This is a genomic window from Corynebacterium sp. H113 (assembly GCF_037572315.1).
Taxonomy (GTDB): domain Bacteria; phylum Actinomycetota; class Actinomycetes; order Mycobacteriales; family Mycobacteriaceae; genus Corynebacterium.
In genome coordinates, this window is sequence record NZ_JBBHKZ010000002.1 from 980,418 (window position 1) to 1,095,760 (window position 115,343).

General features: G+C 56.4%; 100 protein-coding genes and 1 tRNA gene (2 of these 101 cut by a window edge). 74 read left to right on the forward strand and 27 right to left on the reverse strand.

Going from position 1 to position 115,343, the window contains the following annotated elements; all coding sequences use genetic code 11:
- The 39 genes from WG938_RS05635 to secG form a co-directional block, all read left to right on the forward strand.
- Positions 1-644: the 3' portion of a shikimate dehydrogenase gene (locus tag WG938_RS05635; RefSeq protein ID WP_339978350.1), read on the forward strand. Its footprint begins 190 nt before the window's first position; only the last 644 of its 834 coding nucleotides appear in the window; its start codon lies off the left edge, out of view; the stop codon is at positions 642-644.
- 81 nt (positions 645-725) lie between these two features.
- Entirely contained in the window at positions 726-1,211 is a 486-nt protein-coding gene (locus tag WG938_RS05640; RefSeq protein WP_339978352.1) for an A24 family peptidase, read from the forward strand.
- An 83-nt stretch (positions 1,212-1,294) separates the two neighbouring features.
- Positions 1,295-2,482: a chorismate synthase gene (gene aroC, locus WG938_RS05645; RefSeq protein ID WP_339978354.1), complete on the forward strand. Its 1,188-nt coding sequence runs from the start codon at positions 1,295-1,297 to the stop codon at positions 2,480-2,482.
- Positions 2,483-2,497: 15 nt separating this feature from the next.
- On the forward strand, positions 2,498-3,019 hold the full coding sequence (locus WG938_RS05650) for a shikimate kinase (protein ID WP_339978356.1): 522 nt from the start codon (positions 2,498-2,500) through the stop codon (positions 3,017-3,019).
- A gap of 45 nt (positions 3,020-3,064) precedes the next feature.
- Positions 3,065-4,171, forward strand: coding sequence for a 3-dehydroquinate synthase (aroB, locus tag WG938_RS05655; protein ID WP_339978358.1), 1,107 nt, complete (start codon positions 3,065-3,067; stop codon positions 4,169-4,171).
- Positions 4,171-4,641 (forward strand): type II 3-dehydroquinate dehydratase, encoded by a 471-nt coding sequence (gene aroQ, locus WG938_RS05660; RefSeq protein WP_339978360.1) that lies wholly within the window; start codon positions 4,171-4,173, stop codon positions 4,639-4,641. The genes aroB and aroQ overlap by 1 nt, the downstream gene beginning before the upstream one ends.
- A 6-nt stretch (positions 4,642-4,647) precedes the next feature.
- On the forward strand, positions 4,648-5,763 hold the full coding sequence (locus tag WG938_RS05665) for a M24 family metallopeptidase (RefSeq protein WP_339978362.1): 1,116 nt from the start codon (positions 4,648-4,650) through the stop codon (positions 5,761-5,763).
- A gap of 140 nt (positions 5,764-5,903) precedes the next feature.
- Positions 5,904-6,467 (forward strand): elongation factor P, encoded by a 564-nt coding sequence (gene efp / locus WG938_RS05670; protein WP_339978364.1) that lies wholly within the window; start codon positions 5,904-5,906, stop codon positions 6,465-6,467.
- A 33-nt stretch (positions 6,468-6,500) separates the two neighbouring features.
- Entirely contained in the window at positions 6,501-7,121 is a 621-nt protein-coding gene (gene nusB, locus WG938_RS05675; RefSeq protein ID WP_339978366.1) for a transcription antitermination factor NusB, read from the forward strand.
- A gap of 149 nt (positions 7,122-7,270) precedes the next feature.
- On the forward strand, positions 7,271-7,843 hold the full coding sequence (pyrR, locus tag WG938_RS05680) for a bifunctional pyr operon transcriptional regulator/uracil phosphoribosyltransferase PyrR (RefSeq protein WP_339978368.1): 573 nt from the start codon (positions 7,271-7,273) through the stop codon (positions 7,841-7,843).
- 3 nt (positions 7,844-7,846) lie between these two features.
- Positions 7,847-8,803 carry an aspartate carbamoyltransferase catalytic subunit gene (locus WG938_RS05685; protein ID WP_339978370.1) on the forward strand — a complete coding sequence of 319 codons (957 nt, stop codon included), beginning with the start codon at positions 7,847-7,849 and terminating at the stop codon, positions 8,801-8,803.
- Positions 8,800-10,161 carry a dihydroorotase gene (locus WG938_RS05690; RefSeq protein ID WP_339978372.1) on the forward strand — a complete coding sequence of 454 codons (1,362 nt, stop codon included), beginning with the start codon at positions 8,800-8,802 and terminating at the stop codon, positions 10,159-10,161. The genes WG938_RS05685 and WG938_RS05690 overlap by 4 nt, the downstream gene beginning before the upstream one ends.
- A 62-nt stretch (positions 10,162-10,223) precedes the next feature.
- Positions 10,224-11,402 carry a glutamine-hydrolyzing carbamoyl-phosphate synthase small subunit gene (gene carA / locus WG938_RS05695; RefSeq protein ID WP_339978859.1) on the forward strand — a complete coding sequence of 393 codons (1,179 nt, stop codon included), beginning with the start codon at positions 10,224-10,226 and terminating at the stop codon, positions 11,400-11,402.
- Between the two features lie 21 nt (positions 11,403-11,423).
- Entirely contained in the window at positions 11,424-14,765 is a 3,342-nt protein-coding gene (gene carB, locus WG938_RS05700; RefSeq protein WP_339978374.1) for a carbamoyl-phosphate synthase large subunit, read from the forward strand.
- A gap of 3 nt (positions 14,766-14,768) precedes the next feature.
- Positions 14,769-15,623: an orotidine-5'-phosphate decarboxylase gene (gene pyrF / locus WG938_RS05705; protein WP_339978376.1), complete on the forward strand. Its 855-nt coding sequence runs from the start codon at positions 14,769-14,771 to the stop codon at positions 15,621-15,623.
- 329 nt (positions 15,624-15,952) lie between these two features.
- Entirely contained in the window at positions 15,953-16,279 is a 327-nt protein-coding gene (gene mihF / locus WG938_RS05710; protein ID WP_339978378.1) for an integration host factor, actinobacterial type, read from the forward strand.
- Between the two features lie 5 nt (positions 16,280-16,284).
- The gene (gene gmk, locus WG938_RS05715) at positions 16,285-16,857 is read left to right on the forward strand and encodes a guanylate kinase (RefSeq protein WP_339978379.1); all 573 of its coding nucleotides are present in this window, start codon (positions 16,285-16,287) and stop codon (positions 16,855-16,857) included.
- Positions 16,858-16,958: 101 nt separating this feature from the next.
- Entirely contained in the window at positions 16,959-17,237 is a 279-nt protein-coding gene (rpoZ, locus tag WG938_RS05720) for a DNA-directed RNA polymerase subunit omega (RefSeq protein WP_339978381.1), read from the forward strand.
- Between the two features lie 81 nt (positions 17,238-17,318).
- Positions 17,319-18,587: a bifunctional phosphopantothenoylcysteine decarboxylase/phosphopantothenate--cysteine ligase CoaBC gene (gene coaBC, locus WG938_RS05725; RefSeq protein ID WP_339978383.1), complete on the forward strand. Its 1,269-nt coding sequence runs from the start codon at positions 17,319-17,321 to the stop codon at positions 18,585-18,587.
- A gap of 40 nt (positions 18,588-18,627) precedes the next feature.
- Positions 18,628-19,842: a methionine adenosyltransferase gene (gene metK / locus WG938_RS05730; RefSeq protein WP_339978385.1), complete on the forward strand. Its 1,215-nt coding sequence runs from the start codon at positions 18,628-18,630 to the stop codon at positions 19,840-19,842.
- A gap of 9 nt (positions 19,843-19,851) precedes the next feature.
- Positions 19,852-21,909: a primosomal protein N' gene (locus WG938_RS05735; protein WP_339978387.1), complete on the forward strand. Its 2,058-nt coding sequence runs from the start codon at positions 19,852-19,854 to the stop codon at positions 21,907-21,909.
- Between the two features lie 54 nt (positions 21,910-21,963).
- Positions 21,964-22,455, forward strand: coding sequence for a peptide deformylase (def, locus tag WG938_RS05740; RefSeq protein ID WP_339978389.1), 492 nt, complete (start codon positions 21,964-21,966; stop codon positions 22,453-22,455).
- Entirely contained in the window at positions 22,455-23,399 is a 945-nt protein-coding gene (gene fmt / locus WG938_RS05745; protein ID WP_339978391.1) for a methionyl-tRNA formyltransferase, read from the forward strand. Before def ends, fmt begins: the two co-directional genes overlap by 1 nt.
- A complete protein-coding gene (locus WG938_RS05750) occupies positions 23,400-24,890 on the forward strand; it encodes an RsmB/NOP family class I SAM-dependent RNA methyltransferase (protein WP_339978393.1) in 1,491 nt (496 codons plus the stop codon). It begins immediately after the preceding gene.
- Positions 24,891-24,926: 36 nt separating this feature from the next.
- The gene (gene rpe / locus WG938_RS05755; RefSeq protein WP_339978395.1) at positions 24,927-25,595 is read left to right on the forward strand and encodes a ribulose-phosphate 3-epimerase; all 669 of its coding nucleotides are present in this window, start codon (positions 24,927-24,929) and stop codon (positions 25,593-25,595) included.
- Between the two features lie 9 nt (positions 25,596-25,604).
- Positions 25,605-26,642, forward strand: a complete 1,038-nt coding sequence (gene ribD, locus WG938_RS05760) for a bifunctional diaminohydroxyphosphoribosylaminopyrimidine deaminase/5-amino-6-(5-phosphoribosylamino)uracil reductase RibD (RefSeq protein ID WP_339978397.1) — start codon at positions 25,605-25,607, stop codon at positions 26,640-26,642.
- A gap of 102 nt (positions 26,643-26,744) precedes the next feature.
- A complete protein-coding gene (locus WG938_RS05765) occupies positions 26,745-27,332 on the forward strand; it encodes a riboflavin synthase (RefSeq protein ID WP_339978399.1) in 588 nt (195 codons plus the stop codon).
- 10 nt (positions 27,333-27,342) lie between these two features.
- On the forward strand, positions 27,343-28,602 hold the full coding sequence (locus tag WG938_RS05770) for a bifunctional 3,4-dihydroxy-2-butanone-4-phosphate synthase/GTP cyclohydrolase II (protein ID WP_445292884.1): 1,260 nt from the start codon (positions 27,343-27,345) through the stop codon (positions 28,600-28,602).
- The gene (ribH, locus tag WG938_RS05775) at positions 28,599-29,099 is read left to right on the forward strand and encodes a 6,7-dimethyl-8-ribityllumazine synthase (protein ID WP_339978403.1); all 501 of its coding nucleotides are present in this window, start codon (positions 28,599-28,601) and stop codon (positions 29,097-29,099) included. Before WG938_RS05770 ends, ribH begins: the two co-directional genes overlap by 4 nt.
- Before the next feature lie 2 nt (positions 29,100-29,101).
- Positions 29,102-29,572: a PH domain-containing protein gene (locus WG938_RS05780; protein ID WP_339978405.1), complete on the forward strand. Its 471-nt coding sequence runs from the start codon at positions 29,102-29,104 to the stop codon at positions 29,570-29,572.
- On the forward strand, positions 29,572-31,608 hold the full coding sequence (gene uvrC / locus WG938_RS05785; protein ID WP_339978407.1) for an excinuclease ABC subunit UvrC: 2,037 nt from the start codon (positions 29,572-29,574) through the stop codon (positions 31,606-31,608). Before WG938_RS05780 ends, uvrC begins: the two co-directional genes overlap by 1 nt.
- A 52-nt stretch (positions 31,609-31,660) precedes the next feature.
- Positions 31,661-32,554 carry an RNase adapter RapZ gene (gene rapZ / locus WG938_RS05790; RefSeq protein ID WP_339978409.1) on the forward strand — a complete coding sequence of 298 codons (894 nt, stop codon included), beginning with the start codon at positions 31,661-31,663 and terminating at the stop codon, positions 32,552-32,554.
- Between the two features lie 88 nt (positions 32,555-32,642).
- A complete protein-coding gene (locus WG938_RS05795; protein ID WP_339978411.1) occupies positions 32,643-33,596 on the forward strand; it encodes a gluconeogenesis factor YvcK family protein in 954 nt (317 codons plus the stop codon).
- A 96-nt stretch (positions 33,597-33,692) separates the two neighbouring features.
- On the forward strand, positions 33,693-34,697 hold the full coding sequence (whiA, locus tag WG938_RS05800) for a DNA-binding protein WhiA (RefSeq protein WP_339978413.1): 1,005 nt from the start codon (positions 33,693-33,695) through the stop codon (positions 34,695-34,697).
- 315 nt (positions 34,698-35,012) lie between these two features.
- Complete coding sequence (gene gap, locus WG938_RS05805) at positions 35,013-36,020, forward strand: type I glyceraldehyde-3-phosphate dehydrogenase (protein ID WP_339978415.1); 1,008 nt, start codon at positions 35,013-35,015, stop codon at positions 36,018-36,020.
- Between the two features lie 162 nt (positions 36,021-36,182).
- The gene (locus WG938_RS05810) at positions 36,183-37,391 is read left to right on the forward strand and encodes a phosphoglycerate kinase (protein WP_339978417.1); all 1,209 of its coding nucleotides are present in this window, start codon (positions 36,183-36,185) and stop codon (positions 37,389-37,391) included.
- A 71-nt stretch (positions 37,392-37,462) separates the two neighbouring features.
- Positions 37,463-38,245 (forward strand): triose-phosphate isomerase, encoded by a 783-nt coding sequence (gene tpiA, locus WG938_RS05815; protein WP_339978419.1) that lies wholly within the window; start codon positions 37,463-37,465, stop codon positions 38,243-38,245.
- Positions 38,246-38,382: 137 nt separating this feature from the next.
- Positions 38,383-41,145, forward strand: coding sequence for a phosphoenolpyruvate carboxylase (gene ppc / locus WG938_RS05820; RefSeq protein ID WP_339978421.1), 2,763 nt, complete (start codon positions 38,383-38,385; stop codon positions 41,143-41,145).
- A gap of 92 nt (positions 41,146-41,237) precedes the next feature.
- Positions 41,238-41,474, forward strand: a complete 237-nt coding sequence (gene secG / locus WG938_RS05825; protein ID WP_339978423.1) for a preprotein translocase subunit SecG — start codon at positions 41,238-41,240, stop codon at positions 41,472-41,474.
- Between the two features lie 105 nt (positions 41,475-41,579).
- Here the strand turns inward: secG and pgl are convergent, their stop codons facing one another.
- From pgl to tkt, 5 genes are all read right to left on the reverse strand, one after another.
- Positions 41,580-42,338 (reverse strand): 6-phosphogluconolactonase, encoded by a 759-nt coding sequence (gene pgl, locus WG938_RS05830; protein ID WP_339978425.1) that lies wholly within the window; start codon positions 42,336-42,338, stop codon positions 41,580-41,582.
- Complete coding sequence (locus WG938_RS05835; protein WP_339978427.1) at positions 42,322-43,377, reverse strand: glucose-6-phosphate dehydrogenase assembly protein OpcA; 1,056 nt, start codon at positions 43,375-43,377, stop codon at positions 42,322-42,324. Before WG938_RS05835 ends, pgl begins: the two co-directional genes overlap by 17 nt.
- A 100-nt stretch (positions 43,378-43,477) precedes the next feature.
- A complete protein-coding gene (gene zwf / locus WG938_RS05840; protein WP_339978429.1) occupies positions 43,478-45,034 on the reverse strand; it encodes a glucose-6-phosphate dehydrogenase in 1,557 nt (518 codons plus the stop codon).
- Positions 45,035-45,209: 175 nt separating this feature from the next.
- A complete protein-coding gene (gene tal / locus WG938_RS05845) occupies positions 45,210-46,334 on the reverse strand; it encodes a transaldolase (protein WP_339978861.1) in 1,125 nt (374 codons plus the stop codon).
- Between the two features lie 188 nt (positions 46,335-46,522).
- Positions 46,523-48,619 (reverse strand): transketolase, encoded by a 2,097-nt coding sequence (gene tkt, locus WG938_RS05850; protein ID WP_339978431.1) that lies wholly within the window; start codon positions 48,617-48,619, stop codon positions 46,523-46,525.
- Positions 48,620-49,001: 382 nt separating this feature from the next.
- Between tkt and WG938_RS05855 the strand changes: the two genes are divergently transcribed.
- Positions 49,002-49,922, forward strand: a complete 921-nt coding sequence (locus tag WG938_RS05855; RefSeq protein ID WP_339978433.1) for a heme o synthase — start codon at positions 49,002-49,004, stop codon at positions 49,920-49,922.
- A 4-nt stretch (positions 49,923-49,926) separates the two neighbouring features.
- On the opposite strand, the gene WG938_RS05860 is transcribed toward WG938_RS05855, so the two are convergent.
- From WG938_RS05860 to mptB, 5 genes are all read right to left on the reverse strand, one after another.
- Positions 49,927-50,895 carry a quinone oxidoreductase family protein gene (locus tag WG938_RS05860; RefSeq protein ID WP_339978435.1) on the reverse strand — a complete coding sequence of 323 codons (969 nt, stop codon included), beginning with the start codon at positions 50,893-50,895 and terminating at the stop codon, positions 49,927-49,929.
- Between the two features lie 101 nt (positions 50,896-50,996).
- A complete protein-coding gene (locus WG938_RS05865; RefSeq protein ID WP_339978437.1) occupies positions 50,997-51,992 on the reverse strand; it encodes a COX15/CtaA family protein in 996 nt (331 codons plus the stop codon).
- Positions 51,993-52,050: 58 nt separating this feature from the next.
- A complete protein-coding gene (locus tag WG938_RS05870; protein WP_339978439.1) occupies positions 52,051-52,836 on the reverse strand; it encodes an ABC transporter permease in 786 nt (261 codons plus the stop codon).
- Positions 52,837-52,841: 5 nt separating this feature from the next.
- Positions 52,842-53,780 (reverse strand): ABC transporter ATP-binding protein, encoded by a 939-nt coding sequence (locus tag WG938_RS05875; RefSeq protein ID WP_339978863.1) that lies wholly within the window; start codon positions 53,778-53,780, stop codon positions 52,842-52,844.
- A gap of 69 nt (positions 53,781-53,849) precedes the next feature.
- A complete protein-coding gene (gene mptB, locus WG938_RS05880) occupies positions 53,850-55,523 on the reverse strand; it encodes a polyprenol phosphomannose-dependent alpha 1,6 mannosyltransferase MptB (protein WP_445292898.1) in 1,674 nt (557 codons plus the stop codon).
- 241 nt (positions 55,524-55,764) lie between these two features.
- On the opposite strand from mptB, the gene WG938_RS05885 reads away from it, so the two are divergent.
- From WG938_RS05885 to WG938_RS05915, 7 genes are all read left to right on the forward strand, one after another.
- Positions 55,765-56,490, forward strand: a complete 726-nt coding sequence (locus WG938_RS05885; protein WP_339978443.1) for a helix-turn-helix transcriptional regulator — start codon at positions 55,765-55,767, stop codon at positions 56,488-56,490.
- Complete coding sequence (gene sufB / locus WG938_RS05890) at positions 56,487-57,935, forward strand: Fe-S cluster assembly protein SufB (RefSeq protein WP_339978445.1); 1,449 nt, start codon at positions 56,487-56,489, stop codon at positions 57,933-57,935. Before WG938_RS05885 ends, sufB begins: the two co-directional genes overlap by 4 nt.
- Positions 57,936-57,939: 4 nt before the next feature.
- Positions 57,940-59,145, forward strand: a complete 1,206-nt coding sequence (sufD, locus tag WG938_RS05895) for a Fe-S cluster assembly protein SufD (protein WP_339978447.1) — start codon at positions 57,940-57,942, stop codon at positions 59,143-59,145.
- A 90-nt stretch (positions 59,146-59,235) separates the two neighbouring features.
- A complete protein-coding gene (sufC, locus tag WG938_RS05900) occupies positions 59,236-59,997 on the forward strand; it encodes a Fe-S cluster assembly ATPase SufC (protein ID WP_339978449.1) in 762 nt (253 codons plus the stop codon).
- On the forward strand, positions 59,990-61,222 hold the full coding sequence (locus WG938_RS05905) for a cysteine desulfurase (RefSeq protein ID WP_339978451.1): 1,233 nt from the start codon (positions 59,990-59,992) through the stop codon (positions 61,220-61,222). Before sufC ends, WG938_RS05905 begins: the two co-directional genes overlap by 8 nt.
- 18 nt (positions 61,223-61,240) lie before the next feature.
- Positions 61,241-61,726 (forward strand): Fe-S cluster assembly sulfur transfer protein SufU, encoded by a 486-nt coding sequence (gene sufU, locus WG938_RS05910; RefSeq protein WP_339978453.1) that lies wholly within the window; start codon positions 61,241-61,243, stop codon positions 61,724-61,726.
- Between the two features lie 25 nt (positions 61,727-61,751).
- Positions 61,752-62,186, forward strand: a complete 435-nt coding sequence (locus tag WG938_RS05915) for a metal-sulfur cluster assembly factor (RefSeq protein ID WP_445228187.1) — start codon at positions 61,752-61,754, stop codon at positions 62,184-62,186.
- A 100-nt stretch (positions 62,187-62,286) separates the two neighbouring features.
- Here the strand turns inward: WG938_RS05915 and WG938_RS05920 are convergent, their stop codons facing one another.
- Both WG938_RS05920 and WG938_RS05925 read right to left on the reverse strand, forming a co-directional pair.
- The gene (locus WG938_RS05920) at positions 62,287-63,762 is read right to left on the reverse strand and encodes an amino acid permease (protein WP_339978455.1); all 1,476 of its coding nucleotides are present in this window, start codon (positions 63,760-63,762) and stop codon (positions 62,287-62,289) included.
- 152 nt (positions 63,763-63,914) lie between these two features.
- On the reverse strand, positions 63,915-65,087 hold the full coding sequence (locus WG938_RS05925) for a lycopene cyclase family protein (protein ID WP_339978457.1): 1,173 nt from the start codon (positions 65,085-65,087) through the stop codon (positions 63,915-63,917).
- 44 nt (positions 65,088-65,131) lie between these two features.
- Here WG938_RS05925 and WG938_RS05930 point away from each other — a divergent pair, with 44 nt between their 5' ends.
- Together WG938_RS05930 and WG938_RS05935 are read left to right on the forward strand one after the other, a co-directional pair.
- On the forward strand, positions 65,132-66,763 hold the full coding sequence (locus WG938_RS05930; protein WP_339978459.1) for an ABC-F family ATP-binding cassette domain-containing protein: 1,632 nt from the start codon (positions 65,132-65,134) through the stop codon (positions 66,761-66,763).
- A gap of 26 nt (positions 66,764-66,789) precedes the next feature.
- Positions 66,790-67,338, forward strand: a complete 549-nt coding sequence (locus WG938_RS05935; RefSeq protein WP_339978460.1) for a DUF1990 domain-containing protein — start codon at positions 66,790-66,792, stop codon at positions 67,336-67,338.
- Between the two features lie 46 nt (positions 67,339-67,384).
- On the opposite strand, the gene WG938_RS05940 is transcribed toward WG938_RS05935, so the two are convergent.
- The 6 genes from WG938_RS05940 to acnA form a co-directional block, all read right to left on the reverse strand.
- On the reverse strand, positions 67,385-67,657 hold the full coding sequence (locus WG938_RS05940) for a response regulator transcription factor (RefSeq protein WP_339978462.1): 273 nt from the start codon (positions 67,655-67,657) through the stop codon (positions 67,385-67,387).
- Between the two features lie 192 nt (positions 67,658-67,849).
- Complete coding sequence (locus WG938_RS05945) at positions 67,850-68,566, reverse strand: response regulator transcription factor (protein WP_339978464.1); 717 nt, start codon at positions 68,564-68,566, stop codon at positions 67,850-67,852.
- Between the two features lie 89 nt (positions 68,567-68,655).
- On the reverse strand, positions 68,656-70,887 hold the full coding sequence (locus WG938_RS05950) for a sensor histidine kinase (RefSeq protein WP_339978466.1): 2,232 nt from the start codon (positions 70,885-70,887) through the stop codon (positions 68,656-68,658).
- A 35-nt stretch (positions 70,888-70,922) separates the two neighbouring features.
- On the reverse strand, positions 70,923-71,660 hold the full coding sequence (locus tag WG938_RS05955) for a glutamine amidotransferase-related protein (protein WP_339978468.1): 738 nt from the start codon (positions 71,658-71,660) through the stop codon (positions 70,923-70,925).
- Between the two features lie 125 nt (positions 71,661-71,785).
- On the reverse strand, positions 71,786-72,355 hold the full coding sequence (locus WG938_RS05960) for a TetR/AcrR family transcriptional regulator (protein ID WP_339978470.1): 570 nt from the start codon (positions 72,353-72,355) through the stop codon (positions 71,786-71,788).
- A 145-nt stretch (positions 72,356-72,500) separates the two neighbouring features.
- On the reverse strand, positions 72,501-75,284 hold the full coding sequence (acnA, locus tag WG938_RS05965; protein WP_339978472.1) for an aconitate hydratase AcnA: 2,784 nt from the start codon (positions 75,282-75,284) through the stop codon (positions 72,501-72,503).
- A 349-nt stretch (positions 75,285-75,633) separates the two neighbouring features.
- Between acnA and WG938_RS05970 the strand changes: the two genes are divergently transcribed.
- The 6 genes from WG938_RS05970 to WG938_RS05995 all read left to right on the forward strand — a co-directional run bounded on the left by WG938_RS05970 (position 75,634) and on the right by WG938_RS05995 (position 82,451).
- Positions 75,634-76,140, forward strand: coding sequence for an Rv1476 family membrane protein (locus WG938_RS05970; protein WP_339978474.1), 507 nt, complete (start codon positions 75,634-75,636; stop codon positions 76,138-76,140).
- A gap of 550 nt (positions 76,141-76,690) precedes the next feature.
- Positions 76,691-78,442 (forward strand): DIP1281 family NlpC/P60 protein, encoded by a 1,752-nt coding sequence (locus WG938_RS05975; RefSeq protein WP_339978476.1) that lies wholly within the window; start codon positions 76,691-76,693, stop codon positions 78,440-78,442.
- 23 nt (positions 78,443-78,465) lie between these two features.
- Positions 78,466-79,467: an AAA family ATPase gene (locus tag WG938_RS05980; protein WP_445228188.1), complete on the forward strand. Its 1,002-nt coding sequence runs from the start codon at positions 78,466-78,468 to the stop codon at positions 79,465-79,467.
- The gene (locus tag WG938_RS05985; RefSeq protein WP_339978478.1) at positions 79,464-80,330 is read left to right on the forward strand and encodes a DUF58 domain-containing protein; all 867 of its coding nucleotides are present in this window, start codon (positions 79,464-79,466) and stop codon (positions 80,328-80,330) included. Before WG938_RS05980 ends, WG938_RS05985 begins: the two co-directional genes overlap by 4 nt.
- A complete protein-coding gene (locus WG938_RS05990) occupies positions 80,330-81,310 on the forward strand; it encodes a VWA domain-containing protein (RefSeq protein ID WP_339978480.1) in 981 nt (326 codons plus the stop codon). Before WG938_RS05985 ends, WG938_RS05990 begins: the two co-directional genes overlap by 1 nt.
- Before the next feature lie 46 nt (positions 81,311-81,356).
- Positions 81,357-82,451, forward strand: a complete 1,095-nt coding sequence (locus WG938_RS05995) for a ferrochelatase (RefSeq protein WP_339978482.1) — start codon at positions 81,357-81,359, stop codon at positions 82,449-82,451.
- A gap of 40 nt (positions 82,452-82,491) precedes the next feature.
- On the opposite strand, the gene WG938_RS06000 is transcribed toward WG938_RS05995, so the two are convergent.
- Positions 82,492-83,367 (reverse strand): hypothetical protein, encoded by an 876-nt coding sequence (locus WG938_RS06000; RefSeq protein WP_339978484.1) that lies wholly within the window; start codon positions 83,365-83,367, stop codon positions 82,492-82,494.
- 100 nt (positions 83,368-83,467) lie between these two features.
- Between WG938_RS06000 and WG938_RS06005 the strand changes: the two genes are divergently transcribed.
- The 4 genes from WG938_RS06005 (at position 83,468) to WG938_RS06020 (ending at position 87,183) form a co-directional block, all read left to right on the forward strand.
- Complete coding sequence (locus tag WG938_RS06005; RefSeq protein ID WP_339978486.1) at positions 83,468-84,331, forward strand: DUF3097 domain-containing protein; 864 nt, start codon at positions 83,468-83,470, stop codon at positions 84,329-84,331.
- 67 nt (positions 84,332-84,398) lie between these two features.
- Positions 84,399-84,836, forward strand: coding sequence for an NfeD family protein (locus WG938_RS06010; protein ID WP_339978488.1), 438 nt, complete (start codon positions 84,399-84,401; stop codon positions 84,834-84,836).
- A gap of 4 nt (positions 84,837-84,840) precedes the next feature.
- Positions 84,841-86,199, forward strand: coding sequence for an SPFH domain-containing protein (locus WG938_RS06015; RefSeq protein ID WP_339978490.1), 1,359 nt, complete (start codon positions 84,841-84,843; stop codon positions 86,197-86,199).
- 45 nt (positions 86,200-86,244) lie between these two features.
- Positions 86,245-87,183: a glutathione S-transferase family protein gene (locus tag WG938_RS06020; protein WP_339978492.1), complete on the forward strand. Its 939-nt coding sequence runs from the start codon at positions 86,245-86,247 to the stop codon at positions 87,181-87,183.
- A 69-nt stretch (positions 87,184-87,252) separates the two neighbouring features.
- Here the strand turns inward: WG938_RS06020 and WG938_RS06025 are convergent, their stop codons facing one another.
- Both WG938_RS06025 and WG938_RS06030 read right to left on the reverse strand, forming a co-directional pair.
- On the reverse strand, positions 87,253-87,828 hold the full coding sequence (locus WG938_RS06025) for a helix-turn-helix transcriptional regulator (protein WP_339978494.1): 576 nt from the start codon (positions 87,826-87,828) through the stop codon (positions 87,253-87,255).
- Positions 87,829-87,838: 10 nt separating this feature from the next.
- Positions 87,839-88,597, reverse strand: coding sequence for a TVP38/TMEM64 family protein (locus WG938_RS06030; protein WP_339978496.1), 759 nt, complete (start codon positions 88,595-88,597; stop codon positions 87,839-87,841).
- A 290-nt stretch (positions 88,598-88,887) separates the two neighbouring features.
- On the opposite strand from WG938_RS06030, the gene WG938_RS06035 reads away from it, so the two are divergent.
- The 3 genes from WG938_RS06035 to meaB are packed head-to-tail and all read left to right on the forward strand — an operon-like array spanning position 88,888 to position 94,150.
- Positions 88,888-90,786 (forward strand): methylmalonyl-CoA mutase family protein, encoded by a 1,899-nt coding sequence (locus tag WG938_RS06035; protein WP_339978498.1) that lies wholly within the window; start codon positions 88,888-88,890, stop codon positions 90,784-90,786.
- A gap of 8 nt (positions 90,787-90,794) precedes the next feature.
- Positions 90,795-93,020: a methylmalonyl-CoA mutase gene (scpA, locus tag WG938_RS06040; protein ID WP_339978500.1), complete on the forward strand. Its 2,226-nt coding sequence runs from the start codon at positions 90,795-90,797 to the stop codon at positions 93,018-93,020.
- Between the two features lie 29 nt (positions 93,021-93,049).
- Positions 93,050-94,150, forward strand: coding sequence for a methylmalonyl Co-A mutase-associated GTPase MeaB (gene meaB, locus WG938_RS06045; protein WP_339978502.1), 1,101 nt, complete (start codon positions 93,050-93,052; stop codon positions 94,148-94,150).
- Here meaB and WG938_RS06050 read toward each other — a convergent pair.
- The gene (locus WG938_RS06050) at positions 94,132-95,673 is read right to left on the reverse strand and encodes an SDR family NAD(P)-dependent oxidoreductase (RefSeq protein WP_339978504.1); all 1,542 of its coding nucleotides are present in this window, start codon (positions 95,671-95,673) and stop codon (positions 94,132-94,134) included. The genes meaB and WG938_RS06050 overlap by 19 nt on opposite strands.
- A 91-nt stretch (positions 95,674-95,764) precedes the next feature.
- On the opposite strand from WG938_RS06050, the gene cls reads away from it, so the two are divergent.
- Complete coding sequence (cls, locus tag WG938_RS06055; RefSeq protein WP_445292885.1) at positions 95,765-97,261, forward strand: cardiolipin synthase; 1,497 nt, start codon at positions 95,765-95,767, stop codon at positions 97,259-97,261.
- A 62-nt stretch (positions 97,262-97,323) separates the two neighbouring features.
- Here the strand turns inward: cls and WG938_RS06060 are convergent.
- A tRNA-Leu gene (locus WG938_RS06060) sits at positions 97,324-97,409 on the reverse strand.
- A gap of 204 nt (positions 97,410-97,613) precedes the next feature.
- Between WG938_RS06060 and WG938_RS06065 the strand changes: the two genes are divergently transcribed.
- Positions 97,614-98,159 carry a YbhB/YbcL family Raf kinase inhibitor-like protein gene (locus WG938_RS06065; protein ID WP_339978506.1) on the forward strand — a complete coding sequence of 182 codons (546 nt, stop codon included), beginning with the start codon at positions 97,614-97,616 and terminating at the stop codon, positions 98,157-98,159.
- A 12-nt stretch (positions 98,160-98,171) separates the two neighbouring features.
- Here WG938_RS06065 and WG938_RS06070 read toward each other — a convergent pair whose 3' ends face one another.
- The 3 genes from WG938_RS06070 to WG938_RS06080 are packed head-to-tail and all read right to left on the reverse strand — an operon-like array spanning position 98,172 to position 101,439.
- Positions 98,172-99,275 (reverse strand): quinone-dependent dihydroorotate dehydrogenase, encoded by a 1,104-nt coding sequence (locus WG938_RS06070; RefSeq protein WP_339978508.1) that lies wholly within the window; start codon positions 99,273-99,275, stop codon positions 98,172-98,174.
- Between the two features lie 25 nt (positions 99,276-99,300).
- Positions 99,301-100,434: a YncE family protein gene (locus WG938_RS06075; protein ID WP_339978510.1), complete on the reverse strand. Its 1,134-nt coding sequence runs from the start codon at positions 100,432-100,434 to the stop codon at positions 99,301-99,303.
- 57 nt (positions 100,435-100,491) lie between these two features.
- Positions 100,492-101,439 (reverse strand): aldo/keto reductase, encoded by a 948-nt coding sequence (locus WG938_RS06080; RefSeq protein ID WP_339978512.1) that lies wholly within the window; start codon positions 101,437-101,439, stop codon positions 100,492-100,494.
- A 68-nt stretch (positions 101,440-101,507) separates the two neighbouring features.
- Here WG938_RS06080 and WG938_RS06085 point away from each other — a divergent pair, with 68 nt between their 5' ends.
- From WG938_RS06085 to WG938_RS06110, 6 genes are all read left to right on the forward strand, one after another.
- On the forward strand, positions 101,508-102,407 hold the full coding sequence (locus WG938_RS06085) for an undecaprenyl-diphosphate phosphatase (protein ID WP_339978514.1): 900 nt from the start codon (positions 101,508-101,510) through the stop codon (positions 102,405-102,407).
- Positions 102,408-102,417: 10 nt separating this feature from the next.
- Positions 102,418-103,737 (forward strand): cysteine--1-D-myo-inosityl 2-amino-2-deoxy-alpha-D-glucopyranoside ligase, encoded by a 1,320-nt coding sequence (gene mshC, locus WG938_RS06090; RefSeq protein WP_339978516.1) that lies wholly within the window; start codon positions 102,418-102,420, stop codon positions 103,735-103,737.
- A gap of 45 nt (positions 103,738-103,782) precedes the next feature.
- The gene (locus tag WG938_RS06095) at positions 103,783-104,211 is read left to right on the forward strand and encodes a hypothetical protein (RefSeq protein WP_339978518.1); all 429 of its coding nucleotides are present in this window, start codon (positions 103,783-103,785) and stop codon (positions 104,209-104,211) included.
- Between the two features lie 127 nt (positions 104,212-104,338).
- A complete protein-coding gene (gene metH, locus WG938_RS06100; protein ID WP_339978520.1) occupies positions 104,339-107,998 on the forward strand; it encodes a methionine synthase in 3,660 nt (1,219 codons plus the stop codon).
- 222 nt (positions 107,999-108,220) lie between these two features.
- Positions 108,221-108,889 (forward strand): DUF2202 domain-containing protein, encoded by a 669-nt coding sequence (locus WG938_RS06105; RefSeq protein ID WP_339978522.1) that lies wholly within the window; start codon positions 108,221-108,223, stop codon positions 108,887-108,889.
- Positions 108,890-109,085: 196 nt separating this feature from the next.
- Positions 109,086-111,041, forward strand: a complete 1,956-nt coding sequence (locus WG938_RS06110) for a heavy metal translocating P-type ATPase (RefSeq protein ID WP_339978524.1) — start codon at positions 109,086-109,088, stop codon at positions 111,039-111,041.
- A 25-nt stretch (positions 111,042-111,066) separates the two neighbouring features.
- Here the strand turns inward: WG938_RS06110 and WG938_RS06115 are convergent, their stop codons facing one another.
- Positions 111,067-111,954, reverse strand: a complete 888-nt coding sequence (locus tag WG938_RS06115; RefSeq protein ID WP_339978525.1) for a thioesterase family protein — start codon at positions 111,952-111,954, stop codon at positions 111,067-111,069.
- A gap of 98 nt (positions 111,955-112,052) precedes the next feature.
- On the opposite strand from WG938_RS06115, the gene WG938_RS06120 reads away from it, so the two are divergent.
- From WG938_RS06120 to aspA, 4 genes are all read left to right on the forward strand, one after another.
- Positions 112,053-112,772, forward strand: coding sequence for an HAD family hydrolase (locus WG938_RS06120; protein ID WP_339978526.1), 720 nt, complete (start codon positions 112,053-112,055; stop codon positions 112,770-112,772).
- Positions 112,759-113,022: a phosphoribosyl-ATP diphosphatase gene (locus tag WG938_RS06125; RefSeq protein ID WP_339978527.1), complete on the forward strand. Its 264-nt coding sequence runs from the start codon at positions 112,759-112,761 to the stop codon at positions 113,020-113,022. The genes WG938_RS06120 and WG938_RS06125 overlap by 14 nt, the downstream gene beginning before the upstream one ends.
- 15 nt (positions 113,023-113,037) lie before the next feature.
- Positions 113,038-113,883 carry an ATP phosphoribosyltransferase gene (gene hisG / locus WG938_RS06130; protein ID WP_339978528.1) on the forward strand — a complete coding sequence of 282 codons (846 nt, stop codon included), beginning with the start codon at positions 113,038-113,040 and terminating at the stop codon, positions 113,881-113,883.
- Positions 113,884-114,082: 199 nt separating this feature from the next.
- On the forward strand, positions 114,083-115,343 hold the 5' portion of the coding sequence (gene aspA, locus WG938_RS06135) for an aspartate ammonia-lyase (RefSeq protein ID WP_339978530.1). Its footprint extends 212 nt past the window's final position; 1,261 of the gene's 1,473 nt are visible here — the first part of the coding sequence; the start codon lies at positions 114,083-114,085; the stop codon falls past the right edge of the window.

The following is a 115,343-nucleotide window of genomic DNA, read 5'->3' on the forward strand; positions in this document are numbered from 1 at the left end:
CCATGCCAGGGAAGTTCGCTGCACTAAACTTTGCGACGGAATCGACTCCGCGCGCCCGCGCCATTGGTTCGGCGAATACCCTCGTTCGAACTGATAGTGGGTGGCGAGCTGACAATACGGACTGCGATGGTGTCACCGGGGCCTTGGCAGAACTCGGGATCACGAAGCTTTCTAACGGTCGTGCTGTGCTTGTTGGTGCGGGTGGTACTGCACGGCCAGCATTGTGGGCGTTAGCTCAGGTTGGTGTCACTCATCTGACTGTTGTAGCGCGGTCGGAACGCGCTTATGCCTTGGAGCCGCTCGCTGCTCAGCTTGGTGTCGAGTTTGTGTGGGTGGAGTTCACTGTGCCAAACCTTGCGGATATTGCGGGTGCTGCGGATGTTCTTGTATCGACGGTGCCGGCAGCCGCATTGGAAGGCGTGACCAACCAACTGGCCCGAGCACCTAAAGTCTTGGACGTCATCTACGATCCTCGTCCGACGGCCCTGGTTGCAGCGGCACTCGCCAACGGGCACTCTGCTGTGGACGGCCTGTCGATGTTGCTGCATCAGGCGCTCGGCCAGTTCGAGCAGTTCACTGGAGTCTCAGCCCCCGCAGATGCGATGCGATCAGCGCTCTATGCCGATGTTGACGGTGCTAACTAGAACTTGTGGATTGTTCCCTCATTGTGGATAGCTAGTTCGACTCTTCAGCCTCGTTCTCATGCCTGACCTAAGGTCACAGCCATGGGATCGGGGCTGTTATGTCTGATGGGGCTGGTATGGGCACTGTCGTTGTGCTGGTATGACTTCCGTTACCGGCGTTTGCCTGACTCACTTACCCTCATCGGTGGCATCGGCGCGCTCATCGTAAGTTTCGTTGTAGGTGACGTTCGAGCAGCAATTGCTGGTGGCGTGGTGTGGGCGTTGTTGTATGCGGGCATAGCCGTCGTCAAGCCACAAGCGATGGGTGGCGGAGACATAAAGTTGGCGGTGACCACTGGAGCCCTTGTAGCGCTCTTCGGAAGTGCGCGTCCGGGGTGGGAAACATTGCTGGCCGTATTTCTGGCGATAGCACTCGCTGGAGTTATCACTGGCACGCTCGGGATAATGATGTGGGGGACGAGCACGCTGCTGCGCCCCCGTGACCCCACGAAAATGCAGCGTATAGGGCATGTTCCGCATGGGCCCGGCATGTTGCTAGCAACAGCGTTGTTGGTGTTACCAGTCTAAGAAACCCGATTTGGGGGAGTTGCGCCACGCGTTAAGGGCACCCAAAAACCCAATCGTTGCCATGTCATGCCATTATGTTAGCCATGCTTCGTTGGACTACCGCAGGCGAATCGCACGGTCAGGCTTTGATTGCCATGATCGAAGGCGTACCCGCCGGAATCCCAGTTACCTCTCAGGATATTTCGTACCAGCTTGCTCGACGCCGGCTCGGCTATGGGCGCGGCGCGCGAATGAAGTTTGAGGCAGATGAGGTAACGATGGTTGGCGGAATCCGCCATGGAAAAACTTTGGGTTCCCCAGTTGCTCTCATGATTGGCAACACCGAGTGGCCAAAGTGGACCACCGTGATGTCCGCTGATCCGGTAGATCCAGAGGAACTCGACACCGCTCGCGGTGCGACCTTGACGCGACCACGACCAGGCCATGCAGATTTCAACGGCATGTTGAAGTACGACCATGACGATGCCCGCAACATCTTGGAACGCTCCTCCGCGCGCGAAACTGCCGCGCGAGTCGCTGCGGCGACCATCGCTCGGTCTATTCTCCGAGAGACGCTCGGCGTTGAAGTCACCAGCCATGTGATCTCAATTGGTGAGTCCGAGCCTTACGACGGCCCGCTGCCAACGTTTGCACACCAAACAGCTATCGATGAGTCTCCAGTCCGCGCGTTCGCCAAGGACGCCGAGGAGTCGATGGTCGCTGAGATTGAGGCTGCGAAGAAGCAAGGCGATACGCTTGGCGGCATTGTTGAGGTAGTCGTCCATGGTTTGCCAGTTGGACTCGGCTCTCACATTTCGGGCGAAGCGCGCCTGGATGCACAGCTTGCTGGCGCGTTGATGGGCATCCAATCGGTCAAGGGTGTCGAAATTGGCGATGGCTTTGAGGAAGCACGCCGTCGAGGCACGAAGGCACACGACGAAATGGTGCGTACCGAAACCGGTGTCGATCGTCTGACAAACCGCGCTGGTGGTTTGGAAGGTGGCATGACTAACGGTCAGCCACTGGTTGTCCGTGCTGCCATGAAGCCAATTTCCACCGTTCCTCGTGCGCTGAAGACCGTGGACATGGCTACGGGTGCTGCAGCGACTGCAATTCACCAGCGTTCAGATGTGTGTGCTGTACCTGCTGGCGGCGTTGTGGCCGAGGCAATGGTGGCCTTGACGCTTGCCAAGGCTGTACTTGAGAAGTTCGGTGGGGACAGCCTCACCGAGACAAAGCGAAACGTTTCGGGTTACCTTGAGCAGGTCTCTCGTCGTCTCGATTGGGAATAGGACGCAAACGCAGGAATGGCTACACCATTAGTCGTACTTATTGGCCCACCAGGCTCTGGAAAATCGACAATTGGACGTCGTCTAGCGCGGGCCATGAACGTCCCCTTGACGGACACAGATCACATGATCGAGGCCCGCGAGAACGGGACATGTGGCGATGTCTTCACTCGTCTCGGAGAACCTGAGTTTCGTCGTGTTGAAGAAGATGTCGTTGCTGAAGCGCTTACTCATGAAGGCATCATTTCTTTGGGCGGTGGTGCGGTCCTGTCAGCAGCGACCCGTGAGCGGTTGGCAAATCATCCCGTTGTGTACCTCGAAGTAAGTGCCGAAGAGGGGATTCGTCGTACAGCAAACGAGAACACCCGCCCCGTTCTGGCAGCAGAGGATCCGGCGGCGCACTACCGGGCTCTGTTGGAGTATCGAACACCGTTTTATGAAGAGGCAGCGAGCTTCAAGGTTCGTTCAGATCAGCGTTCTCCCCAGCGCGTCGTGTCTGAAATCCTGAGCTATCTCGATGTTGAGGAAGACGAAGCGTAAATTGTTGTAGAGTGCCTTCATCTGCGAAAGGATGTTTACTTCACAATGACCATCATTGACGTCAACGGTCCAGCTCCATACCAGGTCCATATGGGCTACGGATTGACGAAGGACATTGCTGAGGCTGCATCCTTCGCTGCGAATATTGCCATCATTCATCAGGGTAGTGTGGCGCCAGGTGCGCAGGCGATTTCTGACGCATTGGTCGCTCTCGGCAAGAACGCATTCTTGGTGGAAGTCCCGGATGCCGAGGCAGGAAAGACCCTTGATGTGTGCGAGCGCCTGTGGGATCTCTTTGGCGAGAAGCGCATGGGCCGCAAGGATGCAGTGATCGCAGTGGGTGGCGGCGCTGCGACAGACCTAGGTGGCTTCGTAGCTGCAGCATGGATGCGTGGCATTGATGTCATCCAGGTTCCCACCACGTTGCTGGCCATGGTCGACGCAGCTGTTGGTGGCAAGACCGGCATCAATACGGCAGCCGGAAAGAACCTCGTGGGCGCATTCCACGAACCACGCGCAGTGTTCCTCGACCTCGATTTCCTGCGCACGTTGCCAACAGAAGAATTGATCGCCGGATCTGCAGAGATCATCAAGGCAGGCTTCATTGTTGACACCAGGATCTTGGATTTGTACGAGTCTGACCCAGCGGGCTGTTTGGACGTCGATAAGCACCTTCCAGAGCTGATCCAACGCGCGGTCGAAGTCAAAGCACATGTTGTGAGTGAAGATTTGAAGGAGGCTGGTCTCCGCGAGATTCTCAACTACGGTCACACGTTCGGCCACGCTGTTGAGCGTTACGAAGAGTACCGCTGGCGTCACGGCCACGCAGTTGCCGTTGGCATGGTGTACGTTGCAGAGCTTGCGAAGGCAGCTGGCCTCATTGATCAGGAGCTTGTAGATCGCCATCGCACAATTCTCGAATCCATCGGGCTTCCCACCACTTACGATGCCGGACTTTACGACGAACTTTTCGACGGCATGGCCCGTGACAAGAAGAATCGCGCCGGCAACATTCGCTTTGTCGTGTTGACCGCTCCTGGTGCGACCGACCGTTTGGTCGGCCCAAGCGAGGAACTGTTGCGTACCGCTTATGAAACAACGGTCGACAATGGTGTTCCTGCTGCAGCTGCATCAGCGAGGAAGGGGCTCTAATGGCGGAAAAGCACGTGCCAACAGTTCTTGTTCTCAATGGACCTAACCTCAATCGTCTAGGAAAGCGACAGCCAGACATCTACGGCGCCACGACCCTTGCCGACGTCGAAGCAGAGCTGCACGAACTCGCGGAAGATCTAAGCGTGTCGGTGGACTGCCGTCAGTCAAACTACGAGGGGCAACTCATCGAGTGGGCTCATGAGGCTGCCGATAAGAAGTTGCCCGTGATCATTAATCCAGGTGGCTTTACCCACACGTCAGTTGCCCTTCGAGACGCGTTGGCCGAAGTCGCTGACGAAGCTGGTTTCTGGGAAGTTCACATCTCAAACGTGCATGCACGCGAGCCATTCCGCGCGCATTCCTATCTTTCGCCACTAGCCTCCGGCATTATCGTTGGCTGTGGTACTGACGGCTATGGTCTTGCTTTGCGCCAAGCCGCGAAGGCCGTTACCAACTGGGCAAAGGCTTGATGAGATATGAGCTCAGTCCACGCTGAACGACGATCCCGACTTGCAGCAGCCTTGGCCGAGAGTGGCTGTGATTGCTTCATCACCAGCTTGCCTACTCATGTTCAATGGTTGACAGGCTTCGCAAGTTCCAATGCTGCGTTGCTATGCACGGCAGATGGCACTGCGACGATCGCAACTGATGGTCGCTATACAGAACAAGTCAAAGCTCAAGCACCAGATGTTCCATCGATTCGAGCTCGAGCGTGCGCAGCTGCCTTGATTGGAACGCTCCTCGGCGACACCACATCAGCCACGCCACGTCGCATCGGTGTCGAAGCAGCGCATGTCAGCGTCGCAGAGCTTGCCAAGCTCACCACCGCAGTAGATGCTGATGCACGAGAAGACGTCGTCAAGCCCGAACTGGTTCATACCACCGGGGTGGTGGAAAAACTTCGGGAAGTGAAAAACGCAGCTGAACTGCACGCACTGCGTCACGCGGCATCGATTGCAGTAGAGGCTCTCCACGATCTCGTAGTTGCGGATCTGATTGTCGCGGGCAAGAGCGAGCGCGAAGTTGCTGCGGAACTTGAATACCGGATGCGGATTCGGGGCGCGGACAGGCCTAGCTTCGACACCATTGTGGCTTCTGGACCGAATTCCGCGCGCCCACATCACGGCGCTGAAGACCGAAAGCTTGTCGACGGCGACCTGGTCACCATTGACTTCGGAGCGTTTGCCGGTGGCTATAACTCTGACATGACGCGCACGTTCATTGTCGGTGGCTTCGAATCTGGAAGTGAGTTTTCGCGGAAGATTTACAACATTGCGCTGGAGGCGCAGCGTGCCGGTATAGACGCAGCACGAGCCGGAACTGCACTTGTTGACGTAGATAAAGCTAGCCGTTCCGTGATTGACAAGGCCGGGTACGGAGCATTCTTCGTTCATTCGACTGGACATGGCATTGGTATTGATGTCCACGAAGCTCCATTTGCTGCAATGTCGGGGAGTGGCACGCTGGAGCCAGGTATGACGCTCACAATTGAGCCGGGAATTTATGTACCGGATATGGGTGGCGTACGCATTGAAGACACACTCATCATTACTGATGGGGAACCCGAGATCATCACGGAATTTCCAAAGTAGAGACCACGGCGTAGCGACCACCCACCTGGGCAAATGTGGATAAATGTCCACAGGATTCGGCGTGCCATTTCAAGTCGAACCGCTTGAGGGGTATCGTTAACAGGTCAATACTCGCGTTTAGATCATTTACAGGAGATTCCGTGGCATCCACGTCTGACTTTAAGAACGGCCTTGTGCTGCAGATCGACAACAAGCTGCAGCAGATCGTTGAATTCCAGCACGTTAAGCCGGGCAAGGGTCCAGCATTCGTTCGTACGAAGCTGAAGGACGTCGTCACCGGCAAGGTCACCGACAAGACGTTCAACGCAGGTGTCAAGGTCGATGTGGCAACGGTCGACCGTCGCGACATGACCTACCTGTACCGCGAAGGCGAAGACTTCGTCCTCATGGATGACAAGACCTACGACCAGATCAACGTTGCTCCAGCTCTCATGGGCGAGGGTGCTCGTTTCTTGATCGAGAACACCCAGGTACAGGTTTCTTTCCACGAAGGTCAGGTTCTTTTCGCGGAAATGCCTGTCGCAGTTGAGCTTGCAGTGCAGCACACCGACCCAGGCCTGCAGGGCGACCGTTCCAGCGGTGGCACCAAGCCAGCTACCTTGGAAACCGGCGCAGAGGTTCAGGTTCCACTGTTCATCGAGACCGGCGACATCCTGAAGATCGACACGCGCGACGGCTCGTACGTCACTCGCGTCAACAACTAACCCATCTCGGTTGAAAGCAGAATCTGATTTTCAATGACCGATAAGGACACCAAGGGTAAGCGGGAAACCAACTACAAGCGTCATGGTTCCCGCTACCGCGCGCGTCGTCGCGCCGTTGACTTGCTTTTCGAAGCCGAGCAGCGTGGCGTTGACATCAACAGGCTTGTCGACGAGCGCCTGGACATGGCACGCGACCCAGAATCGGGTGTAAACCCGGTTCCGGAATACGCCGAGACGATCGCACGTGGCGTGGCTGCTGAACTGGTCACAATCGACGAGACAATTGCGTCGTATTTGACGGATGAATGGCCACTCCGCCGAATCCCGGCGGTTGACCGTGCCATTTTGCGGGTGAGCACCTGGGAACTGTTCTTCAACTCTGAGGTCCCACCTCGCGTCGCAGTGGTTGAGGGCGTTGAATTGGCCTCGGAGTACTCCACTGATGTTGCTCCGCCATACATCAATGCTGTTCTTGATGCTGAGGCTGATATTGCAGATCAGGCACGTTTGGCTGCAGCTGCCGTGAGCTCGATCGTGGTGGAGGCTCCAACTGAGGAAACTCCAGCAGATTCTGCAGAACCAGTTATTCAGGACGGCGAAGCCACCCCCGAGCACGCTGTAGCAGAAGTTTCAGAGCAGGAGAAGAACGACTAGTTCGTCGTCACGCGAGTAGAACTCTTGATACCACCCGCGCCGAGTCCCTTCAGGGATTGGGAGCTCGGGTGGTATTCTTGTTCTCGGATCCGTGTCCACACGGGACATCCTTTAACGGACCGCACTGAGAGGCGGGGAAGGAGGTCACGATGAGCGACAGCACGATTCCGGAAACTTCAACTGAATTGTTGAATGCAGAAGAAGTTAGTCGGACCGTTGCGCGCATCGCGCACCAGATCATCGAGAAGACTGCTCTGGATGGAACGAATGCAAAACGCGTTGTTTTGCTGGGTATTCCTTCCGGTGGCGTTCCATTGGCCGAGAGGCTGGCGGAACGTATCGAGACATATTCGGGCATACGCCCTGAGACTGGTTCTCTGGACATCACATTGTTCCGAGACGACTTGCGGGATCGACCACACCGAGCTCTATTGCCTACGCGCATTCCTGCTGCAGGTATTGATGGCACCATTGTTGTCCTGGTTGATGACGTACTTTTTTCGGGTCGTACCATCCGCGCTGCACTAGATGCATTGAACGATATTGGTCGACCAGACATTATTCAGCTCGCGGTTTTGGTTGATCGAGGCCACCGTCAGCTGCCAATTCGCGCTGATTACGTCGGCAAGAATTTGCCTACTGCGCGTGGTGAAGACGTCCGGGTACTTGTAGAGGACATTGATGGCGTCGATTCCGTCATCCTCACTAGGGGCGGAGCGTAAAAAGTGAAGCATTTGCTCAGCATTGCTGATTTGTCGCAGGACGAAATCATTCAGTTGATGGATGAAGCAGATCGATTCCGAGAGGCCCTTGCGGGTCGCGAAATCAAGAAGCTGCCGACCCTGCGAGGTCGTACCATTTTTACTTTGTTCTACGAGAATTCCACTCGCACCCGCGCGTCATTTGAAACCGCAGGTAAGTGGATGAGCGCCGATGTCATCAATATTTCGGCATCGTCTTCGTCTGTGAAGAAGGGCGAAAGCCTGAAGGACACCGCGTTGACCCTGGATGCGATTGGCGGCGACGCGATCGTCGTAAGGCATCCATCTTCGGGTGCCGCAAAGTTGATTGCCGGTTGGACCGATGAGTTCGGCAACGGCCCATCGGTGATCAACGCTGGCGATGGTAAGCACCAGCACCCAACGCAGGCACTGCTCGATGCAGTGACGTTGCGTCAACGCCTGGGCGAGATCAAGGGCCGGAAGATCGTCCTGGTTGGCGATATCTTGCATTCGCGCGTGGCGCGGTCGAACGCTGATTTGCTCAGCAAGCTCGGTGCCGAGGTTGTCTTTGTGGCACCGCCGACCTTGTTGCCTTTTGGCGTCGAGACCTGGCCGGTTCAGGTTGCTCACCGCATGGAGCCTGAGCTTCCCGATGCCGACGCTGTCATGATGCTCCGCGTCCAGCAGGAACGCATGAACGGTGGTTTCTTCCCATCTCACCGCGAGTACGCCACCCGTTATGGGTTGTCACGCGCTCGGGAAAAGATGCTTCGCGACGACTGCGTTGTGCTTCACCCTGGTCCAATGTTGCGTGGCATGGAAATCAACGACCACGTTGCAGATTTGCCACGCACAGCTGTCTTGCAGCAGGTATCTAATGGTGTGCATGTCCGCATGGCGGTCCTGTTCACACTGCTCACAGCTGGTATCGAGTCTTCCTCGGAAGGACATGCAAAGTGACTACTGAACATCACAGCGACAAAGAATTTCCACCAGTAGGTCCGCTTGCAGCACCAGCGACCGGCGAGCTCTTGCTAAAGAGTGTGCGCCCATACGGCGAAGGTGACGACGTCAACGTCCTAGTGAAGGACGGTGTTATCGCCGAAATCGGCGCTGATGTCGCTGCATCTAGCGAAGAAGCTCGCATTCTTGAGTTTGATTCGCTCGTGTTGTTGCCAGGTCTCGTTGATATTCACGTACATCTGCGGGAACCAGGACGCGAAGATACTGAAACTCTGGCTACGGGTTCGGCAGCTGCCGCGCTTGGAGGCTTCACCGCCGTATTCACCATGGCCAACACCTCGCCAGTGACGGACGATCCGTCGATCGCTGAATCAGTCTGGCTCAAGGCACAGGCCCTGGGGCTGTGCGATGTCCACCCGGTTGGATCTATCACAAAGGGGCTGCAGGGCCAGAACCTGACCGAGTTCGGCATGATGGCTGACTCTCAGGCCAAGGTCCGCATGTTTTCTGACGATGGCAAGTGCGTAGATAATCCACTCATCATGCGTCGCGCAATTGAGTACGCCCGCGGCGAAGACGTATTGCTTGCACAGCACTGCGAGGATCCACGCCTCACCGCGGATGCAAGTGCACACGAGGGCGCAACAGCTGCTCGGTTGGGGTTGACGGGATGGCCTCGCGTTGCGGAAGAGTCCATTGTTGCGCGTGATGCCATCATGGCCCGTGACTACGGCGGGCGCATGCACATTTGCCATGCCTCAACGGAAGGCACGGTCGAATTAGTGAAGTGGGCTAAGGAACACGATATTCCGCTGACGGCGGAAGTGACCCCACACCACTTGATTCTCACTGATGCAGTGCTGGAAACCTACGATGGTGTGTACCGCGTCAATCCACCGCTTCGCGAGGATCGCGACACTATCGCTCTACGCCATGCCCTCATCGACGGCACCATTGACTGTGTAGCCACCGACCATGCGCCACACGGCTCTGAAGAGAAGTGCTGCGAGTTCGAGTTCGCGAAGCCCGGCATGCTCGGTCTTGAAACCTCAATGCCAATCATCGCTGAACAGTTCGTCCTGAACGGACCATGTGACTGGCGCTGGCTGGCCAAGGTAATGAGTGAACGCCCCGCTGAGATCGTGAAGCTTCCTGGCCATGGTCGGCCAATCGCAGTTGGCGAGCCAGCCAACTTGACGGTTGTCGACCCAGGCAAGAAGTGGACGGTATCTGGAGAAGAGCTCGCATCGAAGTCGTCCAACACGCCCTACGAATCTATGGAGATGGCAGTTTCTGTGGCCGCTACAGTTTTGCGTGGCCGAGTCACTGCACTCGACGGTGAGGTCGAAGCGTGAGTTCGTCGTCCTCTTCCACAAACATTAGCGATGGTGTTCGCACCACCGAACTTGAAACCCCAATGCAGAAAGGCAGTGAAGTGAGTAAAGAGCCAGCAGGGGCTAATACTCCCGCCGTACTGGTCCTAGCCGATGGCCGAGTTTTCCGAGGCCGTGGATTCGGCGCAACCGGGCAGACGCTCGGTGAGGCAGTCTTTACGACTGCAATGACCGGTTACCAGGAAACACTGACCGACCCTTCCTTCCACCGTCAAATTGTGGTGGCAACTGCCCCGCAGATCGGTAACACCGGTTGGAACGACGAAGACTCTGAGTCTCGTGACGGAAAGATTTGGGTAGCTGGCTACGTCATTCGTGACCTGTCTCGTACGGTTTCCAACTGGCGAGCTAAGCGCAGCCTGGTTGACGAGATGGTGGCACAGGGCATCGTTGGTATCCGCCAAATCGATACTCGTGCTCTGGTTCGCCATCTTCGTGACAATGGTTCGATCGCAGCCGGCATCTTCAGCGGTGAAGCTGCAACACAGCCGGTCGAAGAACTCGTCGAGATCGTTAAGTCGCAGCCATCCATGGCAGGCGCAGACCTGTCAGCAGACGTTACGTGCGACGAAGCTTACGTCGTCAAGCCAGAAGGCGAAAAGAAGGCAACCATTGTTGCCTATGACTTGGGCATCAAGCAGAACACCCCACGCGAGCTAGCTAAGCGGGGCGCAGAGGTCATCATGGTGCCTGCCAATACTCCGTACAAGGAGATCAAGGAAAAGTACTCCCCAGACGGTGTGTTCCTGTCGAACGGCCCAGGCGACCCCGCAACTGCAGATGAAATGGTGCAGGTAGCAATGGACGTCATGAACGACGATATGCCACTCTTCGGTATCTGCTTCGGTAACCAAATCCTTGGCCGCGCCTTCGGTATGAACACCTACAAGATGCGCTTTGGACACCGCGGTATCAACGTGCCTGTTAAGGATCACACCGACGACACCATCTACATCACCGCGCAGAACCACGGCTTCGCGCTCGAAGGTGAAGCTGGCAAGACGTTTGAGACACCTTGGGGCCCAGCACAGGTCACCCACACCTGCCTTAACGACGACGTCGTCGAGGGCGTATCCCTGCTGAACGGTAAGGCATTCTCGGTGCAGTACCACCCGGAGTCCGCAGCTGGTCCGAATGATGCACGCAATCTATTTGACCGCTTCATGACGCTCATCGCATCGACCAAGAACTCCGAGAACTAGGAAAGGCTAGAGCAAAACACCATGCCACGTCGTACAGACATTAATCACGTACTGGTCATCGGCTCTGGCCCGATTGTTATCGGACAGGCTTGTGAATTCGACTACTCCGGTACCCAGGCTTGCCGCGTACTGAAGGAAGAGGGACTCCGGGTCACCTTGGTGAACTCGAACCCTGCAACCATCATGACGGACCCAGAGTTCGCTGATGCAACGTACATCGAGCCAATTCAAACCTCCTACATCGAGAAGATTTTCGAGAAGGAGAAGGCTGAAGGCCACCCAATCGATGCTGTTTTGGCAACCCTCGGTGGCCAGACTGCTCTGAATGCAGCTATCGCGCTTGATCGCGAAGGCGTGTTGGAAAAGTACGGAGTCGAGCTCATCGGCGCTGATATTCCAGCTATTCAGCGCGGTGAAGATCGCCAGATGTTCAAGGACATCGTCACCAAGATCGGTGGCGAGTCCGCTCGTTCCCGTGTCTGCCACAGCATGGAGGAAGTCCACGAAACTGTCGCCGAGCTTGGTTTGCCCGTTGTTGTCCGCCCATCATTCACTATGGGTGGCCTCGGATCTGGTCTTGCATATAACCAGGAAGACCTGGAGCGCATTGCAGGTGGCGGTCTCGCTGCATCTCCAGAAGCAAACGTCCTCATCGAAGAATCCATCCTCGGATGGAAGGAATTCGAACTGGAGCTCATGCGCGATAGCGCAGACAACGTCATCGTGATCTGCTCCATCGAGAACGTGGATGCACTGGGTGTCCACACTGGTGACTCTGTCACTGTTGCACCAGGCATGACCCTGACCGACCGTGAGTACCAGACCATGCGTGACCAGGGTATCGCCATCATTCGTGAGGTCGGCGTCGATACCGGTGGCTGTAACATTCAGTTCGCTGTGAACCCACGCGATGGCCGTATCATCACCATTGAGATGAACCCTCGCGTCTCTCGTTCCTCGGCACTGGCATCGAAGGCAACTGGCTTCCCAATCGCAAAGATTGCTTCGAAGCTGGCAATCGGATACACGCTGGACGAAATCACCAATGACATCACTGGTGCTACGCCTGCTGCATTCGAACCTGTCGAAGACTACGTCATCGTCAAGGCTCCACGCTTTGCTTTCGAGAAGTTCCCCGGCGCCGACGACACCTTGACCACCACCATGAAGTCCGTCGGTGAAGCTATGTCCATCGGGCGCAACTACATCGGTGCGCTGGGTAAGGTCATGCGTTCCCTCGAGAACAAGCCAAACGGTTTCTGGACCGCATCCGACGAGTCCTTCGCAGGCGAGCGCGCCAACGACCTCGACGCTGTCTTGGAAGACCTCAAGCGACCAACCGAAGGCCGCATCTACGACGTCGAGTTGGCACAGCGCCTCGGCGCATCAATCGAGCAGATCCACGAAGCTTCCGGACTGGATCCATGGTTCATCGCTGAGATGGAAAACCTGCAGGACATTCGTCAACAGCTTCTCGACGCACCAGTCGTCGATGAGGCACTACTGCGCGAAGCAAAGTACTGGGGTCTGTCGGATGCCCAGATTGCAGCGCTTCGTCCAGAGATGGCAGGCGAGGAGGGCGTTCGTCAGCTGCGCTGGCGTCTGAACATTCACCCTGTATTCAAGACTGTTGATACCTGCGCCGCTGAGTTCGAAGCGAAGACGCCGTACCACTACTCGGCGTATGAGCTTGATTCCGCCGCAGAGTCTGAGGTGGCACCACAGACCGAGCGCGAGAAGGTCATCATCCTTGGTTCGGGTCCGAACCGCATCGGCCAGGGTATTGAGTTCGACTACTCCTGTGTCCACGCAGCACTCGAGCTGTCGCGAGTGGGCTACGAAACCGTCATGGTCAACTGCAACCCAGAGACCGTGTCTACTGACTACGACACCGCCGACCGCCTCTACTTCGAACCACTGACGTTCGAGGATGTCATGGAGGTCTACCACGCAGAGGCACAGTCGGGCACCGTCGCAGGAGTCATCGTCCAGTTGGGTGGCCAGACTCCGTTGGGTCTCGCCGAGCGTCTTGAAGCTGCTGGTGTGCCAATCGTCGGTACGTCGCCACAGGCTATTGACCTTGCAGAAGACCGTGGTGAGTTCGGCAAGGTCCTGGAAGCTGCTGGTCTGCCAGCGCCAAAGTTTGGCACGGCAACGTCTTTCGAAGAGGCACGCGAAGTCGCTGCAGGCATTGGTTACCCAGTGTTGGTTCGTCCTTCGTATGTTCTTGGTGGCCGAGGCATGGAGATTGTCTACGACGAGGAAACTCTCGAAGACTACATCAACCGCGCAACGGAACTGTCCAGCGAGCACCCAGTATTGGTGGACCGCTTCTTGGACAACGCCATCGAAATCGATGTCGACGCTCTGTGCGATGGAACTGAGGTTTACCTCGGTGGCGTTATGGAGCACATCGAAGAAGCTGGCATTCACTCCGGTGACTCCGCATGTGCGCTGCCACCAATGACCTTGGGTGAGAACATCATCGACCTTGTTCGTGAATCCACCGCGGCTTTGGCTCATGGCATCGGTGTCAAGGGCTTGATGAACGTTCAGTACGCACTGAAGGACGACACTCTGTACGTCATCGAAGCCAACCCACGTGCTTCTCGTACTGTGCCATTCGTTTCGAAGGCAACGTCTGTGCCGCTGGCCAAGGCTGCATCTCGTGTCATGATGGGTGCCACGATTGCGGAACTGCGCGCTGAAGGCATGATTCCAGAGGGCGTCGATGGTGGCTCGTTGCCAGAGAACTCTCCAATCGCAGTCAAGGAAGCAGTGTTGCCGTTCAATCGCTTCCAGGGCTTCGATGGCAAGGCTCTCGATAGCCTGCTGAGCCCAGAGATGAAGTCCACCGGCGAAGTTATGGGTCTCGCCGATAACTTTGGAGCTGCCTTCGCGAAGTCGCAGTCGGCAGCGTTCGGCGATCTGCCGACCGAGGGAACAATCTTCGTATCGCTCGCTAACCGCGACAAGCGCACCTTGGTCTTCCCAATCCAGCGTTTGGCAGAGAAGGGCTTCCGCATCGTCGCTACGCACGGCACGGCAGGCATGCTGCGTCGCAATGGTATCGACTGCGAGGTCGTCAATAAGCAGACGGCTCAGGGATCAGAGGTGGAAGGCGAACCAACCATCGTGGATATCATCCGGGACGGTGGAATCGACCTGATCATCAATACTCCTTCCGGTTCTGCAGGTGCTCGCTCTGACGGATATGAGATCCGTGCAGCAGCAGTGAAGATGGGCATTCCTTGTGTAACCACTGTTCAGGGAGCTGTCGCCGCTGTTCAGGGCATCTCGGCCATCACTAACGACACTGTTACTGTCCGCGCTTTGCAGCAGCTGCAGTCGCTCAAGGGGTAAGTGATGAGTACACCTCGTGCTCCGTTCGGCGATCGGCTGCTTGACACTACCGAGCAGCGTGGTCGGCTGTGCGTAGGCATTGACCCACACCCAAGCCTCCTCGAGGCATGGGAACTTCCAGTCAATGTTGACGGCTTGAAGACCTTCACTAACACCTGCGTAGAGGCCTTTGCCGATACCGCAGCATTGGTGAAGCCGCAGGTCGCCTTTTTCGAGGCCTTCGGCTCCGGTGGTTTCGCAGTGCTGGAGCAAGCACTAGCCGATCTCTCATCCGGTGGAGCGTTAACTCTTGCTGATGCCAAGCGAGGCGACATCGGGTCCACCATGGCTGCTTATGCTCAGGCTTGGCTTTCCGACGATTCGCCATTGGCTGCGGACTCCGTCACTGTGTCTCCGTATCTCGGATTCGGATCCCTGGATCCTGCCCTCGAGATGGCTGAAGCGACAGGCCGTGGTCTGTTTGTTCTGGCTGCCACCTCAAATCCAGAGGGTGCCAGTGTGCAGACAGCCGTCGTCACGCGGGAAGATGGGGAACAGCGCTCCCTGTCACAGCTGATTGTCGATTCGGCATCGAGTGTTAACAAGCGGTCGATGGCGGCCGGCGCGCGTGCTGGATCAGTGGGTGTCGTCGTTGGTGCAACCCTGGTGGAGTCGCCCGATTTGGACGAGCTGTCAGGTCCGATTCTGTTGCCTGGTGTGGGTGCACAGGGTGCCGGAGCGGAGGATGTGAACCGTTTGGTGGGAGCGTCTGCTCGGTTAGCTCTGCCAAGCGTCTCACGTGGGATTTTGAAGACTGGACCGAGTGTTCAGGCGCTTCGGGAAGCCGTTGCGCGGATTGCTTCGGAGTTCCCTGTCTAAACCATGAGCACCCGTAGCGACGCTACGATCCGTGTCGTTCAGAGCGAAACGGCCCCACCTGCAGGTATTCAAATTGGATACAAACAGGCTGGGGTCGTTTACTTGTTTCGAATTATCTGGCATTTGGGTGCTACAATCGCCAAAGCTGACCTGTTCACGCAGGTGGCACCACCCGAAGCGGTGAAATATATTTCACTTTTCTGGTGTGTCACCGCGAGTGATTGACAAACCTCAATCGTTCTCGTGTACGGTCACCCTCCAGTTCGACTAATCATCGAACCGGTAGCTTTTTATACCGACCAATTAACCTACGAAATAACGGAGGAACCGTGGCCCTTCCGCAGTTGACCCCAGAGCAGCGTGCAGCAGCCCTCGAAAAGGCAGCTCAGGCTCGCAAGGTCCGTGCAGAGCTCAAGGACAAGCTGAAGCGTGGCGCAACCGATCTGCCAGAGGTCCTGAAGCAGGCTGACGAAGACGAGATCATCGGCAAGATGAAGGTCTCGGCACTGCTTGAGGCAATGCCAAAGGTGGGTAAGGTCAAGGCCCAGGACATCATGACTGACCTCGAGATCGCACAGACCCGTCGTCTGCGTGGTCTGGGCGACCGCCAGCGTCGTGCATTGCTGGAGCGTTTCGGCTACAACGTCGAGGACTAGGCAATATGACCGGGACTGAATCTGCCAGGCTCGTGGTACTTGCGGGTCCTGCCGGAGTCGGGAAGTCAACCGTTGTTGGCCGGCTTCGTTCCGAAGTTCCGGGGCTGTATTTCAGCGTTTCTATGACTACCCGGTCACCTCGACCGGGAGAGGTTGAAGGACGCGACTATTTCTTCGTCAGTGCTGATGATTTCCAGGATCGCATCGACAACGATGAGATGCTGGAGTGGGCTGATATTCATGGTGGTTTGCAGCGTTCAGGCACACCGAGACAGCCAGTAGAAGATGCATTGGCGCAAGGCCGTCCTGTTCTCGTGGAGGTGGATCTCGCGGGTGCTCGCAGCATTCGTCAGGCTCAGCCAGATGCACATTTGCTATTCTTGGCCCCACCTAGCTGGGACATTTTGGTCGAGCGTCTTACCGGACGTGGTACCGAATCGGCAGAGAATATCGCTCGGCGTCTCGAAACCGCACGCACCGAAATGGATGCCCAAGGAGAATTCGACACCGTCGTGGTCAATGACAATGTTGACGATGCAGTTGCAGCTATCGCAGCCGCACTGACGGGTTCGAACTGACGCGGACTATTTTGGGCTGGAGTTCACAGGGATACACTTGATATCACGGCTCTAGCCAATTTCTCATTCTTATTAATTTCTAGTTCAGGAAGATCGTTTACGTGACCCAGGACAGCACCACCACTGAGGCAGTCTTTGACCCGCCAGTTGGTATTACCAACCCACCAATCGATGAATTGCTGGACAAGGCATCGTCGAAGTACGCCCTCGCGATTTTCGCTGCGAAGCGCGCTCGCCAGATCAATGACTACTACCAGCAGCTCGATGACGGCATGTTGGAGTATGTAGGTCCGCTGGTGACGCCGGCTGTGGCTGAGAAGCCACTCTCCATCGCGCTGCGCGAAATCAACGCAGGTCTGCTGGAGCACACCGAAGGCTAGAAAACAGCTAGAAACTAGTTAGCCTTGCACGTATCCTTGGGTAATTAACCCGCAGGTACGTACACAGGAGAACTCAACACAATGGCCGCTGGCTACCCCGATGATTCCACTTCGTTGAAGATTGTCGTCGGTGTAGCCGGCGGCATTGCTGCGTATAAGGCCTGCCATTTGGTACGTGCCTTCACCGAGCGGGGTCATTCCGTCCGCGTGGTGCCAACGGAATCTGCACTGAAGTTTGTGGGCGCTGCGACATTCGAAGCGTTATCAGGCAACCCCGTAGCGACGACAGTCTTTGAAGCAGTGGACGAAGTGCAGCACGTTCGCGTCGGTCAGGACGCAGACCTTATCGTCATCGCGCCTGCCACCGCAGATTTGATGGCTCGAGCGGCGCATGGACAGGCCAATGACATGCTGACTGCAACGTTGCTTGTTGCCACCTGCCCAGTAGTTTTTGCTCCGGCCATGCACACCGAGATGTGGAACCATCCGGCGACTCAGGATAACGTCGCTACGTTACGTCGCCATGGCAAGATCGTGCTACCACCGGCACATGGCCGATTGACAGGCAAGGACACGGGTCCCGGACGTTTGCCAGAGCCCGAACAAATTGCAAAGTTGGCGTTGTTGGCTGCACGTGCACCACAGGCTTTTGCACAGGATCTCGCGGGCAAGCACGTCGTAATCACTGCGGGTGGTACCCGCGAGGCGATTGATCCGGTGCGCTTTATCGGAAATCATTCGTCGGGGCGTCAAGGCTACGCTATTGCTGAAGTGGCAGCTGCGCGTGGCGCGGATGTCACGCTCATTGCCGGCGCTACCGACGAATTGCCGGTACCTGCTGGCGCGAATGTGGTCCTAATTGGTTCAGCTCGCGAGATGGAGAAGGCGGTAGCAGACGCTGCACCAGAAGCGGACGTGTGCATTTTCGCGGCGGCGGTCGCTGATTTCCGGCCGGCTAACGAAGCGACCTCGAAGATGAAGAAGGGCAGTGCCGATGATGCGCTGACTCGGATTGATCTGATTGAGAACCCAGATATTTTGGCGACGACGGTGCAGCGTCGTGAAGCTGGAGAGATTCCTGCCTCCACTGTCCTGGTCGGCTTCGCCGCCGAAACTGGCGACGACAGCCACACTCCGCTGGAGTTTGCAAAGGTCAAGCTGGCAAAGAAGGGCTGTGACGTTTTGCTGTGTAACGATGTTTCCGCAGGCAAGACATTTGGCTCGGACGACAACGTCGGATGGCTGTTAGATTCGACCGGTGCAGTAGTTGATGTGCCTTTCGGCACAAAGTATGAAGTGGCGTCGCATTTGCTGGACCACGTTGTGACAATAGTGAACCGCTTAGTCTAGACTGAGCAGGGTTATTATCGCTGCAATAGAAGGAAGTACCGTGGCACGTCACCTGCGCCTCTTCTCCAGTGAGTCCGTCACTGAGGGCCACCCGGACAAAATTTGCGACTCCATTTCGGATGCAATCCTGGACGCAATGCTGACTGAGGATCCGCATAGCCGCGTTGCTGTCGAGACAGTCGTTACCACCGGCCTGGTGCACGTTGTCGGTGAAGTTCGGACGGAAGGTTACGTGGATATTCCACGCATTGTCCGCGAGCGACTGCGTGATATCGGCTTCGACTCGTCTGAAAAGGGCTTCGACGGCACGACGTGTGGCGTATCGGTATCTATTGGCGAGCAGTCCGCTGAAATCTCGGATGGCGTAACGACGTCGCTTGAAGCGCGTGATGCCGCAGGAGCCGAGCTCGAAGAAGAAGACCTCGCTGGTGCTGGTGACCAGGGCCTCATGTTCGGATATGCGACAAATGAAACTCCTGAGTTCATGCCACTGCCCATTGCGCTGGCACATCGACTGGCTCGTCGACTGACACAGGTACGCAAGGAGGGCATTGTCCCGCATTTGCGCCCAGATGGAAAGACCCAGGTGACGCTTGCTTACGATGTCGATAACAGCCCGAAGTACATCGACACGATCGTAATTTCTACTCAGCACGATCCAGGCATCACTCAGGACTGGCTGAAGCAACAACTACACGAGCACGTGATTTCGTGGGTGATCAAGGAAACCAACCTGGAACACATGGTCACTGATGAGCTGACACTGCTCATTAACCCGTCAGGTTCCTTCGTCGTCGGTGGACCGATGGGCGATGCCGGTCTGACGGGACGCAAGATCATCGTGGACACCTACGGTGGCATGGCTCGTCACGGCGGTGGCGCATTCTCCGGTAAGGACCCATCGAAGGTGGACCGCTCCGCTGCCTACGCCATGCGGTGGGTAGCAAAGAACATCGTTGCCGCTGGCCTCGCTGACCGTGCTGAGATCCAGGTTGCTTACGCCATTGGCCGCGCGAATCCAGTTGGCCTGTATGTCGAGACTTTCGGTACCGGAAAGGTACCGGCCGAAGTCATCGAACAGGCTGTAGACAAGGTATTCGATCTGCGTCCAGCAGCCATCATTCGTGATCTTGATTTGAAGCGTCCTATTTACGCAGCGACAGCTGCATACGGCCACTTTGGTCGTACCGATCTTGATCTTCCGTGGGAACGACTGAACCGCGTTGATGACCTGAAGGCTGCAGCTGGCCTATGATAGGCCACCGTGAGTAACGAAACCCGAGCCGATGAAGCAACCCCCGCGTTGCCCGTCGCTCGGGTTTTGCCTTTGTTGGGTTTACCCCAGTTGGACAGGCCTTTCGACTACTTGGTGAAGCCGGAACACGACGCAGCTGCACAACCAGGAGTTCGGGTTCGGATCCGTTTCAATGGCCAGCTCGTTAATGGCATCGTGTTGGAAAGAGTGAAGGAGCCAGCTCACCAGGGCCGGCTGACACCTCTGAAAGACGTGATCTCGCCAGAAATTGTCTATCCACCTCAACTGGCTCGACTCGTCGATACGCTAGCGCAGTATTACGGTGGGGTGCGTTCGGATATCATCCGGTCCGCAGTACCGACGCGGCACGCGCGTGCAGAGAAGCAACGTCTGAAGCACCACAGCAATGACAACGAACCGTATGAGCCTCCGACATGGGAGGAGCTGGGCGCACTTGTTACCGAAGATATCGATGTTAGTTCCTGGAATGCCTACGCGTATGCGCAGTCCTATATTGCAGCTGTACTTGACGGGCAGCCGGCGCGTGCTGCTTGGCATCCAACACCAGGGGAGAACACCACACTCCGCATCGCTGAGTTAGCTGCCTCTGTGGCGCGTGCAGGTGGCGGTGTCTTGATTGTGGTGCCCGATCAGCGACGCATCGACCAGCTCGACGTAGAGCTGCGCAACTTCGTGTCGCCACGTCAAATCACGACGCTGGCAGCAGGCACGGGTCCGGAATCTCGCTATCGCCGCTACCTTGACATCTTGCATGGCCAGGGCCGACTCGTGATTGGCACACGGTCTGCGGTGTTCGCTCCTGTGCTCAATCTGCGTCTGTTAGTGGTGCTTGACGACGCCGACGATAACCTCGCCGATCCGCGTGCACCATATGCGCATGCCCGCACGGTCGCAGTGACACGTAGTCAACAAGAGGGATGCGCGCTGCTGATGGGATCACAGACCCGTTCAGCTGAGATGCAGCAACTGGTCGATTCACGGTGGGCGCACAATTTAGTCGCAACCACGGAAGCTTTGGAACAACGCATGCCTGTGATGATCGCGTCGTCAGATTCGATTGCTGATCCAGAAAACATGTCTCGTTCCCGACTTCCTGCTGCAGCATTTCGACATGCCCGCGCGGCACTGCGCGCTGACCTACCGGTGCTCGTGCAAGTTCCACGCAAGGGCTACATGCCCACGCTGTCCTGCCAACGCTGTGGCACGCCCGCACGGTGCCGTCACTGCAATGGCCCGCTCGGTATTCCGACAAGTAAGAATCCTGATGAACCCGCTCCACCAACGTGCCGTTGGTGTGGCCGCATCGATGTCCATCATCGTTGTCACGAGTGCGGTTCACCGCGCATCAGGCCTACGATTCTCGGAACCGATCGCACGGCTGAAGAGATGGGACTCGCATTTCGTCCTTTTCCTGTTGTGATGTCGTCGGGCGATCACATTGTGACGGAGATTCCCACTGGTGGACGGATCGTCGTCGCAACGCCGGGTGCTGAACCTCACGTTGAGGGAGGGTACGGAACCACGTTGATTCTGGATACCTGGGTGACGCTGGGACATCAGGATCTGCGTGCCGACGAAGACGCGCTGGCGACCTGGGCAAAAGCCGTAGCCTTAACTCGGCCTGGGGTTGACGGCGGACATGTCATCATCGATGCGGACGCGGCGGTTCCCGTGGTGCATGACTTGCTGGGCTGGAATATTGTCGCCGCTGCGGAACGTGAACTTGCAGATAGGGCAGCCGCTGGGTTGCCACCAGCGACATCGATGGCGGCTATCGACGGCACCGCGCGGGCGATCGATCGGTTCGCGGCTGATTTCCGCGCTCCGGAAGGGGCAGAGCTGCTGGGCCCAGTTGAGCTGCCAGCGACTATGCGTCCTCCAGCAGGTGTTGAGCCAGGAACGCCGATTCGTCGGCTGCTAGTACGGGTGCAACGATCCCAAGCTGCAGAGTTGGGCGCTCGGTTGCGGGAAGCACAAAGCGTTCGAGCCACAAACAAGGAGCCAACACCTGTGCGGGTGATTGTTGACCCAGTTCGTTTCGGATAGCTGCTGGGATACGATGAAACTCTAGAAGTTAGGTAGAGGAGTTGGTGTAGCCACATGACCGTTCGCAGTGTTCGCTTGTTTGGAGATCCCGTCTTGGTATCTCGTGCAGATGAGGTCACAGATTTTGACCACACATTGGAAACATTGGTGAACGACATGTTGGACACCATGGATGAGCAAGGCGGGGTCGGCCTCGCCGCCAACCAGGTCGGAGTGCTCCAGCGCGTATTCGTCTACGACTGCGAAGGTGTCCGTGGGCACATTGTGAACCCCGAGTGGGAAGCTATCGGCGAAGACACTCTGTTCGAAGAGGAAGGGTGCCTCTCCATTCCCGGCGTCAATGCAAAGGCCACTCGTTTTGCCAAGGTGCGGGTTACCGGTCAGGATTGCAAAGGCGTTCCAGTGGCAGTAGAAGGTGAAGGCCTGCTGTCCCGGTGTATTCAGCACGAGACGGATCACTTGGACGGCGTGTTGTTCTTGAAGCGCCTCGATAAGGAAGAGCGCAAGTCAGCTATGAAGCAGCTTCGTCAGCAGGAGTGGTTTTAATGCGGTTGATTTTCGCGGGCACACCACAGCCGGCAGTTCCAGCTCTGGAAGCACTGATTGCGCACCCTGACCATGAGGTCGTTGCGGTATTGACCCGCCCCGATGCCCCTTTCGGGCGGAAGCGTACGCTGCGCCCATCTCCAGTGAAAGAAATTGCAGTCAAGCACGGTATCGAGGTGCTTACACCGGAGAATCTGCGCGACGAGTCGGCTCGCGAGCGACTCTCTGAACTGGCTCCTGACTGTATTCCGGTTGTTGCCTACGGCAATCTCGTTCCGAAAGACCTACTCGAGTTGCCCGCTCACGGTTGGGTTAATCTGCACTTTTCGCTGCTCCCAGCATGGCGTGGCGCAGCACCAGTTCAAGCGGCAATCGCCGCTGGCGATGACATCACCGGTGCCTCCACGTTCCGCATCGATGAAGGTCTCGATACTGGCCCTGTCCTCGGCAAAGTCACTGAAGTGATCAAGCCAACTGATACAGCCGATGATCTGCTTACTCGGCTCGCTTACTCCGGTGCCGACCTTTTGTGCGCCACGATGGACGGCCTCGCAGCCGGCACGCTCCGCCCCGAAGTTCAACCTGCAGATGGAGTGAGTTACGCCGCCAAGATTCACCCCGCAGACGCCCAGATCGATTGGACTCTTCCTGCCCACATCATCGACCGTGCGGTGCGCGCCCACACGCCAGCGCCTGGTGCCTGGACTCTGCTTGACGACGAGCGTTTCAAGGTAGGTGAGCTCCGTCTAGCCAACGTTGCTGATAGCGACGTCGAGAAGCAGCTTGCACCCGGTGAGTTGTACGTAGAAAAGAAGCGGGTGCTCGTTGGCGCGGGTGGAAACACTGCGGTAGAGCTGGTGCGCGCGCAGCCATTTGGCAAGAAGATGATGAATGCTATTGATTGGGCGCGTGGCGCAAACCCAACGGGAAAGGTCTTGGGCTAGATGGCTGAAGAAGGAAAGTCACGGGGCAATAGGCGACGCAATTCGGATGGTCAGCGTCGTGGTCAGCGAGGCAGCGGGGACCACGGTGGGCGCAATCAGGGTGCCCGCCGTGGCGGTGGCCAGCGAAGCAGTCACAACAATGGTCAGAATCGCATTGATCTTCCCCGCAAGATTGCACTGGACGTTTTGAGCGAAGTCCGCTCGCAGGGCGCGTTCGGCAACTTGCTCCTGCCGAAATTGCTGCGCAAGCACAAGCTATCCGGCCGTGATGCAGCATTCGCTACTGAAATCACGTACGGCACGCTTCGTGCTGAAGGCCTTCTCGATCAGATTCTTGCAGCTGCATCCACGCGCCCGTTGGAAGACATCGACCCTCCGTTGCTCGATGTCCTTCGTCTGGGGGCCTATCAGCTTCTTCGTACCCGTGTGGGTGCACATGCTGCTGTCGATACATCAGTCAAGGCAGCTGCAATTGTTAGTTCGCCGGGTGCCAAGGGTTTCGTCAACGCAATTTTGCGCAATGTATCCCGGCATACGGAGCAGGAGTGGCTACAGAAGATCGGCCCAGATCCACAACAGGATCCGGTTGGATATCTCGCGTTGAGGACCAGCCACCCGCGGTGGATTGCCGATACGTTCGCTCAATCGCTTGGCGCTCAGGCTCAAGAGTTGTCGAGCGCTTTAGCAGCAGACGACGAACGCCCAATTGTCCATCTCGTCGCTCGTCCCGGTGAGATCACCGCGGAGGAGCTCGCGCTCATCACTGGCGGTGAGCAGGGGCCATGGTCGCCGACGTGTGTCCGCATTGAATCCGGCGATCCAGGCCAGTTAGAACCCGTTCGAGACGGCCTCGCTGCGGTGCAGGATGAGGGGTCGCAGCTGATTGCGCGCGCCGTCGTCAAGGCTGAAGTTGAGGGCCAAGATACGGGTCGCTGGCTAGATCTTTGTGCTGGTCCGGGCGGTAAAGCTGCGTACTTAGGTTCCGTCGCAGCGATAGATGGCGCAACTGTGGATGCCATTGAGGTAAGCGAAAAGCGTGCCACCCTGGTGTCGAATTCCACTAAGGGACTACCTGTCACGGTCCACGTTGCCGACGGTCGCGACCCTGGTATGGAACCAGGCTACGACCGCGTTCTGGTCGATGCTCCATGTTCCGGCTTGGGTTCTTTACGACGTCGCCCTGAAGCTCGGTGGCGTAAGTCAAACAAGGATATTGCCGGTTTGGTGAAGCTTCAGAATGAGCTTCTTGCCAAGGCTGTGGAGTTGACGCGGCCAGGTGGCATCATTGTCTACTCGACGTGTTCTCCGCATCTTCGAGAGACGAGGGGCATCGTTGATAAGGCAGTCCGCACGTTGAATGTCGAAGAGCTCGATGCGCACGATCTCGTTGCACCGATGACCGACGTGGGAGCCAGTCCATCGGTACAGATGTGGCCGCATCGTCACGGCACGGACGCAATGTTTTTCGCGGTTCTGCGCAAGAAGGGTTAACGCTAGGGACGGAGCTGCAACGGGTAAGCTCAAGGCATGAGCAACCCGATCATTGCCCCGTCAATTCTTTCCGCTAACTTCGCGAAGCTGGACCGCGAGATCGAAGCAGTGTCGAACGCTGACTGGATTCACGTCGACGTCATGGACGGCCACTTTGTCCCTAATCTGTCCTTCGGTGTGCCTGTGATGGCAGCGGTGGGCACGGTCACGGATAAGCCACTTGATGTCCATTTAATGATCGAAAACCCTGAAAAGTGGGTTGACGGCTACATCGATAATGGTGCTGCAGGTGTGACTTTCCATGTGGAAGCCGCCGAAGACACCATTGCACTTGCTCGTCATCTGCGGGAGCGCGGAGTCAAAGCAGGCATCTCGTTGCGTCCTGGCACGCCTATTGAGCCGTGGTTAGACAAGTTGGCAGAGTTTGACTTGGTGTTGGTCATGAGTGTCGAGCCTGGCTTTGGTGGCCAGTCGTTCATGCCGGACCAGTTGGAGAAGGTACGCGCACTTCGCCAGCGTATCGATGCCGATGGCATCGATACCATCATCGAAATTGACGGCGGTATCTCTGCGAAGACCATCGAAGCTGCTGCTGAAGCCGGTTGTGATGCGTTCGTTGCTGGATCTGCGGTCTACGGTGCAGCCGTTCCTAACGATGAAATCGAGAACCTCCGCGCACTCGCTACCGCTGCACGCAAGGCCTAGTGTTCAGTCATGCCTGTCTTTACTGATCTCACGGCAGCAACGCCGTTGTCTATTGACCAAGCGATGCGCACTGCTATCGCTGCATCAAAGCGGGTCAAAGCAACGACATCTCCTAACCCTGCGGTAGGTTGCGTCGTACTCGACGCGACCGGAATCCCCGTGGGTGTCGCTGCTACTGATCCGGCAGGCGGTCCTCATGCCGAGCCTCAGGCGCTCCGCCAGGCGGGCGCTCGCGCTACAGGGGGTACGGCCGTCGTCACGCTGGAGCCGTGTCATCACCATGGAAAGACTCCGCCATGTACGACGGCGTTGAAGGATGCTGGCATCGCGAAAGTTGTATTCGCTGTTTCGGATCCGAATCCAGTGGCAACCGGTGGCGAAGAGTGGCTGCAGCACCAAGGCATTGAGGTTGTTCGTGGTGTGCTTGCAGCCGACGTCGCTGATGGTGTGTTGCGGCCGTGGTTGCATTGGCAGGCGACTCGTCGGCCGCACATCACGCTGAAAACTGCGGGCACTGTGGATGGTTTGGCAGCGGCAACCGATGGCTCGTCGCAGTGGATTACCGGGGAGAAGGCACGAACGGAAGTGCATCTGGATCGGTCGCGTCGAGATGCGATTATCGTCGGCACTGGCACTGTGCTCGCTGATAACCCGCGGTTGACAGCCCGCAAACCGAATGGTGAGTTGTACGAGCATCAGCCACTACGAATTGTTGTCGGACACAGCGAAATTCCTGAGGACGCTGCCATTCTCGGCGACAACTTCCGTCATATTCGAGCACGCGACATGGAACAGGTCGTTGATGTGCTGGCTGACCTAGGGCTTATCGACGTTCTCGTCGAAGGCGGACCGCGTCTTGCGGGCGCATTCCTTGACGCAGGACTCGTGGACGCTATCGAAAGCTACGTAGCCCCAAGTGTGTTGGGCGCCGGCACCGCTGTTGTTGACACCGGCAAGACCACCAACATCGCGGACATCACTCGGTTCCGAACGGTCAGTGTGTCCACGCTTGGCGACGATGTCCTCATCAAAGCAGTACGCACCTGAGGTTGACTAAGCAACCTGGTTTATTCATAAAAGCAGCACCAGCAGGCAGTACCAGGCTGCATACTTGCTGTAGTTGAAAGAGCGGAAAGGAAACGACGCACTTTGTTCACGGGAATCGTGGAAGAAAAGGGAAAAGTCGCTGTTATCGAGGACCAAGGTGATGCGATCCGGCTGACTCTTGATTGCGCCACCGTTCTTGACGGTGTGGGTCTTGGCGATTCCATTGCTGTCAATGGTGTGTGCCTGACTGTTGCCGAGTTCGATGACACGTCGTTTACTGCGGATGTCATGCAAGAATCTCTGGACCGAACAAGTCTCGGTCAGTTGACGGTTGGCTCTCCGGTGAATTTGGAGCGTGCGATGCCCGCCAACGGTCGACTTGGTGGTCATATTGTGCAGGGCCATGTCGATGGCACCGGCGCAATTGTTAGTCGAACCCCTGGCGAGCACTGGGAGGTTGTCCGCATTTCACTTCCGGAGGAGCTGGACCGATATGTCGTCGAAAAGGGTTCGATCGCAGTCGACGGTACGTCGTTGACTGTGTCTGCAGTCGGCGAGGATTGGTTCGAGATTTCTCTCATTCCTACAACGCTTGCGGATACTATCCTTGGGGCGCTGCCAGTGGGAGCTACCGTCAATCTAGAGGTTGATGTGGTGGCCAAGTACATCGAGAAACTACTACCTAGATAAGCTAACGATTGTGATTCAACTCGACTCAGTGGAGAGGGCGATCGCCGATATCGCCGCCGGCAAGGCCGTCGTCGTTATTGACGATGAAGACCGTGAAAACGAAGGCGATATTATTTTCGCCGCCGAGAAGGCGACCCCTGAACTGGTGGCCTTTATGGTTCGCTATTCGTCAGGCTATATCTGCGCGACGCTTCCAGGCGAAGATTGTGACCGCCTAGAGCTGCCACCTATGGTGACTCAGAATGAGGACGCGCGTGGCACCGCCTACGCGGTTACGGTCGATGCCAATACAGGCACCACCGGTATTAGCGCGACCGATCGTGCGAGGACTATTCGGCTTTTGGCGTCGCCAGATTCCACGCCACATGAGTTCGCGCGTCCAGGTCACGTCGTACCGCTTCGTGCCCGTGACGGCGGTGTTCTTGTTCGCGCAGGTCACACTGAAGCATCTGTCGACCTTGCCCGACTCGCGGGACTGCGACCTGCTGGCGTCCTGTGTGAGGTTGTTTCCGAAGAGAACCCCACAGAAATGGCTCGTTCACCTGAGCTTCGTCGGTTCTGCGACGAACATGATCTCGCACTCATTTCCATTGAGCAGATGATCGAGTACCGCCGTCGCCACGAGATCCTTGTCGAGCGGGTGGTAGAAACCAAGCTGCCCACGGAGTTCGGCGCATTCCGCGCTTACGGATACCAAGACAAAGTCACTGGCATTGAGCACGTGGCGTTGGTTGTCGGCGATGTCACCGCGAACGATGGCGAGGATGTGTTGGTCCGCGTCCATTCCGAGTGCCTCACCGGCGATGTGTTTGCTTCACGACGTTGCGACTGTGGCCAACAACTCCACAAGTCTATGCAGATGGTCCAGGACGCAGGCCGTGGCGTGATCTTGTACATGCGTGGCCACGAGGGAAGGGGCATTGGTCTCATTCCAAAGCTTCGTGCCTACGAGCTGCAGGATAATGGCGCTGACACTGTCGATGCGAATCTCGAGCTTGGTTTGCCAGCAGATGCGCGCGAGTATGGCACTGGTGCCCAAATTCTTCGCGATCTCGGAATCAAGTCGATGGCATTGCTCACGAACAATCCAACGAAACGCGCTGGTCTAGGCGGTTATGGCCTAGAGATGACTCGTCGAGTAGCAGTTCCTGTGGAGGTCCATGAAGACAATGTCCGCTACCTCATGACCAAGTGCGAGCGTATGGGACATGAATTGCCATGGTTGAACGACTACCTTGGGAAGCAAAGCGAAAAGGAGACACAGCAGTGAGCGGTGCAGGTTTGCCACCCATTGAGATCCCAAACGCAGAAGGAATGAGCGTTGGGCTGGTTACGGCACATTGGAATGAGGACATCACCTCGCAGCTCCGTTCCGAAGCCCTCGCCGCAGCTGAAGAAGCTGGGGCGATTGTCACCGATGTCACCGTCGTTGGTGCGTTAGAGCTTCCAGTCGTTGTGCAATCGTTGGCTACCTATCACGACGCTGTGGTAGCGCTGGGTTGTGTCATCAGGGGTGGCACGCCTCATTTCGACTACGTGTGTGACTCAGTGACGCAGGGCTTGACCCGCATTGCTTTGGATAAGAACACCCCGGTAGGCAATGGTGTGCTGACGTGCAATACGCATGAGCAGGCTGTTGAGCGCTCTGGAGCTGAGGGGTCCGTGGAGAATAAGGGCAGGGAAGCGATGATCGCTGCGCTGCATACTGCGAGTCTGCTCCGTGACCTGGCAGACCAAGACTTAGCTGATCTGGGAGAGGATCTGTGACCGTGACTGCGACTCAGAAGTCGACCGACAATGACCAATGGGAGTTTGTGGCGACCTCGCGCATCCTCAAGTTTTGGGCGTGGGGTGCTGTTGCAGTTGTCATGGCAATCCACATTTTCATGGGCTACGTGGTCGACATCGGTGACACCGGTGCGCAGGTGACATTGATCGACCGCTTCGCTTTTCCCGCCATTGGCGTCATCATTTCTGCTGCGTGCCTCTTGCTGTTGCGCCCCCGCATCCGCGCTAATTCTCGCGGTGTTGAAGTCCGCAATCTGCTGACGCCACGTTTCTACCGCTGGGACGATGTATACGGCCTGTCTTTCCCGGAGGATTCACGTTGGGCACGACTGGAGTTGCCAGATTTTGAGTTTGTCCCAGTTCTGGCATTACAGGCAGCCGATCAGGCAACTGTCGTCCGTGATGTGAAGAACTTCCGCGCCCTTGAAGAACGGTACATGCCGGAGGACTAGTGGCAGACCCCGCAACATATCGACCACCCCCTGGCACCATTCCTGTGGAGCCGGGGGTCTATCGCTTTCTTGATCAGGATGGCCGTGTTCTGTACGTCGGCAAGGCCAAAAACCTGCGTGCCCGTCTCTCTAACTATTTCCAGGATTTAACGCGCCTGCACCCGCGAACCAGGCAAATGGTGCAGTCTGCTGCGAAAGTGTCCTGGACGGTCGTCCAAACTGAAGTTGAAGCTCTCCAGTTGGAGTACACGTGGATCAAGCGATTCAACCCGCGCTTCAACGTGATGTATCGCGACGATAAGTCGTACCCAATGCTTGCCGTCAGCGTGGGCGAACTGTATCCGAGGTTGTTTCTGTATCGGGGGCCTCGTCGTAAAGGTGTCCGGTACTTCGGACCCTATTCGCACGCGTGGGCAATCCGCGAAACTCTGGACTTATTGACCCGCGTGTTTCCAGCCCGGACCTGCGCCAAAGGGGTGTTCAATCGTCAGCAACAGTTGGGCAGACCGTGTTTGCTGGGGTACATCGATAAGTGTTCTGCACCGTGCGTTGGCCGGGTCAGTGCGAAGGAACACCGAGAGATTGTCCGGGGTTTCACCTCGTTCATGTCGGGCAACACGGGTGCTGTGACGCGACAACTCCGAGGCGACATGATGCAAGCCGCGGAAGAGCTGGACTTTGAGAAGGCAGCCCGGCTTCGCGACGATCTCGCCGCTGTCGAAAAGGTCATGGAAAAGCAATCAGTCGTGTTTTCAGACGCGACCGATGCTGATCTCATTGCGTTTCACACAGATGAGCTGGAAGCGGCAGTGCAGATTTTCCACGTGCGCCAAGGAAGGATTTTTGGTCAACGGGGCTGGGTCGTCGAGAAATCTGGCGACATGGAAACTGGTCCGTTGCCGGAGGACGGCCCGGATCCAGCACTGCCAACGTTGCTATCGAACTTTATTGCGCAGTTTTATGGCGACGCAGCTAAGCACGCAGAAATCGATGGCGACGAAGCTACCGAAGCAGCACAGGTCGTGCCACGAGAGATCCTGGTCCAGGCTGAGCCTGCAGACAGCAACACTGTGACGGCGTTCCTGGAAGAACTCCGAGGCGCACATGTCGATCTTCGCGTTCCACAACGAGGTGACAAGCGAGTACTGCTGGAAACCGTTGCCCGAAACGCGAAAGAGAAGCTTGCCCAGCACAAGTTGAAGCGCACCGGTGATCTCACCGCACGTTCCCAGGCACTGGAGGGGATTCGAGATGCACTCTTCCTCGATGACGCACCATTGCGTATCGAATGCACTGATATTTCCCACATTCAGGGCACGGACGTGGTCGCCTCCCTAGTTGTATTCGAAGACGGTCTGCCAAAGAAGTCTGACTACCGTCGTTATCGAATCAAAGAAGCAGCTGGTGATGGACGCAGCGATGACGTTGGATCAATTGCCGAGGTAGTTCGCCGTCGCTTCCGCCGGCATAAGGAAGACAAACTCGCTGTGCCCGAAGAAGCCGACGACATGTTTGTCGAGGAGTCCATTGAGGTGGTGGAGGAGTCCGCGTCGCAACGAAAGTTCGCATACCCACCGAATCTGCTCATCGTCGATGGTGGCGCACCGCAGGTCGCAGCTGCTCAGGCAGTACTAGACGAGCTCGGGGTCACGGATGTCGCGCTCGTTGGTATCGCGAAGAGGCTCGAAGAACTGTGGGTACCTGACGACGACGAGCCAGTGATTCTGCCCCGAAATTCCGAAGCAATGTACTTAGTCCAGCGCATTCGTGATGAAGCTCATAGGTTTGCAATCTCGTACCACCGCCAGCAACGGTCGAAGCGCATGACTTCTTCCGTATTGGACGGGATCAAGGGGCTTGGGCCGCAACGGCGTACTGACCTGGTGAAGCATTTCGGTTCCGTCGCCGCTTTGAAGCGCGCCAGCGTTGACGACATCAAGGAGGTGCCAGGTTTTGGCCCTCAACTCGCTGTGACGGTCTTCGAATCATTGCACCCGGACGTGCCCGAGAAACCCGACAATTCCAACGGAGCCTAGGGATCTACGGTGAACCGCACGCAACGTCGTTAAGCCACGTAATGTAGGGCATATGACCAACGCCTCCGCTGGGGTGCCCAACCCCGACACGTCACTGGTCCTCATCACCGGAATGTCTGGTTCTGGCCGAAACACGGCTGCAGCAGTTCTGGAGGAAATGGGCTGGTATGTTGCCGATAACCTTCCACCTGAGCTCATCGTGCGCATGGTCGAGTTGTCTTTCGAGGCAGACTCGCCGGTTGAACGACTAGCCATCGTCACAGATGTTCGCTCACGTGCTTTTGCCGGCAACTTGGGTGAGGTGTTGGAAAATCTGCGGCAAGCGGGTCGCTCACCATATTTGATCTTCTTGGACGCATCGGACGATGTCCTGATTGCTCGCTACGACTCCGTGCGACGTCGCCACCCATTGCAAGAAAATGGCACGCTGTCACAGGGCATTGAAGCCGAGCGGGAGATGTTGGCACAGATTCGCGCTAACTCGGACATTGTGGTGGATACTTCCCATTTGTCGGTGCATGACCTGCGCCGTGAATTGGAGCGGCAGTTCGCCGATCCACACACGCGGTACCAACAGATCACCATTCAGTCATTTGGTTTCAAGCATGGTGCTCCGCGAGACGCCGATCTGCTTTTCGACGTTCGCTTTTTGCCCAATCCATATTGGGTGCCGGAACTGCGTGGTGGACGTGGCATCGACAAACCAGTCTCAGACTATGTTTTGGGTCAGCAAGATGCAGGGAAGTTCTTGAGTACCGTGACGGACTTGGTCAGTCTTGTCCTCCCTGGATACCGTCGGGAAGGCAAGAGCTTTTTGACGCTGGCTGTTGGTTGTACCGGTGGTCATCACCGCAGTGTGGCTATGGCCGAAGAACTTAACAAGCGTTTATCAGAACTACCTGGTGTGCAGTGTTCCGTGAGCCACCGCGATATCAATCGCGATTAACCTTGGAGTATCGGAATAACTGCCGTGGGGCAGCGTCGTCACGTGGTGGACGGCAGTGTTGCCCGTGATTAAAGGAGAAGTACCGTAGATGACCGCCATTACTTCACTCGGCGGTGGGCATGGTCTGTTCGCCACATTAAGAGCGGTCCGAAGGATCGCCGATCATGTCACCGCTGTTGTAACCGTTGCTGATGACGGCGGTTCTTCCGGTCGGCTGCGTCGTGAATTAGGGCAGATCCCACCTGGCGATTTGCGTATGGCTCTCGCCGCGCTTGCCGACGACACGGAGCACGGACGCTTGTGGGAACAAACCCTGCAGCATCGCTTTGGTGGCACTGGTGCGCTCGCGGGACATGCGGTGGGAAATTTGCTCATCGCTGGGCTTGCCAGTGTGTTGGGTGATGAAGTCGCTGCGCTTGACGAGGTAGCAAGGCTTCTGAATATACGAGGTCGAGTATTGCCGATGTCGCCCATTCCGCTGGATATAGAGGCTGAAGTGGTCGGCCTCGAAGACGATGCTCGCGTCGTCCGCCCAGTACGAGGACAGGTCGCTGTAGCGACTACGCCTGGTCAGGTTCGGCGAATTCGATTGATTCCGGATAGCCCCGCGGCTACCCCAGAAGCGTTGGAGGCCATTCATCGGGCAGATCTGGTGACACTCGGGCCAGGTTCCTGGTTCACGTCCGTTCTTCCGCATCTGCAGGTGCCAGAACTGCGGGAAGCATTGACGACGACAAAGGCGCGTCGCGTCGTCGTACTGAATCTCGTAGCGGAGCCAGGGGAGACTGCCGGCTTCTCTGTTGAGCGCCATATTCATATGATTGCTCAGCATGCCCCAGAACTGACGGTCGACCACATTCTGGTTGATAAAACCATTGTCACGGGTAAGACTGAGCGGGAATTTCTCAGTCGTGCAGCGTCATCGTTAGGCGCGGAAGTCGTGTACGCCGACGTTCGCGAGGTTTCTAGCGACGGAGCGTGGACCGTGCGCCATGACCCTGCGAAGCTAGCCGACGCGCTGTCTGAATTGATGACACGCTAGGCTGTTTAACCTGATGGATAATCTGAGGCCGGTTGCAGTCGATTCGCACCGGCCTCACTGTGTGGCTTTGCTATTCATGCGAGGAGGAACGCGCCCATGGCGTTAACGGCAAAGGTGAAGGACGAGCTTGCTCGTGTTCCGGTGTCGCAGGAGAGTGCTCAGGCTGCAGAACTAGCAGCACTTTTCCGCTTTTCTGGGGGCCTGCACCTTGTCGGTGGTGTCATTGTTCTTGAAGCAGAGGTAGATTCCGGCGCCGTCGCTCGTCGTCTTCGCACGTCTATTTCCAGTCTGTACAACGTTGATGCCCAGATGCACGTGCTGAGCCCTGGTGGATTGCGTAAGTCGGCTCGATACGTGGTGCGAATTGTCGACGGCGGGGAACAGGTTGCTCGTCAATCTGGGTTGATTGACCGAGCTGGTCGCCCGGTTCGTGGATTGCCTCCGAAGGTTGTCAACGGCACCGCCATTGACTGCGAGGCTGCGTGGCGTGGTGCCTTCCTGGCTCATGGTTCATTGACTGAACCTGGACGCTCATCCGCATTGGAAGTGTCTGCTCCATGTCCGGAAGCAGCACTTGCGCTCGTTGGCTGTGCTCGTCGACTTGGCATCCAAGCCAAGAGCCGCGAGACTCGTGGTGGTGATCGCGTCGTAATCCGTGATGGCGAGGCAATTGGGGCATTGCTAACCAGGATGGGCGCACAGACGACCCGCTTAGAATGGGAAGAACAGCGGATGCGCCGCGAAGTTCGTGCCACTGCTAACCGGTTGGCCAACTTCGACGATGCCAATCTCCGTCGTTCTGCTCGCGCTGCTGTTGTGGCTGCTGCCCGTGTAGAGCGAGCGTTGGAAATTCTTGGCGACGATGTCCCTGAGCACCTTGTAACGGCTGGCCAACTGCGTGTGGAACATCGTCAGGCATCTCTGGAGGAGCTAGGACAGCTGGCTAGCCCTCCGATGACAAAGGATGCCGTAGCGGGTCGTATTCGGCGTTTGCTGTCTATGGCGGACCGCAGGGCACAGGAGACCGGAATTCCAGATACCAATTCAGCAGTCACGGATGAACTTTTTGCTGACTCTCCGGAAGCTACAAATGAGCAGTAGTCTTACGACAGTTCGGTAATTGGTATCGGCTGGAAAATGAATCATCACCGCGCCTCACTTACTGCCTAGCTTGATCAATTCATAAAAACTTGGATTACATTCATGCAGGTAGCATGCCTGAAGCGCGGCTTTCTCTATTGCATCCCCCTGCGAAGTAGTCAAAGCACACGTAAACTTTTCAATTGAGCCTGATGGTTGAGTTTCACGGATTTACCCCGGTCGCCGCTTTTAATGGGTGTCCACCAAGGTTTTGAATCCGCGCGAAATCTGGACGCATCAGTGGCAAACGAAAAGCGATCCACTAAGGAGATAATCGTGACGGTTCGTGTAGGTATCAATGGTTTCGGTCGTATTGGTCGTAACTTCTTCCGCTCCATCGTGGCACAGGGCGCTGACATCGAGGTCGTAGCAGTCAACGACTTGACTGACAACAAGACCCTCGCTCACCTGCTTAAGTACGACTCGGTCATGGGCAAGCTTGACGCAGAGGTTTCCTACGACGATGAATCCATCACCGTCAACGGCAAGCGCATCATCGCATGGGCAGAGCGCGATCCAAAGAACCTGCCATGGGGCGAGCAGAACGTTGACATTGTCATCGAGTCGACTGGCTTCTTCACCGATGCTGAGGCTGCGAAGGCTCACATCGACGGTGGTGCCAAGAAGGTCATCATCTCTGCTCCAGCTAAGAACGAAGATGCAACCTTCGTCGTTGGTGTTAACCACACTGACTACGACCCAGAGAACCACCACATCATCTCGAACGCGTCTTGCACCACCAACTGCCTGGCTCCAATGGCCAAGGTTCTGGACGAGAAGTTCGGCATCGAGCGCGGTTTGATGACCACGATTCACGCTTACACCGGTGACCAGCGCCTGATCGACGCTCCTCACAAGGACCTGCGTCGTGCACGTGCAGCTGCACTGAACATCGTTCCAACCTCCACAGGTGCGGCTAAGGCAGTTGCTCTGGTTCTCCCACAGCTGAAGGGTGTACTGGACGGCTACGCACTTCGAGTCCCAACCCCAACCGGTTCGGTCACCGACCTCACCTTCATTGCAAAGAACGAAGTTTCCGTCGACGCAGTTAACGCTGCAATCAAGGAAGCAGCAGCTGAGGGCGACATGAAGGGCATTCTCGTATACAACGAGGATCCAATTGTTTCCAAGGACATCGAGGGCGACCCAGCTTCCTCCATCTTCGACGCACCACTGACCAAGGTCATTGGTAACCAGGTCAAGGTTGTTTCTTGGTACGACAACGAGTGGGGTTACTCCAACCGCCTCGTCGACCTCTCCGTCTACGTCGGTGAGCGTCTCTAAGTAGACCTGTTCTTTACTGAACACCTCTTAAACCCTGCGGGGAGGGGGGGGGGGGGGGGAAGGGACAAACCCCAGCCCCCCACTCCCCCCCCCCAGCCGGGGTGCAGCGCCTCGCGCATGCACCCCGGCCCGTCGCATATCCAATTGAAGGGAAACTCAATAATGGCTGTAAAGACTGTTAAGGACCTGCTGGCTGAAGGTGTGGAAGGTCGCTACGTTCTCGTTCGTTCGGACCTCAACGTTCCTTTGAAGGACGGCGTTATTACCGACCCAGGTCGCATCGACGCTTCTGTACCGACGCTGAAGGCACTGTCGGAGGCCGGAGCAAAGGTTGTCGTGTGTGCTCACCTCGGCCGCCCAAAGGGCGAAGTCAAGCCTGAACTTTCGCTGGCACCAGTTGCAGAGGCTCTGTCCGAGCGCCTGGATCGTTATGTTGCCCTGGCTGGCGACGTTTCTGGTGAAGATGCCCACGAGCGCGCAAACGGTCTGACGGACGGCGATGTCCTGCTGCTCGAGAACATTCGTTTCGATGCTCGCGAGACTTCCAAGGATGATGCGGAGCGCGCGGAATTCGCAAACGAACTTGCTGCACTCGTTCCTGGAGGCGCATTCGTATCCGACGGCTTCGGTGTCGTCCACCGCGCACAGGCATCTGTGTACGACGTCGCTAAGGCTCTGCCACACTACGCTGGTGGCCTGGTTCAGGCTGAGCTCGAAGTTCTCCGCAAGGTTGCAGAGACCCCAGAGAAGCCATACGCGGTCGTTCTCGGCGGTTCGAAGGTGTCTGACAAGCTCGGTGTTATCGAGGCACTCGCGCCAAAGGTTGACTACCTGGTCATCGGTGGCGGCATGTGCTTCACCTTCCTCGCAGCTCAGGGCTACTCCGTTGGTGGCTCCCTCTTGCAGGAAGAGATGATTGACACCTGTAAGGACCTGCTGGATCGTTACGGCGACCAAATCGTTCTACCAACCGATGTTGTGGTGGCAGACAAGTTTGCAGCGGACGCTGAGAACAAGGTTGTTGCAGTCGACGCGATCCCAGAAGGTTGGATGGGCCTCGACATCGGACCAGAGTCCGCAAAGGCATTCGGTGAGAAGCTCGCAGACTCCAAGACTGTGTTCTGGAATGGCCCAATGGGTGTCTTCGAGATGGAAGCTTTCGCAGAAGGCACTCGCGTCGTAGCTCAGTCGATCATCGACGCAACTGCTAAGGGCTGCTTCTCCGTCGTCGGTGGTGGCGATTCTGCTGCTGCAGTACGTACTCTTGGTTTGGATGAGGATGGCTTCAGCCACATCTCCACCGGTGGTGGTGCTTCGCTCGAGTTCCTCGAGGGCAAGACTCTTCCAGGCGTGGAAGTTCTCGAATCCTAGACCTGACGCGCGGCATCCAGTCGCGCGTTCGCCTCATCTTTGTAAACAAGTAAACAGGAGTGACAAACACTATGGCACGCAAGCCACTTATCGCTGGCAACTGGAAGATGAACCTCAACCATCTTGAGGCCATCGGCGTTGTTCAGAAGCTCGCCTTCGCATTGCCAAAGGAGTACTACGACAAGGTTGATGTCGTTGTGATTCCGCCATTCACTGACATCCGCTCGGTGCAGACGCTCGTAGAGGGCGACAAGCTTGGCGTAACCTATGGCGCGCAAGATGTGTCCATGTACGAATCTGGTGCCTACACCGGTGAGATTTCGGCAACGATGTTGGCTAAGCTCGGCTGCCGCTGGGTCGTAGTTGGTCACTCCGAGCGTCGCGAGATGCATGCAGAGACTGACGAAATTGTATCCAAGAAGGCCAAGGCTGCGCTCAAGGAAAACATGACTCCAATCGTCTGTGTTGGCGAGCCTCTAGAGGTCCGTGAAGCAAACAAGCATGTTGAGTACGTTGTTGAGCAGGTTAAGGGTTCGCTTGCGAATCTGTCCGAGGCTGACCTTGACAAGACCGTCATTGCTTACGAGCCAGTGTGGGCAATTGGTACCGGCAAGGTTGCTTCTGCTGCCGATGCTCAGGAAGTCTGCAAGGCTATCCGCGAGACCATTGCCGAGGTCGCTTCCGAAGAAACCGCAAAGGCAATGCGTGTTCTCTACGGTGGCTCCATGAAAATTGACAACGTCGCTGAGCTGATCAGCCAGCCTGATGTCGACGGTGGCCTCGTTGGTGGCGCATCCCTCGATGGTGAAGCGTTCGCTAAGCTCTGCGCACTTGCTGCAGATTCTGCTGTATAAGCCGTAGCGTGCGTACACGCGAAGGCGTGTGACGAAGTTGCGCATCATGTATAGCTCCGTTCACTTTTGGTGAGCGGGGCTTGTGCTTTTCGACGACTTGCCCTGCAGCATCCCGGTCCCTCCGGCACTATGGGGATATGAACTCTGCTACCGAAGAGACCTTGCGTGAAGACATTCGACATCTCGGAAAGATTCTTGGCGACACTATTCGACAGCAGGAAGGCGGAGATGTTTTCGAGCTGGTAGAAAACGCTCGCCGTATTGCTTTTCGCCTGCATCGTGGCGAAGCGGAGATTGAGGATCTGACCTCACTGTTCCGGGACATTGATCCAGTTGAAGCCAGTCCGATCATTCGTGCGTTCACTCATTTCGCGCTGCTAGCAAATTTGGCAGAGGATTTGCACGAAGAGCGCTTGTTGGAGCAAAAGCTGGATGAAGGTGTTTCTGCCGTTGATTCAACGTTGGAAGCAACGTGGGAGAAGCTGGCAGCGGCCGGGGTACCACGCGAACAGCTCGCGGAGATGATGAATGAAGCGATGATCTCACCAGTACTGACTGCGCATCCAACGGAGACGCGCCGTCGTACTGTTTTCGATGCGCAGAAGCATATCGGTGAGGCGATGCGTCGCCGTCGTGAAGTGATGTCAGCACCGCGGACCGCGCGAACGGAAGCTCGTATCGCCGACATCGATTTGGAAATCAAGCGCCGTGTCTTGACACTGTGGCAGACCGCGTTGATCCGCCTCAACCGCCCGGACATTAGGGACGAAGTCGAAGTCGGTTTGCGCTATTACCAGTTGTCTTTGCTGGAAACGGTGCCACGCTTGAATAGGGACGTCGTCAAGCACATGCGTGAGCTGGGCGGAACCGATATTCCGAACAAGCCGGCGGTGCGGATGGGCTCGTGGATTGGCGGAGACCACGATGGCAATCCATTCATTACAGCCGAGACGGTCAAGTATGCAACGGATCGTGCGACGACGACGATTTTCGGGTACTACCTGCGACAGTTGCACGCACTGGAACGCGAGCTGAGCTTTTCTGACCGGCTGACGAAGGCGACAGTGGATCTGATTGGTTTGGCTAGCCGGGGTCATAACGATATTCCGAATCGTAAGGATGAACCGTACCGACGAGCTGTGCATGGCATCCGTGGGCGAATGGCCGCAACGGCAAAGGCCATGTTGGGGACCACGATCATCGAGGGCGACTGGTCTGTCCACGAGCCTTACGACGACGTCGAGCAGATGCGGTCTGACTTGAAGATTGTCGAGGATTCCTTGCGCGCTAGCCAGGATGATTTGGTTGCAGACTACCGACTGGCGGACATTCAAGCTGCTCTCGACGCTTTTGGATTCCACTTGTACTCCCTGGACATTCGTCAAAACTCGGAGAGTTTCGAAAGCGTTTTGACCGAGCTCTTCGCACTTGCGGGTGTGACCGAGAACTATGCTGCGTTGTCAGAGACTGCGAAGGTCGCTCTTCTTTCGAAGGAACTTGCCTACGCACGCCCCTTGATTCCGCTCGGCGCGAAACTATCTGAAGCTACGGAACGGGAAATGGGCATCATGCGGGCAGTTGCGCATGCTGTCGAGGCTTATGGCCCTGACTCCGTACCGCACTGCATTATCTCTATGTGCTCGTCTGTATCCGATCTGCTTGAACCGATGATCCTGCTGAAAGAAGTGGGTCTCATCACTTCAACAAACGGACAGTTACACGGCACGTTGGACATTATTCCGCTGTTCGAGACGATTGAGGACCTCCAAGCAGGCGCGAATGTTCTGGAAGCTGCATGGAATGTTGATTGTTACCGGTCGTACGTGCGAGCCCGGGGCGATCTTCAGGAGGTCATGCTCGGCTATTCCGACTCCAACAAGGACGGTGGCTATTTCGCGGCGAACTGGGCCTTGTACGACGCTGAAACCGAAATTGTCGACGTCGCCAAGAAGCACCACATTCGCTTACGCCTCTTCCATGGTCGTGGTGGCACGGTGGGTCGTGGCGGTGGCCCGTCGTACGATGCAATCTTGGCTCAGCCGAAGGGTGCAGTGCAGGGTGCTGTGCGTGTCACGGAACAGGGCGAGATTATTTCTGCGAAGTACGGAAACCCAGTGACCGCGCGACGTAATTTGGAGGCCCTGGTCTCGGCGACAATCGAGTCAACGATGCTTGATGTCAACGACTTTGGACACCAAGAACGCGCTTATGAAGTGATGCGGGAAATTTCTGCGCTTTCCCGCGGCGCCTACTCGTCGCTGATGCACGAGGACCCTGGTTTCATCAGCTTCTTCGAAGACTCGACTCCCGTGGCCGAAATCAGCAGTTTGAATATTGGCTCACGTCCTTCGTCGCGTAAACAAACGACGTCGATTTCTGATCTGCGTGCTATTCCGTGGGTCTTATCCTGGTCGCAGCAACGCTCGATGGTGCCTGGCTGGTACGGCGTTGGAACTGCGCTGAGGCAGTGGATCGGTGAGGATCCGGATGGAACTCGTCTTGCCGAATTGCGCGAACTCAACGAGAAGTGGCCATTCTTTGCCTCGGTGCTATCAAATATGGCTCAGGTGATGAGTAAAGCGGATATGGACCTGGCTCGGCTGTACGCGAATTTGTGCTCAGACCGCGAGGGTGCCGAACGTATCTATACCGCGATTCGCTCTGAGTTCGAACTGACCTATGAGATGTTTCTCAAGGTCACCGGCTATACAACGCTGCTGGAAGACAACCCGCTTTTGGCGCGAAGCGTTGACATGCGTTTCCCATATTTGATGCCGCTGAATGCTATCCAGCTTGAGCTGCTGCGACGTTACCGTGCAGGTGATGACCGAGATAAGGTTCGCCGTGGGATCCAGCTGACCATGAATGGCCTCGCCACTGCGCTGCGAAACTCTGGCTAGTATGTGTGTCCAACGAGGGTTTTGCGGTAGTGTGGAACCCTGTTAGGTTTAGTTGCCCATCACAAGTGGGCGTCAATTGAGGGGAAGTGCGCGTGTACCTCGCCATCCAGATCGTCTTGGTCGTCACGTCTGTCTTGATGTGCCTGTTTATTCTGTTGCACAAGGGTAAGGGTGGCGGCCTGTCTAGCCTGTTTGGCGGCGGTGTCCAGTCGAACCTCTCGGGTTCTACCGTGGTGGAAAAGAACCTTGACTATGTCACAATCGTCACCGCTATCTTGTGGATTGCCAGCATCATTCTGCTTGGTCTCTTCAACGCATTTGGATGGTAACAACTCTAGTTGAGTGCCATCCGCCGGCATGAGTAAAGCCCTAGGTCATTGACCTAGGGCTTCATTGTTTCAGCAGGCGCTCATAGTCGACGCGCTGAGTGGCAGCTAGAGTAGCGCAGCTGCAGCTTCATCGACAAACACCACAGTTTCAGTCCGACCACGAACTCCAGCAGCCGGCCAGTCCACGGCAGCAGCACCATCAGAGATAGCTCTAACGGCTTCGGCCTTCGCACCGCCAGAGACCAGCAGCCAGACCCGATCCGCCTTGGCGATCGCCGGCATCGTCAACGACACCCGCGTCGGAGGTGGCTTTGGGCAATTGTGCACGGCCACAACGAGCTGCGATTCCTCCCGAATCTCATCCGTATGGGGAAACAACGAGTTGATATGCCCCTCGCCGCCCATGCCCAGCAAATGCAGGTCAAACCCGTCAGGAGCATGCGTGACGACGAGCTCCTCGTAGGCGCGCGCTGCTTCCTCTGGGGTGGCGGTGCCGTCGTCGGCTAAGTACCCGAAGATATTGCCAGCTGGAATGTCGATGTGGTCCAACAGCGCCTCACGTGCTTGGCCCTCGTTGCGTTCCGAATCGTCAGCAGCAACGAATCGCTCGTCGCCAAAGAATACGAGCACCCGTGACCAATCAATAGCTTCGTCCGGCTGTGTTGATGGGGCAGAGTTTCGTCGTAATGCTTCCAACAAAGCGATACCTGCGCCACCACCAGTGAGTACGACGCGCGCTACCGCTCCATCGTGCTGTGCAGCTACGACAGTAGAGGCGAAGGCATCCCGTGCGGCCTCAACGAGATCATTGAGGTCGTCATGGCGGGAGAAGTGCACATCGTGAGCATTAGCGCTGGCTGTCATTGGAGTTCTCCTTAGCAAAAGATGTACCGATCGGGGACTGGGTCCCCGCTGCCGTGGAGCCGGCGCGGGAGGGCTCTGATCCGGGCTTGACCAAGCGAATTCGGCTGAGGCCACGCAAGGCCCGAGCATATGCGAGATCCGGGTCGAGGTGGCGGAGCTCTTCTGCAAGACAGTCCACCGTCGAGCGACGCGACAAGGCCACCTTAAACGGTGGTCGATCGCCGATGGTCACACATGCTGTCGTTGCATTTTCGATTGAGAACACGACGTCAGCACCACTAGCACGGCGCAGGATCACGGACTCGATGGAATTCATGGGACGATCGCGATCATCGACTGGAACCATCGGGGATCCGTTCATCACTCGATGGACTGGCACACCCAGGCGGTCCGCCAGCCAACCAGCTGCAAGATCCACGGATGGATTGTCATCGGAACCGGAAATCTCCACGGCAATGATCGGCTCGTGTGGTGGCAAATCCAATGCGGAAGCCAGCACACCGCGCCACGGAGTGAGTCGGGACCACGCCAAGTCCGAATCTCCCGGCGTGTAACCTGTGCGACGCGTATACACAGCTTCTTTGTCTGGATCTGTCAGGGAATCGGTGATTCGTCGCTGAGCAATCTGACCTATCAACGTAGCCGCAGGAACTTGCGGAGCAGTCGACGGCCACCACGCGACAACTGGGGTATCGGGCAGCAGGAGAGGGGTGACCAGGGCTTCTGGATGTTCACCCACCTCACCCTCCAAATGCATGACGACGATCTCCGCTGCACCAGCATCTCCGCCCATGTGGATTTCCGCGTCGAGTCGGTTTGCCCCGCGTGGCTCGCCTGAGATGAGTACAAGCACGCGGGATGGATGCTCACGAGAGACGTTGTTAGCGGTTGCAATAATGTCCTCGAGGTCATCTTCGCTACGAGACAGCACGATGAGGGTCAACACACGGCCGGTGGCACCATCGCCACCTTGTTCGCGCAGCTGAACGAGCTGCTTGGCGATAGCGCGAGTAGTCGTGTCAGGAAGAGTAATGATCATGGCAAACGCACTTTCGCAGCAGTGTCAGTGGTGGTGTCAACAATGAAGTCAATGATGGAAGGGCCGAAGGGTGATAGGTCAAGAACGACGTGCTCTTTGACTACGGTCGTCGCCATGTACGTCCTTCCCGTTCCAACATGTGATCGGCGGACGCAGGACCCCACGTACCCGCAGGGTATTCATCTGGGCGGCCACGCTTTGCCCAGTAATCAATGATCGGGTCGAGAATCTTCCAGGACAGCTCCACTTCTTCATTAGTTGGGAAGAGGCTCGCTTCGTCGAGAAGTGCGTCGAGAATCAAGCGTTCGTAAGCCTCTGGCGACTGCTCAGTGAACGACTCCGAGTAGGAGAAGTCCATGTTCACATCGCGTACTTCCATCGCGGAACCTGGCACCTTAGAACCGAAGCGCATGAGGACGCCCTCGTCCGGCTGTACGCGGATGACCATTGCATTCTGCCCAAGAGCAGTAGTCATCGTGTCAGCGAAAGGAAGGTGCGGCGCAGACTTGAACACCAACGCAATCTCCGTCACTCGTCGCCCCAGTCGCTTGCCGGTACGAAGATAGAATGGCACGCCTGCCCACCTGCGAGAATTGATCTGCAAGGTGCAGGCAGCATATGTCTCGGTCGTTGATTCTGGATCGAAGCCTTCTTCTTCGCGGAGGCCTACTACGTAGTCAGACCCTTGCCAGCCTGCCGAGTACTGACCACGCGCAGTGGTCTTCGACAGCGGACGCAAAGGCTCCGTCGCTCGCAACACCTTGATCTTTTCGGTCTGCAATTCTTCCGGGGTAAATGCGACTGGTTCTTCCATGGCTACGAGCGCTAGCAACTGCAATAAGTGGTTCTGGATCACGTCACGGGCTGCACCGATTCCGTCGTAATAGCCAGCACGGCCACCTAGGCCGATGTCTTCAGCCATTGTGATCTGAACATGGTCGACGTAGTGCGAGTTCCACAGCGGATCGAACAGCTGGTTAGCAAAACGCATTGCCAAGATGTTCTGAACAGTCTCTTTACCCAGGTAGTGGTCGATGCGGAAGACCGACTTTTCGGGGAACACCGAGTTGACGATATGGTTCAGTTCTTGCGCAGATTCGAGGTCATGTCCGAATGGCTTCTCGATAATCACTCGACGCCAATTCTCTTCACCCGCTTGAGCCAAACCAGCACGATCAAGCTGGTTACACACATCGGGGAAATTGTCGGGCGGAATGGACAAGTAGTATGCCCAGTTTCCAGCGGTGCCACGGGAGGCATCGAGCTCGGACAGCTTCTCGGCGAGTCGGTCAAAGGCTTCGTCGTCGACAAATGTGCCCTGGACGAAGTGAATGCCCTCTGCGAGACGGCTCCAAACGCTCTCTCGAAGAGGAGTACGGGCGCCACTTTCCACTGCGTCGCGCACGTACTGTTCGAACTCTTCCTTCGACCAGTTACGGCGGCCATAACCTACGAGGGCAAAAGAAGCAGGTAGTAGCCCTCGATTGGCAAGGTCATAAATAGCCGGAAGCAACTTCTTACGAGCAAGGTCACCGGTCACACCGAAAATAACCATGCCACCAGGGCCTGCGATCCGTGGGAGACGCTTGTCCTGAGGATCACGCAAGGGGTTCGTCCATGCGCTTGCCAAGGAATCGGCCGGAGGAGGAACTGTCACGATAGAAGGCCTTCCTTTTCTAAGGGCAGAGTAAACACAAGTAGAGACTAGTCTTTACGAGGCTAGCCTCTCACACCGACTATTCCGTGTAGGCACGAACAAGGAAAGTCATACAAATAGAATGGAAAAGTGCTCGCGACCATCGCCACGAGCACTGAGTAGATTGATAGTCCGACTACTTCTTCAGCTCATCCATTCGACCTGCAATGGAGTCGAGCAGCTCCTGCCAGCTGTTTACGAACTTTTCGACGCCTTCTCGTTCGAGAATCTCAAAGACTTCAGTCCACGCAATGCCCTGTTGTGCAACCGCATCCATCTCTGCCTGAGCATCGTCGCCCGTACCAGTCAAGGTATCTGCGACCATTGGGACTTCGCTTTGCGCAGCTGCACGCAAAGTCTTCTCCGGCATGGTGTTAACGGCCAACGGACCAGCCAACTCGGTGACATACAGCGTTGCAGGGTAGTCAGGGTTCTTCACACCCGTCGAGGCCCACAACGGACGCTGCGCATTCGCACCAGCTGCAGCAAGTGGAGCCCAACGCTCGGTGTCCGCTGCAAAAGCCTTTTCAAACTCGGCGTAGGCCAAGCGTGCATTAGCGATACCAGACTTGCCACGCAGTGCGAGCGCCTCATCGGTGCCAATTGCTTCAAGTCGCTTGTCTACTTCGGTATCCACACGCGACACGAAGAAGGAAGCGACCGAATGGATCGCCGTCAAGTCCTGGCCATTGTCCTTCGCACGCTCAATACCAGCGATGAATGCTTCTACAACTTCGCGGTAACGCTCCAGGGAGAAAATCAAGGTGACGTTCACGCAAATGCCTTCAGCCAGCGCATCAGTAACCGCAGGCAGGGAAGCATCCGTCGCAGGAATCTTGATCATCGCGTTGGTCTTGCCAACCTTTGTCCACAATTCGCGAGCCTGAGCGATCGTCTTCTCGTAGTCGTCTGCGTAACGCGGATCAACTTCAATGGAGACGCGTCCGTCCGCACCATTGCTTGCCGACGACACCTCAGCCAACACGTCACACGCGTCACGAACATCGTCGATAGCCATGGCGAAGACCGCTTCAGCAGCATCGGCACCAGAAGCGGTGAGCTCTGCCAACTGAGAATCGTAATCCTCACCAGCGGTCATCGCCGAAGAGAAAATAGCCGGGTTAGTAGTAACACCAACAACATTCAACTCGTCGATGAGCTGGACAAGATCACCGGAAGACAGACGCTGCCTGGACAAATCGTCCAACCACGCCGAGGTTCCCACAGTTGCGAGCGCTTCAAGATTCCTATTTGGCACGATCAATCAACTTTCCACGCAGAGCCCGCATACACGAGTCCCCACGTCCATCGACAACTTTCTCTGTACCAATTCAGGCTACCCTCGGGACGCGAAAAGCGCCGTGAAACCGCGTGGACTCTCATGGCCCATGCTTCACGGCGCTTTCGGTAAAGGCTTAACCCATCGGCCACAGGGCCGACATCAGAAAATTACTTAGAAGCCTCAATGGTTTCTCGAGCTGCTGAAACGACTTCGCTCGTCGTCACGCCGAACTCTTCGAAGAGCTTCTCGTATGGAGCGGAAGCACCGAAGTGCTCGATCGATACCGCACGACCCGTGGTGCCAAGGTGGCGGTACCACGGCATTGCAATACCAGCTTCGACGGACACGCGAGCGGTAACAGCCTTAGGCAAGATCTGCTCCTGGTACTCGGCATCCTGCTGTTCGAACCAGTCCAGGCAAGGAACAGATACGACACGCGCAGAAACGCCGTCAGTTGCAAGCTCTTCTGCCGCTGCAACCGCCAACTGAACCTCGGAACCGGTAGCCATCAGGATGACATCTGGGGTTTCCTTGGAACCTTCGACCAGGACGTAAGCACCGCGACGAACGCCCTCGGCAGCCTTCTCCTTGGTGCCTTCCAGTACAGGAACGTTCTGACGGGTCAGTGCCAGAGCCTTCGGTCCAGCTTCGCCTTCAAGTGCTGCTACCCAGGCGGCTGCGGTTTCGTTGGCATCAGCTGGGCGGAACGTAGTCATGCCTGGGATGGCGCGCAGCGATGCAAGTTGCTCGATTGGCTGGTGGGTTGGGCCATCTTCACCAAGACCGATGGAGTCGTGGGTCCAGACGTAGATAGGGGAGATTCCCATCAGCGATGCCAAACGAACGGCTGGGCGCATGTAATCCGAGAAAATGAGGAACGTACCGCCGTAAATGCGGGTGTTGCCGTGCAGCAGGATACCGTTCATGATCGAGCCCATTGCGTGCTCGCGAATACCAAAGTGCAGGTTACGACCGTATGGGGTCGCAGTCCACGTGTCGGTGGTGATGTTCTCAGGACCGAACGAAGGAGAACCTTCGATGACGGTGTTGTTGGAACCAGCCAAGTCAGCGGAGCCACCCCACAGCTCTGGCATGGTAGCGCCAAGAGCCTGCAAAGCGGCTGCGGATGCCTTACGAGTAGCAACACTTGCGCCGGCATCCCAGGACGGCATGTCGTCAGCGAAGCCTTCTGGGAGCTCGCCTGCCGTGAGACGGTCGAAGAACTTCTTGGCCTCTGGGTTCTTCTCTGCCCACGCATCGAAGGACTTCTGCCACTCGGCGTGTGCTTCCGCACCGCGCTCTACTGCAGCACGGGTGTGTGCAATGACCTCGTCAGAAACTTCAAAGGTCTGCTCCGTGTCGAAGCCAAGTTCCTTCTTAATCAACGCAACTTCGTCGTTGCCGAGGGCTGCACCGTGCGAAGCGCCGGTGTTCATCGCGTTCGGAGCTGGGTATGCGATCACGGTGCGCATGCGGATGAAAGTTGGGCGAGTGGTATCAGCCTTTGCCTCAGCCACAGCTGCTTCGAGAGCTGCCACATCCTCGCCGCCGTTGACCTCGATGACCTGCCACCCGTAAGCACGGTAACGATCTGCGACGTTTTCGGTGAAGGCAATCGTCGTGTCGTCTTCGATGGAGATGCCATTGTCATCCCAGAACACAATCAGATTGCCCAAAGCCTGAGTGCCCGCCAAGGAGCACGCTTCAGCAGTGACACCTTCCTGAACGTCACCGTCAGAGGCAATGACGTACACAAAGTGGTCGAACGGTGACTTGCCCGCTGGTGCTTCAGGGTCTAGCAGGCCACGCTCACGGCGCGATGCCATTGCCATACCGACAGCAGAAGCTAGTCCCTGACCGAGAGGACCGGTGGTGATTTCGACACCATCGGTGTGGCCATACTCCGGGTGACCAGGAGTCAATGAACCCCAAGTACGGAGAGCCTTCAGATCATCGAGCTCAAGACCAAAGCCAGCCATGTACAGCTGAATGTATTGAGTCAGCGAGGTGTGACCGCACGACAGCACGAAACGGTCACGGCCTGCCCAGTTTGGATCCTTCGGATCATGGCGCATCACACGCTGGTACAGGGTATATGCCAATGGCGCCAGGCTCATTGCGGTTCCTGGGTGGCCGGAGCCACACTTCTGTACTGCATCTGCAGCCAGTACGCGGGCGGTGTCGACGGCACGAGTGTCCAGTTCGGTCCAGTCTGCTGGATAGTTCTGTTCCACGCGGGACTGCAACTCTGGGGAGAGTGTCACGGTATGAGCTCCTGTGTTCTCGCTCGAGGCTAATTCTGTGCCTAGTGTAATCCGCTTCACGACGAATCCGGGAACCAGCTCTATTACACAGGGGCGTTTCCCGCGAATTGGCCAAATAATGTGTCACCCGCCACGGTTACGAAAATTACCGGTGGAGGTATCAACAATCCGCTGGAATATCGGGTGGGCCGATACACGGTTTACAGTGGAGAAGCGCTACCATGGACCGAGTCTGGATTTTGCATGCCCTATGTACACAGTTGAATACTGTCCATGTCGCGCGTTCCAGAATTTCGTGAATTATTACGACTCCTGCTGGAACTAAGCAGGGTGAGTGTCCGACTAGTAAGGGACACTAGTAGTTGTTTGGAAGGGATCAGTTTTGCTCGATACGGTTAAGGCGTATGTGGCGCTGACGAAACCTCGCGTCATTGAGCTCTTGCTGGTCGCCGCAATTCCGGCAATGCTGCAGGCTGACCGCGGCAGCGTGCATGTTGGCCTGATTTTGCTGACGCTCGTAGGTGGTTGGATGGGTGCGGCTGCGGCCAATACATTCAACATGGTTGCCGATTCGGACATCGATAAGGTGATGAACCGAACGGCCAAGCGCCCACTGGCGAAGCAAACAGTATCCAACACTAGTGCGATGATCTTCGGCATTGTGCTGACCATTGCCAGTTTCTTGTGGCTGTGGCTGCTGTGCAATTCATTGCTGGCAGCAATCTTTATCTTGCTGACCATTGCGTTCTACGTTTTTGTGTACACCTTATGGTTGAAGCGTCGCACTGATCAGAATGTTGTCTGGGGTGGCGCAGCTGGCTGTATGCCCGTTCTCGTCGGCTGGGCCGTCATCACTGACAACAACCCTGATGTCTCCGGCTGGTTCCACTGGTGGCAGGCGATTGTTCTGTTTATGGTCATCTTCTTCTGGACTCCGCCGCACACGTGGGCTCTGGGGCTGAAGTACAAGGACGACTATGAAGCTGCAGGCGTCCCAATGATGCCAGTAGTTCGCCCACCGCTGTACGTCACTGTTCGCATCATTTGGTACACCGTGGCTACGGTCGTAACGACGTTGCTGCTTGTCCCCGCTGCAGGTTGGATCTACCTGGCGTCGGCCGTGATCGCAGGTATTTGGTTCCTGTATGGGGCCATCATGCTGCACCGCGACGTCAAGGCTGGTGGGGAGATCAAGCCGATGAAGCTCTTCTTGCTCTCCAACAACTACCTCGCGTTGGTGTGTGTTGGCCTGTCGGTCGACGCAGTGTTCGGCCTCCAGACCATTTCCCAGATGCTGTCGTAATCTGTTACGGCTTCAGCACAATAGAGCCTGTTGTGATCCGCGCTTGCAGATCACGATGGGCTTTTTCTGCATCGCGGAGCGGATAGGTTGCAGATACTCGGACGTTCAGCGTCCCATTTTCAACCATGCCTAGAACTGCCGAGGCACGCTCCATGAGTTCTTCGCGAGTCCTGGTGAAGTGTCGAAGGTGCGGTCGGGTCAAGAACAACGACCCATGCTTATTCAACTCTTGAGGATCTAGAGGTGGCACTGCACCAGATGCAGCACCAAAGAGGACAACAAGCCCTCGCACTCGAGCAGCTTCCAACGACTGATTGAACGTTGCAGCACCAACACCATCAAAAACAATATCGACGCCCAGACCATCGGTGGTGGCTCGGATTTCGTCGGCAAGGGAATCCCCGTAGGCGAACACCTCATCAGCACCGGCAGCGCGTGCGAGAGCTTGTTTCTCGGATGTGGAAGCGACGCTCAGCACCCGAGCACCGAGAGACTTCGCCATTTGGGTCAGCAGCAATCCGACACCACCAGCACCGGCAGTAATCAAGCAGGTGGACTGTGCGCCAAGCTTTGCGACGTCGTATGCAAGGAAGTGTGCTGTTAGCCCCTGCAGAAGAATGGACGCGGCGGCATCGTCAGCAATCGAGTCGGGGATAGGCACCAGGATGTCCTCGGCCAAGACCACCTGCGATGCGTAGCTATCTTGCCCAGTACACCACGCAACGCGATCACCAACAGCCAGAGTCGTTACGTCCTGGCCGATTGCTGCCACACGGCCAACGCCCTCAGATCCGGGAATAAACGGCAATGGACGAGGGTAGATGCCTTCGCGTTGGTAGACATCAGTGAAATTGACGCCTGCGGTGGCAACGTCGATAAGCACGTGGCCAGGGAGCAGAGCTGGTGAGGAGAGTTCCGTGCGAAACGAGAGTTGCTCGGGCCCACCGAATGATTCGATAACGATTGCGTCCATACCGCGATGATATGAAAAAACTGACGGACCGTGGGTCCGTCAGTGAGAAGTACAACGTGGCCGGCAGAGTCGGGCTTGTTCCCGTAACGCCACGATTGAGGTTAGCTCGTTGCTGCGACTGCCTTGTACTCGGCATCGCCAGCTGGGGAGCCAGTCACGATAGCGTTACCACCTACGTAACGTCGCCCCATCTGGTAAAGGATCGCAGTCAAGCCCGTGACAATGCCGGATCCAGCCACGTGAACTGGTACCAGCGCTTCCGGCACGCCAGACCAGTACTGAACCATACCCACGCCAGCTTGCACAATGATCATGCCCACCAGCCACCAACCGATCTTGACCGCGCCACGGTCGGCTTTCACCGCCAAGAGACTGAACACAAGGCCAATGGTCAATCCCAAGTACAGGTACATGAATCCCGCGTGGACGTGGGAAAGCTCCGTAATAGGTAGCTGCAAGCGATCTTCCGGCAGGACGCTGGCATCACCAGCATGCGGACCAGCGCCAGTCACCATCGTGCCGGTAATCAACGTAACCAGAAGCGCCAGGCCTGATCCAACCGCCGTGTATCGCAGATAGGTCGGGTAGGTGCGCACCACGTGGCCGTCGTCAGGTTCCTGAATCTTGACGAACAGCATGCCCGCCAACCACACCAGAATCATCGATGGGATGAAGTGCAGAGCAACGGCGTACCACTTCAGGTCCACGAGAACCGAGATACCACCGACAATTGCCTGGACGATAACGCCCATGCCATTGGCGAAGGCCAACCAGAACACTTCTTTGCGACGTCCCGTGCGAATGACTGCGAGGAACAAGATCAGGGTCAATGCCACGAGAACGAACGTCAGCAAACGATTGCCGAATTCAACAATCTGGTGAATCATTTCGGCTTGTCCCGGAACCGGTGTGAAGCTGCCCGGGTGGCACTGCGGCCACGTGTCACAGCCCAGACCCGATCCTGTAACGCGGACGATCGAGCCAGTGACTGCGATGGCTGCCTGTGCAATGAGCACCAACAAGGCAAAGAGCTTCTGCTTCGCGATTGTTGGAAGAGGGAGCCTGGTTAACGGCAAAGTTTTCTGGAGGTCACTCACACCGTCCGATACTACCGCTTCGGCGTTTCACAGTGAGCACCGGGATACCGCTGCCAGGCTAGTCACCCTTGGCTTCGAAACGGAAGAGGCGAGTAGCCAACACACCACTCACAATTCCCCAGACGACCAGCACAATTAGGGAGTGCCATGCCATGCGTGTTGCGAAGGCTTGGGTAATCACATCCGTCAACGCAACAGACGGCAGCAGCTTCAACCCAAACTCAACTGGACTGCTCAATTCCGGGCCAACAGCGAACAACGTCGCGGCGCCCAGGAGGATGAACCAAATCAAGTTGGCAAGGCCCAGAATGAGCTCCGCTCCGAGCGTGCCTCCAATCAGTAGACCTAGTGACGTAAACGTGGCGGTGCCAACTAAGACCATGATGAAGGCCATCAACCAGGCACCAACGCTCGCTGAGAAGCCCAGTGCGATAGCAACAGCAGAGAACAGAAGAAACTGCAGCGTGACGACGATCGCCACCGCGCAACATTTGCCCACGATGATGCCCCACTTCGGTAGCGCCGAAGCACCGATGCGTTTCAGAGCTCCATAACGCCGGTCAAAACCGACAGCAATTGCCTGCCCGGTAAATCCGGCGGACATGACAGCTACCGACAAAACCATGGGGAACACGCGCTGCAATGGATTCGGGTCATCCAAGACGGGAACGATAGTAAAGCCAACCAGCATTGCCATCGGAATAATCAGTGTCAGCAACAACTGTTCACCGTGACGAAGAATGAGTGTCGCTTCCATCTTGGTTTGCGACGCAATGATCCGACCAATAGGGGCACGCACTGGGGAGGGAGTGAACGTACCTCCTGGGAAACGAGTCGTTGACATGCTGGTTAGTTCCTCATTTCACGGCCAGTGATGTCGAGGAAAACATCCTCGAGTGAACGGCGGGACACAGTGAGCTCGGTAATCAAGGCGTCGCGCTGGGCACACCAGGATGCTACTGCCGAGATGATCGCGGGAGTGGTCTTGCCCGAGATTCGCCAACGATTTGGACTCACTGGCAACACCGTGACATCGAATCCTTGGGCATGCAGCTGCGCACTGAGCCCAGCCGCATCAATGTCTTCATCAGCAGCGAAGTAGGTATCTGGGTTACTACTCGCTGTGATCTCGTTAGTCGAGCCAGAGGCAACCACGTGGCCTTTATCGATGATGATGACTTCATCGGCTAGGGCCTCTGCTTCGTCCATGAGATGCGTCGTTAACACGATGGTCACTCCGTCGCGCTTCATGGAATTGACCAAATCCCACACAGCCAACCGAGACTGGGCATCTAACCCAGCCGTTGGTTCATCGAGGAATACCAATTCAGGACGTCCGACAAGAGCACACGCTAGGGACAATCGTTGTTGCTGGCCACCGGAGAGGCGACGGTAACTCGTCTTGACATGCTTGGACAGCCCGACAACGTCGAGTAGCCAATCGATATCCATCGGATTAGCCGAATACGATGCAACCAACTTCAGCATTTCGCCCACGCGAACACCAGGGTATGCGCCGCCTCCTTGCAGCATGACACCAATACGGGTTCGCAATTCGTCTGTTTCCCGCCACGGATCGAGGCCCAATACTCGCAGCTCGCCGGCATCGGGCTGAACAAACCCCTCGCACATCTCGACCGTCGTTGTCTTGCCAGCACCATTAGGTCCAAGCAATGCCAACACCTGACCACGCTGCAACGTGAGGTCGAGACCAGAAACGGCTTCGACGTCACCGTAACGTTTAGTCACTCCTCGCAGCTTCAACGCAGGAGATTCATCAGCTTTGATCACGATGCCCCATAGTAGGCCACCGCCTCTCCGTAGCTGCAGATCACCCCTACAGGGATGAGTCGTCGTCTAGCGGATCCGGAAGACGCGGGTTCGCCACGACACCGCGAGGATGATGCCCATGCAACAGATGAAGCCTACGATAGCGCCCACGTAGATTTGTACGACCGTCATTGGTGGCAGTCCCAAGCCACGTGGCAACACCGTCAAACTAAACACTGCCGAATAGATCACCACTGCCATGCGGAACTGCGCGCGGTCAGCCCATGCCGACAGTGGCACCAGTGCCCACAGCAGATACCACGGGTGCACAACGGGGAAGAGCAGCACCAACGCGAACATGGCCAGGCCATATCCACCCAACGGGTGAATTCGGCCTCTGAACGTCGCCCACAACATGCGAATAAGCCATGCCGCCGCAACCACGATGCCGACACCACGGGTGAAAGACAGCGCGAACTCCGAAATGTCACCGAGGCCCAGTAGCCGTCCAACAAAACCCGACAATATTCCAAGCAGTGTCGGCAACGACATCCAACTGCGCACGGTCGCGGCACCGCCTTGGCTAGTGATCCAACCAAAACCCAAGCCAGAACCAAGCGAAAACACGACACACGTGACGACGGCAATGCCACCAGTCACCACCGCAGCTTTCAGAAGCGACCACACTGAGCGTCCATAACGTCGACCCAGCCATGCCCCCGCGAAGCCCAATGCGACGAACCCCGTGACTTTGACCATGCCGGCTAAGGAAATCAAGACGAGCCCGGCTGCGAACAGCAGTCGTTTCTTCAACTCGGGGTTTGAAGATCCGCGTTCCCCCGGGGCGCCATCTGGAACTCCCGGAACTGATCGACCATGAATGGCTCGTAGACATAGCTCCATACCCGACAGCAGTAGCGCCAACAACAGAGCTTCGTTATGGATACCGCCAACCAGATGAAGAAGCGTCAGCGGGTTCAAGACACCCAGCCACAGCGCAAACTGAGGACTAACGCCACAACGTTGGGCTAAACGGACCAATGCCCATGCCACCACGTATAAGGAAGCAACTGCGATGATTCGGTGCAAGAACACCGAGGCAAGGGGGGAATCGTTGGTCAGAGCAGAGATGAACCACGCCGCCACCATGGCTGTCGGGCCGTATGGGCTAGGGGAATGAGACCAAATCAACGGCACCGATCGGGCCAACGGATCGTTGGCCCCCAGTAAGTCAACAGGACCAGCAGCATACGGATCCATCCCTCGATCCACGATCGCACCTTGGGCGAGATAGGAATAGATATCCTGCGTAAAAAGTGGAGCAGTAAGAATAAGTGGTGTGACCCACCCGGCGAAGGTTCGCACCAGCATCGATGTGTTTACCGATGTCACGCGAGTCCGCGCACCCGCAAGAACGAAGGCACCCACGCCCAACCAAGCAACAATCAACATTCCGATGCCGACAAACGTCACCATCGTCGTCGCAACGAGCATGCGCCCAAGGGTCACGCCGGCCGGAGTCTGCCAAAACACATTGCCAACGACTGGGGTAGCACCGGCACCAATACCGCCGACCATCACAATGATCGCACCGAGCGTGCCAAGCCAGCGGAGCCACGTAAATCGTCGTAGCTCCCGGTGATTGATTCGGTGTGCGAAGGGCTGCTCGGTACCGGTGTGCAATGTGGAGCTTCGAGAACCTGCCAAACCCACATGAGGGATCGCGTCTTTCGCTAACCGGAGTTGACCGGAAAAAGACATGAGGGATGGGCGCACGAAATCGATCTTACAGTTCTGGTTCCTGAGGACTTGGAATCACAGCGACAGGGTGAGTCTCGCTAATAATTAACCGGATAAACATAGGTTCAGCCATGATGACACGCCAGCTACCTGCAGCGATCTCTGGACGCTGGACATATCAGATGAATTACGGAACACTTGTGTTGTCTAATACCGCGCAGTCCACGAATGTGCATGAGTTTCCCGGAGGTGAACCACCGACATGACCGACTCACTAACTCCTGAGGTACCAGCTTCGGAGCCACAGTCGAACGGCGACGGTGATACACGCCGCCGTATTCTCTTGCTCCTGTTGGAACACAACCTGGCATCAGCAACCCTGATTGCTGATCAACTCGGCCTTTCGGCTGCAGGCGTGCGCCGCCACTTGGACATTTTGGTTTCGGAGGGGCTAGCAGAAACTGCGCCTCCACCGAAGCACGGCCCGCGAGGTCGAGGTCGCCCAGCAAAGTCCTTCCGTCTCACAGACAAGGGCCGGGCACACTTCGGTCATTCTTACGATCTGCTTGCGGCATCTGCGCTGGAAGCACTGCAAGAAGCGGGCGGGGATGCAGCTGTTACAGCTTTCGCTAAGCGTCGCGTGAACGAAATCCTCGCCGGCATTACGCCGGTGGGTGAGAACGCGGAGACGCACGAGGTTGTAGAAGCAGTTGTCACAGCTTTTCGACGTCACGGGTACGCAGCAACAGTGAATGAAAACACTGGTGGCGTGCAAATTTGCCATCATCATTGCCCAATTAGCAATGTGGCCCACGACTTCCCACAGCTCTGTGCCGCAGAGCACGAAGCAGTGAGTAGTTTATTAGGGCAGCACACTCAACCGCTGGCAACGATTGCGGACGGCAATGGCATTTGTACAACTCATGTTCCGTTGATTCCCATTCAAGATCTCTCAACCAGTGCACAACAAGAAAGGAGCGGACAATGACTCTCGCCCATGACGAAGCCGCGAAGGTGCGTACGCCACAGACTGACGAAGAAATCATCGAGTCTATTGGTGCTTACCAGTACGGCTGGCATGACTCGGACGCTGCTGGTGCTTCGGCCCAGCGTGGCCTGTCTGAAGCTGTAGTACGCGACATTTCCGCAAAGAAAAACGAGCCGGAATGGATGCTCGAGCGCCGTTTGAAGGCCTTGGATATCTTCGATCGCAAGCCAATGCCAACGTGGGGCGCGGATCTGTCGGGGATCGACTTCGACAACATTAAGTACTTCGTTCGTTCCACCGAGAAGCAGGCCCAGACCTGGGAAGACCTGCCGGACGATATTAAGGAAACCTACGACAAGCTGGGTATTCCTGAGGCTGAGAAGCAGCGTCTGGTTGCAGGTGTCGCAGCTCAGTACGAGTCTGAGGTTGTCTACCACCAGATTCGCGAGGATCTGGAGGAGCAGGGTGTCATCTTCCTGGACACGGACACTGCTTTGAAGGAGCACCCAGAGCTCTTCAAGGAGTACTTCGGTACCGTCATTCCTTCTGGCGACAACAAGTTCTCCGCCCTGAACACCGCTGTCTGGTCCGGTGGCTCTTTCATTTACGTGCCAAAGGGTGTCCACGTGGATATTCCTTTGCAGGCCTACTTCCGCATCAACACGGAAAACATGGGCCAGTTCGAGCGCACCTTGATCATTGTCGACGAGGATGCATACGTGCATTACGTCGAGGGCTGTACGGCTCCGATCTACAAGTCTGACTCACTGCATTCGGCTGTTGTCGAAATCATCGTGAAGAAGGGTGGCCGTTGCCGTTACACGACCATTCAGAACTGGTCGAACAACGTGTACAACCTGGTCACGAAGCGCACCAAGTGTGAAGAAGGCGCAACCATGGAGTGGATCGATGGCAACATCGGCTCCAAGGTCACCATGAAGTACCCAGCTGTATGGATGACTGGTCCGCACGCTAACGGCGAAGTGCTTTCGGTTGCCTTCGCTGGCGAAGGACAGTTCCAGGACACGGGCGCCAAGATGGTGCACATGGCTCCAAACACGAAGTCCAACATCGTGTCGAAGTCTGTAGCTCGCAATGGTGGCCGTGCTGCCTACCGTGGTCTGGTGCAGATCAACAAGGGCGCTAAGCATTCCGCATCGAACGTCGAGTGTGACGCACTGCTGGTAGATACGATTTCTCGTTCTGATACGTACCCATACGTCGATGTTCGTGAAGACGATGTCACGCTCGGCCACGAGGCAACCGTGTCTCGCGTGTCCGATGAGCAGCTGTTCTACCTGATGAGCCGCGGTATCGAAGAGGAAGAAGCAATGGCGATGGTGGTCCGTGGCTTCGTGGAGCCAATCGCCAAGGAGCTGCCAATGGAATACGCACTGGAGCTCAACCGCCTAATTGAATTGCAGATGGAAGGTTCGGTCGGTTAAGCCAATGACCAACATCATTACTGAAGAGAATCAGGCGGCTGAAGGTCAGCCAGCTGCCAAGCGTCGTGTTCTCGCGAACAAGGGCGATGTCTTCGCATCCTTTGATGTCAATGACTTCGCCGTCCCTGGTGGCCGCGATGAAGAGTGGCGCTTTGCTCCGCTGCGTCGTCTGAACGGGCTTCACGACGACACCGCCGCCGAGCCAGTAGCCTCGTCGTACGCTTTCGTCGGTGTCGAAGCCAACGACTCGGTGACTGTGACCGAGGTAGACCGTGGCAGTGAGCTTCTAGGCCGTGCGGGAACACCAGTCGATATCGTTGCGGCCCGCGCATTCTCCACCTTCGACAAGGCCCAGGTCCTGACTTTCGCGAAGGACTCTGTATCGAAGGATCCTGTGACCGTTACGGTCACCGGCCCCGGCGACGATCAAGTTGCTTATGGCCACTTGGTTATTGACGTCCAGGCAAACGCTGAAGCAGTGGTCGTTCTCGATTACCGCGGTACCGGCACTTTTGCTGACAACGTTGAGTTTGTTTTGGGTGATGGCTCGCGACTAGCCGTCGTCACGCTGACTAACTGGGATGAGGGTGCTGTGCACCTGTCGGCACACCATGCAGCGGTGGGGCGCGATGCAACGCTTCGTCACTCCCTGGCTACATTCGGTGGCAGTGTTGTTCGTGTTGTCCCTCGCGTGAAGTTCACCGCGCCAGGTGGCGACGCCGAACTTCTCGGTGTCTACTTCGCAGATGCAGGTCAGTACTTCGAACAGCGTCTTCTCGTTGATCACGCAGTACCGAACTGCCGCTCTAACGTGATGTACAAGGGTGCGCTGCAGGGCGATCCGTCGTCCAAACTCGACGCCCGCACCGCATGGGTAGGCGACGTACTCATTCGTGCAGAGGCCGAAGGTACCGACACCTACGAGCTGAACCGCAACCTGGTTCTCACCGAAGGCGCACGCGCTGACTCGGTTCCGAACCTGGAAATTGAAACTGGCGAAATTCAGGGTGCAGGTCACGCTGCAACTGTTGGCCGCTTCGACGATGAACAGCTGTTCTACCTGCTGTCCCGCGGTATCCCAGAGGATGTTGCGCGTCGTCTAGTTGTTCGCGGATTCTTCAACGAAGTCATCAACCTGATTCCTGTCGAAGCCATCCGTGACCGCCTCGAATCCCTCATCGACGAAGAGTTGAACACTGCCGGTGTCTAGCCGTCGGAATACGTTGCAGTTTCCACTTTCGCAGTTTCCACATAGTCACGATATAAGCGACGAAAATACACAAAGGACAGCACAGCAACAATGAGCACGCTTGAAATCCGTAACCTCCATGCACAGGTATTGCCTAACGACGAGGCATCGGAGCCAAAGGAAATCCTGAAGGGTGTCAACCTGACTATCAAGTCCGGTGAAACCCACGCAGTAATGGGGCCAAATGGTTCCGGCAAGTCGACCCTGAGCTACACCATCGCTGGTCACCCTAAGTACGAGGTAACCGAAGGCGAGATCCTTCTCGACGGCGAAAACGTTCTTGAGATGAGCGTTGACGAGCGCGCACGCGCTGGTCTTTTCTTGGCCATGCAGTACCCAGTCGAGGTCTCTGGCGTTTCTATGTCCAACTTCCTGCGTTCTGCAGCAACTGCGGTCCGCGGCGAGGCTCCTAAGCTGCGCCACTGGGTTAAGGAAGTCCGTGAGGCCATGGCTGATCTCGAGATCGACTCGTCTTTCTCTGAGCGTTCAGTCAACGAAGGCTTCTCCGGCGGTGAGAAGAAGCGTCACGAGATCCTGCAGCTTGATCTGCTGAAGCCAAAGTTCGCAGTTCTCGACGAAACCGACTCCGGTTTGGACGTCGATGCACTGCGCGTCGTCTCCGAGGGCATCAACCGTTACCAGGATGAAAACGATGGTGGAATCCTCATCATCACGCACTACAAGCGGATTCTGAACTACGTCAAGCCTGACCACGTGCATGTATTCGCTGACGGCAAGATCATCGCCTCCGGTGGTCCAGAGTTGGCTGACGAGCTCGAAGAGCACGGCTACGAGAAGTTCACCAATGCTTAGTCGCTCTCTTCGTGGCGATTTTCCGGTTCTCGCGCGCACGGTGCGCGATGACCGGCGTTTGGTCTACCTCGATTCTGGTGCAACGTCGCAGCGTCCGCGCCAGGTGATCGAGGCAGAAACGTACTTCATCACGGAGCACAACGCTCCGGTTCACCGTGGTGCGTATCAGTTGGCCGAAGAGGCTACTGACGCATATGAAGATGCCCGCGACGCTATCGCTTCCTTCATCGGCGCCGAATTTGACGAGCTGGTGTTCACGAAGAACGCTACTGAAGCCTTGAATCTTGTGGCGTACACGCTTGGCGACGATCGCGCGGGCGAGTACCAGGTCACCGAGGGCGACGAGATCGTCGTCACGGAGCTGGAACATCATGCGAATCTCGTGCCATGGCAGGAGCTCGCACGACGGACCGGCGCGACGTTGAAGTGGTACTCCGTGACCGCTGATGGTCGGATCGACCTAGATTCCTTAGAGCTGTCCGAGCGCACGAAGGTGGTCGCATTTACCCATCAGTCGAACGTGACTGGTGCGGTTGCCGATGTTGACGAACTCGTCGCGCGAGCCAAAGCTGTTGGTGCCTTGGTTGTGCTTGATGGTTGCCAATCTGTGCCACACATGCCGGTGGACGTGAAAGCGTTGGGAGTCGACTTCCTCGCTTTCTCCGGTCACAAGATGTGTGGTCCGACTGGCGTCGGCGCTTTGTACGGCCGATCTGAACTGCTGGAGCTGCTGCCACCGTTCTTGACGGGTGGTTCGATGATCGAGGTCGTCAAGATGGAGGGCTCGACGTACGCGCCTCCGCCTCAGCGTTTCGAAGCAGGAACGATGATGGCCAGCCAGGTCGTGGGACTCGGTGCTGCTGTGAAGTATTTGACTGACATCGGTATGGATGCGATCGCTCAGCATGAACACGAGCTCACCGCATACGCGCTTGAGAAAATGCGCGAGGTCGAGGGCCTTACTATCGTTGGGCCGCAGACAGCCGAGCAGCGTGGCGCTGCGATTTCGTTCCAAGTCGAGGGGATTCATCCACACGATTTGGGCCAGGCTCTCGACGATCGTGGAATTTGCATCCGCGTTGGTCACCACTGCGCGTGGCCAGTCCATCAGGCGCTGGGCGTACAATCGACGGCTCGAGCGTCGTTCTATTTGTACAACACGAAGGAAGAGGTCGATGCTCTCATTGAGGGCATCGAGTACGCGAAGAAATTCTTTGGCGTGTAGATCGGGAAGAGTAGCACCGTGAAATTAGAGCAGATGTACCAGGAAGTCATCCTGGATCACTACAAGCACCCGCAGCACAGCGGACTTCGCGATCCTTATGATGCCGAAGTACACCACGTGAACCCCTCGTGTGGCGACGAATTGACATTGCGCGTGAAGTTGGCTGACAACTGCACTCAGGTTGCTGATGTGTCGTACGAAGCTGTGGGATGCTCTATTTCGCAAGCTTCCACCTCTGTTATGGCGGAAGAGCTTGTGGGGCAACCCGTCGCAAAGGCAATGGAAAAGCTCGATGAATTCGAGCGCATGGTAACTTCCCGCGGAAAGATTGAGGGCGACGAAGACATCATTGGTGATGGTGTCGCCTTCGCAGGTGTGTCCAAGTATCCAGCACGCGTCAAGTGCGCGTTGCTGGGATGGAAGGCATTCCAGGCTGCTGCAGCCGAAGCAATTAGTAATGCTCAGGAAAACGGTGGCGAAGGTTCCGCCACGGTTACGCTGTAGCTCACCCAAAGGAGTGAATGAACTCATGACTGAAGCAAACCAGCCACGACCAGAAGAAACCGAGCAGATGCCAGAATCTTCTCTGGATAGTGATGCCAGCCAGTCGATGACTGTGCCACCTCGCCCAGATCAGACTCAGGCCGATGAGCAACTCGCATTCGACGTCGAAGAGGCAATGTACGAAGTCGTAGACCCGGAGCTGGGCATCAATGTTGTTGATCTTGGCCTCGTATACGACATTTGGATCGAAGACGAGTCGGTAGCCGTCATCCATATGACGCTGACCTCTCCAGCGTGTCCATTGACGGACATGTTGACTGCCCAGACAGAATCTGAAGTGATGCAGGTGGAGGGAATCACCGCATACAAGCTCAACTGGGTATGGTCTCCAGCATGGGGTCCTCACATGATCTCTGAGGATGGACGCGAGCAAATGCGTGCCCTCGGCTTCTCTGTGTAAACCTGCGGATTGACGTAGAGCGACCATAAACAAAAGCGCACCAACCTGTCGTTTTCCACGACGTGGTTGGTGCGCTTTGTTGTAACCGGGTTTTGCGAACTTACTCGCGGCTGAGATCAGCGGTCTTCGGATCTACTGCAGACGACCCCGTGACCTTCTTATGAATCAACCACAGTGCCAAGAACACTGGGATGCCCAGGTATGGGGTCAGGATCGCAAACCAGTTCTGGCCGGTCGTTGCCGGTTCATACGCCTGACCAATGACGACCGCAAAACACATGAAGAGGGCGACGATAGCGCCAGCAGGGAAGAAGTTAGCCTTGTACGGCAAAGTCTCTAGCGACACATTTTGAGCTGCCAAGCACTTCCGGAACTTGTAGTGGCTATACGAGATACCAATCCACGTGATAAATCCAGCGAGTGCCGACAGCGTCAACAGGAATGTGTACGCTACGCCATCTCCGACCAGCGAAGTAATGAAACCAGCCATGCCGATGACGGTCGTCGCAAGGAGAGCCTTCATTGGAATGCCACGGTTATTGAGTTCGCCGAACATACGCGGAGCCTGGCCCTGACGGGCGAGGGAGAACAGCATGCGCGTGGATACATAGAGTCCCGAGTTTCCTGCGGACAGAACCGAGGTCAAAATTACGGCGTTCATAAGACCTGCAGCCACCGCGATACCAGCACGATCGAAGACCAGCGTGAACGGGCTAACAGCAATATTGTCTTCCGCTGAGTTCAAAAGATTCGGATCTGTGTAGGCAATGAGGAAACCGATAACTGCAATGGCACCGATGTAGAACAGCAGAATACGCCAGAAAATCGTGCGAATAGCTCGTGGAATAGTGCGCTCTGGATCCTCGGCTTCTCCAGCAGCAACACCCACCATCTCTGTGCCCTGGAATGAATAACCAGCGACGATGAACACAGCTAGAAGGCCCATGCCGCCGTTGACGAACGGAGCTTCACCCGCGGTCCAATTCTCGAATCCTGGCGAACTACCACCGAGGATTCCGAAAATCATGCACACACCGAGCACGAGGAAGACGATAACCGTGACAACCTTGATGGTTGCGAACCAAAATTCGCCTTCACCAAATGCTCGAGCGGACAGCGCATTCAGCAGGAAGAGAATGAGAAGGAAAAGCGCAGACCATAAAACCGCCGGAGTATCGGGGAACCAATACCGCATGACCAATGATGCCGCGACCAGCTCAGCAGCGACGGTAATCGCCCAGTTAAACCAATAGTTCCAGCCCATTGCGAAGCCGAAGCTAGGGGAGACATAGCGGGTTCCATATTCCTGGAATGAGCCTGCAACGGGCAAATACGCAGCCATTTCGCCAAGCGACTGCATAACAAGCCACACCATCAGGCCAATCAGTGCATATGCTGCGAGTGCACCGCCAGGACCAGCTTGCGAAATTGTGGCACCCGAGGCGACGAACAGGCCGGTACCAATGGCACCGCCAATAGCAATCATGTTGAGGTGGCGCGTACGCAACTTTCGTTGAAGTTGGTCACCGGAATAGCTGCCACCAGTAGTCGGGTTCTCCGACGTCGTGGAATTCATGTTTGCAAGCATATCCCGAACGGACGTTTACCTTAAGTTAACCTCGCGGTCTTTTTGCTGGGTAAGCTCGTGAATTCCTCATCGCAGATTCATTTTGACGACCGTAATCCCGCTCTTACAGTACTTAATCGATAGAGTGCGCTCCTCGGCGCCTAAAGCCCCCACAGAAAAGAAACAATCAATCGCCACAAGGTCGACGGTGACTTCTTTCCCAACGGCACCGCTATTTTGGCCATTACTTCCAGTGTTCGCATGACGACGAATCGCTCACGGCCACCAGCGAGATAAGTGTAAATATCTTCCTCTGGCAACGAGAAGAACGCAGTAAAGAAGTATCGAAGTTGCTCGGGGGAAAAGGACAGGAGTGCTGCCAGGCCCCGCCGGCGTATGTGAGCTAGCAACCATCCTCCTGGCGGTGTCAAGTGCTTCCCAGCGCGGAGTAGCGCGAGTGCGGCATCGGCGTCACTGAGTACCTGACCAACGCTGTAGCCAGTTGCAGGATGCATCCAGCCACCGCCGGAACCGAATCGTTGCGCAGGTTCCCTTTGTGTCCGCGGTTTAGCCCACGATGGGAGTCGCGTAGCGACAGTATGGAGGACTGAAAGGTGCATAGGAATCCTCGCTGGCCCAAGAGGGAAGTTCACGTATTCCTCATCGACAGCCATAGTGGCGTCAATGCCCAGCCGCGCCAACCGATGCTTCTGATTGGAACGAACCAGTCCTTCGCATGCCGTTCCAGTGACTGAATCGGTTATCTGTACTGCGAGGATTGTTTCTTCAATTAGCCATGTTCCATCGCCCAACGGCAGTCGATAAGAGAAAGTAGCGACTGACGTGTCATCTGCCTCAGCTTCGCCTACCGACCGGAAGTCCATGAGAACTGGCACTCTGTGTTCTAGCGGAATCGCGGACGCAGGGAAGACCTGCCCATACGCAATCTGACGGATAGGCAGATGTGGCCCAGAGTTCGTCGCATTTACGACAACGAGGTCCGTTGTGGCTTCATCTCGATGGGACGAAGGATATTGAGACTCCTCGACCGCAAAACCGGATAATGACCCGAATACCTGTGGGTCCACGATGCCGTAGAGATGGGAAAGCGCCCGCTCAGTGCCGTCGTAAAGCACAATGCGTGGAGCGAACCTTGATGCAAGAAAGTTGGCAGGCGCCCAGTCGGGCATCTGATCAGCCCACACGCCTATTGTCGAGGGCAGTGATCCGCCAGTCGGATCGAAGGCCGTGACGCTCCAGCCATGCGCAGCAGCGCGATGAGCGAGAATCCTTCCGGCGGGGCCAAGGCCTGCGACATGAAGCATGGGTGACATGCCTATACCTTAATCAGGGATACACGCTGGTAGGCTTTCCCGACGTGATTGTCACCCATGATCTCGAAGTCCGTGTCGGCGCTCGCACCTTGCTCACCGCGCCAGGAGAGCAGCTGCGAGTGCAGCCAGGCGACCGCATCGGTCTTGTCGGCCGAAATGGCGCCGGTAAGACCACTACCATGCGCATCTTGTCAGGTGAGACGGAACCATATGGTGGCACGGTGACCTCGTCGGGACCGATTGGCTATCTGCCACAGGACAGTCGCGAAGGCAATATCGAGCAGACGGCTCGTGACCGTGTCCTTTCTGCTCGCGGGCTGGATCAGATCCTGCGCAGCATGGACCGTCAACAAGAGATCATGGAGACGACTCTCGATGACTCCCAGCGGGACAAGGCGATTCGCAAGTATTCTCGGCTGGAAGAGCGGTATCACGACTTAGGTGGTTACGAAGCAAACTCTGAGGCAGCGCGTATTTGTGATGCGCTGGGTTTGCCAGAACGCGTTCTCGATCAGGAGTTACGGACGCTGTCTGGTGGCCAGCGCCGTCGTGTCGAACTAGCCCAAATCCTCTTTGCGGCTTCAGAAGGTGCAGGAAAGTCTGCCACAACTCTGCTTCTCGACGAGCCGACGAACCACCTCGATGCTGATTCAATTACCTGGCTGCGTGGATTCCTGCAGAAGCATGAAGGCGGACTCATTATGATTTCGCACGATGTGGAGCTCCTCGAGGCCGTTTGTAATAAGGTCTGGTTCCTCGATGCGGTGCGCGCTGAAGCTGACGTTTACAACATGGGCTGGAAGAAGTACCTCGATGCGCGGGCGACCGATGAGGCTCGTCGCCGCCGGGAGCGCGCAAATGCGGAGAAGAAGGCCTCAGCGCTGCGTCAACAAGCGGACAAGTTGGGCGCAAAAGCTACAAAGGCCAAGGCTGCAAAGCAGATGGTTGCTCGTGCTGAACGCATGATCAATAGCCTCGACGAGGTTCGCGTCGCAGACAAGGTCGCGCACATCCGCTTCCCGGAGCCAGCTCCGTGTGGCAAGACGCCGATGAACGCCAAAGGCCTCACCAAAATGTACGGGTCCTTAGAAGTTTTCGCGGGTGTCGATCTCGCAATCGACAAGGGCTCTCGCGTTGTTGTTCTAGGTTTTAACGGTGCGGGCAAAACCACGCTGCTGAAACTACTTGCTGGAGTGGAGCGCACCGACGGCGAAGGTGGCATCGTCACCGGACATGGCCTCAAGATCGGCTACTTTGCCCAGGAGCACGACACCATCAATCCCGATTGGTCTGTCTGGGAAAACACAGTCGCAACCTGCCCTGATGTTAACGAACCTGAGCTTCGCAGCCTGCTCGGCGCATTCATGTTTTCCGGTGACCAATTGCAGCAACCAGCTGGCACGCTCTCTGGTGGTGAAAAAACCCGATTGGCTCTCGCAGGACTAGTCAGTTCCCGCGCCAACGTATTGCTTCTCGACGAGCCGACAAACAACCTCGACCCCATTTCTCGCGAGCAGGTTCTGGACGCATTGAGGACTTATGAGGGCGCTGTCGTGCTGGTTACCCATGATCCAGGTGCTGTCGAGGCGCTTGAACCGGAGCGAGTCATCATTTTGCCGGACGGTACTGAGGATCTGTGGAGCGACGAATACATGGAAATCGTCGAACTAGCGTAAGCACTGACAAAAGGGAAGACATAGAGATGATCGAGCCGTGGCCATGCACGTATCCGCAGGAACTAGCAGGGCTGTCTATCGACCTTTCTGACAGCAGTTCTCTGCGTACAACTGCGACGCTTAGTGGTTGGCACATCGTTGACCAGCATCGGCACATCGGCCATGGCCGCGAATTTTTTGAGTCCGCAGCTCGTGGCCTGCTGACGTGGCAAGTCCACGCGCTCGCTGGCATCTCGGTGTTATCAAGCGGCAGCACGGAAGAAGCCACCGTCGGCGACGTCGTCACGCTGTCAATCGCAGGGACACAATCACCATGTTATGTCTTCGACATTAAGCGAACTGGTCGTTTGGTTCGGCTCACGTACGGAACCATGGCGGGGCATGTGGAATGTGGCGAGGAAACCTTTGAACTGCAGCTTCACGACGACGCTAGCGTCACTGGAGGTTGTCGCGCTTTCTCAAAGCATGCTTGGTGGTTGGCACGACTGGGCGCGCCGGTAGCTAGGGCAGCTCAACGCCACTTCACCAACAAATACATTGTTGGCATGAGAGAATGTGGCGGTCGCATCCTATAGCTCACAGCCGCTACCCGACAGCAAGCCGAAGCGCCACACGCTGTTTCTAGATCAATCCGTCACTAACTGCCCGACGGAAAAGCAACTGCTTCGTCGAGACGTTGTGCCCAAAATACTGGTACTTAGCACGAACACGAGAGATATGAGTGCGCACGGTATTTTCAGAAACATCGAGTGCTTCAGCTACTTCGGCCTTACTCCGCGATGTCAACCATAGGCGCAGCACCTGAGCTTCCCGCTCAGTCAGCTGAGGTACATCTACAGACGCACGACCCGCACCACCACGGATGGCAGAAGAAAGATCGATTGTTCGCGTCATTATTTAGCTCCCTATCAATGCATCAACTGAACTAGCTGAATTGTATTCACCAGCGATATTACCTCAGTATAGTATCCCGACATTTCATCGTGTATGAAAAGACACAAGTTAATGGGGCAGCACGGCAAGAAATTGTTTGGGTGGTGCCATTTGCGCCGTTTACTCAGGTAGGAGCTCTATTTCCTTGGGCATTTACCTGCTGAGCGGATCAGTTGGACCTGGAAGGTACCCATCTTCTTGAGCTAATCGATACATTTCCGATTTGTTGGGGCTGTGCTTGGCGCGACCAGCAGCAGCATATTTTGCTCGAATTCGACCCAAATAGTCGAGAACAGTATTTGATGTCAGCCCGGTCATGGTTGCTACCCGCTTCGTCGATTCACCGGAAGCGTATAGTTCCAGGACTTCGCGCTGCCGGTCCGAAAGATCGACAGTATCGATAAGCGGATCAGAATCAACAACAGATGCCCACTCCGTTGACAAAGCACCCTTGCCCTCACACGCAAGCCGAATAGCATCCAAGATATTCTCGGGTTTCTCCGACTTTTGAACGACTCCCAGCACACCCGTTCGCAGCGCTTTACGAACGAGGTACGGGCTCTCCGCCGACGACAAAATTAGTACGTTTTCGGTTACCAGCTCCAAAGCCAAAACGTTCTGAGCCGGGTCAGAGTCATCAGCCAACCGCAAATCAAGGATGACAAGATCAAGCTGATCAGTACTGTCCGTACTCTGCAGTAGCGCTGGCACAGTCGGATACGTGCCAACTAATTCCAGGTCAGAGGCTTCCGCGATCAATGCGGACAAGCCACGCAAAGACAACTCATGATCGTCGATCGCCACGATCCGGCGCTTCGCCGCTGATGCGTCATAGAAGTGGGAACCGGTAGTGAAGTCTGAGGTGGTCATTGTTCTCGTTTTCGTTTCTGTCGGCGTACTACGGACACGCAGTCACAAAATGAAGCTTTGCGACGCGTCTGTAGATGAGATGCACCAAACTAGAGTTTTGTTCCCTCCGAGGTAAATCTTTGCACTCCATTCTCGTCAGAAATTGATGCAAAGGCCTTCCTACCGGGAGGAAGCAATCGAATGGTCACAGTCCCTGTCTCGGCAGCATCTAGTGCCATCATAAACTCTGGCATGAGCCGAGCCAGACCAGAATCGACCGCACGCCGCTGTGTCGTGGATTCCATTTGTTGGTCGATAGGGCTGTGGCTGCGATCGTCGAGAAGGGTGACGGTTACTCCACGGGAACGCGCATCCCACACGCATGCTTGCAAACTCGGCTGATTAAGTCGTGGTGAACGCAAATGATCGCGGAGTCGCAGTTCGGTCAGTCGCGCTCGCTTACGAAGTGCGGGCGTCGGCGTGTCCAGGATACGAGCTGCATCGAAAACTGGCGATACCTGGTCTTCCAACCAGCTGTAGTTCGAGCGTCGTGCATCCTCGTATGCTTCAGCGGCACTGGCATCTGCGATGGCTAGGTTGTAATGGTTGATGGCATCGGGGAGGCGACGGAGCAAGTACCGAACCGTCACGATCGATAGCACGCCAGCGGCCGTCATTACGCATCGCGTAAGCAAGGCGAAACCATTGATATCGGGATGATCCATGAGGCCTGTCAATCGTAGTAGTTCGATTGCTAACGCGGCTCCCAAAACAGCAATTACGGCCATGAAGGGGCGACCTCTCATCGCTAACAATGCGCCCAGCAGCGACACCATACTGAAGTGCCACAGCGTCACCCATTCGGTGAGTGGTCCCAAGTCCTGATAGAGGCCAACAACAGACAGCATCATCATTCCGACGGTGATCAGCATCGACCGACGCGTTGGCAACGTATCGAAGTGCCCCTGCATCAATACACCGAGTAATACGACGCAAGTGGCGTACGTCGTAAAACCCAGAGGGGTCAACAACTGGCCAGAGGTAAGCGCTACCAGCAACAACACAACGTTGAGCGCAAGCCAGTATTGAGGGGAGAACACCATCGCCATGCCCATGAGGTCGTACATTGGCATATCGGCATTCATTTCGGCGAGTGGCTTCGTCGCTTCGACAGTCTCGCCTTCCCATTCCAACTCAACGCTGGTCCCACGACCTGGTTCGGAGCTAACGACGGCCCGGCCACCATCCAACGAGTCCATTCGCCCGACGATACTGAGCCGTACACCAGCAGAGCCTGGATTAATGTCCTCGACTTCGAAACCGACACCATCATCGCTATACGCAATTGCCAACTGACCAGGTTTGATGTTGATTGTGCACCAGCGGCGAGCCCGTTGACCAGCATGCCGGGAAGAATTACGAGCGGCTTCGGATACCGCAAGCAACATCGTGTTGGCAACGCTACCGGGAATAAGCAGAGATGCATGCGACTCCGTCGCTTGAAAACTTACTTTGCAACCAGGTGTGATTTGACCGATTCTGCGTTCCACCACAGTGACAAGACGCGACACCTCGACTCGCTCGTTGAAATTGAACACGGTAGCGATGGCTTCGTCAGACTTGAAATCGGTCTTCAATCCATTGGCGATCGCCGACAGTTCAGTCAGTACATAGTCGTGCACGTAGGCACCGAAACGTTTCAATTCTTCGGCGCGAATACGTGCGTGGACTGCATCAGCATTGGTACGACGAGTGACATCATCCGTGGCGTCGATCAGCTGTGATACTCGCCTAGCCGCACCCGCGAAAACCAAAAAAGGGAAGGAAAGAACAACGGAAAAGCCAGAATCCGCGAAGATCTCTATTGGATCCGTAACATCCATGAGCAGCGAGTTCAAGATCGCCAGTAGGCCAGGCAACACAATGAGGACAACGATGCTGGCGCGGAAGGACGATGTCAGCGAAAAGCTCACCGCAGCGATGCCCGCGAAGCTGAGGAACCACACCGCGTTGGCGGATTCGACCGACTGGTAGCCGTCGTAAAGAAAAACACCGCACGCGGCCAGCAACGTGGCAACTAGTGGCAAGCGCAATACCAGCTGCAGTAGTGCCTTGTGTCCGACAATCGCGGCGTAGACGAGTACGAAGTTGATTGAGAAAAAGAGGAGAACCGAACTGACGGGATACCAATGCTCGAAAAGTAGACCATCGGGAAAGGACTTCGTGATCGACTCAAGCTTCCACAAAGTTGCAGTGAGAGCGATGACAAGGGCACCAGCACGCAGAATCGCGACTTCCACCGAAGGAACCGGCGATGCGCTCCGAAATGGCAATTTAGTCAATTGGTTCTGCAACACCAACGCTCACGCCCGTTCGACTACGAGTTCTTCGACTTCACAAATGAACAATAGTTCATAAAACCAGTAATAACTTGACCTGCTGCGGTCAAGTCTACTGACCGGATCTCACTTTCAATAGAATCGAGCTCTGCAGGATCGAAATACCCCTTGTCCGCATAAAAGTTCATACGGCGGAGCAATCCATCGGCATTCATCTCGGGGTGGAACTGCGTCACCCAATTTCGGTAATGAATCCGGTACATCTGGTGCGGGCAGGATGGTCCGGTAGCGAGGAGAACTGCCTCATCTGGAAGTTGTACGACGCATTCTTTGTGTCCCGTCAGTGCGAAGAAGGTGTCCGGCAAGGTCGACGCGATGGGGTCGCTTGCCGCCTCCGGTGTGAGCTGAACTTCCGTCGTGCCAGCTTCCTCTGAAAACTCGCGGTTGACCTGGCCACCCATGGTAAATGCGGTATAGCTCGTGCCGTAGCAGGTCAGCAACGCTGGAACAGGAGAGTTCAAGATCTCGAACAGTAGGTCATGGGAATGCTTCTGCAGGTCGCTGTGCTCCCAGTCCGTCACGTTGAATGGGCTGCCACCAACAAACACACCGTCAAACTGGGATAAGTCGGGAAGATCGACGGTCAGCGAGGTAATGGGAAAATGCACAAGGTCGGATTCAGCCAAACCCGAGGATTCGAGAAAATCGAGATACTCTGAGCGAGCGGCTTCTTCGCCATCGCGCATAGCAACCAACAAATACCGACCATTTTCCATAACGAAAATTCTAGCCTGACCACTACCTATTCATGAAAAATACCCCTAGAAAGCTGGCCTGAACCAACTATCCGGGGGTCTTTTTGCACACGAAGCGGGTCTACCGGGCACCTATAGGTGTCGAGCTACGAGTCATGAGAACGAAGAGACGTCTCTACCAGGTCGAGAACTCTATCCATTCCCTCAACTGTGCGTCCCGACGCCAGCCTGGAGATAATGCCGTCGAGCACCAACTCGAGTAATAGCTGCAATGTTTCCGGCGGGAAATCCGACCGAAGGGAACCAGTAGCCGCAGTCTCTTGCAGTCGAAGCTGCACAGCCTCGTCAAGCTGCTCCTGATGTTCCATCCATTGCGCGCGAAACTCACTGTCAGTGCGTAGCCGACGAACAATTTCTAGTCGAGTACCGAGCCAGCCATGCTGCTCTGGATGCGTCACGATATCTCGCATCACCTCAACTAATCCAGAACTGGTAGTCACCTCCGCCATTCGAGAAGCGTCTTCTTCCGCGAGTGCAAGAAAGAGACCTTCTTTAGAACCGAAATGGTGGAAAATCGCACCACGAGACTTACCGGTGGCTTCTTCCAACCTGGCGACGGTCGCCCCGTCATAGCCGAACTCCGTAAAGCAGCGTCGTGCACCGTCGAGAATCTCCCGTCGACGTAACGCAAGGTCTTGAACACTGACCTTCGGCATGGGAACTACCTTCTATCCACTATGTAGTTGGTTGATTCCGCTGAACGCACTGTGAGACGCAACAGGGGCCGGGTCAGCTGTCGCAAAAGCAACTAACTAACTCGGCCCCTGCGTTGTCAAGCACATGAGCTTAACGACGAAGTACTTAGCCGTTAATCATGTTGCGCAGAACGTACTGCAGAATGCCACCGTGGCGGTAGTAATCAGCCTCACCCGGGGTGTCGATGCGGACTACAGCGTCGAAGTCGAAGGACTCGCCGTTTTCCTTGGTGACAGTGACCTTGACGGTCTTAGGCGTGGTGCCCTCGTTGAGCTCCTCGATACCAGCGATATCGAAGGTCTCAGTGCCGTCGATGCCCAGGGACTTCCAGGACTCGCCCTCAGGGAACTGCAGTGGAACGACGCCCATGCCGATCAGGTTCGAACGGTGAATACGCTCGAAGGACTCAGCAATGACAGCCTTGACGCCGAGCAGCAGGGTACCCTTTGCAGCCCAGTCACGGGACGAACCGGTGCCGTACTCCTTACCACCGATAACAACCAGTGGGGTGCCTGCAGCCTTGTAGTTCTGAGCGGCATCGTAGATGAATGCCTGTGGGCCACCCTCCTGGGTGAAGTCACGGGTGTAGCCACCGGTAACGCCGTCGAGAAGCTGGTTCTGCAGACGGATGTTAGCGAAGGTACCGCGAACCATGACCTCGTGGTTACCACGACGGGCGCCCAGCGAGTTGTAGTCGTGGCGAGCAACGCCCATGGAATCCAGGTACTGAGCAGCTGGAGTGCCTGGCTTAATAGAAGATGCAGGGGAGATGTGGTCGGTGGTGACCGAGTCGCCCAGTGCAGCCAAAACGCGAGCACCCTGGATGTCAGAAACTGGAGTTGGCTCCATGTCCATGTCATCGAAGTAAGGAGCCTTACGGATGTAGGACGAGGAGTCCTCCCATGCGTAGGTCTTGCCTTCTGGGGTTGGCAGGTTCTGCCAGCGCTCGTCACCAGCGAAGACGTCCTTGTAGTCCTCGTCGTACAGCTCGGAGGAAATGGAAGCCTGGATGGTGGATTCGATTTCCTCGGTGGATGGCCAGATGTCCTTCAGGAAGACGTCGTTGCCATCTGCGTCCTGACCAAGTGCGTCAGTTTCGAAGTCGAAGTCCATGGTGCCGGCAATTGCGTAGGCGATGACCAGGATTGGCGAAGCCAAGTAGTTCATCTTCACATCTGGGGAGATGCGACCTTCGAAGTTACGGTTACCGGACAGAACTGCGGTTGCAGCCAGGTCAGCCTCGTTGATAGCAGAGGAAACTTCTGCTGGCAGTGGGCCGGAGTTACCAATACAGGTAGCACAGCCGAAGCCTGCGAGGTAGAAGCCCAGACCCTCGAAGTCCTTCCACAGGTCAGCGCGGTCGTAGTAGCCGTTAACGACCTGCGAACCTGGAGCCATAATGGTCTTGACCCATGGCTTAGCCTTCAGGCCCTTCTCCAGTGCCTTGCGAGCCAGCAGACCTGCACCCACCATTACGGATGGGTTAGAGGTATTGGTGCAAGAAGTGATGGAAGCGATTGCAACCATGCCGTGGTCGAGCGTGTACTCGCCGCCCTTTGGAGACTGAACGGTGATTGGGGACGATGGGCGACCCTCAGCGGATGAAGCTGCGGACTCGCCGTTACCCTCGCGGGACTCGTTGTAGTCATTTACTTCGATGCCTTCTGGAGCGGAAGCCTTGACGACGTCCTTAACCTGGCCATCGGAGTAGTTGTGCAGATCCTTGCGGAACTGCTCCTTGGAGGAAGTCAGCTCGATGCGGTCCTGTGGACGCTTCGGGCCAGCAATGGAAGGTACAACGGTGGACAGATCCAGCTCGAGGTACTCAGAGTACTCAGCGTCTGGGGTGTTCTCGTCCAACCACATGCCCTGAGCCTTGGCGTAAGCCTCGACGCGAGCAAGGGTTTCTTCATCGCGACCGGTCAGTGCCAGGTACTTGATGGTTTCATCGTCGATCGGGAACATTGCGGCCGTCGAGCCGAACTCTGGCGACATGTTGCCGATGGTTGCACGGTTTGCCAGTGGCAGCTTGGAGACGCCCTGGCCGTAGAACTCAACGAACTTACCGACGACACCATGCTGGCGCAGCATGTCGGTGATGGTGAGAACAACGTCGGTAGCGGTAACACCTGGGTTGATGTCGCCGGTCAGCTTGAAGCCGACAACGCGAGGAATGAGCATGGAGATTGGCTGGCCGAGCATTGCTGCCTCAGCCTCAATGCCACCAACGCCCCAGCCCAGAACGCCCAGGCCGTTTTCCATGGTGGTGTGGGAGTCGGTACCAACACAGGTATCTGGGTAAGCCAGGCCATTGTTGTCGAAGACAACGCGAGCCAGGTACTCAATGTTGACCTGGTGGACAATACCGGTTCCTGGAGGAACGACGCGGAAGTTAGAGAATGCGCCAGTGCCCCAACGGAGGAGCTTGTAGCGCTCTTCGTTGCGCTGGTACTCGATCTCAACGTTCTTCTCCAAAGCATCGGCAGAACCGAATGCTTCGATGATGACGGAGTGGTCGATGACCATTTCGGCTGGGTTGAGCGGGTTGACCTTGTCTGGGTCGCCACCCAGGGTCTTCACTGCTTCGCGCATGGTTGCGAGGTCAACGACACATGCAACACCGGTGAAGTCCTGCATGATGACGCGAGCTGGCGTGAACTGGATCTCGATGGACGGCTCAGCCGAAGCATCCCAGTTAGCAATAGCCTTGATGTGCTCTTCGGTAATGTTTGCGCCGTCTTCGTTGCGCAAGAGGTTCTCTCCAAGAACCTTCAGTGAGTATGGAAGCTTCTCCATGCCTTCAACTGCATCGAGAGCGAAGTAGTCATAAGACTTTCCGCCAACCTCGAGAGTCTTCTTGGCATTGAAGGAGTTCTTGCTATCAGTCACAGGATGCTCCAATTCTTTGCTCGGGTGAGTTGTGTACCGGCCAAAGGCCAAATGCACTCGAAAAACCTAAGGCCCCGCGTGCCAGCACATGGCGCGAAAGAGATCAGACAGTAATGCCCGGCTACTCTCAATCGTCCTATCCAACAGGATAACAGTACGAGCGTTATGTTGCATTTACCTTCTGGTGGCGCGCCGCATTAGGGGTACACCCGCAGATCACTAATCGGACACCGAGATGCCACGTTACGTTTGCTTTCCCGTGATCCCACACAGTCCGGCCACGCTTCCATCAATTTCCGTAGATCTTATGTAAACCTATGGAAATCAAGAGATATGCGAGGAGCGCACCATGCCAACCACTGCAGCACAGCAGTCGAATACTGAGGTATCCGTCTCGGACCTCAACTTCGACTCGGTTATGAGCGAACTCCACAAGGATCAGATATTCACTAGTAACCCACAACTAGAAGCTAGTCTCCGCGGACTTGTCGACGACGCCAATGGCCGAGGTATCGAGAACCTCAAAATTATCGCCATTGACATAGATCCACAGTCCGACGCACAACTCATGAACCTAGCCCGCCAGATCGTCGAGGCTGATGGCGGTACTGCGGTAGTGCGGTCTCCATCACTCGCCGCAGCGGCATCAGATGAATTTCCGCGCGCCGCGCTAGATCGGGCCCAGTACGCGATGGTCTCAACCGGATCGGAATACCCGGACGGACTTAACAAGTTTCTCACCGAGCTGACTGACTGGGTGATCCCATGGACTATCTACAGTCTGATCGTCGGCATTGCCATCGTGGCCATTTTCTCGACCCTCATTGTCCAGTGGTGGAAGCGTTCCCACGCCTAGTTCCAACTGAAACTCTGGATAACTCGCTCTTCTTTGGTAACAAATCCACCCTTAGTCAAGCGACATTCCTTGACGGGCGACAGTCTCGACTACCTGTTATCACGATCCAGTCACGACGACACGCGGACTTTCACCCTAAATGTGACACATCTCACAATATTCCTATGCCCCAGCAAAAGTGCAGGCCACGATAGATAACGAAATCGTCACAGCCAATGCATTGCATGAGAATTCTGTGACAACTGTTCTTTTAGTTGCATCTGTGCCGTAGCGTTTCCCATGATGCTTAGTGAGGAAGAAGCCTATTTGGCTGATTCTTTTCTAGTCATGATGCTTGACTCCTGTCACTCGCGTCGCAGACATGCACATCCAGGCAATGGGGAAGTTGCCTTCTCGGACAAAATGCATGTCGTTACGCAGACATGGGTGCATGACTGCGCTTTACGCTGTCGCCAACGAGGCGATCGTCGCAAGGCTCGGTTTCGTACGCATGTCATTGATAGTCAAGTGTCACCCCTTTACGATTTGCTGATTTAACCGAGGAGACCAGGTGGCACTGAGCCGGAATTCTTATGCGAAAGGCTGGACACGGCCTGTAGCAGGTGTCGTTGTCGCTGCATTCATCGCGACGAACGCACAGACCGCGTCTGCAACTCCGCAGCGTGTATCTGACGACACCATTGCACAGGCAGAAGGTGCCGCACGCGATGCCAACAATGTCTTGCAGACCCTGGTGTCCGACGTCTCGACACGAGAGCGTGCCGTAGCGGAGCTTGAGCTTCGCATGGGAACGCTTCGTGAGGACGTCAACAAGTCGATGGTTGACCTGGACCGTGCACGCAGCGATGCAGACAAGGCACGTAGCGCAGTTGACGATGCCCGCGCGGTTTTCAACTCGACGCGTAAGCAGCTTCGAGAAGCACAGCAAGAATTCGACAAGATAGCTCGGTCTGTCATGCGACAGGGCAATAACGGCAGCCCATCGCTGAATGGCGCTGAGGGTGTATCGGACGCTTTGAACCGTGCGGCTGCGCTTCGTCGTGAAGCTGATAAGCAGCGCGCGATCGTCGAACGCCTCGACCGTGCCCGCTCCAAGGATGCAAACGCTGAATCGGATCTTCGTGCGAAGAAGAATCGAGCCGAGCAGGCCGAGGACGTCGCAGCGAAGCATCAGACGGATGCTCAGACTGCTCTTGATGAGGCGACTGCTGCGTTGCAGACCGAACAGGCGGCGTACGACAAGGCTGTCTTTGACCGTGATTCTGCACAGGCAGCCCTGGATGCAGCTCGTAAGGCAGTTGAGGCACTAAATGCCGACAGCCCTGGTTGGAGTAATGACGCTGAACGTCGTAAGGCAGAGAACGAAGCAGCTCAGAAGGCAGCGGACTCCGCTGTTGAACAGGCCGAGCAAGATGGTACCGTGGGTTCCGGATCTACCTCTACTGATTCTGAATCTGCACACGAGTCGACCGGGTCGAACGGATCGAATGGTTCCACCAGCACTACTCAGGACGAGTCTGCTGAAGAGTCCGAAGAGTCGACATCTACGACCACAACGACTCCATCGACGACTACGCCGAAGTCTTCCGAGTCCGCACAGTCGACCGAGGAAGTAGAAACGTCTGATTCCACTGGTTCCTCCGACTCGGCAGCATCCACGGACAACGCAGAGCCAACGGATGCAGCGGAATCCACGGACGATGCAGACACCAGCTCCACCAATTCTGACTCGACGGATTCTGACTCGTCTGACTCCACGACGGATAACGCTGAGTCTTCTTCGGATAGCACCGAATCGACGGCCGGTACCACCACAGGCACGACCGTTCAGACCTCGACCCCAAGCAACCCAGAAGAGGGTTCCACCAGCTCCGGCTCTCGCGACCAGCAGATTGAACTGGTCATCTCTCGGGCCATGGCTCAGCTTGGTCAGCCATACGCCTGGGGTGGCGGTGACGCTAACGGCCCTACCAAGGGTATCCGCGATGGTGGCGTTGCAGACTCTCACGGTGACTACAACAAAATTGGCTTCGACTGCTCTGGCCTGACCCTGTACGCATATGCGGCAGTTGGTATTACGCTTCCGCACTACACGGGTTACCAGTACCAGAAGGGCACCCACTACCCAGTGTCACAGATGCAGCGTGGTGACCTGCTGTTCTGGGGACCGAACGGACACGGACATGTCGCCATCTACCTCGGTGATGGCACAATGATCGAAGCACCGCAGTCTGGTGATGTCGTGAAGATTTCTCCAGTCCGCTATAACGGAATGACACCAAACGTCGTTCGTTTGCTCTAATCACCGCCTAAAGGAGTTCTTCTGTGACCGTCAACGTCAATACCAACGCAACGGTTCCAGAATCTGCTCCAGATTTGCAGCGAGTACTGGCCGAAATGAGCCAGGTGGTCGTCGGACAAGAGCATCTCTGCCGCCAGTTGGTGGTTGCGATGCTGTCCGGCGGCCACGTTTTGCTTGAGGGCGTTCCGGGCGTTGCAAAGACGCTGGCAGTCTCAACATTTGCCACCGTTATCGGCGGTTCGTTCTCGCGAATCCAGTTCACTCCGGACTTAGTGCCGTCTGACATCGTCGGCACGCGTATTTTTCGGCAGGACACTGGCGAGTTCATCACTGAACCTGGTCCGGTGATGGCAAACGTTGTGCTTGCCGACGAAATCAACCGAGCACCAGCGAAAGTTCAATCTGCACTTCTCGAAGTCATGGCGGAGCACCAGGTGTCAATCGCCGGTGTAACCCGTAGTGTCCCAGAGCCATTCCTGGTGTTGGCAACGCAGAATCCGATTGAGAACCAAGGCGTGTATCCATTGCCGGAGGCACAGCGCGACCGTTTTCTCTTCAAAGTTCAGGTCGGTTATCCAACACCTGCGGAGGAACGCGAAATTGTCTATCGGATGGGGTCAACACCTCCGACTGCGCGACAGATTTTGACACCTGTTGTGGTTCGTGAGCTGCAGAAGAAGACTCGGGAAGTCTTTGTGCATCATTCTCTGATCGACTACGTTGTGGCGGTTGTCGAACTCACGCGTAATCCTTCGCGCGCAGAACTGACCGATGTTGGGCGTTGGCTCAGTTACGGTGCGTCGCCACGTGCGACACTCGGCACTATTGCTGCGGCTCGAGCCAATGCCGTGTTGAAGGGACGCGACTACGTAATCCCAGAGGACATCACCGAGGTGATTCCTGATGTCCTGCGCCACCGACTAGTTCTTTCTTACGAAGGCCTCGCCGATGGCATTACCCCTGAATACATTATTGATCAGGTGCTGTCTCGAGTTCGTTTGCCACAGGTATCCGGCCAGGCATGAGTGAGCAGCCAGCGCAGCAACCAGTTACCGAGGACCTGAGTAGGGTTCTCCGGTTTCTGGAGCTCACGGTCACTCGTCGCCTCGATGGTCTTCTGCGTGGTTCCTTTCCGTCTGCAGATCCAGGCCCTGGTACCGATCCTGATTCCGCCCGCGAGTACGTCGTTGGCGATGATATCCGGCGAATGGATTGGGCGGTCACTGCACGAACGGGCATTGCGCATGTTCGTGATCCAGAGGCGGAGCGCGAACTCGAATGCTGGGTGATCGCTGACTGCGCAGCGAGGCTGTCGACGGGTTCGGGTCCAACATCGAAGCGCCATCTCCTTACCGCCGCCACTGCGGCCGTTGCTTTGCTCAACGACGGGCCAGGCGACCGAACCGGGTTGATCGCTGATTCCACAGTCATACCGCCATCGGCCGGTCGAGCTCACTCCATGCGACTCGTGCAGGCTGTCGCCGTACATGAAGGTGGTGGAACGCTCGACTCGGATATCGCATCTATCGCCAACCGGGCCCCACGCGCAGGCCTCATCGTTGTCATTTCCGATTTCTTGGGCCCTATAAATTGGGCACAGGCCCTTCGCGTTGCAGGTGCACGTACCGAAGTGCTAGCTATCCGACTGGTTGACCCTGCGGATGAGGCATTGCCTGGGCATGGTCCCGTCGTCATGGCGGATGCAGAGACGGGTGAAGTTCTCGAAGTCACCATTGATGACAAGACCCGCGCCCGGTATGAACAGGCTGCAACCGAACATAAGATTGACGTGCTTACTGCGTTACGACGAGCACGTGCCCGAGTAATCACGCTGCGCACAGATAATGACTGGGTCGCTGACTTTGCCCGACAGATGGGAGAGCGCTGATGACTGCGTGGTTTGCGCATCCGTGGTGGTTGCTCGCGCTGGTAGTACCCGTGGTTTTCGGCGTTGGCTATGCGTGGGTGGTTCGCAAACGGAAGGAACGAGCGATTGCTTTCGGCAATTTCACCATCGTTGCGTCCGTCAGCGGTAGAGGTAATCCGTGGTTGAAACACCTCGGGCCAGTGTCAGCGCTTATAGCTTTGACACTGTTGGTGATTGCTATTGCGGGGCCCATTTCAGAGACGAAAGTGGCTCGTAATCGCGCTACAGTCATGCTGGTAGTGGATGTTTCATATTCAATGTCAGCCACAGATGTCAAGCCGGATAGATTGACCGCAGCGAAGGAAGCAGGTCGGGAGTTTATCGATTCACTGCCGGATGATCTGAACGTTGGACTCGTGACATTTTCAGGTCGAACGCAGACTCCTGTCACCCCGACAACTGATCATGAGACGGTGTCACGAGCGTTAGAAGGTGCCACCCTAGACTCAGCCACAGCAACCGGCGACGCTATCGCCGCGGCAACGAACGCGATTACTCAGTTTGGCGAGTCAATCAAAGGTACCGAAGGCGCACCACCTGCGACCGTCGTCATGCTGAGCGATGGAAAGCAGACAATTCCTACTGAACTCGACGACCCTCGTGGCGCGTACACCGCGGCAGACGAAGCTGCGAAGGCGGGCATTCCCGTCAATACGATTTCCTTTGGAACGCGGGAAGGTGAAATCACGGTCGACGGCGAAACGATACCTGTCCCGAATGATGATGACTCGCTGATGGAGATTGCACGTCGTACTGAAGGGGAGTTTTACGCTGCATCGTCGTTGGAACAGCTCCGCGATGTCTATAGCGAACTCACAGCTGACATCGGCTATGAACTCCGTCGCGCTGAGAACCCTCGGCCATGGCTGATCGCAGCGTTTGCTGTGCTTGCGTTATCAGCTGCGGGTTCGCTGTGGTCGGCTCGACGCGTTCCGGAGTAGGCACTCGTTTTCATTTCTCTTTCGTCTAACGGATATGCTCAACACCATGAATTCATCGGGTCATTGCGATTCACATGCAGATGCTGAGCACGTGCCATACGACGCATTATTGCTCCTGTCTTTCGGTGGTCCTGAGCAGGTCGAAGATGTTCGTCCGTTCCTCGAGAACGTGACCCGCGGTCGTGGTATTCCGCCAGAGCGTCTCGACGAAGTAGGCGAGCACTACTTCCATTTCGGTGGCAAATCCCCACTTAATGATTTGAACCGCGAGATCATTGCCAACGTCGAAGCAGAGTTGACCCGTCAGGGCATATCGATGCCTGTGTACTTCGGTAACCGCAACTGGCATCCGATGGTGAACGACACTGTTCGTGAAATGGCAGACGCTGGGGTACAGAACGCACTTGTTTTTGCAACGAGCGCATGGGCTGGCTACTCAGGGTGTCGCCAGTATCTGGAAGATATCGACGCTGCACGGGAAAGTCTCGGTGACGCAGCATTCCATATGGAAAAGCTCCGTGGTTTTCACGACCACCCATTGTTTATCGGAGAGTACGCGGCTGCAGTAGAGGCTGCATACGCAAAGTTGCCAGATGATCGTCGCTACCGAGCTCGCCTCGTCTTCACTGCTCATTCCATTCCTGTTTCTGCAGATAAGGCATCGGGTCCTGTAGCTGACGGCGGTTTCTTGTACTCGCGTCAGGTGAGGGAAGCGGCGGGGCTCGTCGCAAAGCAGGTTGGCGTGTCTGACTTCGATGTGGTCTGGCAATCCCGCTCCGGTCCGGCGCATGTGCCGTGGTTGGAACCGGACATCGTCGATCATGTTGAGGCATTGGTCGCGGACGGTTGCGATGCCGCGGTTGTGTGTCCGATTGGTTTTATCTCGGATCACATCGAAGTGGTGTGGGATCTCGATTCTGAATTGCAGGATGAGATGGCTCATCATGACATCGCGATCGAACGCGTAGCAACGCCAGGGCCGTCAAGGTCTTTTGCTGAAATGGTTGTGGAACTGATCAAGGAACGAACCGAAGGGGCTCCTGCCCGTAGATTGGGCACCGAGCCATTGCTCGGTGCCCAGTGCAACGGCACTTCGTGTGCAGCGAATTGCTGCACGCCCACGCGCCGGCCACAGCGCTAGTAACCCGCTCAGCGGTGGCTAGTGGTCAGCGAAACGCCAGCTAGAAGTCAGCCGCCCATTCTCGCACGGCGTAATCAACGGCTGCGATTCTGGCCATGCGAATGTTGCACCACAACGGAATGAGCTGCGGATCGAACGTTGCCGAACCGACGCCTGATTCCGCGCCTTGGGCAACGGTCACAATGGAGGCCACTTTGTCTGCCCGAGCAATGAGCGATGCTGCCCGCCGTGGCACCGCATCAGGAATGTGGGCAAGGTCAAAGTGATCATCCAGCATGCCAACCATGAGCTGGGGATCGGGGGTCGACGAACCACGAATCCCCCGTGCAGAAACTGCTGAAGCACCTGGATTCATCGCTGCAATCGTGGCTGCGGTCTGGCGGGTCGCTTCCGCCAGCATGTAGTCAGCCTCACCAATTCCCAGGTGATGTGGCTGCGGCAGCAATTCATCCGTAGAAAACCACTGCCACGGTTTCCCCCCATGAGCTGGAACAATGATGTGTGACCACTCTGGCTCGGCATCCTTGACGACGATCGCGGCTCCCGCAGCAGCCGCCTCGCGTGCCACCTCCAAGCCGGCAGGCAACATTGGGGGATCTCCCGCACCGGACAAGATGAGGCGTACCGGTGGCTCAGTTTCGCGCGACCATTCCGAGCCATCTGTGACCGCACGAATCAACCGCAGGAAGTCTGCACGGCCAAGGCCTGAATCCGCATCGAGAACATCGGGGATTGTCGCATCCGTGAGCTCGAAGCCGACGCTGGGACCGTCGTCAAGCAAAGCGCCTGGTCCGCCGAGGCGTCCGAGGGCATCGTAAACGAAGTCATATCCCTCGTGACCAGTAACCCAGGCACCAAGCCATAGCGCGAGGTGCTGAGTTGGAGTCCAAACTTCGTGGATGACTGTACGTTTCATAACGCTCACACTGTAGCCGATGGGTGCGCGGGATTTGATAAGTGTGCAGGGCAAAGGGCGACATCGAGTGACGCCTTGTTGCTGCTAATCTAGTGCCACCATGAGCTACCGACATTCTTCTCGCGATCCATATGCAGGACAAGACATTTTCGCAGGTGCGAAGGGGCATCAGCGCCGCCAACGGCCGGTAGTGCCAGAAGTGCCTGCGGACAATGGGTTGGTCGTTGAAGAAATCCTCGATGGTTATGTCGGTGCCATTATTGGTTGCGAGCGCACGCCGGACGGAGAGTTTGTGCGCCTCGAAGATCGCCACGGCAAGAACAAATTGTTCAAAATGCGCCCTGGCGGTTTTCTTATCGACGGGTCCCCAGTTACGCTCACCCGCCCGGCACCCAAGAAGGTCGATCCGCGGACGGTGCGATCGGCTTCTGGTTCCCGCAAGGTGGAGAACGTGCAGGCACGAGTTGCGCTGCCAAGCCGAATCTGGGTGGAGGGCATCCATGACGCGGCCATTGTCGAGCGAGTTTGGGGGCACGACCTGCGGGTAGAAGGCGTCGTCGTCGAACACTTGGAAGGACTGGACAACTTGGGAGAGAAGCTCGCAGAGTTCCAGCCTGGGCCTAAGCGTCGGGTTGGTGTGCTGGCCGACCACCTCGTCGATGGTTCCAAGGAGACGAAGATGACCCAACGAGTAGGAGAGAACGTGATGGTAACTGGGCATCCCTACATCGATATTTGGCAAGCCGTGAAGCCAGCTTCGGTGGGGATCAGGGAGTGGCCGAGTGTTCCCTATGGGGAAGATTGGAAAACTGGGGTGTGCCAGAGGCTTGGTTGGGGAGATCCGACCGACGGATGGCGTCGCGTGTACTCGTCGGTGAATAGTTTCCGTGATTTAGAGCCATCGCTTATCGGGGCAGTTGAGCGTCTCGTCGACTTTGTTACAGAACCTCACCTGGACTTCTAGTTATCGCAAATAGTTAATACGGATTACTCTTCGTTCGGAAATCCGTGAATGAATGTAGCCTGAGGGCGTGGCTTCATTAATTTGGTTCGGACTGAGTTTGCTGTTTGTATTCGCTGAACTTCTTGTCGGCGATTTGTCCATGCTCATGTTGGGCGGTGGTGCGCTAGCAGCTGCTGGCGTTTCCCTAGCCGATACTCCGGTATGGGTTGACATCATCGTGTTCGTTGTCAGCACTGCAGGTCTGATGGGCGCGGTTCGCCCGGTCTTGCGTCGCAAGATGACAGCAAACGACCATTCGCATGAGGTCGAGTCTTCGCCAAAGTCACTTCCAGGAAAATCGGCGATGGTCGTCGAAAAGATCACAGCCGACTCCGGATTGATCCGGCTGTCGGGCGATTTGTGGACTGCCCGCCCCATTGACCCGGGCATCACTATCGATCCTGGTACGCGTGTCACGGTCATCAATATCGACGGCAATACCGCCGTCGTAGATAAGGAGGTGTGAACCAGTGGGTCCTACCATAGTTATCATCGCGTTTCTGGTTCTCTTCATTGTTCTCGTAGCCAAGACAATTGTTCTGATTCCACAGGGTGAAGCTGCAGTTATCGAACGACTCGGACGCTACACCCGCACAGTGTCCGGTGGCATTAGCTTCGTCATCCCCATCATCGACAGGGTTCGTGAAAAGGTAGATACGCGTGAACGTATGGTTACGTTCCCTCCACAGGCTGTGATCACGGAGGACAACCTGACGGTCGCAATCGACACGGTGGTGACATTCCAGGTCAACGATCCAGCGCGCGCCATTTACGGTATTGCCGACTACATTTTTGGTATTGAGCAGATTACAACTGCCACACTTCGCGACGTCGTCGGTGGTCTTACTCTTGAAGAGACGCTGACGTCGCGTGACTACATCAACCGCCGTCTTCGTGGCGAGTTGGACGAGGCAACTGCGAAGTGGGGTCTGCGCATTGCCCGCGTCGAGCTGAAGGCAATTGAACCACCTCCATCTATTCAGCAGTCGATGGAAAAGCAGATGAAGGCTGACCGCGAAAAGCGCGCCATGATTCTGACGGCAGAGGGTACTCGCGAGGCAGATATTAAGACCGCTGAGGGGCGCAAGCAGGCTCAGATTCTCGCCGCCGAAGGTAACAAGCACGCTGCTATTTTGGCTGCTGAAGCTGAGCGCCAGGCGACGATGTTGCGCGCCGAAGGTGAGCGAGCTGCTAAGTACTTGCAGGCGCAGGGCGAAGCGCGTGCAATTCAGAAGGTCAATGCTGCAGTCAAGGCTTCCCAGCTGACTCCAGAGTTGCTTGCCTGGCAGTACTTGGAGAAGCTTCCAGAGCTTGCCAACAAGGACGGAAATACTGTCTGGATGGTGCCAGCGCAGTTCGGCGATTCCCTCGAGGCGTTTGCCCGCGCATTCGGCAAGATGGATGCCGATGGCGTTTTCCGTTACGAGCCACCGGCTGTGTCCGAGTCTGATCGCCGTGAAGTTGCGGAAGGCAAGGATGACGATTGGTTTGATATGTCGACCAACCCTGAGATTGCAAAGGCCGTGGCGGCGGCAAACGAGGTCGCTAATCGCCCAGTAGCTGACCCGATGGCTGAAGCCCAGTCGAAGCGGAAGTCCGTAAAGGACAAGGAATCACTGGAGGATATGCCAGAACTACCAGCTCAGGCGCCATTCCAGCCACCTGCAGCACCTCAGGCCGGGGCACACGCAGCAGGAGCTCAAACGGCACCATCTGCACCATCTGCACAGCCAGTGGAGTCGCAGCCAGTTCAGCCGCGTCACGCGCAGCAAGCGCCAGCCGAGCAATCTAAGCCTTTCCAACCCCCTCAGGACGAGAATCGCTGGTAGTAGCAACCCTTGCCCGTTGTGGACATGTCAACTATCATTGTTGACATGGACACAACTTCTAAAGCACACACCACGCCAGGCACGTACGTCGAGAAGGATCGCGAGTTCACTCGCGATATGCGGTACATAACCGATAGCATCCCTGTTGTTCCGGGACACTATCGGCTTATTGCTGCCAAGGCCTGCCCGTGGGCTCACCGTTCAATCATTATTCGACAACTACTGGGTCTTGATTCCGTGATTTCCTTGGGTCTTGCTGGCCCTATCCATGATCCTCGGTCGTGGACTTTCGACTTGGATCCCGGCGGCAAGGATCCAGTACTCGGCATTGAGCGATTGCAAGAGGCTTACTTCAAACGATTCCCGTCCTACGAGCGCGGGATTACAGTACCTGCGATCGTCGATACGCAGACCGGGGAAGTAGTCACCAATGATTTCGACTACATCACCCGTGCGTTCTCGTTTGAATGGGCTGAACACCACAAAGAGGGTGCGCCAAACTTGTGGCCAGAAGAGACGCGCGATGAGATGGAATCGGTCATGCAGCGCATCTTTACCGAGGTCAACAATGGGGTGTACCGCTGTGGATTCGCGGGTAGTCAGGATGCGTACAACTCCGCATACGACCGACTCTTTACCGCATTGGATTGGCTCGAAGAACGCTTGGCTTCACGACGCTACCTGATGGGCAACTCCATCACCGAGGCAGATATTCGACTGTTCACCACTCTAGTGCGCTTCGACGCTGTCTATCACGGCCACTTCAAGTGCAATCGAAACAAGCTCTCAGAGATGGAGCACCTGGGCGCGTATGCCCGCGACCTGTACCAAACGCCTGGCTTCGGAGAGACAGTCGACTTCGACCAGATCAAGGCACACTATTACGTCGTGCACGCCGACATCAATCCGACGCAGATTATTCCAGCAGGACCAGACAATTCCTGGTGGCTGACGGAGCATGGACGAGAAAAACTATCGTCCTAGTCGCTACAGCACAAAAGTGGCGCCGAGGTGACGAAACCCGGTGCAGGACGGCCAACTGATGCCGCGTTCCTATAGTTCGTTTGCGCGTTCCAGCAGGTGTACGGCCAAAGACCAACCAGCTTCCTCCGCATGCCAACCAGCAGCTTGCAGACGCTGGTTGATAGCCTGCTTCGAGACACCGAGCTCTTCCGCAACTTCGACCTGCGTCCAGCCCGCGCGAACGAGGCTGGTTGCTTCACGACCTTCGGGGGATCGTCGCGAAATAACGTGGTGCAGCAGAGTGAATGCCGCTGAGATGTCATCACCGAATGGCTTGCCTGCAGGGTCATTAGTACGCACTCGGACCTTGACAGTTCCAGCGCGACCGCCTTTACCTAGCACACTTTGTGCTGCTGAAGTCGCACTGTCTGCCGTCTTTGCACGGGGACAGACTCCAATGCCCATTGCCCAGTCACCTGCAGCCAATAGTGCGAGAACCAACGTTGTCGTTGCTACTGCGGTTTCAGGCGTTGCCTGCAGTTCCTCAACACCAACAACAGAAACATCGCCGACGTTCTCCAGCGATGACAAGGCTTCTGCAGAAGCGCGCACATGATCTGCACGACGACGCGAACGTCCACGGTACCGAGCAAACACTGCATACATACTCGACAGTCTAGTTGTTAGCCTTGACGCGTTCGACCACTGGCATGCGCGAGTCGACAATTAATCCGGCAATTCCCACAAGAACAAAGAACACCGTCACTACCACTAGCCATGGGTTCATGCCTTCGGTGAGGGCGTCGCCAAGCAAAACCACCGCGATGGTGCCGGGCGCAGAGCCAACGACCGTCGCCAGGGCGAACGGCCAGAATCTGATCGATGATAAGGCGCAAGCATAGTTAAGCACTGAAAATGGGACGCCCGCGATCATCCGCAGCGATAGCACAGCTAGCCATCCGCGCTGTTCAAGGTGGTAATCAAGTTCTAAGAAGCGTCGGTGCCGGATATGCTCGCGAATCCAATCGCGCCCCAACCACCGAACGACACTAAGCGAAAGGGCAGCCGATACACCCGTTGCGACGATTGCAATGAGTATTCCCAAGGCCGGACCGAAAAGAAGCCCAGCCGACAAGGTAAAGACAGTACGGGGAATAGGAAACTGAGTGAGGCCGATGTAGGCAGCAAAAAAGACGATGGGGAACCAGTTACCCGTTTCATCTGCCCAGCGCCGAATATCCGAGACGGCTGGCACATCAATGAAGATGACAACAGCTACTGCAGCACACGCCAAGATGACGAGCAGCACACGCCGAAAAATCGCATGTGGGCGACTCTTCTCCTGACCTACTGGAGCGGTTTTCTGCTGCCTCACAGAACCCTGTAAATCGTGTCCGGCGACACGATCCGGCGACCACTGTTCGCTGTCTTTCACCCGTTTGAGGTTACTTGCGGAACACCAGAAAACGACTGACCTGCGTACTCGGGGGTGTCGAACCCCGGGTCAACCAACCTGGAAACTGAGGGTTAATTAGGATAGTTGCAGTGGCCAGTGTGCCCATTTGCCAGTTTCTATCGGTAAAGCAAGCACATACGGTCCAATTCATTGGAGGTCGCTGGCCTTTTGTGCCATTGCCACCACCGCGTTGTCGCACCTAATTGCGCGGAAGTGGTGAAGCATGACGGGATACAGCGCTAACGCAAAAGCAAGGGAGAAGGTCTGTCGTGACTGACCGTACGGCCCCCGAAGCCGCCGGGACTCCACTACCGCCGGACTTCGAAGGCAACCAGTCTTCTTGGTACGAAGCTGTAGCCAAGGTGTTTGCCCGTGTATCGAAGAAAGACATTGCAGATGTCCCAACGGATGTCTGGAAGAAGCTCATCAAAACCACGTACGACGGAGTAGATGTTCGTCCGCTGTACACGCGTGCCGACGATCTCGCTGAGGCACCAGCTCCAGCAGAGTTCCCATTCGTTCGTGGCGCACAGCTCCGCGAAACCGACCGTGCTGGTTGGGGAGTTATGGAAACGTTCGGCCGTGGCGATGCCACCGCTGCAAACGATTTCTCGGCGAAGAACATCAACGAAGCGCTGCTGTCTGCACTCGCAAATGGCACTACCGATGTTCGCATCGACTTCCGTGACAATTTGACCGCTGCTGATCTAGCCACTGTCTTCGACGGTGTGTACCCAGATCTCGCACCGCTCTACTTGGAAGCGGGGGCTGACCTACCTGAGGTCGCTGAAGCTCTCTACGAGTTCGTCGACAAGGCTGAGGTTTCAAACCCTGACAGCATCGACATCACCCTGTCCGCAGCTCCTTTGACCTGTACTTTCGCTGGCATTGACAGCGTTGACATGGACAAGGCAGTAGAGCTAGCTGTAGCAGCAGCCCGTCGCCCAGGTAACGTCCGCGCGTTCCTGGTTGATGCAGTAGTGTTCTCGAACCTGGGTGCAACCGATACTCAGGAGATTGGCTACGCACTGTCCGTCGGTGTGACGTACCTACGTGCTCTCGTTGATGCTGGTCTGACACCAGCTGAAGCCCTTGGCCAGATCGCATTCCGCTTCACGGCTACTGACGACCAGTTCAACACCATCGCAAAGATCCGCGCTGCACGTGCCCTGTGGGCTCGCGTCGCAGAGGTTCTGGGTGCACCTGAAGCTGGTGCAGCACCGATGCACATGGTTACTGCTCCAGTCATGTTCTCGCAGCGTGACCCATGGGTAAACATGCTTCGTTGCACCGTTGCATCCTTCGCAGCTGGTGTCGGCGGCGCAAGCTCGGTCGAAGTTCTTCCGTTCGACTACGCCGTTGTTGGTGGCCAGCCAGGCGTTACCCACACGTTCAAGACCCGTATTGCTCGCAACACCAACCTGCTGCTTCTCGAAGAGTCGCACCTGGGTTATGTTGCTGACCCAGCCGGCGGTTCGTACTACGTAGAAGAGCTCACCTCTGAGATGGGCAACCGCGCTTGGGAGATCTTCCAGGGCGTTGAGTCTGCAGACGGTTTCGTCAAGGCAGAGCCAACTATCCGCGAAGCTATCGACGAAGCATGGGAGCAGCGTCGCGCTGACATCGCCCACCGTCGCACCAAGGTCACCGCAATCAACGAGTTCCCTAACTTGCTCGAGGCTCCGTTGTCTCCAGCTGCTCGTCCAGCGGCTGAGCCAATTCGTCGTTGGGCTTCGGATTTCGAAGCACTGCGTAACCGCTCCGATGATTTCTTGGCAGCTAACGGCGAGCGCCCGAAGGTAGCACTGCTGCCACTGGGTCCGCTTGCTAAGCACAACATCCGTACTGGTTTCACCACCAACCTCATGGCTTCCGGTGGCATCGAGACCATCAACCCTGGTCAGGTTGTACCAGGCGAGGATGCTTTCGCGGAGGCAGCTCAGGCTGCTCCAATCGTTATTCTCTGTGGCGCTGACGGCGAGTACGCAGCATCTGGCTCTGCGGCAGTGGAGGCTGCTCGCGCTGCTGGTGCTAAGGAAGTACTCCTCGCTGGCCCAGAGAAGATTTTCGCAGAAGCCGAAGGCGATGCACGCCCTGACGGCTTCTTGACCATGAACATCGATGCCGTCGCGGAACTTTCGCGACTGCTGGACGCACTGGGAGCGTGAAGTAAAAGATGACCTCCATCCCAAATTTTGCGGATGTGCCACGTACCTCTGACGAAGCCGGAGCTACTGGTGTAGTCGCTCCTGGTTCTGCAGATGTCTCCAACGACTCGTGGACCATTCCTGAAGGTATTGACCTCAAGCGCGTGTACAACCGTGCTGATCGTGAAGCAGCTGCCGCTGAAGGACATCCAGTGGATTCCTTCCCAGGTATCGCTCCATTCATGCGTGGCCCATACCCAACCATGTACACGAACCAGCCTTGGACGATTCGTCAGTACGCTGGTTTCTCCACCGCGGCAGAGTCGAATGCGTTCTACCGTCGTAACCTCGCGGCTGGTCAGAAGGGCCTCTCGGTCGCTTTCGACTTGGCTACCCACCGTGGCTACGACTCTGACAACCCCCGTGTTACCGGTGACGTCGGCATGGCCGGCGTTGCTATTGACTCGATCTACGACATGCGCCAGCTGTTCGAGGGCATCGACCTCGGCGGCGTGTCTGTGTCCATGACCATGAACGGCGCCATTCTGCCAGTCATGGCTATGTACATCGTGGCTGCAGAAGAGCAGGGCGTTCCTACTGAGGAACTGCGCGGTACGGTCCAGAACGACATCCTCAAGGAGTTCATGGTCCGTAACACCTACATTTATCCACCAAAGCCATCGATGCGAATCATTTCGTCGATCTTCGAGTTCACCTCTATGAAGATGCCGAAGTTCAACTCGATTTCGATCTCCGGCTACCACATCCAGGAAGCTGGCGCGACGGCTGACCTCGAGCTTGCTTACACGCTTGCCGACGGTGTCGAGTACATCCGCGCTGGTATGGATGCGGGCTTGGACATCGATAAGTTTGCTCCTCGTTTGTCCTTCTTCTGGGGCATTTCGATGAACACCTTCACCGAGATCGCGAAGCTGCGCGCTGGTCGAATTCTCTGGGCTGAGTTGGTGAACAACTTCGATCCGAAGAACCCTAAGTCCCGTTCGCTGCGTACCCACTCGCAGACGTCGGGTTGGTCGCTGACCGCTCAGGACGTGTACAACAACGTTGCCCGTACCTGTGTTGAAGCAATGGCCGCTACCCAGGGTCACACCCAGTCGCTGCACACCAACGCTCTGGACGAAGCTCTGGCACTGCCAACTGACTTCTCGGCTCGTATTGCACGTAACACCCAGCTGCTCCTGCAGCAGGAGTCCAACACGGTTCGCCCTGTTGACCCATGGGCTGGTTCGTACTACATCGAGTGGCTGACTAACGAGCTCGTGAAGCGGGCTCGCGCTCACATCGAAGAAGTTGAAGAAGCCGGCGGCATGGCTCAGGCAACCATCGAGGGCATTCCTAAGCTGCGTATTGAAGAGGCTGCTGCTCGTACCCAGGCACGAATTGACTCCGGCCGTCAGGCACTTATCGGTGTTAATAAGTACCAGGTCGAGGAAGACTCCGAGATTGAGGTTCTCAAGGTTGAGAACACTCGCGTTCGCCAGGAACAGAACGAGAAGCTCGAGCGCTTGCGCGCTGAACGTAACGAAGAGGAAGTTCAGAAGGCTCTGGCCGCTCTGACTGATGCTTGCCGTAACCCTGGCGAGCCAGGCGACTTGGACAAGAACCTTCTGAAGCTGGCTGTCGACTGTGCTCGTGCAATGGCATCCATCGGCGAAATCTCCGACGCGATGGAAGAGGTCTTCGGCCGTCACCAGGCAGAGATTCGTACTCTGTCCGGCGTCTACAAGGAGGAAGTCGGCAAGGAGGGTGCTGTGTCTAACGTCTCCAAGGCAATGGCCATGGCTGACAAGTTCGCTGAAGAGGAAGGTCGTCGTCCGCGTATCTTCCTGGCGAAGATGGGCCAGGACGGTCACGACCGTGGTCAGAAGGTTATTGCTTCTGCCTACGCTGACCTGGGCATGGACGTCGACGTGGGACCTCTGTTCCAGACTCCAGAAGAGGCTGCGAAGTCTGCAGTCGATGCCGACGTTCACGTCGTCGGTGTTTCTTCGCTCGCTGCTGGTCACCTGACTCTGGTGCCTGCACTGCGCGAAGAGCTGGCCAAGCTGGGTCGCGAAGACATCATGATTGTTGTTGGTGGCGTTATTCCTCCAGGAGATTTCCAGGAGCTTTACGACGACGGCGCTGCAGCAATTTACCCACCGGGTACCGTCATCGCCGACGCTGCTATCGACATGTTGGAGAAGCTGGGCGCTGACCTCGGCATCGACGTTTCTGTCGATGAAGAGTCCTAAGTCCGTCAGTCTTTGAAGGCGAGAGTGTAATGACCGAGTATCTCGAAGAAAATCTAGGAACACTAGTTACCACTGGTGGCACCGTCATTGACGGAACGACGGCAGTAGCACCTGAAAAGGTGATGCGCGCTCGTCGTCGCATCGATATCGATGATCTCTTTGACGGCGTCCGTTCGGGTAACCGCACGAAGTTGGCGCAAGCGATCACGCTGTTAGAGTCCACAGCGCCTGCCCACAAAGTGTTGGCTCAAGAGTTACTGGTGAAGCTCATTCCGTTTTCCGGAAATGCTTTGCGAGTGGGTCTCACGGGTGTTCCTGGAGTCGGTAAGTCAACGACTATCGAGACTCTCGGCATGCACTTGATTGAGAAGGGTCATCGCGTTGCCGTAGTCGCGATTGACCCATCCTCAACCAAGTCGGGTGGCTCAATCCTGGGTGACAAAACGCGGATGGCGAAGCTATCCGCGCAGGATGATGCCTTCATTCGACCGTCGCCAAGCGCGGGCACCCTTGGCGGTGTTGCCAAGGCAACGCGTGAGGCAATGGTCGTATTGGAAGCGGCTGGTTACGATGTCGTGATCGTCGAAACCGTTGGCGTTGGTCAATCAGAAGTCGCAGTAGCCCAAATGGTTGATTGTTTTGCATTCCTGGCGCTGGCGGGAGCTGGCGACCAGTTGCAGGGCATCAAGAAAGGTGTGCTGGAAATGGCAGATGTCATTTCCATCAACAAGGCAGATGGTGCGAATCTGCGTCCAGCCAAGCGGGCTGCACGCGATTTGGCTACCGCTATGCGAATGGTGCGCCCAAAGGATGCCGTGTGGACTCCACCAGTGCTGACAATGTCAGCCTTGGAAGGCGACGGCATCGAGAAGTTCTGGGAAGCGATCGAAGAGCATCGCGATGCGATGGTCGAAGCTGGAATGTTTGATACCCATCGAGCGAGCCAGCAGATCGGTTGGATGTGGTCGATGGTTCACGAAACGCTGTTACAGCGCCTGAATACCAATGAAGGCGTGACAGAAGTTCGTGCGCTTGTAGAGGATCAAATCCGTCACGGACAAATCACTCCGACACTCGGAGCAGAGCGCATCATGAAGGCGTTTGACACGTCCTACCACGAACTCGGCTGATAGTCCTTCAAGAAAACGCCCGCGTATAGCGTTCCTCGTTCACCAGCAACGATGGGATGGTAGACGCGGGCTGCTCCATCTATAAGGTCCAATGGCGCGTGGAAGCCTTCCTGGGCGAGTCGTTGTTTTGTCACGTGTGGACGTTCATCGGTGATCCAACCGGTGTCGACCGCCGTCGCAAAGATTCCGTGCTCTTTGAGCTCACCTGCCGATGTCCGCGTCAACATATTGAGAGCGGCCTTAGCCATATTCGTGTGCGGATGGCCTGGCCCCTTATAACCGCGACCAAACACGCCTTCCATAGCCGAAACGTTGACAATGTACTTGTTAGCGAAGGTGGATGCTTCCATCGCTGGTCGGAGCCGGTTCACCAGGATGAATGGCGCAACTGAGTTGCACAACTGCACTTCGAGCAGTTCCACGGGATCGACATTGCCGACGGTTGCCACCCAAGAATTATGAGCGACTAGATCGGGAATAAGTCCGCCAGCATCAACTGCGGTGCCCTGAGCAACTCTCTCTAAGGAGGCAGAACCGCCGGTGAGTGCAGCAGCAACGAGCGCATCGGCAGCATTCGCTGCCTTTTCATCATTATTGACGCTAGCCACGAGCTGATTCGGATGTAGCTGCATCGTCGCTCCGAGGCTAATCCACTGCGCACCAGTACCGTCGCTCATTGCTTCCTCCAGTTCTGGAGCCAGGGGAGCAGACTCAGCGTCAACCAGACCTGAATATGCGCCAGCTGATCGCTTCACGGTCTGTGCCGCATTGTTGATCAGAATGTCTAGCGGCCCATCTGCGGCAACGGTGTCCGCAAGACGGATGACTTGGGCGGGGTCGCGCAGATCCACGCCGATAACTTTGAGACGGTGCAGCCACTCCGGCGAATCGTCGTGGGCTGCGAACCTGCGCACAGCGTCTTTAGGGAAACGAGTGGTGATGGTCAGATGTGCGCCGTCGCGAAGCAAACGCAGGGCAATGTGCATTCCAATCTTCGCCCGTCCACCGGTGAGGAGAGCGCGACGGCCCCGCAAATCACACCGTGCATCGCGCCACATGTTGTTTTCATTGACGCAATCAGGGCATAGCTGATGGTGGAACTTGTCGATGAGCGTGAAAGGCCGCTTGCAGATGTAGCAATTCTGCGACCTGACTAGACGGCCTGCATGCTTCGCGGGGTCGAATTCCTGGCCACCATCGGCGGGCAGGTCACGTGACTGCAAGTTCGGCGTTCCGTACTCGTTACCGTGACCAGAATCGATGGCAGCTTTCGCACGAGTGATATCGAGTCCCATGGTTTCGTCATCGATGCGGGCAGGGGAGCCGGTTGCTGTAGCCGAAATGACGGCACGATCGGCTTCGATACGGGCGCGTCGTGCTTCTTTACGTCGGGATCGCTTTACCTCCTTGAACAGCCGTCCAACAGCCCGTTGGAGGGTTATTGAATCGGGGTCGTCGACAGGTAGCTGCCCGCCTTGCTCAAGGACTTTAAGGCAGATAGCAAGTTCAGTGGGATCAAGCATGCTCACGAGATTAAGAGTAGTGGTTCCCCTGGTAATCCCTGAAAATGGTCAATGCTTACGGGAAGTACTGAAAACAGTAGACTCAATACTCATGGAAGAAATGGTGCGCACAGTACTCGATGCTGCTGCGTCTTTTGGTTGGGGGCAGATCGCTCTGCTGATAGCCAACTACACCATTATTTTTATTTCTCTGGGCTGGGTACCAGAGAACCGAAAACCGTCCACGTCAACCGCGTGGTTGCTGGTCATTCTGCTTTTCCCGTTTGTCGGCTTTCCATTGTTTCTTTTGTTTGGTTCAGCTCAAATCACTGGACGACGGCACCGTATTCAGGCACAGGCTAACAAGCTCATCGTGGAACGTACGAAGCATTTGCCGGATGCGCCTGCGCACATTGATCCAAGCAGTGAAGTGATCTCAACTGTCAGACTTGCCCGAAAGCTCACGGGCATTCCTGCAGTGTCGGCAGTGAGTCATGGCATCTACACGGATTTCGACGAATCGCTGAATCGCATGATCGACGTCATCGATGCTGCACAGCGGACTGTTCACGTGCAGATGTACATCTTCGCCCTCGATGACCGCACAGAACCTTTTGTCGCCGCGATCGAGCGCGCACACTGGCGGGGAGTCACGGTGAAAGTGTTGGTGGATCCGATTGGGTCCTGGAAGTACCCCGGCTATTACCGGTTGAAGAAGCGCTTTAAGAAGTCCGGGGTTCCGTGGCACCCCATGTTGCCAGTCTCTATCGTGCAATTATCCTGGCGCCGTTTTGACCTGCGCAATCACCGCAAAATCGTCACAGTGGACGGCGAGATTGCCTTCATGGGGTCGATGAATGCCATCGAGCCTCCATATCAGCGCCGCAAGAACCATACGATCGGTCGCGAGTGGATAGATACCTGGATCGAGCTCACCGGGGAAGTCGTCTTCGCGCTTGACGCCGTATTCGCTGTCGACTGGTCCAGTGAAGTTCATACCGCACCTGAACCTCAGCAGCTGCCTCGGGTTCCAGCAGAACTGGCTGCGACTGAGCAGGACAACGTGGTGCAGGTGTTACCTTCTGGTCCTGGCTATACGACCGAACCAAACCTCCGAGTATTCAACGACCTCATTTACTCGGCGCGCGAGCGTCTTCTCGTGGTGAGTCCGTATTTCATTCCCGACGAGTCCATGTTGATGGCCTTGACGTCGGCTTCGTATGCCGGTGTTGATGTGCAACTGTATGTCAACGAAAAAGCCGACCAGTTCATGGTGGGGCATGCGCAGCAATCGTACTATCACGAGCTGTTGAACGCCGGTGTACAGATTTATCGCTATCCAGCGCCTACTGTGTTGCATTCCAAGTTCATGGTTGTGGATTCGGATGCGGCGGTGTTTGGCTCGTCCAACTTGGACATGCGCTCGTTCGGCCTGAACTACGAGATCACGTTGTTGACCATGAAGGGACCTATCGTCGACGAGCTCATCACAATCGCTGAGGAGTATCACGATGCTTCCACACAGCTGACCAAAGAACAGTGGAACAAACGGCCCTGGACTCAGCGCTACCTCGATAGTGTGTTCCGCCTGACCTCGGATCTGCAGTAGTTTCTGCAGTAATTCCCGCAATACAAAAACCGAGCCGCTAAGCGACTCGGTTTCTCTCTTTGTGTCCGGAGGGGGACTTGAACCCCCACGCCCGTTAATAGGGCACTAGCACCTCAAGCTAGCGCGTCTGCCATTCCGCCACCCGGACAGGTGACAAGCACGGAACTCTATCGAGCCCCTTCGTGCTGACCTCGGATAATGTACCCCAGATTTCGATAAGAACACAAATCTGCAGGTCACAGCACAATATGTCGAAGTAAATACCATCGTTGACATTCACCGTGACACGTGACTGAATCTGATTCCGGCGAAACTCCTAGCGGAGCCACCCGAGACTGGGCACACTGGAAGCATGACTACTGCACAGACACCAACCAATTTTCCCGGACCAGATCCGTACGCTCCATTGAAGGACCTTCCTTCGTTCGAGCTGTCCTCGCCAGACATCGTCGACGGACAACCACTCGACGACAAGTTCCGTGCGCCAGAGAGCGTTTCCCCTGAACTCAATTGGGCAGGCCTGCCTGAGGGCACCAAGTCCATTGCAATTACGTGCTACGACCCGGATGCTCCAACAGCTGCAGGCTTCTGGCACTGGGCCGTATTCAACATCCCTGCTGATGCCCAGGGAATCGCACAGGGCGCAGGCACCGAAGGCAGCACCGACCTCCCAGAGGGCGCTATTCAGCTCGTGGGCGACTCCGGCGTTCGTGGCCATTACGGAGCTAATCCACCGGCACAACATGCCCCTCACCGCTACATGTACGCGGTGCATGCGGTGGACGTCGAAAAGCTCGATGTTCCAGAGGACGCAACACCGACGGTGCTTGGGTTTAACCTGTACTTCCACTCGATTGCGCGTGCAATCATCACTCCGTGGTGGGAGAACAAGGGCTAGGTGAACTATCAGCTAGCTAGCGCGCCACTCCAGGTTCGTGCCCACGGCATCAGCAATCGACTGCAAACCGTGAGCGCGAACCTGCTGCGCCAAACCAAGGTGAATGTCGCGGATCCAATCCGGGCCACCATAAATAAGCGGCGTGTAGCCCTGCAGCAGGGTAGCGCCAGCTGTAATACGCTCCCACGCTTGTTCCGCGGTCTCAATGCCACCAACACTGATGATCACGAGCTTGTCACCGGCATGCCCGCGCAACAGCTTCAATACTTCCAGCGAACGCTTTGCGACGGGAGCGCCCGACACTCCACCGGGTCCCATAGCTTCGACTTCGACCTGAGGAGTGGAAAGCCCCTCACGCGAGATCGTCGTATTGGTGGCAACGATGCCAGCCAAGCCCAGCTCAAGGGCGAGGTCTGCGACGGCGATGACATCCTCATCCGCCAAATCTGGGGCAATTTTCACCAGAACTGGTGTCTCCGTCTCTTCCTGCACGGCAGCAAGAATTGGGCGAAGTGAATCCACTGCCTGCAATTCTCGTAGCCCTGGTGTATTCGGAGACGACACATTCACGACAACGTAATCCGCCAACTCACCCAAAGTACGCGCGGATTTGCGGTAATCTTCGACAGCATGTTCTAGCTCAACGACTTTGGTTTTGCCGATGTTGATGCCAATGACATCCTCACTCCGGCGAGCTTTCAAATTCTTCGCAACAGCTTCACACCCAGGATTGTTGAAGCCCATCCGATTCAAGATCGCGCGATCCGCTTTCAACCGGAACAAGCGTGGGGCTGGGTTACCAGGCTGGGGCTCACCCGTGACGGTTCCTAATTCGGCATAACCAAAGCCGATCGGTGCCCAACAATCCGATGCCGTAGCCGCCTTATCGAAACCAGCTGCCAAGCCCATTGGGCGAGGAAAGTCGACTCCAAAAACGGTCTGCCTCAATACCGAATCATCGACGATGAGCAGTCGCCCCACCGCACGCTGCAGCTTTGGCGACTTCTGCAACTGTGCAAGTGCATCGTTCATCAGAACATGGATTCGTTCTGGATCAAGCTTGAACATTGCCTTCAACGCCAGGCTATATGCCGCTGCGCGTGCTGGGTGGACCATAGCTGTGCTCCTTGGGTAAAGGTATTTAGTTCTTTTCTCCGGTAGGCAATCGATGCTCTGGCTTACGGAGCTCCTTGAGCTTCGCATCCGCGTCAGCGTCAGACTTTTGCTTATCGATCTCATCGTCGATGGCAGCCTTGTCTAACACATGTGCACCTGCCCCAGAAGCAGAGTAGGCCACAATAGAGCCGTCGGAAAGCGCAACGAGCCCCTGAGGATCTGCGACAGTCGGAATCTTCGCGACCTTTACCGCGGTACCCGAGGAAATATCCCACGCGGTGAGTACACCATCGACGGTGGAGGAGACCCAAACGAGATCGCGTTCTTCATCGATTGCGACGCCCCACGGGCCATCCGGCACCGGAGAAGCTTGGTGCAGACGGACGACATCAGTTGCGGTGTAAATCAGCAGTTGGTTTCCCTTGGTGTCGACAGCTGCGACAGTGCCGTCGTCGGCAGCAACGGCAGGACCCACGCCGATGCCGGCGCGCAATCCATTGCCAGAGCGAGAATCGCTGAGCACGATCTCGTGAATCGACGTCTCAGGTCGGTTGATCTCCAGCAGCATGACCTTGTCGTCGTTCGCGCCTTCGCCAGCCTTAGCCTTTGGTACCTCGATCAGCTGAGAACCATGACGCGACGCTGCGAAGTCCTCCGACAACTCACCATTGGCTCCGTAAACATCAATGCGGTCGGAGTCCGCGCGGTGCCCAAGAATGCGACCATCCTTCAGTCCCACAGCGGACGAATATGCAGTGCCACGACCAATAACAGCCGTATCCGTACTATCCGCGGCAATCACATGGATGCCATCGCCACATGGAAGCACCGCCACATCATGCGCGGGCGCTAACTCACCACAGGAGGAATCCACCTTCGAACTGCTCTTATTCGGCTTATCGACGGTGCCCGACAGCACCTCGCCGCCCGCACGCAGCAACACGTTGTCAGCTACGACAACCGCACCCGTGACATCGTTGGGAAGTGCCACAACTTCACCAGGGAGATCGTTTTCCTGCTCCTTTACTGCGGGAATAGGAGTTGCGTTTCCCATACCTTCGGAAACGTCTCCCTCCGCTTCGGAAGCACCGCCACATGCAGCGAGGGGGAGAGCCAACGCGAGGCTACTGGCCAAGAGATGTCGTTTGATACTGCTCACAACTCACGACGCTACCACTGACCACGGCTGGAGCTAGCCATCGAGTGACGCAGTGCCTTAGAGGGAAACATCGTCAAGCGCATCGCAGATAGCGCGAGGCAATGCAACATCCTCCGCCTTTAACAGTTCCCGCAGTTGAGCCGGGGTGCGCGCACCCATCAACACAGATGTCACCCCCGGACGATCGCGGGTCCACGCGAGCGCAGCTGCAAACGGGGTAACACCAAGGCCTTCCGCCGCCGTGCACAATGCCCCAACAACCGTTACGCCGTGAGTATCCAGGTAGTCCTGAACCTCGGCATCGGCGTGCTCGGATGCACCTCGGGAGTTCTCAGGGATGCTCGTCCGGTACTTGCCGGTCAATACACCCTGAGCGAGGGGAGCACCTGCAATGAAACCGAGCCCTAAATGCTCACACGCAGGCAGAATCTCCTGTTCTGGTCGTCGCTGCAGCAAGCTGTACTCATGCTGCGCCATCACTGGACGAATCCTGTCTGACGACGCATGGGTTACTGCAACCTGCCATCCGTTGTAGCCACGAACACCGACATAGCGAACTCGCCCGGACCGAACCGCATATTCCAACGTGTCAGTGACTTCTTCAGGTGGGGTTGAGGCATCCCAGTAGCCGGGAGACCACACATCAATGTGGTCGACGTTCAACCTCGATAGCGTGCGGTCCAAATCCTGAATGAGTGCCCGGCGCGAACAATCGACTCGACGTCCAACGGGTTGAGTTGCATCGACACCCGATGCCGCTGAGATGATGACATCTTCACGCAAGCCACGACGTCGCAGGATCGCGCCGAGCATTTCAGGTACTGCGTTACTGAGGGGGTTGGCGCCATGCACGGGGGTTGCGTCGACGAGAGTGCCTCCTGCATCGACGAATTCGTTGAGAATTGCGGTGGCTTCGTCTTTTGACGTGCCCGCGCCCCAGGTAGCGGTACCAATACCCAATGCAGAAACGCGCAATCCACTTGCGCCGAGAAGTCGTCTACGCACAGTGCCACTGTAATAGGTGGAGCGTCAGGTACGGGCACAGCAAGGAATTGCGAGTAAGGTTTCTCGTCATGACAGATATCAGCATGCTTGCCTCAGCGTCGCAGACCGCGACGGATGCAGTGGCTGGCGACGCAGGTGGAGTCACCTGGGCGCAGACCATTGTCCTGTCCATCGTCCAAGGACTTACCGAGTTCTTGCCAGTCAGCTCCTCGGGACACCTCCGCATCGTGTCGGAGTTATTGTGGGGTAAAGACGCTGGTGCGTCGTTTACCGCTGTGATCCAGCTAGGTACTGAGCTTGCTGTGTTGGTGTTCTTTGCCAAGGACATCTGGCGCATCCTGACCGCGTGGTTCCGTGGCTTGTTTAACAAAGACGCTCGGGATTTCGATTACCGCATGGGATGGATGGTCATTGCTGGCACCATCCCCATTGCTGTGTTGGGCTTTGTCGGTAAGGACCTCATCCGCGATAACCTCCGTAATCTGTGGATCACCGCATCGGTGCTGGTCTTGTTCAGCTTCGTCTTCATTTGGGCGGAGAAGGTGGGCAAGCACAAGCGCAGCTTCGACGAGTTGACGATGAAGGATGCCCTCGTCATGGGCTTCGCCCAGTGCTTGGCGTTGATTCCTGGAGTGTCCCGTTCGGGTGGCACAATCTCAGCAGGTTTGTTCTTGAATTTGGATCGTGAAGTCGCAACTCGCTTTTCGTTCTTGTTGGCAATTCCAGCGGTGTTGGCGTCCGGCATCTTTTCATTGCCTGACGCATTTGCTCCATCCGCAGGACAGGCGGCGTCGGCAGCCCAGCTTCTGGTGGGTACGGTCATTGCCTTCGTAGTGGGTTACGCCGCTATCGCGTGGTTGTTGAAGTTCGTGTCAAACCACTCTTTCGCGTGGTTTGCTGCTTACCGCATCCCAGTTGGCATCATCGTGATGGGTCTGCTTCTCTTCGGAGTCATGCAGCCGATGTAGTCTTGTCAACATGTATTCGTGGCCTGAGCCTAAAGTCTCCCGTATTGCTGACGTTGCACCTTCGTTAACCCCGATTCCGCTGAATTTGTATGACACTGCGGATCAGCGGATCAAGCCTGTAAAAGCGGGGCAGGAGGCGAAAATGTATGTCTGCGGCATTACGCCGTACGACGCCACCCATTTGGGCCACGCCGCTACCTACCTGACTTTCGATCTCATTCACCGTGTGCTCCTCGACAATGGGCACACGGTTCATTACGTCCAGAACATCACGGACGTCGATGACCCCCTTTTCGAGCGCGCTGAGCGCGACTGTGTTGATTGGCGCGAGCTTGGTGCTTCCCAGATCGATCTCTTCCGGTCGGATATGAAGAATCTGTCCGTCATCCCGCCCCGCGATTACATCGGCGCCATGGAATCTGTCGACGAAGTAGTCGACATGGTTCAGCGTTTGCTTGATCTCGGTGCTGCGTATCAGCTTGACGACGAGTACCGGGACATCTACTTCCGTCGTAACGCTACGGAGAACTTCGGTTATGAATCGAACTACTCAGAGGCACAGATGGCAGAGTTCTTCGCCGAGCGTGGCGGAGACCCGGATCGCGCAGGCAAGCAGGATCCTTTGGACGCACTACTGTGGCGTGCTGCGCGCGATGGTGAGCCGTCGTGGGACGCACCATTTGGAGCAGGCCGACCGGGTTGGCATATCGAGTGTTCGGCGATCGCCATGAATCGCCTTGCAGACTCACGGGAGAGCGACGCGACGTACGCCTTCGACATTCAGGGTGGTGGCAGCGACCTCGCTTTTCCACACCACGAGTTTTCGGCTGCACACGCGGAGGCAGCATCAGGTTGTGAGCGCATGGCTAACCATTACGTCCATGCGGGCATGATTGCTTTGGACGGCGTCAAGATGTCGAAGTCCCTCGGCAACTTGGTGTTCGTGTCAAAGCTGGTTGCTGCTGGTGCTGATCCGTCGGCTATCCGACTGGGTGTCTACGCCAGCCATTACCGCACGGATCGCGATTGGTCTGAGCAGGTTCTCGCCACCGCCGAGAAGACTGTGCAGCGGTGGCGACGGGCCGCTCGCGTCGCACAAGCTACGGAGGCAGCGACGCGAACGGTTCAGTTAGTACGCTCTGCGCTGGCTAACGACTTGGATACGCCTGCTGCACTCGCCGCGATTTCTGCATGGGCTGATTCGGTGCTGTTTGTCACCGGACTTGACGACGACACCGCAGACACCGCCACTGTCGATTCGGGGGAGATCACTCCGGCAGGCGTAATCGTCAGTTCTGCAGTTGACGCCCTATTGGGCATCGCCTTGTAGACACCCCGTCCTGCACGTTTTTGCCAGTCCTGCCACAATCGAGGTATGACCGGCACAGAGCAGTCAAAGATTCGTGAACGACTAACGCCAGCCATCGATGAGTTTACCGAGGACCTGCGAAGCTTCGCTGAAGGTTCTTACTTGCGTGACAACGAACGCACCCATTGGGAACAGCCGTTTCCCACCGACGTCGCCGATGAGGTGCGAAACACCCTGATTGGTTTCGTATCTCGCCTCGACAACGAAGTCGTCAATGCAGACGAGGAAGCGAAGATCGGTCTCGTTGATGATGCTGTGCGGGCGACCGTCGAAAAGCTCCGTTCGATTAATGAGGCGAACGAAGAGGCTGTCCTTGACATCGAAGAGTACGACGAGTTGTCGAGGATTTTCGCAGTCGCTATCGAGACTGCGGGGGTCGACTCCGACGAAGTTCCGACTGATTTCTTCAGCATCGAGACTTTCGAGGGCGAGTAGCGACGGCGAGTAAGACGCCGGGAAAAGGCACGTATCCCTGGGCATTCGGATTTTCCGGGTGCCCTTTCTTCGTGTCTAAGTGGGCTCAAAGTAGGGATTTCAAAAAAGTAGACTAAGGTGTCTACTTATGACTACAGAGCTGACATCCCCATTCCTTGATGCCCTTCGTAACCGAGTACTAATCGGCGACGGGGCCATGGGCACTCAGCTGCAGTCGTTTGACCTGGATGTCGAGAAAGATTTCTTTGGCCTGGAAGGGTGCAACGAGATCCTGAACGACACGCGCCCGGATATTCTCGAGCTGATTCATCGTCGCTATTTCGAAGCGGGGGCTGACCTCGTTGAGACCAATACTTTCGGCTGCAACCTGCCTAACCTCGCAGACTATGACATTGCAGATCGTATTCGTGAGTTAGCGGAGAAGGGCACCGCGATTGCTCGCAAGGTAGCCGACGAGATGGGTCCTTCGGAGGACGGCACTCCACGCTTCGTGCTGGGGTCACTTGGGCCGGGCACCAAGCTGCCTTCGCTTGGCCATGCACCGTACGCTTCACTTCGCGACGCGTATACCGAAGCTGGACTCGGGATGCTCGATGGTGGTGCCGATGCCTTCCTCATCGAGACGTGCCAGGACCTGCTTCAGGTCAAGGCCGCTGTCAACGGTGTCAAGGCAGCGATGCGCCAGCTGGAAAAGCGAATTCCGATCATCGTGCACGTCACAGTAGAGACAACTGGAACGATGCTCATGGGCTCTGAAATCGGTGCTGCACTTGCTACTTTGCAGCCACTCGGCATTGACATGATCGGACTGAATTGTGCCACCGGCCCAGACGAGATGAGCGAGCATCTCCGTTATCTCTCTACGAATGCGTCGATCCCTGTTTCCGTCATGCCCAACGCAGGATTGCCTGTACTTGGGAAGAACGGTGCGACATATCCACTCCAGCCGGACGAGTTGGGCACCGCACTGCGTGGCTTCATTGAAGACTACGGGCTATCCATGGTCGGCGGCTGCTGTGGTACGACTCCGGAGCACATCTCCGCTGTCCGAGATGCAGTTCTCGGACGTGGCGCATGGGAGAGCGAGGGTGCAGCTGTTCGCGCGGTACGTGAGCGTGAAGCTGCCGACGCACCTGCGATCGACGAAGTTTCCTCGCTGTACGCTCCGATGCCACTTACGCAGGACACCGGCATCACCATGATCGGTGAACGCACCAACGCCAACGGATCGAAAGCATTCCGCGAAGCAATGCTCGCTGGCGACTGGGAAAAGTGCCTCAACACTGGGCGTAGCCAGGTCACCGATGGTGCACATCTGGTGGATCTCTGTGTGGACTATGTTGGCCGCGATGGACGCGAAGACATGGCGACGTTAGCGTCGCAGATCGCCACGCAAGTGACGCTGCCAGTCATGTTGGATTCCACTGAGCCAGATGTCCTGAGGGTTGGCCTGGAACATCTCGGTGGCCGTTGCGCAGTCAACTCAGTCAACTTTGAAGACGGCGATGGCCCAGATTCTCGTTACCAGCGCATCATGGAGCTCGTCGTCGAGCATGGTGCAGCCGTCGTCGCGCTTGTCATCGACGAAGAGGGGCAGGCGAGAACCGCCGATAAGAAGGTGGAGATTGCCGAACGCCTCATCGCAGATATCACCGGCACCTGGGGGCTACGCAAGCAAGACATCATCGTTGACTGCTTGACCTTCCCAATCTCTACCGGCCAGGAAGAAACGCGTCGCGACGGCATCGAAACCATCAACGCGATCCGAGAGTTGAAGGATCGCCACCCAGAAATTCACACCACCCTGGGCTTGTCGAATATTTCTTTCGGGCTGAATCCTGCCGCCCGGCAGGTGTTGAACTCCGTCTTCCTTAATGAGTGCATTAACGCCGGCCTGGATTCGGCGATTGCTCACAGCTCGAAGATCTTGCCGATGAACCGTATCGACGAGCGCCAGCGCGAGGTGGCGCTCGACATGGTCTATGACCGTCGTCGTGACGCGTCCCACCCAGATGGTGAATACGATCCGCTGCAGACCTTCATGGAACTATTTGAAGGCGTGTCGGCAGCAGACGCGAAGGATGCGCGCGCCGAAAAACTCGCAGCACTGCCTTTGTTGGACCGACTTGCCCAGCGCATCATTGATGGCGAGCGCACCGGCATCGAAGAGGACCTGGACCTCGCGATGAAGGAAAAGGAACCCCTCGCGATCGTGAATGAGGATCTTCTCCGCGGTATGCAAACTGTCGGCGACTTGTTTGGTTCGGGGCAAATGCAGCTGCCATTCGTACTGCAATCCGCCGAGACTATGAAGGCTGCGGTGGGCTACCTCGAAGGCTTCATGGATGCCGAAGATGCAACCGGTTCGAAGGGATCCATCGTCCTTGCGACGGTGAAGGGCGACGTCCACGACATCGGCAAGAACCTGGTCGAAATCATCTTGTCCAACAACGGTTACACCGTGCATAACCTGGGCATTAAGCAGTCGGTGTCATCGATCCTATCGGCAGCGAAAGACCATGACGTTGATGCGATCGGCATGTCCGGGCTGCTGGTGAAGTCAACCGTTATCATGAAGGAGAACCTCGAAGAGTTGAATTCCACGGGCGATGCCCAGCGCTTCCCGGTTCTCCTCGGTGGTGCGGCTCTGACGCGCACGTATGTCGAGAACGATCTTTCGGAAATCTACCAAGGCGATGTCTTCTACGGTCGTGACGCTTTCGAGGGACTTCGCATCATGGACGCGCTCATGGCAGAAAAGAGGGGAGAAGGCCTTGACCCGACGTCTCCCGAAGCTATCGCTGCAGCAGAGAAGAAGGAAAAGCGACGCGCCCGTAATGAGCGCTCAAAGCGTATCGCCGCTAAGCGCGCGGCGGAAGCAGCTGCCAACGCGCCAGAAGTACCCGCACGTTCGGATGTTGCTGTAGACGTGCCCGTCGCAAAGCCACCGTTCTGGGGTACGCGCATCGTCAAGGGAATTCCAATCAACGATTATTTGACGTGCCTCGATGAACGCGCTCTTTTCATGGGCCAGTGGGGTTTGCGTGGCACGCGTGGCGACGACGGCCCGTCGTACGAGGAGCTCGTCGAGTCAGAGGGCCGTCCGCGTTTCCGAGCTTGGCTCCAGCGTCTGCGTGCCGAAAACATCCTGCAGCACGCTGCGGTCGTCTATGGCTATTTCCCAGCTATCAGCGAAGGAGACAAGGTTCACGTTTTGCCACTACCAGCGGCCGGCGAAGAGCCAGATCCGCATGCCGAGCCTGTCGTGACCTGGGAGTTCCCACGCCAGCAGCGTGGCCGTTTCCTGTGCATCGCGGACTTCATTCGCTCGAAGGAGACTGCAATTCACGAGGGGAAAGTGGACGTACTGCCATTCCAGTTGGTAACGATGGGTCAGCCAATCGCGGATTTCGCAAATGATATCTACGCGAAGAATGAATACCGGGACTACCTGGAAGTCCATGGAATTGGCGTCCAGCTCACAGAGGCCCTAGCGGAGTATTGGCACCAGCGCGTGCGCTCTGAACTCGCGTTCACAGACGGCACAACAGCAGCTCGCGACGACTCGGATGACACGCAAGACTTCTTCAATCTGAAGTATCGCGGTGCACGGTATTCCTTCGGTTACGGTTCCTGCCCAGACCTGGAGTTCCGCAAGGGCATGATCGATCTTTTGCAGCCTGAGCGCATCGGGGTAGAGCTTTCAGAGGAGCTCCAGTTGCATCCCGAGCAGTCGACTGATGCCTTCGTTCTTTACCATCCCGAGGCGAAGTATTTTAACGTGTGACGGGGCCGGTGAGCGGTCAACGATGAATACCAATTGCATAATCGCCAGTTCAACAGCGTTATCTCCCTCAGTGAAAACTTATAGATTTTTCACGATACTGCTATAGGCCTATCTAGACATGCCTATGCCCCTGGCGGTATATTTGGTTATGCCGGGTCGCTGGTCCGTCTGCAGAGTATTGAATCTGCAAACCTGCGACCTGCCATTTAACTAGGAGTAGCTATGAGTAACTCACTCATTGCCAGTGGCCTCGCAGCCCTGCTTGCATTTGGTGGCTCACTGGGCAGCCCTTCCGTGGATTCCCCAGGCTTCCCATCCCCACAGCTTCCAGAATCTCCAGGCATTGAGATTCCTGCACCTGAACTTCCAGGCGAGAACGACCAGCTCAGCGAAGTCGACAAGGATTTGCTAGTCGCGCTGGACGAAGAGCGCATGGCTCGTGACCTTTACTTGGAGTTCAACAAGCTGTACCCAGGCACCAACCAGTTCGAGAACATTCCAAATCGTGGCGAACAGGGCCACATGGATGCCATCAAGGCGCAGATCGATGCACGTGGCCTTGACGGTTCGAACTACTACGGAGAACCTGGCAAGTACCAGTTCCCAGAAGTTCAGGCAATGTACGATGCATGGCTGCTCCAGGGAAAGATCAGCAAGAAGCAGGCCTTCCAGGCTGCTGTCGACCTTGAAAAACAAGACATTATCGACCTCACTGCAATGAAGGATCGTGCTGCTGCAGCAGGCGAAACCGAACTTGTGGCAATGTACGAGCACCTGATTGCTGGCTCCGAAAACCATATCGTCGCATTCACCCGTGGACTCGAGGGTGGCGGCGGTGGCGGTCGTGGCCCAGGTGGCGGTGGCGGTGGTGGCTACCGTGGTGGTCGCTAACCACTAACGCTTCAACAACTCGTGCACGCCCACCGGGGTGCACAACTTTGGCGACCTGCCTCTCATGCAGGTCGCCTTTTTCATTTTCTGGCTTACCCTAGCCTTCGAACAAACGTTTAGGAATGCCGTTATTTTTCCTGTTCAGATAGCCTAAACATGTGTGCGAACCTGCGCAGACTTGTGCGACGATAGTTATATGAGCACCGAAATGACCATCCATTCCCGTAGCTCCACAGCGCCCACTGCTACGACAGCTTCGGCACCAGGCCGAGGCGTCAAAGCATTCTTTACGTCGGCCGATGGGGCCATCGCCACAGCGACACTCATCGCGATAGTGCTGCACCTCGTGCTTCGCTACGGGCTGCACTACGACAGCTGGGCTGCACACTGGCCCCTCATTGCAATGGTCGTAGTCGGTGGCATTCCGCTGACCATTGATGTCATCAAGGGGGCGATTAAGGCCCGTGGTGGCGCTGACATGTTGGCTGCGATGTCCATCATTGCTGCAGTGCTCATGGGCGAATGGCTGGTCGCTGCCATCATTGTCCTCATGTTGTCGGGCGGTGAAGCTCTCGAAGAAGCCGCATCAAAACGCGCGTCCGCAACATTAGACGCGTTAGCGAAGCGCAGTCCTACGGTTGCGCACAAACTTCGTGGCACTACGCTTGCCGACGGCACTGACGACGTCCACGCCGACAGCATCACCGTAAACGACCTGATCGTCGTGTTGCCGCACGAGCTCAGTCCTGTTGACGGCGAGGTCGTTGATGGACACGGCTCAATGGACGAGTCGTACCTAACCGGCGAACCTTATGTCGTCCCGAAGTCGAAAGGTTCGACTGTTATTTCCGGCGCAATCAATGGGGAAGCAGCGCTGACCATTAGGGCTACCGCTGCTGCAAAGGACTCTCGCTACGCAAAAATCGTTGGTGTCTTGCGCGAGGCTGAGAACAATCGTCCTCCTATGCGACGCATGGCTGATCGGTTGGGTGCTTGGTACACGGTCATCGCGCTCATTCTTGCCTGCCTCGGGTGGGCAATGTCGGGGGACCCAACTAGGTTCTTGGCAGTGCTCGTCATCGCAACGCCTTGCCCTTTGCTTATTGGCGTTCCAGTCGCCATTATTGGCGCCATTTCCTTGTCCGCCCGACGCGGTATCATCATCAAGAATCCAGCCATGCTCGAAGATGTCGGACGAGTTACCACCGTGATGTTCGACAAGACAGGCACGTTGACGTACGGTCGCCCTTCGGTCACAGAAGTCATCACACCACACCGTTCTGCGATCTCCGCTGATGAAGTGTTGGCGTTTGCAGCGGCCGTCGAAAAGTACTCCAAGCACCCGCTAGCTTCTGCGATTGTGCGCGAGGCAGCTGATCGCAACCTTGAGGTACCCGAAGTTGACACAATTTCCGAACATCCCGGTCAGGGTCTAATAGGTGAAGTCGCAGGTAGAGCAGTGCGAATTACCAATCGTGCGGGGCTCGCGAAGTTTGATCCGCAATCCGTTGTGCAGCTGCCACCCACCGCAGCAGGAATGGAATCGGTCATTCTTATCGACGATTCGTATGCCGCCACACTGCAGTTCCGAGATGAGCCACGGTCGACCGCCTCCAGCTTTATCGAGCACCTGCCGAAGAAGCACGGTGTCAAGGAAATGATGATTCTGTCGGGTGACCGTGAAGCCGAGGTTCGTCACCTGGCCCAACAGGTCGGTATTGACACGGTGTTTGGTGGCATGTCGCCTGAGCAAAAGCTCGACATGGTTCGAGAAAAGACCACGGAGGGGCCAACCCTGTTCTTGGGCGATGGCATCAACGATGCGCCGGCGATGACGGCCGCGTCCGCCGGTGTCGCCTTTGGCGCGACCTCGGATGTCACCAGTGAAGCTGCTGATGCCGTCGTGCTTGATTCGTCATTGGAAAGGCTCGACGATCTGCTGCACATTGGTACCCGTATGCGTCGAATCGCGTTGCAGAGCGTCATCGGCGGCATGGGGCTATCCATCATCGGCATGATCTTGGCTGTATTCGGACTATTCACGCCTATAATGGGTGCGATTGCACAGGAGATCATCGATATCCTGGCAATCTCCAATGCAGCGCGAGTCGGCATAGTCCGAAAGGGACTATCCGACTTCGACGATAATTAGTTAAGCCCGGCTAGGCTGCGTCTACCTATGCCAGTGGCGCTGCCTGCGGGCGGACCAGGAGAGTCTGAACGGAGCGGCCGATCGGGCCGTATTCGTCGTAAAGTTCGCCGGAAGTCATGCCAATTCCATCCGGCCCTACGGAACCGCGGGCGCTAATACCTATCCAGCGGTCGGTGGTATCGAGGTTCGGCTGGCGATGGATGTGAACAACCAAGTCGGTGTTCATGAACGCCCACTTGTTGTAGTCCAGCGTCGCGCCAATGCCGTTGGCGGTGTCAGTCAATTGCATCAGGTACTCGATAGGCGTTGGTACCTCGCCCTCGACGATTGGGTAGGGGGTACGCACCCAGTGGATGCGTGTTCCAGGGCCGGAATGATGAACTGGGCTCTTGTCTTCGCCGGAGCGAGCTTCCACCGAGGAAATGAATCCGCCTGGCCATTGCTTTAGTGGCACAACCTCATCATTGCATTCGTCTGGCCCCGGGATGCTGCGGTCAAAAGCTCGCTCGATCTCGCTGGTATCAATCGTTGACATCTGCCATGCAGCGCCGGAGGCGACTGCACGCCAATTGCCGTTTTTGTCTTCGGCCAAGATCTCCCCCTCGATCTTCTGAATCTGCCGACCAGGGCGAGACACCCACGAACGAGTGCGAATCTCGGTGTAAGGCACCTGGCCGAGGAGGTCCACCGCGATTCGCGTGGTGCGCATTCCCGAGTCAGATCCTGGTCCGCGTTCCAGTGCACGCGTCAGCAACGCAGCTGGGGGAGCACCGTGCTGGAATGGGCCCCACGCACCATGTGCCAGCTCGGTACAAAGGAAGCGCTCGAACGTTGCTGGTCCTTGCTTGGTATCCACCTCGACGGTGCCAAGAAATTCAAAGTATGCCTGTGGCTGATCTGCAGATTCGCTCATATGGCGCACACTATCAGTTAATGGTGATTTACATCACTAGAAGTGGGGATTTTCCTCCGACTATCACCAGGTACCAATCCGGGCTAGGCTTGGCGATCGTGCGCGCACTACTTTGGGACATGGACGGCAGCCTCATCAATTCCGAACCCTTCTGGGAAATCGCAACCTATGAGTGCTCCGAACGACTCGGCCGTCGCCTTACTCCCGAGCTTCGCGCCACCTGCGTCGGAAACACACTGCGCGATACCGTCGCCATTTGTGCTGCACACGCCGGTGTTCCGCTTGACGACGACGTCGTGAAGCAAGAATCCAATTTCCTGGAAAACCGTGTGATTGAGCTGGTGCGCGAGAACGGAGTCGTGTGGCTACCAGGAGTGCGGGACATTATCGCCGAGGCGCATGCGGAGAGTATCCCGGTGGTGTTGGTGACGAATACGCGCCGTAAAGTCGCTACGCCGTGCATTGAAGCGATGGGCGAGCACATGTTTACCGCCACCGTGTGTGGAGATGACGTTCCCCATGGCAAACCAGCACCAGATCCATATTTGCGTGGCGTGGAGATCGCTGGCTTTCGACCGCAGGAATGTTTAGCTCTTGAAGACTCTGCGACTGGTACGCGATCCGCACTGGCCGCACAGTGTGAAGTGCTGTGGATTCCAATGGAAGGCGCGCCTCCACCAGCCGATGCAATAACGGCGTTGTCACCATTCGCCCGGCACTATGAAGGCACCCTGGAGGGGTGGCGGCTCGCCGATCTGCGGGCTGCCTTCGCCTGCGATCTGAAGACATGGAACAATAGGCCGAGTGAAGAACTTTGATGACCTCTATGCCGAATTGAAAGAAAAGGCAGAATCCCGCCCAGAAGGCTCCGGAACTGTAGAAGCACTGGACAAGGGCGTCCATTTCCAGGGAAAGAAGATCGTCGAGGAGGCTGGCGAAGTGTGGCTGGCCGCCGAGTACGAATCTGACGAGGAACTGTCGGAGGAAATCTCGCAGCTACTGTACTGGCTGCAGGTAGTCATGGTGGGTCGCGGACTCACTCCTGAAGACATCTACAAGTACCTGTAGGAAAGGACCCGCTTGATGCTGCGCGTTGCAGTCCCTAATAAAGGTTCACTGTCCGAAGCTGCTGTCGAGATTCTCGAAGAAGCTGGCTACCCGGGCCGTGGTGACTCCAAGAGCCTGACCATTGCCGATGCAGACAATGACATTGAGTTCTTCTTCCTTCGCCCGAAGGACATCCCAATTTATGTGGGCAACGGCCATCTCGATTTGGGTATCACGGGTCGTGACCTGGCTGCCGATTCCTTGGCTCCGGTCAAGGAAGTCTTAACCCTGGGGTTTGGCGGTTCGACGTTCCGTTACGCAGCGCCAGCAAACGAAGAGTGGAGCATTGAAGCTCTGGATGGCAAGCGCATTGCGACGTCGTACCCAAACCTCGTTCGTGAGGATCTGAAGGCTCGCGGTATGTCCGCGGAGGTCATTCGCCTGGACGGCGCAGTCGAGATTTCCATTCGACTGGGTGTCGCCGATGTCATTGCTGATGTCGTGTCGACCGGACGTACGCTGCGCAAGCAAGGTCTCGCTCCATTCGGTGAGCCACTGTGCACGTCGGAGGCAGTCGTTGTTGGCCGCGAAAACAAGGAAGTCACGGACGCACAGAATGTGTTCCTGCGTCGCCTGACCGGCATTCTGCACGCAAAGAACTACATGATGGTGGACTACAACATCAAGCGTTTGCACCTAGAGGAAGCGACCAAGGTCACGCCAGGCTTGTCGGGTCCAACGGTCTCTCCGCTTGCGCATGATGATTGGGTTGCTGTCCGCGCAATGGTGCCACGGAAGATGGCTAACCCGATCATGGACGAACTGGCCGAGCTCGGTGCTCAGGCTATCCTCGCATCGGAAATTCGCATCGCTCGAATTTAGGGGAACATCACCACGACTGCTGTCAATGGAAGTTCACTGTGACTTTCCTTATAGCGGTCTTCCCATCAGCAATTCTAGGGTAAAATAGCTGGTCACAGGCGGTTGCACGCGTTGAGCGCGCAACCGTCTTTTTCGTTCAAGTGTAGGCTCGAGAGTAGTTGGCTTGAGTCCACAATTTCCGAACCATAGGAGATTATCTATGTCGAACACCCGCACAGAAATTGACCTTCTAGGTGAACTCGAAGTTCCCAATGGCGCCTACTACGGGGTGCATACCCTCCGGGCCATCAACAACTACCAAATTTCGGGAAAAACCATCAACGAAGTTCCGGAGTTCGTTCGGGGCATGGTGATGGTCAAGAAGGCCGCGGCAATTGCCAATCAGCGTGTTCACACGATCCCTAATGATGTCGCTGCAGCAATCATTGCCGCTTGCGACGAGGTTCTGGAAAACGGCCGTTGCATGGATCAGTTTCCTATCGACGTATTCCAGGGTGGCGCTGGCACCAGCTTGAACATGAACACCAATGAGGTCATTGCGAACCTCGCGCTGGAACATCTCGGCTTCCCCAAGGGTCGCTACGACATCATCAACCCAAATGACGATGTCAATCAGTGCCAGTCCACTAACGATGCTTACCCAACTGGTTTCCGACTAGCCGTCCACATGGCGCTGGAGGATTTGAAGGAGCATCTACAGGAACTTGCTACCGCACTACACGCTAAGGGCGATGAGTTCGGCAACATCATCAAGATGGGTCGCACCCAGCTGCAGGATGCTGTGCCAATGACGCTCGGCCAGGAATTCCATGCGTTTGCCACGAACCTGGAGGAGGAGCAGGCCACTATTTCTCAGGCTGCTGCTCGTCTGTTGGAAATTAACCTCGGCGCTACGGCAATTGGCACCGGAGTGAATGCTCCATCCGGCTACCGCGAAGCAGTTACTCAGGCGTTGCGCGAAGTGTCAGGTCTGGACGTCTCCTCGGCAAAGGACCTCATCGAGGCAACCAGTGACACTGGCGCGTACGTCAATGTCCACGCTGCACTGAAGCGCGCTGCTATGAAGATGTCCAAGATGTGCAACGACCTTCGACTGTTGGCATCGGGGCCACGGGCTGGATTGAATGAAATCAACCTGCCAGAACGCGCCGCTGGATCGTCGATTATGCCAGCAAAGGTTAATCCGGTGATTCCTGAGGTTGTCAACCAGACGTGCTTCAAGGTCTTCGGCAACGACGTCACTCTGACCATGGCATCAGAGGCTGGTCAGCTTCAGCTGAACGTCATGGAACCGGTTATCGGCCAGTGCATTTTCGAGTCGATCAGCCTGATGAAGAACGCAGCAGATACCTTGCGGGAAAAGTGCGTCGTCGATATCACCGCAAACGAAGAAGTGTGTCGCAATTACGTCAATAGCTCGATCGGCATCGTCACGTACCTGAATCCAGTGATCGGTCACC

Coding starts and splice junctions, on each gene's coding strand:
- WG938_RS06050 (WP_339978504.1), bottom strand. CDS start 95,673: ATGCTTGATCCCACTGAACTTGCTATCTGCCTTAAAGTCCTTGAGCAA.
- WG938_RS06020 (WP_339978492.1), top strand. CDS start 86,245: ATGGACACAACTTCTAAAGCACACACCACGCCAGGCACGTACGTCGAG.
- pyrF (WP_339978376.1), top strand. CDS start 14,769: ATGAGTACACCTCGTGCTCCGTTCGGCGATCGGCTGCTTGACACTACC.
- WG938_RS05945 (WP_339978464.1), bottom strand. CDS start 68,566: ATGACCACCTCAGACTTCACTACCGGTTCCCACTTCTATGACGCATCA.
- WG938_RS05955 (WP_339978468.1), bottom strand. CDS start 71,660: ATGGAAAATGGTCGGTATTTGTTGGTTGCTATGCGCGATGGCGAAGAA.
- WG938_RS05650 (WP_339978356.1), top strand. CDS start 2,498: ATGGCTACACCATTAGTCGTACTTATTGGCCCACCAGGCTCTGGAAAA.
- coaBC (WP_339978383.1), top strand. CDS start 17,319: ATGGCCGCTGGCTACCCCGATGATTCCACTTCGTTGAAGATTGTCGTC.
- WG938_RS05885 (WP_339978443.1), top strand. CDS start 55,765: ATGACCGACTCACTAACTCCTGAGGTACCAGCTTCGGAGCCACAGTCG.
- carA (WP_339978859.1), top strand. CDS start 10,224: ATGCAGAAAGGCAGTGAAGTGAGTAAAGAGCCAGCAGGGGCTAATACT.
- WG938_RS06000 (WP_339978484.1), bottom strand. CDS start 83,367: ATGAAACGTACAGTCATCCACGAAGTTTGGACTCCAACTCAGCACCTC.
- cls (WP_445292885.1), top strand. CDS start 95,765: ATGGAAGAAATGGTGCGCACAGTACTCGATGCTGCTGCGTCTTTTGGT.
- WG938_RS05960 (WP_339978470.1), bottom strand. CDS start 72,355: ATGCCGAAGGTCAGTGTTCAAGACCTTGCGTTACGTCGACGGGAGATT.
- sufC (WP_339978449.1), top strand. CDS start 59,236: ATGAGCACGCTTGAAATCCGTAACCTCCATGCACAGGTATTGCCTAAC.
- WG938_RS05985 (WP_339978478.1), top strand. CDS start 79,464: ATGAGTGAGCAGCCAGCGCAGCAACCAGTTACCGAGGACCTGAGTAGG.
- WG938_RS05940 (WP_339978462.1), bottom strand. CDS start 67,657: ATGACGCGAACAATCGATCTTTCTTCTGCCATCCGTGGTGGTGCGGGT.
- WG938_RS05915 (WP_445228187.1), top strand. CDS start 61,752: ATGACTGAAGCAAACCAGCCACGACCAGAAGAAACCGAGCAGATGCCA.
- WG938_RS06065 (WP_339978506.1), top strand. CDS start 97,614: ATGACTACTGCACAGACACCAACCAATTTTCCCGGACCAGATCCGTAC.
- ppc (WP_339978421.1), top strand. CDS start 38,383: ATGAACTCTGCTACCGAAGAGACCTTGCGTGAAGACATTCGACATCTC.
- ribD (WP_339978397.1), top strand. CDS start 25,605: ATGCCTGTCTTTACTGATCTCACGGCAGCAACGCCGTTGTCTATTGAC.
- aroQ (WP_339978360.1), top strand. CDS start 4,171: ATGGCGGAAAAGCACGTGCCAACAGTTCTTGTTCTCAATGGACCTAAC.
- def (WP_339978389.1), top strand. CDS start 21,964: ATGACCGTTCGCAGTGTTCGCTTGTTTGGAGATCCCGTCTTGGTATCT.
- WG938_RS05920 (WP_339978455.1), bottom strand. CDS start 63,762: ATGAATTCCACGACGTCGGAGAACCCGACTACTGGTGGCAGCTATTCC.
- WG938_RS05665 (WP_339978362.1), top strand. CDS start 4,648: ATGAGCTCAGTCCACGCTGAACGACGATCCCGACTTGCAGCAGCCTTG.
- sufD (WP_339978447.1), top strand. CDS start 57,940: ATGACCAACATCATTACTGAAGAGAATCAGGCGGCTGAAGGTCAGCCA.
- WG938_RS05935 (WP_339978460.1), top strand. CDS start 66,790: ATGATCGAGCCGTGGCCATGCACGTATCCGCAGGAACTAGCAGGGCTG.
- rpe (WP_339978395.1), top strand. CDS start 24,927: ATGAGCAACCCGATCATTGCCCCGTCAATTCTTTCCGCTAACTTCGCG.
- sufB (WP_339978445.1), top strand. CDS start 56,487: ATGACTCTCGCCCATGACGAAGCCGCGAAGGTGCGTACGCCACAGACT.
- WG938_RS05990 (WP_339978480.1), top strand. CDS start 80,330: ATGACTGCGTGGTTTGCGCATCCGTGGTGGTTGCTCGCGCTGGTAGTA.
- metH (WP_339978520.1), top strand. CDS start 104,339: ATGACTACAGAGCTGACATCCCCATTCCTTGATGCCCTTCGTAACCGA.
- tpiA (WP_339978419.1), top strand. CDS start 37,463: ATGGCACGCAAGCCACTTATCGCTGGCAACTGGAAGATGAACCTCAAC.
- rapZ (WP_339978409.1), top strand. CDS start 31,661: ATGACCAACGCCTCCGCTGGGGTGCCCAACCCCGACACGTCACTGGTC.
- mptB (WP_445292898.1), bottom strand. CDS start 55,523: ATGTCTTTTTCCGGTCAACTCCGGTTAGCGAAAGACGCGATCCCTCAT.
- whiA (WP_339978413.1), top strand. CDS start 33,693: ATGGCGTTAACGGCAAAGGTGAAGGACGAGCTTGCTCGTGTTCCGGTG.
- WG938_RS05870 (WP_339978439.1), bottom strand. CDS start 52,836: ATGTCAACGACTCGTTTCCCAGGAGGTACGTTCACTCCCTCCCCAGTG.
- WG938_RS06095 (WP_339978518.1), top strand. CDS start 103,783: ATGACCGGCACAGAGCAGTCAAAGATTCGTGAACGACTAACGCCAGCC.
- aroC (WP_339978354.1), top strand. CDS start 1,295: ATGCTTCGTTGGACTACCGCAGGCGAATCGCACGGTCAGGCTTTGATT.
- nusB (WP_339978366.1), top strand. CDS start 6,501: ATGACCGATAAGGACACCAAGGGTAAGCGGGAAACCAACTACAAGCGT.
- WG938_RS06110 (WP_339978524.1), top strand. CDS start 109,086: ATGAGCACCGAAATGACCATCCATTCCCGTAGCTCCACAGCGCCCACT.
- WG938_RS05925 (WP_339978457.1), bottom strand. CDS start 65,087: ATGTCACCCATGCTTCATGTCGCAGGCCTTGGCCCCGCCGGAAGGATT.
- pyrR (WP_339978368.1), top strand. CDS start 7,271: ATGAGCGACAGCACGATTCCGGAAACTTCAACTGAATTGTTGAATGCA.
- WG938_RS06025 (WP_339978494.1), bottom strand. CDS start 87,828: ATGTATGCAGTGTTTGCTCGGTACCGTGGACGTTCGCGTCGTCGTGCA.
- WG938_RS06085 (WP_339978514.1), top strand. CDS start 101,508: ATGACAGATATCAGCATGCTTGCCTCAGCGTCGCAGACCGCGACGGAT.
- WG938_RS05970 (WP_339978474.1), top strand. CDS start 75,634: ATGCCAACCACTGCAGCACAGCAGTCGAATACTGAGGTATCCGTCTCG.
- WG938_RS05810 (WP_339978417.1), top strand. CDS start 36,183: ATGGCTGTAAAGACTGTTAAGGACCTGCTGGCTGAAGGTGTGGAAGGT.
- WG938_RS05905 (WP_339978451.1), top strand. CDS start 59,990: ATGCTTAGTCGCTCTCTTCGTGGCGATTTTCCGGTTCTCGCGCGCACG.
- aroB (WP_339978358.1), top strand. CDS start 3,065: ATGACCATCATTGACGTCAACGGTCCAGCTCCATACCAGGTCCATATG.
- WG938_RS05640 (WP_339978352.1), top strand. CDS start 726: ATGGGATCGGGGCTGTTATGTCTGATGGGGCTGGTATGGGCACTGTCG.
- hisG (WP_339978528.1), top strand. CDS start 113,038: ATGCTGCGCGTTGCAGTCCCTAATAAAGGTTCACTGTCCGAAGCTGCT.
- scpA (WP_339978500.1), top strand. CDS start 90,795: ATGACCTCCATCCCAAATTTTGCGGATGTGCCACGTACCTCTGACGAA.
- WG938_RS06070 (WP_339978508.1), bottom strand. CDS start 99,275: ATGGTCCACCCAGCACGCGCAGCGGCATATAGCCTGGCGTTGAAGGCA.
- mshC (WP_339978516.1), top strand. CDS start 102,418: ATGTATTCGTGGCCTGAGCCTAAAGTCTCCCGTATTGCTGACGTTGCA.
- WG938_RS05795 (WP_339978411.1), top strand. CDS start 32,643: ATGACCGCCATTACTTCACTCGGCGGTGGGCATGGTCTGTTCGCCACA.
- WG938_RS05860 (WP_339978435.1), bottom strand. CDS start 50,895: ATGGACGCAATCGTTATCGAATCATTCGGTGGGCCCGAGCAACTCTCG.
- gmk (WP_339978379.1), top strand. CDS start 16,285: ATGACCGGGACTGAATCTGCCAGGCTCGTGGTACTTGCGGGTCCTGCC.
- WG938_RS05995 (WP_339978482.1), top strand. CDS start 81,357: ATGAATTCATCGGGTCATTGCGATTCACATGCAGATGCTGAGCACGTG.
- WG938_RS05835 (WP_339978427.1), bottom strand. CDS start 43,377: ATGATCATTACTCTTCCTGACACGACTACTCGCGCTATCGCCAAGCAG.
- fmt (WP_339978391.1), top strand. CDS start 22,455: ATGCGGTTGATTTTCGCGGGCACACCACAGCCGGCAGTTCCAGCTCTG.
- WG938_RS06005 (WP_339978486.1), top strand. CDS start 83,468: ATGAGCTACCGACATTCTTCTCGCGATCCATATGCAGGACAAGACATT.
- meaB (WP_339978502.1), top strand. CDS start 93,050: ATGACCGAGTATCTCGAAGAAAATCTAGGAACACTAGTTACCACTGGT.
- WG938_RS05750 (WP_339978393.1), top strand. CDS start 23,400: ATGGCTGAAGAAGGAAAGTCACGGGGCAATAGGCGACGCAATTCGGAT.
- WG938_RS06115 (WP_339978525.1), bottom strand. CDS start 111,954: ATGAGCGAATCTGCAGATCAGCCACAGGCATACTTTGAATTTCTTGGC.
- carB (WP_339978374.1), top strand. CDS start 11,424: ATGCCACGTCGTACAGACATTAATCACGTACTGGTCATCGGCTCTGGC.
- pgl (WP_339978425.1), bottom strand. CDS start 42,338: ATGACAGCCAGCGCTAATGCTCACGATGTGCACTTCTCCCGCCATGAC.
- WG938_RS06105 (WP_339978522.1), top strand. CDS start 108,221: ATGAGTAACTCACTCATTGCCAGTGGCCTCGCAGCCCTGCTTGCATTT.